Below are 115,343 nucleotides of genomic sequence, written 5' to 3' on the forward strand. Positions count from 1 at the left end.
GGTCACCACCTTATCGATGCTGGCGACGATTGGCGTGTACGCCTGGTTCTATGGGTTGCAATGGGCAGCCGGTTTTATCCTGCTGATTGCCATCCATGAATACGGGCATATGTTTGCCGCGAAACGCCAGAACATCCCCGTAACGGCGCCGGTCTTTATCCCGTTCCTGGGTGCACTGATTGGCATTAAAGAACCGCCTAAGGATGCGGCCACAGAGAGTATCATCGCCTATGGCGGCCCGCTGTTTGGCTTTGCCGCCACAGCCGTTGTGCATGCTGCTGCCTATGGCTTGCAGTCGCCGCTGCTCTTCTCCCTGGCCTTTACCGGTTATTTCCTGACATTATTTAATCTCATTCCGGCCTCGCCCCTTGATGGCGGGCGGATTGCCGGGGCCGTCTCACCCTATATCTGGTTTCTGGGCATTCCCCTGATCCTGGTCCTGATTTGGGTTAGCTTCAACCCGATCTTAATCCTGGTGTTGTTCGGGGCGGTTCACCGGGCCTGGGAGTTCTGGAAACACCGCAATGATCCCTACTATGATACCGATGCCGGCTTTCGCCTAAAAATAGGCCTGGCCTATCTGTCCCTGCTGGTATTGAGCGGGGTGCTGACCTACGAAGCCCACATTACGGCCGAGGCGCTGCGGCCAAGGATCTAGCGCGGCTAAATACCAGGCTGGTTCTGCTTTCTCGCGATCTAATGTAGTAAATTTTAATGGGGCTGTCGCAAAATAGTGTTGCAAGTTATCCACAGCCCCTAAATTTAATAATAATACTGAAAAAGTGGTATAAAATTAGCTTTTAAATTGCTATTTATACCACTTTTCTTATTCCCACCAGCCCGGCACGTCCTCGGCGCTATGAGCAGCCACGTGCGAATGGCCGGAAAAACCGGGAATAATTAAAATGGCGTTATCCTTGGCTGGCGCCAGTTCGCCATAGGTCTCATAGGCCAGGGTTATTTGCCTCAAGACTTTGCGATAGGGCCCGGGCACCTTAGCGGTAGTAAAAAAGCGCAGCTGCTGCCTGTTCACGGCCTGTCAGCCAGATAATCATACGCCAGTTGAGCCAAGGCCGCAGCGCCGTACTTGAGCGCCGTCTCATCAATATCAAAACGGGGGTTATGCCACTGATGGACAATGCCCTGGGCCGGATTGCCCACGCCCAGCCAAAAGAAGACGCCGGGCACCTGCTCCTGAAACAGGGCGAAATCCTCCCCTCCCATACTTGGTATTGGCGTAACCAGGCCCGTCTCGCCCACCACCGCTGCGAGCCGCCGGCGGCACCAGGCCGCCAGAGCCGGCGGATTGAAAACAGCCGGCAAATCCTGCCGGTACACAAACTCAGCTTCCGTGCCCATAGCCTGGGCAATACCGCTGATCAGCCCCTGCATCCGCCCGGGCATTTCCCGGCGCAGTTCAGCGTCAAAAGTCCGAACGGTACCGGTCAATTCCACCTTTTCGGGAATTACATTATTGGCGTTCCCGCCCTGGATGGTGCCGAAGGAAATAACTGCAGCTGCCAGCGGGTCGACCTGGCGGCTGACAATGGTTTGCAACCCCTGAATGACGGCGGCAACTGCCGTTATCGGGTCTTTGGTCTTCTGCGGAATGCCCCCGTGGCCGCCGGTGCCTTTGATCGTCAGAAAGGTAGTGTCGACAGCCGCCATTAACGGACCTTCCTTGCAGCCGATTTGCCCGGCGGGAAGCGTAGGCGTATTGTGCAAGCCGAATATTACATCAACATTGGGATTTTTCAGGACGCCTTGTTCCAGCATCAGCCTGGCCCCGGCATTAATTTCCTCGGCCGGCTGAAAAATAAACTTAACGGTACCGGCCAGACTGGACCGGTGCGCGGCCAGGATCAACGCCGCCCCCAGCAGGCAGGCGGTATGGGCGTCATGGCCGCAGGCGTGCATAACCCCCGGTTGCTGCGACTGGTAAGAGCAGTCGTTTTCCTCACTCACCGGCAAACCGTCAATATCGGCCCGCAAAGCAACCACCGGCCCCGGTTGATCGCCTTTGAGCAAGCCAACGACCCCGGTTTCGCCGCCCCAGGGCACCACTTCAATGCCCGCCTGGGCCAGAATTGCGGCAATATAGCGGGTTGTACGGTACTCCTTAAAACTAAGTTCAGGGAAACGGTGCAAGTCCCGCCGGATTTCAATCATCTGCGGCGACAAGGCAGTTGCCTGTTCCAGAATAGAATTCATGCGCATTCCTCGCTTCCGATCGCAGGCCGCAACAGTTGCCGTCAGCCGGCCTGCATATCAAATAATATTAAATCAAACCCTCGACCTTAAGCATAACCTGGGCAATCATCGTGGCGCACACAAAAGTGCCGGTATAAACGAACAAGGCGACAACAATAATCCGCCAGGACATATTCTTAAACAAGGGCAAATCCTTGCCTACAGCCAGACCGGCGTAGGCCAGAATCGGGGTAGCCAGAGCCATAAATTCCAGCTTGCTGGTATACTCAATAATGATTGAGGCCCAGGGCGAGAGCGGCGATGTCGACAACACAGCCAGCAGGGAACTCCAAAAGACGATCGGCATCTTAACAGGCAGGTACCGGGCCAGAACCATTCCCAGTAAAGTAATCACCAGCAAAAACAGGTAACCGGCAGCAGCCATCGCCAGTGGCTGTTGATACCCGACAGTATTGCCAACTACTGTTATAATACCAGTAACAGCAAAGATTGCAACCGTTTCCGCCCATTTCATTTCACAATTACCTCCTGCTTCTGTTGCGGCCCAATAATAGGGGTCAGCACCTTATACAGGTAATTGGTTACAGGCAGGGATACAAATAAGCAAAAGTAGATACCGATAACTGTAGTCAGCAGGTTGCTGGCCCCGGCATACATCAAAATCTCATTGCCGTATTCGGGGAATACCGCTTTAATTGCTCCGGAAGCTGCTGCCATCATACTGCCTGAACCAACACCGGCCCCCATGGCCAGCGCATAGGGATGGAAAATTTTGAGGGCGGCCAGATAACCGGCCAACAGCCCCAGCCAGACTGCGCCAAAAACGGTGCCACAGATATATACTGCCATGACTCCGCGCCCTTCCGGCGAATCCAGCCCGTATTTTTCGCTGATAATGGCGATATTGGGCTCGCGGTCGATAGAAAAGGTGGCGCCTACCGATTCCCGGCCCAGACCTAAAAAGATGGCAACAGGCAAACCCAGGATGACGGTACCGAAAAAGTGTCCTAATTCCTGCAGGGACAAGGCCAGGCCCGATTGAGCCACTTTCGCCACCTGCGGCCCGATGATTACCCCGAGTTTTGTCACCAGCAACAAAGCAATCAGACTTAATACATGGGAGGCGGCATTCATTTCCTGCAATTTGATCAATTTAAGACGAGGCCAGCTGATAATGCCGCCAATCACCATGGCGTACAGCAAAGGCAGAAATAGTAAGACTCCCGGACCGACCGACACCTTCCTTGTGCCGATCCATTCACAAATGGCAACAATAAAAAAAGCAAAAATATGGATTCTCCAATCTTTCATCACCAAAACTTCAGCCTCCTTTGTTATTTACTCCGCGCAGCTAGCTTTTTCCCGCCATTCCTCCTTTTCGCCAAGGCTAAAATGATATAAACTGATAAAATGCAAATTCTATGCCAGCAGCGCATAAGTTACAAAAAGCAATTACCGCCTTGCCGCTAATCGCCGAATGTGCCGGCTATAACGTATTTTATAAACACACCAACAGTGTCACCAGACAGCTACCGGGTGTCTATGATACTGGCATCCAGGGCCACCTGCAGGATAACTTATTATTATATTTAATAAGCTATCCTGTGCAGCTTATAGAAAATTCAGTATTCCCTTAATAATTTTATACCTCAGAGCCACTTATCAAAAATGATAAGACGCTTCTTATTTTTGCTCAGACCTTACCGGCTCGCAGACCGGGCTATCTCTCAAAATTGAAAACCCGTCTAAATTCCTTCCTGCCTCCCACCGGCCGCCAGCGCTTCGCGCGGCTGTTCATCCCCGATCGCGGCCTTTAACTCGGTCGTTGTAAGATATAACGGATAGTGCAGGCAAAACTCCCGCACGAGCTTCTTAGCCGCCGCAAGCACCGTTTCATCACGGCCACCGCTCAACACGCGCGCGATGATGTGGCCGATTTCCCTGATCGCATCGGTGTTGATGCCGCGTGCCGTCATGGCCGCCGTGCCGATCCGGATGCCGCTGGCCTGTACCGGCGGACGCGGATCATAAGGGATAAGGTTTTTATTAACCATAATACCAATTTCAGCTAAGCGTTCTTCCGCTTCCCTGCCAGTTAGTTGTCCTGCCAGATCTACCAGGAACAGGTGGTTGTCGGTGCCGCCGGAAACGATGCGGAAGCCCTCCTGCTGCAGCGTCTGGCACAGTGCCTGGCTGTTGCATAAAATCTGCCGTTGGTACGCCACGAAATCCTCAGTCATCGCCAGCCTGAAGCACAAAGCCTTGGCGGCTACAGCCTGCAAAATATGTCCGCCCTGGATACCGGGAAAAAGAGCTTTATCAATCCTGTTGCCAAATTCCCTGCGGGCGACAATCATCCCTCCCCGCGCGCCCCGCATGGTTTTAGTGGTCGTAAAAGTAACAAAGTCGGCATACGGCACCGGACTGGGTAACAGCTTTGCGGCCACAAGCCCGGCGATATGAGCCATATCCACCATTAAATAAGCGCCAACCTCATCTGCGATTTCGCGGAAAATTGCGTAATCAATTTTACGGGAATAAGCGCTGGCGCCGGCGACAATCATCTGCGGCCGGTGCTGCTTCGCCAAAGTTCGGACCTGATCGTAATCAATGACCTCGGTATCTGTCACCACCCCATAGGCGAACGACTTATAAAAGCGACCGGAAATACTCATTTTGGTTCCATGGGAAAGATGGCCGCCATGATCAATACTCATGCCCAGAATCGTATCGCCGGGCTCGAGCACGGCAAAGTATACCCCCAGATTGGCGTTCACGCCCGAATGCGGCTGGACATTGGCATACTCCGCCCCAAATAGGGTTTTTGCCCGTTCAATGGCCAGGGTTTCAATGGCATCAATATATTCGCAGCCGGCGTGGTAACGCCGGCCGGGATAACCCTCGGCGTATTTGTTGGTCAGGATTGACCCTTGCGCTTCCAAAATTACCGGCGGAACGAAGTTTTCCGATGCAATCAATTCAATTGTCATGTTTTGTCTAAGCAATTCGTTCTGCAGTTGAACGGCAAGTTCACGGTCAACTACGGCCAGTTTACTAAGCATATTGCCCACTCCCTTCGATGTTAATGTTTTTGTAAGCTTACGAACATATAGAACTGCAAGGATAATGCCAAAGGCCGGCAGGCCGGAAAAAAACACCAATAATAAGCGCCGCTGCAGCAGTTCCTGCCGCCCGGGGAAGCCTGCGGGAAACCATTTTTTAAAAGCCGGCCTTGCTTCTACTCAATTATGAGAAATACATTGGAGAATATTGAGGTCAGCTTGCTGATATTTACTCGCTAATGTTCAGATATACAAAGCTGTTATTAATTGTGAGAAGGTCATTCTTATATTTAAGAAAAGACTTGGCTTGTGCCAGGTCCTTGAGAACGACGGCAGAAGCCGCCTGTGCCCTTTAGGGTATAGGCGTTCTTATGTCCACAGAATTTATTTATAAATTCTGGTAGACTAATAAAAAACTATACCCGGAGGTACAGTTTTTTTATGCATATGCAGTCAGCTAGCGTACACTGTCTTTATTATGCGGTCGAACCCGCTTGTCGGTTTTAGAACTGAAAGGATTGTCTTTTTCTATCTCCATTAATTTCCGGTATAATGAGGGTACACTGATCCCCAACTCCAGCGCGGCTTTTTTCTTACCACTAATTCCCCACCCATAACTGTTTAACGCCTCCCGTATTTGCACAATCTCAAAATGTCTCACTTTATCCCGCAGGGTCCGGTGAGGGTCGGACTGCTGAAACAGCCGTTTAGGCAAACTAGCCGGCTTGATATACTTGCCACTTTCAATATTGACAGCATACTCAACCGCATTTTCCAGTTCTCTTACATTACCCGGCCAGGAGTAACCGCCCAGGACCTCCAGCGCACCAGGGGAAAAATTCAAAATATCCTTTTTCAGTTTATGATTATAATTCAACAGAAAATATTTGCTGAGCACGGTAACATCTTTTTTTCGCTCCCGCAGGGGAGGGATGAAGATGGGAATTACATTAAGCCGGTAAAATAAATCCCGGCGGAATTCGCCGGCCCGGACTTTTGCCTCCAAGTCCTGATTGGTGGCAGCGATAATCCGGACGTTCAAATGAATCGTGGTTGTGCCGCCCACCCTTTCCAGGCAGCGTTCCTGTAAGACCCGCAGTAATTTAACCTGAAGATGGAGCGGCATATCGCCAATCTCATCCAGAAACAGGGTTCCCCCTTCGGCCAGTTCAAACTTTCCGGGCTTACCGCCTTTTCTCGCACCGGTAAACGCGCCCTGCTCATAGCCGAAAAGCTCGCTTTCCAACAGCATTTCCGGAATCGCAGCGCAATTAATGCCCACAAACGATCCTGGAGCGCGGGCACTGGCTGAATGGATGGCCCGGGCAAAAACCTCCTTGCCGGTGCCGCTCTCGCCCTGGATAAGAATATTGGAGTCCCCCTGCGCCATTTTCAGGGCCTGCTGCTTCACATCAAGCATCGCCTCACTCTCGCCGATGATGGCCTCAAAAGTGGTATTCCCCTGCATCCCGGTCATTTCATTGACAACGGTCCGAATATTATGAATATCGCTCAGGGTAAGCACCGCACCGGCTATGGCCTGCTCATGATAAATCGGCTTTATGGAAATTAAGCAATGAATCGCCACCGCCCCCGGAAAAATGCACTCCTGATTCAACAGCACATTGCCTGCCCGGATAAAGGCCAGTATATTTTTTCCGGTGATAATCTCATCAATATGGCTGCCGATTAACCGGGCATTATCAGTTTTTAACAGGCTGCAGGCCACACCATTGGCATGGGTAATGATCCCGTCGCAGTCAAAGGTGATAATGCCGTCATTAATCGAGTCCAGGGTGGTTTCAATCAGGCCGTTGACTTGTTTCATCCAGTCAATAAATTCCTTTTCCCGGATTTTACAGACCAGCATATGGGCCATTTCGTGAATAAACTCCAGCAATGTTTCGATTTTTCCCAGCAGACGGTACCGCTGCTCCTCATCCAAAGCCACCATACTGATAACGCCGATGACTTTTTCATCCATTTCGATAGCGCACAAAACCTCGGCTGTTTCCGGACATTGCCCTTCCAGCCGGCAGCCCTGGCAATAAATGAAATGCCCCGGGCTCTTGCAAACAATGACTTTTTCTTGCATTACGGCCTCAATAAAAGGTTTATGCGGTTTATAAACCTCTAAATTGTTAACCTTAGCATCCACATAGCCTTTGCTGGAAGCTACCAGTTTGGAATCGGCATCAATGATCGCCACTTCCACGCCAATCGCCGCTGCGATTGCAGTAACCGTTTGCTGAACCGAATCCTTAATATTGCCAAGTCTGAACATGAACGTCCCCTCCCCCCTCGTGGTAAGCCGTACATTTGTTCCCGCAGCCATCACCTGCTATCCGGCACGGTCTGCCAATAAATACTGATCGGCCTGCGCAAAACTCCACACAACTATTTTACAGTAAATTCAAATAATTTCTCAACAAAAAAAACGCCTTTGCAACATATTCTGCCAAAAGCGTCAGTGCTTTGCAGCATACCGTAACCCCAGGTAACTACAGGCTGCTACTCAATCCATTTAAATTCATGGCCGTTTCGGCAATAGCGCGCATGGCATCATTGATTTCCCGGGTAGCCTGCTTTTGAATGTCCAACAAAGAATTAGCCGTATCCATCTTGGCTTCAACATCTTTGCCCCCCGCGTGAATACCGGCCAAAACCGTGCTGATCTGCTTGACTGTCGCAGCACTCCGGTTGGCCAGTGCGTTCACTTCCCCCGCAACTACTGCAAAGCCCCGGCCGCTTTCACCGGCACGGGCAGCTTCAATGGCTGCATTTAAAGCAAGCAGATTAGACTGTGATGCAATATCCCTGATAATTTGATTCATTTGGCCTATTTCCTGAATACTGGCCAGCAAGCCGGTAAAAGAGCGCATAAACACCGCCATGGCACGTTCAATCTCACCGGAGTGCTCATTGATTTGCTGCGCGGCAGCCGAAACTTGCTGTGAGCTTGCGGAGAGGTTTTCCACAGCCTCATTGAGCTGCAGCTGCCGTTCGCGGCTGTGACCGATACCCGCACAGCCAACAGCCTGACCAGCCTTAACGATGGGGACGGTTATGGTCCGTAAAGGAAAGCCGGTAACTTCTTTGGGGACTAAAACCTCCATCTTTTTTCCTGATTCAATGCACTTTCTACCACTGGACCCCGGCGGCAGTCGGTCGCCTTGCTGCAACGCATACCCTTTCTGTCTAAAAGAGCCGGGCACAGTCAGACTGACTACGCAGCAATCTTTGTCAGCCACAAACAGCAACGCTTCCTCGCCCCACAATTCAGATAAAACATCCTGGAGAAGGACAAAGGCTTTTCCCTGCTCTTCTGTTAGACTTATATTCACAATGCAGACCCCTTTTCATCGACACCCCAGCAGGCTGGCGGTTTCTCAGCTATGTTTAATCTATATAATTGCAAATTTTATGCCACTTTTTATATAGTTGAGAATAAAGTGAATATAATATAATCAATTTGCCCGCTAATTCGTATAAACTCCCGGTTATGGCGGCGGCAGGGACCACAACAAATCAGCTAAAATCATTGATCACCGCTGGCAATATTGATACAACAATTATTATATTTAATAATTGCTGCGCTTTACCAATTTAAAAGCCAGCAATAATCTTACCATTTCCATAAGCCCATATCATCTTATCAAAAATAATAACTTTATTATTACTTTTGATAAGATAGTAAAGGGTTTGCCAATTTCCCTGGCAGCCCCCTTACTCCCCCAGCTGCGCTGCCAGACGGTCCAGGCGGAAGTATTGCAGCACTTTTATAAATTGGGGCTGGTGCAGCGGGTTTTCCTCCATGCCAAACAGATGGCTGGCACAGGCGCAGTCGGTACAGCCGAAACCGGGCACCTGCCAGCCGGCAATTGCCTTGATGGCTCCGGCCAGCTCGTGCTCCAGGTCGGCTGTAGTGCGGATGGCAATGGCCGCCTGGAATTCACAGCAGGCCCGCAAATAGTCGATATGCCAGTGAAACCGCTTCCGTTTGCGCTGATGCCGTTCCAGCCGTTTGCTCAGGTTGTTTTTGGCCGAGCCCACATAAAGATAGTAGCCTTGTTTAAAGACCATGCTGCCTTTGCTGCCGATGGCAACAGCCTGCGCGGCCGGCAGCCGGATAATAAAGATGTAACAGCCGCTGTCGTTTATTTCCCGGCCGATTATTTCCCAGGGAATAGCCACAGGCCGCACTGCGTCAGGCAGGGAAAAATCCCGCTGCCACAGGAGTGACACCGCCATAAACCGGACTGTATGGCGCAGGCGGAAAAAGGTCCGGCTAAATTCCAGATCGGTATGATAGTCAGGCAGGAAATATTCGGCCCGCTGCCAATGGACGAGGAACAGAACGCCTACCCGATACCCCTGCCCGGCCAGTTGGGCCAGTTCCTCCAGATGTTTGCGGCCCCGCTCGGTAACGGCATCAGGAAACATGGCCAGCCGTTCGCCAAACAAGGTGCAGGACTTGACTTCCAGGATAAACCGCTCCTCGCCCCGGCCCAGCAGCAGGTCAAAACGGCTGTGGCCAAACGGCACTTCCCGTTTCAGCACCTGCCAGCCGGCAAGCTGGGGAATGCGCTGACGGCTGATCAGCCCGGCGGCCACGGTATTGCTGTAGTGGGTATCCAGCATTACCGGCACGCCGTCCCGTTCGACACCAATGACTTTAAAGCCGGTCTTCCGGTCCTGGCCGGCGGTTGGCACCAGAAAAAGCAAGGTCCCTGGCAGCAACAGCTCCCACATCCGGCCGGGATTGGGCAGATGGGCCTGTTTTAGCCCGTCCCCGTCTGCGCACAATACAACAAACCGGTTCAGCCGGCGGTAAAACCGGGCTTCCATAATAACAGGGTACATGGCTTTCCCTCCTTGCCGGCCGCGTTCTTACCCGCCATCTACTGGCCAAAGGTATTGATTAAGGAGATCTTGCCGGCGGCTTTGCGGCTTTCCAGATAGGCATGGGCTTTGCCAATGTCGGCAAAGGCAAACTGCTGCGGGTCACGCTGAATCCGCAATTTTCCCTGTTCAATCAAGCGGCTTATCTGCTGTAATATGGCGCCATGGCGCTCGCGCTCCCGGTTATAAAGCAGGGGCACTGTCATCAACAGGGCCTGCAGCGTAAGGGCTTTGGCATGCATAAGACTGATATCAAGCGTAGTTCTGGCATTGGTGGTGCAGACTACGCCTTTTAATTTTACGGCCTGCAAACTCTTGGCCAGATTGTCGCCCCCTACCGGGTCGAACACGGCATCAAAGCCCTGGCCGTCTGTGTAGCGGGCCACATAACTGTCAACCGTCTCCTCCGGCGCCAAGATTATATGATCGACCCCCAGGTCGCTGACGATATCCGCCTGGGCCGGCGTTGTCACAGTCCCGTAGACAACAGCCCCCTGCTGCTTCGCCAGTTGCAGGGCCATGTGGCCGACGCCCCCGGCAGCGCCATGGATTAAAAGCTTTTCCCCCGTCCGGGCCAGGGACTTTTCGATAATTCCTTCCCAGGCGGTAATGGCAACCAGCGGAAACAAAGCCGCTGTCGCGTAATCGATATTGGCCGGTTTGCGGGCAATTAAGCGGGCGTCTGCCAGCATATATTCAGCCAGTGCCCCCTGCAGCGGCCCCACCCCGCCGGTGCAGCCAAACACCTGCTCCCCGGCCTGCCAGGGAACGCCCTCGCCGACAGCCACAATCTCGCCGGCAACATCGGCATTCAGGATGGCCGGCAGCGCCGGCCCCAGGGAAGCAGCCAGGCCGGAACGGATTTTGGTTTCCAGGGGGTTGAGGCTGCTGGCCATAACCTTCACCAGCACATACCCCGGCTTAAGCTCCGGTTTGTTCATTTCCACCATTTCAAATACTTCCGGCCCCCCGTATTGGCGTATGACCATTGCTTTCATGCAGGTATCCCTCCTGTTTTTTGATAAGAAACTCAAACCTTACCCCGCTGCGCACTCACCCATTGCTGGCAAAGGCCTGCAGGGCCACAATGGCTTCCCCGGTAAAGAGAGCCACAATCAGGCTGGTAAAGGTACCAATCAGGAAATATTCGGCAAAATTCTTTTCTTCCAGCTGTTTATATCTCGCAATGGTTTTGGCGGCAAAAACCAGCCCGATAGCGGCGTAGTTCTGCTGGATCACCAGGGTGACTATGATGAGCCGTTCCAGGTTGCCGATCGCTTCACCGGCATTTTTACCAGCCCCGGCCGGCAGGCGGGCAGCGGCCGACTCGGCCACAGCCGCGCGGCTGTCCGGCGGCAGGCTGACAGGGAATGGCTGCGGCGCTTTCAAGTAAAGATACCTGTCAAGCACCAGCTTGATAATCACTGTTGCCCCTTTAAAATTAAACAGATAGCCTGACAGGATCAGGATATAAACGCATAGATCTTGTTTAGTCAGGAGACCAAGCACCGGATAGTGGGCGGAGAGAAACCCGGCCAGGGCCGAAAAGGCGGCGGTTGGCTGAATATCCTGCAGCAGGGGGTAGCTCAGCCCGATGAGGCTGATGTGGGCTAATTGGTCCAGACAGAACGATCCCAGGCCATGTTTATGGCGCTGGTCATATTCGACTTTTTTCACATCAATGAACCAATGAGCCAGGGCCAGGGCGATTACCAGGTACCACAGGTTATTGGCCAGGCTAAGGTAAGGGGCTAACAGGACAAGGTTGGTAAGCAAGTAACAGCAGGCATGGCTGCCCATTATTTTATAATTCCTGCGCTTGCCGTCGGCAATCCGGTCTGTCTGTAAAACAAAGTCTGCGATAACATGGCTTAACAGCATTAAGGCCAATACGATATTGACATCCAAGCCCTTTCCCCTCCATTCCCGGCTAACCCCTGACGGTATTGACCTTACATTAATACCACAGGCTCTGCCGCCTGCCGGCTGAAATACAGGTTATTACCCCTGTATCCTTTTTCACAGGTTATCAAACCTGTTTTTACGGTTGTCCCCCTGCCGGCCCGGCGTGCTGAATACTGGCTAAATAACCGGCGATGGCCTGTTTAGCCTGCTTGATCTCCGGCACATAAGCGGCGTTGATAATGTCGTGGACACTCTGCTGTCTGATCCCCAGCCGGCCGGCAATCGCCGCCTGCGTATAGCCCTGCCGCACGTAGGCCACAACGGCCTGCTGCCGTTTGGTCTGCCGCTCCTCACAGGTTTCAATAAAGCAGTGCAGGGCGTTAACCAGCTCAATGGCGGCGGCATCAGACTTATAGACAATTTTCGGTTTTTTCTTTTTCGCCTGTGTCAGGGCTGCTCGGGCCAGATGGAAGGCCGGTCCGTCCATGCCGATGGCCTGCCGGGGATTAATATCGGTATGAATGGCGCCAATCCCCAGTCCGAATACCAATTCGACGGGTTTCATGGCCTGCACAACATGCTCGACAATCTCCGGGGCCCGGTCGATGGCTCGCAGCAGGACCTGGAATTCATCGCCGATGGTTACGGTAAAAGGAGACTCAATTGCCGGCGCATACAGCCGGCTTGCCTCGGCCGCCATGGCCAGAAACCGGCGCTGCACAAACTGCCTGTCCGTTATCTGGCGGGATCTGATTATATCCCCAATGATTGCGCAGTAGAGCATACCTATCCCTCCGTTTGCAGTCTGCAGCATGATAAAAACAGGGTAACATGGCAAGGCTGTGCAACATGCTCCCCCATACCCAGGCAGCCCTGGCCGCCGGTGATTTATTGCGGCAGCCAGGGAGTCAGGGCGCTACTATAATATTCCGGTCAAAAAAAGGAAACTCCTGCTAACCGGCAATAAAGTTCGGCGGGAGTTTCGCTCCGGTTTGTTCACAAGGCCGCTGATCACGGCAGCGCCGGCAAGAGTAAATAAAATTGCCGCCATCCTTTGCGAGATGGCGGCATGTGATTCAATGACTTTTAAAGGCGGCCAGAGACTCCTGGACGACTGTTGATAATTGGCTTTCCGGCTGATCGTAGGGATTTATCCATTGCTGCTGGATCATATAGTTCATGATGCCTTCATGGCCGGTCAGGCTTTGCGTGCAATATCCGGCCAGTAACGCCCGGATCTCAGGCGTAGTGGCGGCGAGGGCGGCGGAAAAATAGGCTTGCGCCGTGGCAGCTGCACCATAAGCAGCATTATAGGCAATGGTTTTATCAGCAGATTGACCGGTATTGCCGGAAAAAATCGATCCCATCAATGAAGCCATTATTGTACCTCCCCGCTTACTTGCGTTGTCAAACCGGAACCGGTGACGGTGATCTTGTTCTCGATCACAAATTGCTGTAAGCCGGCAATTCTGGCCTGGGTTGCCGCAAGCCCCGCCTGGGTCATGTTTTTTAAATGCTCGTCCGCTATCGCCATCAGACTGGCTTGCGCTACCGTAAGGGCATTTGTTTCCATCTCTAGCAGTTTTGCTAAAGAGAGCACTTCAACCGCTGTTAATTGACGCAATCTAATTCCCCTTTCTGCTGCATATTTCAGGATATTTATATATTTTCCAAAACCTGAATTAATATAACAGAAAAGGGTCTTACTTTTATTTACCATCAATCAAAATCCTGAAAACGGACACAATAAATAGCGGAGGTGATAGATTATGAGAAACGAAAACCAAAATAGAAAAAATGAACAGCGCCGTAATGAAAAGGAGCAAAAAAACCTTGATTTCGCCTGTGAATTAGCTAACGTGGAACAACGCCGCAATGAAAAAGATTGTGGCGGCGGCTGCGGTGGCAAGCGGTAACGTTCTCATAGTGTCAATCTCCGCATCTCCCTATTTCTTCCCCTGGAAACGGCGGCTTTAGTCGCCGTTTTTTGCTGTTATGAATATCACTTTGACTCAAGAGAACCGTCCCCCTGAGTCAGGAACCCCTGCTAAAACTGTATGCTTCAGCAGGGGTTCGCTCATTTTTCGCCTACTCGTTTATTTATAACCGTCAACCCATTCCAAGCCCTTGTGGATTTACCGGTTATCCTTATTCAGCACACTGTGGGAGCGGCCGTACAGGAAATAGATGGCGATGCCAATAATGCTCCAGACCACAAAGCGGATCCAGGTGCCTGTCGCCAGGTTATACATGATATAGAGGCAAAAGAGAATGGCGGCAGTGGCAACAAAGGCCAGGGAAGGGCAGCGGAAAGGGCGCTCGGCGTCAGGGTTGGTTTTACGCAATACCATAACCCCGACCATCGCCACAATGAAAGCAAACAGCGTACCGACGCTGCACATTTCCGCCACAATATGGATAGGGGTAAAGCCGGACACAAAGGCCACGCCGACACCAACAACGATTGTAATGATATGAGGCGTACCGTACTGGGGATGAATTTTGCAGGCCTGGGCCGGTATCAGACCGTCCCGGGACATGGCAAAGAAAGCGCGGGTCTGGGCGTACATCATAACCAGCAGCACCGTGGACAGGCCGCAGATAGCGCCGGTTCCGACCAGGGCCGAGCCAAAGTTATAGCCAATGCTCCGGAGGACATAGGCAACAGGCTCGGCTGTATTTAACTGGCTGTAAGGAACAACACCGGTCATGATGGCGGTAACCGCGATATATAAGACGGTGCAAACGGCCAGCGAACCAATGATGCCCAGCGGCATATCCCGGCTGGGGTTATGGGTTTCCTCCGCGGCGGTGGCAATGGAGTCCACACCCAGATAGGCAAAAAATATGAATGCGGCGCCGGCCGACACACCGGCCCAGCCATAGGGTAAAAACGGCTCCCAGTTGGCAGGATTGACCTTGGGCCCGGCCAGAAAGATAAACAGAAAAATGGCCCCCAGCTTAATGGCAACCAGGATACGGTTGACATTCGCACTTTCCCTGACCCCTTTTACCAGCAAAAAAGTCAGGAACAGGGTAATGAGTACGGCCGGAAGGTTGACAATACCCCCATCGGCCGGTACGACTGTCAGGGCTTTTGGCAATTCAATGCCGGCCGACTGTAAGAGGCCGACGGTGTAGGCGGACCAGCCGCCGGCCACGGCGCTGGCGCCGACGGAGTATTCCAGAATCAGATTCCAGCCAACCAGCCAGGCCATAAACTCGCCCAGCGAGGTATAGGTATACGTATAGGCGCTGCCTGCAATCGGCACCATCGATGCCAGCTCCGAATAGGCAAGGCAGACAAAGGCGCAGGTAATGCCTGCCAGCACAAACGAAATCATAAGACCGGGCCCGGCATATTTGGCGGCCGCCACCCCGGTAAGGACAAAGATGCCGGTGCCAATGATAACCCCAATACCAATCATAACAATATCCATGGCGGTTAGGGATTTGCGCAGCGAATGCCGGCTTGCTTCCTGCTTCAGCAAATCAATACTCTTAGTGCGAAAGATGTCCATCTATTTTATCTCCCCCTTTTAATGCATCGCCTTTAGTGTCTTGACCACATTATCTTTTTAGTTTGCTGACGGCCAAAATGGCCAATGGCGGCGTCAGCCCCTCCTAGCAGACCCCTTCCCGTATGCGTCGTCGGTGCTTCCTTGCCCTTGGCCATTTTGTCTCGCCCTAAAACTAAAATATAACCTGGCCAAGACACCAGTTTAGTGAAAATTTTATATTGCGCGTTAATTTTTATCAGAAAAACAGGCCGAACAAGCAGCAGCAACTTATTCGGCCTCTGAGTCAGAGTAGACAGCCCTGCCGGCAGGCAGGCTTAAGCCAGCGGCCGGAAACGGGCGGTGAAGAAGCGCAGTACCGGTGGTTCGTAAATCATTTCCAGGCCTTTGATCGACTGGCGTTTTTGGTACAGCTCAATGACGGATTCGGCAACAACATCCATATGGGCATAGGTATAAACACGGCGCGGGATGGTTAAGCGCACAAGCTCCAGTTTGGGATAGTAGTGATTGCCGTTTTTATCGCGGCCGGCGGAAATGATGCCGCGCTCCATACTGCGCACACCGGACTCGACATAAAGCTGGGCGGCCAGCATCTGCGCCGGGAACTGGTCCTGGGGAATATGCGGCAGGAACTGACGGGCATCAAGGAATACGGCGTGGCCGCCGATGGGTTTTACGATCGGCACACCGGCCTGCTCAAGCTTTTCTCCCAGATAGCGCACTTGCCCGATCCGGTGCTGAATATAATGGAAATCAATGGATTCATAAATGCCACGGGCCATGGCCTCCATGTCGCGGCCGGCAAGACCGCCATAGCTGGGCATGCCCTCAAACAGAACGACCAGTTGGGTGGCTTGCTGGTAAAGGGCTTCGTCATTGAGGGCCAGGAAGCCGCCGATATTGACAAGGCAGTCCTTCTTGCCGCTCATGGTGGCGCCATCGCCATAGCTGAACATTTCCTTCAGGATCGCGCCGATTGACTTTTCCTGGTAGCCTTGCTCGCGCTCCCGGATAAAGTAAGCGTTTTCCACACAACGGGTGGCATCAAACATGACTTTAATATTATGCTTATGGGCCAGGGCAGAAACTTCGCGCAGATTCTGCATGCTGACAGGCTGGCCGCCAGCCAGATTAACCGTGACCGCCACGCAAATATAAGGGATTTTGTCGGCGCCGACGCGGTCAATCAGGCTCTGAAATTTATTTAAATCCACATTGCCTTTGAAGGGATGATCGGCCTGGGAGTCATGGGCTTCATCAATAATCACATCGGCGAAGCTGGCGCCGGCAAGCTCCTGATGGGCCCGGGTAGTGGTAAAGTACATATTGCCGGGAACCCAGTCACCGGGCTTAATGGCGATCCGGGACAACAGATTCTCGGCGCCGCGGCCCTGGTGGGTGGGCACCACATACTTAAAACCATATACTTCCCGCACCGCCGCTTCCAGGTTGTAGAAGTTCACACTGCCGGCATATGCTTCATCACCAAGCATCATGCCGGCCCATTGGTTGTCGCTCATAGCGGTGGTGCCGCTGTCGGTCAGCAGATCGATATATACCTCTTTGGAATTGAGTAAAAAAGTATTGTAGCCGGCTTTTTCAATAGCGGCCTCCCGCTCAGCCCGGCTTGTCATTTTGATGGGTTCAACCACCTTAATTTTAAACGGTTCGGCGATAGTTCTGGCCATAAATAAATCCTCCTTTTGCTATATAAATATTGGCTGCAAACAGCTTTGCCATTGCCCTCTATCTATTGCAAAATGTATGCCAAAGCCAAAGGAGCGATATTTGCCAGAAAAATCAGTCACCCTGTAAACAAAAGGTTACGGTTAGGTTGACAGCGTTACCAAACGGTTACAGTGGCCAGCCGGCAAATACGCTAACAACTATCCGGCCAGAGCCCGTATTTTTTCATTTTCTTGATAACAGCGGTATGGGACAGCCCTAACGCCGCCCCGGCCCGCCGGGAGGAACGAAACCGCTTTATGGTGGCCTGCAATATCTCCCGCTCGACCTCCGCCACCCGCTCCTCCAGGGTCTGATAGGTTTCAAAGCATACCTTGACCGGCTTGTTGTCAGCAGGCCTTTTGCCCATATGCAGGTGCCCGGGCTGAATTTCCGGCCCGTCCACCAGATTGACCGCCCGTTCAATAATGTTTTCCAGTTCCCGCACATTGCCCGGCCAGGAGTAGGCCTGCAGCTTGTCCATGGCAGCTGCGGCAAAGCGGTATACCGGTGTCTGCAGCTTGGCGGCAAAGCGCTTGAGAAACTGTTCGGCCAGCAGCGGAATATCCTCGGCCCGTTCCCGCAACGGCGGCAGGAACAGGGGGATAACATTTAACCGATAGTACAGATCTTCCCGGAATAATTGACGGGCCACCATCTCCTCCAGGTCGCGGTTCGTGGCGGTGATAATCCGCACATCTACCGGCAGTTCGCGGGAGCTGCCTAACCGGCGAACCCGCTTTTCCTGGAGCACACGCAGCAATTTCGCCTGGAGATGAACCGATATTTCCCCGATTTCGTCCAAAAACAACGTGCCGCCGTTGGCCAGTTCGAACAGGCCCGGTTTGCCGCCTTTGGCGGCCCCGGTAAAAGCCCCTTCTTCATAGCCGAACAATTCGCTTTCCAGCAGGGTGTCAGGAATGGCGGCGCAATTGACAGGCACAAAGATCCGTTTGGCCCGGGGCGAGCCGCTGTGCAGCGCCCTGGCAAAAAGCTCCTTGCCAGTGCCTGTTTCTCCGTGAATCAGCACAGTGGAGGCACTGCCGGCATAGCGCTGCGCCTGCTCCAGCACCTGGGCCATAACCGGACTGGCGCAGGAAATATCCTGGAAGGTCACAGGCATGAACGCCGTAAGCTTTTGCACCATTTCCCGGACATCCCGGCCGTCACGGATCATGACTACCGCCCCCACCACCCCGGCCGTATCATTGCGCAAAGGGCGGGTGCTGACGACACAATAACCGCCAAGGCTGTCAAGGAAAACCTCCCGGTTCCGGAACGAACGCCCCTCCTGCAGCGTACGGGTAATAAGCAGACTGTCGGCCAGATGACTGGCCAGGGGCTGCTCGAGCCCATTGTCATCCAGTCCCAGCAGACAGGCGGCAGCGGTATTGCATTGCTTAAGAATGCCCAGTTCATTCACCGCTAACACCCCATCCTGTACGGAAGCCAGAATGGCATCCAGCTGCTCGGCCCGTTCCTTCGACGGCATATAAGCGATCTCAGTGATTTTGTGTATCCCTGCCACCTGTTGCAGCGCCCGCAGGAGTTCCTGCTTTTGTTCATAAGCGACCTGCTGGCACTGCAGATATACCGCGCCCCGCCCCACCTCAATCGCCGCAATATTTATCCCCTCTTCGGCCAACACCCGGGAAACATCCAGCAGCAGGCCCACCCTGTCCGCACAAGTCATACATAAGCGCATAAATCCCCTTCCTTTCACAGAAAGCACATAACGCGCTTTACCTTTATAATACCATATATTAGGGATTGCCGACATAACTGGCGAGGATTAATTTGCTGTATGTCGCCTGCTCGCGGACAGGCCAATGCCGCTTCTGATCTGTTGTGTTCTAAACTTTGTGATGGTTTTAATTGGATATGTTTAGCAGTTAGAAAAATCGTGTCATGGGGGGGAAGAAGGTTTCATTTGGTTTCACCAGGCATAGTGATATTTTGGGGAGGATAGGTTCAGAAACAAGTTACCTGAACGACCTGTCCCCCGCATTTCCTCTATCAATGCAAAAAAAGCCCGGACAGCGCTTGGCTGAACCGGGCTTTAATCTATTATAACAAGTAATAATCGGTAATACCTCTGGCTATGGCTCTGGCAAACGTATCACGCGTATCGGGGTCAGCCAGTAATTTTTCATCATCCGGGTTAGATATGAATGCCAATTCCACCAAAACAGCAGGGCATTCTGTTTCCCTCAACACTTGGAAGTTGGCTGTCTTTATGCCCCGGTCAACAGTATGCAGACTGTCGACAATTTGCTGCTGGATACACCGGGCGAGTTTTTCACCTTGGCCGCCAAATGAGTAGCAATAGGTCTCAGTCCCTTTGGCGGAAACCTTGTTTGCCGCATTACAATGAATACTTACAAATAAATCAGCCCCGAATTGATTAGATGCTGCTGTAATTTTCGCCAGTTCATTTTTTTGGACCACTAACACGCAATGGCCAATTACCCGGAGATAACCGGCTGTACGTTGCATTACATCACTTACAACAATAGCTTCTTGTAGACCGCTTATCCCTACTGCCCCTGGATCCACCCCAGGGCAGTGGCCTCCATTAATTGTATGTTTCATGGTGAGTTGCCCTTCCTCTAACCAATGTCATGTTCAAATTCATTCACCCGGCCCTTGATATCACCCACATTTTGGTTCAGGCACATCATGGTATTGTTGATATGATTCAAGGCTTTCGTCTGCTTGATTAGCGTGTTATTTACTAAATCCCCCAGTCTTTCTTCCCTGACCTTTGCATCATCCATTGATCTATTGAAAAACTCCTGCTGTCGGTCTGCCTGCTTGTCTGCCTTACGGATAACATAGGCCAGCAACGGTAAAAAGCATATGACAAATAAAATAAAACCGATCATATTCGGGTTTTGCGCCATTATATGTATAATTTGCGTTGCTTCCAACTCCCTCACCTGCCCTATGTGTTGTATACTCCTAAATAGACTAATCTTTAGGAGTGATCTTGTTGAAACTACCCAATGGATTTGGCAGCGTATTTAAACTCTCTGGCAACAGGCGGCGTCCTTTCGTTGCCCGAAAAACAATTGGCTGGGACGATAAAAAACACCCCCCAGTATTTTATAGTTGGCTACTATGAAACAGCGCCTGAAGCCCTTGCCGCATTAATTGAATATAACAAAAACCCGGCATTATTCAACCCCAATAGCATAACCTTAGCTGAAGTGTTCGAGCTATGGAAAGCGGAAAAATTTAAGCATATCAGCGAAAGTACTAAATCCGGGTACAAGTCAGCCTATAAAAATTCAGTGGATTTGCACCAAATGAAATTTGTAGAGATAAAAGTCGCTCATCTGATGGGAGTAATCAATACAATTCGCTTGGCAGGCAATGGCTATAGCACTTGTAAAAAGGTCAAAGTTTTGCTTTGTCAGCTTTATGCCTATGCGATCATCAATGAAATAACAGACAAAGATTATAGCCATTACATAGACATTGGTAAAAATACCCCTGTCCTGCCCCGTAAGCCCTTTACAACTCGGCAAATTAATAAGCTCATCAAACATGCTGATGAGTTTGAACATACGGATACCATATTAATTATGATTTTTAGCGGTCTTCGTATCGGCGAATTATTAAATCTCAAACCCAAAGACATTAAGTTGCGTGACCGTTATCTCATCGTGACCGAATCTAAAACGGAAGCAGGGAGAAACCGTGTTATACCTATAAATCGCAAGATATTTGACATGATTGAGAAACGCGCAAAGTCAGGTGACAAATACCTAATTGTGACTAATGCCGGGGAAAAAATGTCCTATCACACTTACTATGAAACAATCTTTAAAAAAATCATGGCGGCTCTAAAAATGAAGCACTGGCCCCATGACTGCCGCCATACCACGGCCACCCTCTTAAACAATGCCAACGCCAATCAGACAGCTATCAAACGCATTCTGGGCCACGCCTCCAAAGATGTGACTGAAAAGGTGTACACACACAAGGATTTGCGGGAGCTGAAAAAGGCTATAAATTTGATCTGATTTGTTGCTAGCGTGTTTCTATAAGACAACATAATAGGTGTTTAACCTCTTTACAATTCCCGCCTCATATAATTACTAACAAGTCACTTGTTTTTCAAGCATACTAAAAGCCGTCAAACCCTTGATTTATAAGGATTTATTAACTTTACTCTTCTGGTTTCCCAGGCCAAACCGGCTTATCCGGATCGCACGTTTCGGGCATATCACGCAAGGCTTGCCGGTACACTTTCCACACCTCGCGCTGTTCATCGGTAACCGGGTAATCCAGCAACATATATTTGTCACTTTCGCTCAGAAGCCGGTCTCGGTCCGCCCTGATTACAGTCATTTTTTCTTCAGTTGTCGGTACATAGGGCGGCTTGGCAACCGGTTTTTTGTCGGCGCCACGGGATATACTGATGAGTGGCGTACAGTGCCTGATCTTCGTCAGTAATAGGAATAAAGCCTTGATCTAAATATGGCTGCAATTCTTCTTCAGTCCTAAAATGGACATTAAAAGCAACTGAAGTTTCGCGTTCGCCATTTTCGCAGAATTTTGCATAGTATTTATTCATTTTTTTATCATCCTTTCTCTTTCACCAGTGGGGAAAAGGGGGCGGTATTATTGGGCAAAAACGAAGTACAATAAATTTTCCAATTAGCTTTCCTACTGCATGTTTAATTGCTACTTCTACTATAGTAACGCCAAATACTACCTTGGGGGGGAACGATATTGAGGTACTAGATTCTTGGCACCAAGTGATTAGCTATAATCAATCATCTATTACTATTTATCAACAACAGGGTTCACTTCTAGGGGAAACATTTTACCCGCTTATAATTGCCATAGGATATTAAGCCATTGATCACCAGTGGGGATTTGTGGAAGCGTCACGGGCCACCCAATTCCATTCCCCAATCCAATTTCCAACTGCTTAGTTTTGTGGTGCTATTGGCACCACCATACACAACGACACTAGTCAGACTAGTGACAAACATGTTGATCAGAAGCACATGGACAGCTAACTGACATTTATATTAGCCACTACCTCATTTAATGGGTACACTTGGATGGCTTATTGGATAGCATTAGGCATATAATCACCAGTGGGGAACTGTTTCAGATGTTCCAGCAGATGGAGGGATCACTGTTTCATTGCCGATTACATTCAACTCTGTTTTTATAGGAATAGCATCCCCTTTTAATTCGGCTTATGACGCTTCCCCAGACCAACCAGCACATTGCATTTTTCCAAATCTGTCACAAATAAGAGTGAGAAATTCTTGGCAATACGGTAAAATGACAATTAATTATATTGCTATTGGCATCTAACCTCTCCCCCTGGGGGGGTTTAATACCCAAGTGCAAGCCAAGTTGCCTTATTATTCTTTTGACCTACAATAGCACTTGTTGGGGTAAAATCCCATACTACGGCAAAACCTCCATCAGTTTGTGCAGTGGCCACCACCGTAAAGCATTCTCTCGGAAAGGCAATAGGGAATGTAACATTATTACTCATGGTGATTTTTCCCCACTGGCGATTATATGCCTATTGCTATCCAAAAAGCCATCCAATTGGACCCATTAAATGAGGTAGTGGATAATATCAAATGTAGTTAGCTGTCCATAGCTGTCTGATCAACATGTTCGACACTAGCCTGACTAGTGTCCTTGTGTATGGTGGTGCCAATAATACCAAAAAACTAAGCTGTTGGAAATTGCAATGGGGAATGTAATTGGGTGGCCCTTGATGAAGCCACAAATCCCCACTGGAGAATTAATCCGTTAGCGAACTTTACGTAACCGTTTTCAGCTAAACTTGCTGCCACAATGCCGCTGCCTGAAGTAGTCACCAAAGACTGTACAAATGAGGTAGTGGCAAGCTGAGTATTATTGGTCCCTGCGGCTGCAGTCGGTGCTGTCGGTGTGCCGGTGAAGGCCGGTGAAGCTTTGGGGGCGGCTCCAAGTGTGGTCAATGCCGCGGCGGCATTAGCATCATCGAGCAAGGTACGGGCAAATGCGGTTAAGCCTGTGGTTGCAAAAGTATCATTGCCGGTGGCATAAATTAATTGATTGGCCGCTGTAACCACTGCCGCCAAGGCTGTTAAGGTGGCGTCCTTAGGCTGTTTCTCCGTGTCCAATTCGGCAATAGCGGCTTGCACATTAGTAGCTGCCACCCCACCTGTAGCTGTACTGGCTATTGCGCTTGCCGTATGGGCGCCACTAGCGGCGGCAATATGGTTTGTTGCATTGGTTGCCGTTACCGCATTGCCGGTACAAGCACCCGCCGTTGTTGCTGTGGCCGCGTTGCCTGTACAAGCCGCCGCTGTATCTGCCGCTGCCGCAGTCGGTACTTTACCGCTTACGGCAATCGTTACCCGGTCATTCGTGGCATCCGGGGTCAGGGCTATATTGGCACCGGCAACAAGTTCCAGGGTGTCAGTAGCCGAATCTGCCGCTACCGTAGTAGCGCCCACAAGCACATTGCTAAATGCATTTTGGTTTGTTTGGGCGCCGGTAGCTATACCATTTAATTTTGTTACCATGGCCGGGGCCATAAAGCCAGCGGCGCTCGTGGTGGCGGTGGTATGGGTATGGCCGTTAGCCGTGACGGCAATTGTGCAGGCGTCATTGGCAGCGTCACCGGTAACGGTTATCCCGGCCCCGGCATTGATGGTAAAGGTGTCTTGTTTCGCATCGGCAGCTGCCGAAACCCCGCCGGCAACGATAGTGGCAAAAGCATTTTGATTTACCTCTGCGCCGGCGGCGATGCCGTCCAGCTTTACTTTGTCTGTTGCCGAAATAAAGCCGGCGGCGCTGGTCGTAGCGGCCGTGTGGCTGTGACCGTCCGGCGTCACGGTGATGGTTACAGCATCATTGGTAGCATCGGGTGTTAAGGTTATGCCGGTGCCGGCCTTCATTTCCAGGCCATCAGCCGCCGCGTCGGCCTGGATAGTAGTAGTACCGACCTTGACACTGGCAAAGGCATTCTGATTTTTTTCCGCCCCGGCGGCGATGCCGTCCAGTTTGCTTTTATCCGTATTGGCCATAAACCCGTTGGCGGTAGTTGTTGCTACCGCATGTACGTGAGTGAAGGGCGAGTAATATGAACCTGGCTGACCGTTGAGTTTTTCCGCATTTAACCCAACACTCAAGGTCCCGTTATTAACCGGGATATTTCCACTGGCATTACCGACAGTTAAATCCTGTAGTTTCCCGGCATTGACAATCTTATCATTGACAATTGCCCTGTCGTTTTCCCGGATTTTACCGGGAGCAGTGGATAAATACTCTGTATCGGCCGGACTCGTAAGATCAAGCGCCATGTAATCATCTCCTCTAAAATAATATGCAGGACTAAATTAATACCCTTTTGCAATCCATGTGATCTGACCGCCAACAGCTACGCCGGCGGTATTTAAAACCTTGACTGTAAAACTGCTTTTGCCGACACTTTGCAGCTCGGCCCGCAGCCCGGCACCGATTGCCGTCGGCACTACTGCCGGATAATCCCAATAGGTATAGCCATAGTTTACTGTAGTCCCGCCTGCTGTAATTGCGGCAGTGCCCGCTTTATCCGTATCGGGAACATCAATAACGGCTTTTAAGATATTGACTTCCGGTGTTTGCCCCGGATCAGCGGTAGACAAAAGCACCTTAAAGTCAATGTAGCGAAAAGTAGCAAGTACCGGGCTAAAGTCTGCCCACTCGGTAAAAGTTGTTCCATCCTGGCTTGTACGGAACTGAAGCTTGGCATTAACACCGGCAACATGTAAAACGGTTGACACAAACTGACTGGAGATGTTCGCCGTGATACGCTGACCCAGGTCTTTGCGGACACAAACATATTCACCGGCCGGATAATAACCGCCACCCCATTGGCCTACTAAAAAAAGACCTTCCTCGGTCTTCTTATAGATACGGGCCCATTGTAACTCACTCCAGTCCCCCACTGCATAGGTGCCATAGTTAAACAGGCATTTTCCCGGGTCTGTGCCGGTGGCTCCGATCGTATATTCCCGCCGGAATACCTGCCATGCAGTTGTCAGGTTCTGGGCGGCGCCGGCAGCGGGAGTCACATTGGCCTGGGCGTATGCACCATTCTGACCGGTAAAACCGCCGCTCAAGCTAAGGGCCTTGCTGCCTCTGGCCGCAAACTCAATAACGTAAACAGCGCCATTGCTGAGCGTTTGCGGGAAATCGTAATAAAGGCCGTTGGTACCGGCTGCGCCGGCAGTAAGCCGTAAAACACCATTGACTATCGCCAAAGTCCCGGTGCCTGCTTTTAGCCATTGGCTGCCGATTACGCCGGTCTGGAAATTACCATCCGGAATCAGATTAGCGCTTTTAAGCTTGAGCACTGTCTGACCGCCAACATCACTGAATTTCGTTGTTGGGTAATCACTGAACCGGCCCCCCATATTGCTCATATTAAGCAGGGACGGTCCAAACTCAGTATTGGTATGGCTGCCACTTTGCAAAGTAATTTCATCAAACTCTTCCACTACATTTTTCGGTGGCAAGCCGGCAATCGTCACCTCCGCGCTCAGCGCTTGCTGCGAGTACTTACCGGCCCGGTTAATGGCTTTAATCCAATAGCGGTAGGTTTTTTCAGTATCTACAGGCAGCTGATAGGACAGGGTGTTGATGCCTGTGATTACTAAAGAGCCGTTGTCAAAACTACCGCCTTCCCGGATCTCATAACCGACAACATCGGCTTCGTCAACCTTATCCCAAACCATAAGCACGTTGCTGCCGTTTTGCATCGCATGCAGGCCCTGGACATCAGCAGGCTCAATATAGGCGTCAAAATTACATTCGGCAATATCCGATAGCCAGTTCGTATTATTGCGTGCTGCCAGCATAAAATGATAGGTCAGACTGGCTGGGGGATACCAGCTGGTTTTTGTTTCTTTGGTCTTGGTAATGATCACTGTGTCATCATCATCCCAGGTTATACCTGCACGCAGCTCATATTCTTTTACGTCCTGGTCAGCAATAGAATTCCAGGCAATGTTGATTTTGGTTTTGTCAGTGGGGTCAGCGGCTACCGTAAGCCCCGCCGGGGTTGATGGATTCATGCTGAACCTGCTGCTGACACCGGTTGGGCTTAAACTGCCTTTGCCGGCCGTATTAAAGGCCCGGATCCAGTAAGTATATTCGTCCTCAGAGGTGATGCTGGCATCAAAATATAGTCCGGTAATTCGGGTAGCCACAACCGTGCCGGTATCCCAGTTTATCCCCTGGCGGATCTCATAGTAGGAAAAATCCTTGTTCGTCACGGCCGACCAGCTCAGCCGCACCTGGGAATGATCTTGAACCTGCTGACTCACAGTAAACCCGGTCACATCCTGCGGATTTATATTCGGCAGCGCAGTCAACCGCAATACCGGTGAATAATAACCGCCCACGTTTTTTGCGGCTATACAGAAGTTCAGGGGAGTATTGTCGACCGCAGTATAGCGATAGGTAAGCTCACGGGTAGTGCCAATAAATATCGCCGTGTCCCAATTGGCCCCCTTGCGAATTTCATAGAATACCACATCCGCGTCATCGACGGCACTCCAGGCTAACACCTGTAGGGCAGAATTGTTTTCATCCTGGGTTATCGAGCCGGCAGCAGGGGCATTAGGCTGCAGCCGGACAGTTAAAATTACGCTCTTGGCCGTGGCGCTGTATTTATTTGCCGCCGAAATAGCTTTGATTAAAAAAGCTGCTGTTTCTTCGCTAGTAGCCGGGTAGTCATATTTGGTAGCCTTAACCCCTGTAGCCACTACTGCTGCACTATCCCAAACCGCACCCTTGCGAATCTCGTAACCGAGCAAATCAGTATCCGGCACCGCACTCCAGGCTAAGTTTACAATACGCCGGTCCAAAGCATTCTGTTCTGCGGTAAATGAGGCGATATCTCCCGGTTCTTGTTTAACAATTGTGGTAATTGTCCGCGGGCTGGAATACTGACCGCCAATGGTTTTGGCGGCAACAAGGAAGGTAACCGTGCCGCCGGCAGCTGCCGTATATTGGCAGGCAGTTTCTTTCGTCGTTGTTATCGTAGTCTCCGTCGCCCAGGTATTGCCCAGACGCACCTCATATCCGGCCAGGTCGGTATCCGCGACTGCCCCCCAGGCTATTGTCAGCTTTAAACGGTTGTTGGGATCAGCAATGGCACTGCCGGCGCCGGGTATATTCGGTGCTGAAGCAACCACGACATTGTAACTGGCTGCTGCTTCAGAATAAGTGCCTGAGATGTTGACCGCCTTTATCAGAAAAGTTGCGCTGCCGCCGGTAAACTGAAGACTGCAGAAATTACCTTTAATCCGGCTTGCCACGACCGCGGCGGTATCCCAATTTGGGCCCTGGCGTATTTCATAATGACTTAAATCAGTATCCGGCACCGCACTCCAGGAGCAGTCCAGCACTCGCCTGTCTGTTGTACTGACGTCAATCGCAAAGTCAGTCACATTCGCCGGGCTTAGGTTGGCCGATACGGACAGGTTCAGGGTACTGCTAACCTTGTCGGCAACATTCCGGCTGCAGACCATAAAATGGTATACACCGCCAGCGGTTAATTTATAACGGCAATTCGTTTCTTTGGTTGTTGTAATGACGATGCCGTCAGACCATGCTGTTCCCAGGCGGACTTCATATTCTTTTACGTCTTTGTCAGCAACAGCCGCCCAGGAAATTAACAGCACTGATTTATCGTTACTATCCTGCACAATGCTGCCGTTAGCCGGAGTGTTGGGACGCAAGCCGATCTGCAGTATTTTAGCAGCAGGCAGCTCACTCCCATACCCGGCAACGTTAAACGCTTTGATTAAAAATGTGGTGCTGCCTTCCGCTGTCAGCGTGTATTCAAACATTGTCGCTTTCAGCTGGGTCGCAATAACAGCAGCCGTATCCCAATCCGAACCTTTGCGGATTTCATAGTAGGAAATATCACTCTCCCCATTGGCCGTCCAGGACAGCAGTAACCGGCTGCGGTCGGTTTCTTTCTGGACACCATTAAAACCAGCGACCTGTGCCGGTCCAATCGTTACGTTAATTGACACAGCAGCCGGCACCAATGATAAATTGCCGGAATTGTCGACGGCCCAGACCTTAAAATTATGAGGCCTGGTTTGCTTTGCCGTATAGGTATATTGGGTGTCACTAATCGGGGTTGCCGTAATCACGCTGCCACTTTCCGCTAACCGATAGCCGCTAAGGTCGATATCTGCCACCGGCGACCAGGACAACTGGACTTTACTGCAGTTTGACGAATCAATGGTAGCCATAATCTCCGCCACATCGCCGGGAGGAGCATCTTTGCCGCTAATCAGCACCGGCGGGGCGGTAACCCCGGCTGATACAACGCCGGCCGTGTTGATCGTGCAGACCTTTACCAGATAGGTATTTTGGGTTTTAACACCGATAATCGAGGTGCTTAACGCATTGATTTTGGTAGTCCATTCGATCCAGGTCCGGCCATTGTCGCTGCTGTATAATACGGCATACCCAAGCACCAGCTTATTGCGGGGAATACTCCAGGCCACATTCAGATTGGAAACAATCGTACCGTCCTTTTGCCGGTAGGTCTCTTCCGCCACACTCACACTGCTGACCTCCGTTGTTTTATCCAGTGCGCTGTGGTTGACTGCCGGTATATCAGTTGCCTCTGTATAAATGTCCTCAATATATTCGATGCAGGATATTTTGCGCCGCAAATCCTGGTCGCGGCTGATGCTGAGCACCCGGAACGGCTTCACCACCTTACTGGTTTCGCCAAAGCTGTACAGATCCCATGGTTGCGGCACCCGGGACAACGGGCTGGTCAGCGTCACGGTATCTGTGCTGATTTCTGCTCCCACACCCTGCACACCGACAGTGACAATGCTTTGGGCTTCCTGGGCAGTGGTGGCCGCCGGGTTGGTGATCTGCACCGCGACCGTGTAAGATTTTCCGGGCTGTAAGGTTATCTCCCGGTCCAGCTGGAGGGTTGTGGCTGTTGCGGCCAGCAGCCGTCCGGAATAGCCCCACTGGGGCACATCATGGGCCAGCAGAACCACGTCGTTAATCTGGCAGGCGATCGCATCAATGTCTGCGCTGTGCTCGACTGTCCGCTGCAGGTATTGATTGAGCCGCAGCCGGTATTTGGCTTCCCGGTAGGCCTGTTCAACAGTGGTGACGCCGTCAAGCGTAATTTGGGTGATGTTCGGCTCGGTCGCATTGTCATAGTCGTCGGCATAAGCGGTGATCACTTCCTTCTGATAAGCTTTGTCTTTGTTGACAAACGTCACTTCTATCGCGTTGGCCCGGTCCTTCAGGCCCACGAAGGTTTCCTGGAATTTATCGGTGAGAATATTGCCCACTGTAAATAGCTGGACCGGTTCGCCGGGAGCATCACAGACACAACCGTACCGGGTTCCCCGCATGATTACCTTGCCGCGGCCGACACTCTCCGGCTTTTGCAGCGAGGTCCACAGATCGGCGGCTGTATTAAAGATATAGTTAAAGGTCAGGTTCCGGCTATCGCAAAATTCCGCCCAGCGGGCAAAATCCTGATAGACGGCCCGGGCCGCCGGCGTCCCCTTGACAATAAACTCCGGATAGCCGGTATGAATATTTTTGATCTGCCGGCAGCGGTGGATCATGTCATAGGCAGCCCAGGCCGGATTCGTAGCCGGCTTTTGTTCATACTGGCCGGCATCGGCATTCCATACCCATACCATGCTTCTGGTTTGCAGCCAGGTTATGCTTGGCATGCCCCCGCTCAACTGGTTGGTGGCCAGAGCCTTGATGCCGACAAGCACCTTGCCCGGACGGGCAAAGTCGTCATAAATAATATTTGACAGCTGGGTCCAGAACACGCGGGTCGAGTAGCGGTTACTGGTCCCGCTCTTGGCAATGCCTTTAACGCGCACCTCATACTGGGCAGCGGGGAGATTATCAATACGATAGGTGCGGAAGAACGAAGTATTCTTTGCGGCTTCAATTTGCAAGTTGATATTGGGGCTTACCTGGATTGTAAAGGTGTCGCCAAGCCCAAAGCCGGAATCACTCTCGCCCCTGTACTCCGCAATATTAAAGACGATGAGCCCGTTATTGTAGTTTTTAAATTTTTGGGCATTTGGTTTTACACCCGATACAGACCCGGATACGCTAAAACTGTCATGGCCAACATAGGTAACAGTCCAGGTTTCTGTCGGGGCGTCTGAGCTTACTGATAGCATTTTTAAATTCCCGTTGCGGTTCCCAGTTACTGTCCACGACATTCCGTCAGCTACATTGCGCCAATTATCTTCCTCAACCTGCCGGTATTGCGTTTGCAGGGTAACTGACGCGTTCCCCAAACCGCCGCTGTCCTTGGCGTAGAATAAACCGGCGGGAAACTCCAGTGTGATTTCCAGGCCTTCCACTGCGTTCCCCGCGCTTTGCTGTGTCACCCAGGTGTCGTCGTTGTTAATTTCGTAGGCTAAAGCCTGGTCAATATAGGTATCGTTAAAATTGGCGATAGCCGTCTGGTCATTGTCACCTACCCGGGTTTCGACAACAATATCCTTGTAGTAGGCAATGGGGTTGTCATTGATCCGGATATCGCTGATACTGTCAATCACCCCTTCCCCGCCGCCTAACAGGAGATTGAGATATTGATTATCGCCGTCACTGGACACATGCTGGGCCAGTACCTGGCCGGCTGTCCGCATGGTGCCATAGGTTACGGCCAGGGCATTGCCCTGGTCAGTCAGCGGCTGAGCATTACTCCAGTTGTAGGACGGAGCGACTTCATAAGTCCGGTCGGCTTTAGCCGGCGGGAACCAGTGATTGATGAGGGTGCCGCCGATCGCGCTAACAGCCCCGGCTGCCATTTTTGCCCAGAACTTATTTCCCCACAGCCTTCCCCAACTCGCACTCGCACTTAAATTGCCAACAGCAACACTCAGGGCAATCGAAGCAATAGCCCTAAACCAGTCCCGGCCACTTTTGCCGACAACCGGACAAACGGCAATCCAGTCATCATGATTGACAAGCTGCTTTTTGGCATTGTCAACAACATTACCGCCAATGCTGACAACAAATTCATCCAGCCCCATGATATAGGGCTGAATATATTCATACGCTGTTTTGCCGGGAATATGTGCGCAGGTATGGATTTCCTTATCAGTATGGTTGAATGGATTTTTCAGTATAGTTATGGTAATCATTCTCTCACCTCCGGTACATAGAAGCCCTCGATGCGGTTTGCCCAGGCCGGACTGTCAATGCGGTCGATGTTTACGCCAATCCCCTTGCGGGTATGGATAAACCGGCCCTGGCCGATATATACCCCCGTATGGTCACAGTAGACGGTAAAGCGGATGACGACAAGCGCCGGCACCGGGATTTCCTGTTCACACCGGCGCCAGCCTGCCCGCTGCGTCATCACTTCACTGTGAATCCGGCTGGCATCTTCGCAGGATATTTTGTAGTCAGGCAGGCTGATCCCATACCGCCGGAAGACTTCCGTGGACAGCCCCCAGCAGTCGAGCCCGACGGCGGGATCACGCCCGCCGTCGATAAAGGGCAGGCCAATCAGATCATTAAGTTGTTTATTCATACTCCCCCCCAAATAAAAAATCGCCCTGCGGCGATCACGTTTACCTAACCTTCTCTATACAGTTCGGAGCTTACGCGTACAGCCCTCCTTCCGGTATACTGGGCTCGCCCCCGTAGCGTACCGAGTTGCCCCGGTCACGGCAGGACTGCAGCGTGCCGTCGCACGCCGGCAGGTCGCCGGCATACCCGCACTCAATTCCCTTATATTGATCCCGCCAGGCGCAAAAGCTCTTTAACACCCGCCGGAAAGGAAAGCGGAGCTGAGTGGAGATGTCGGAGCCCAGATAAAAGGTAACCCATTTGCTGTCACAGGTGGTTGACTGGACGGTAAAGAGTTCTTCCACCTCAGGCAAGGCATGGTCAAGATGCTGGGAATGCACCACCCGCAGGGTTACGGTAGTTCCGGTCAGACCGTTGTGTTCTTCCACATAGGCCTGGACAATCTGCGTGATGTTGGAGACCTGCAGTGGTATTGCCTGGGGTTTGCCTTTGTTGTCTTCGATAATTTCGCCCAGCTTAAAGTTAAAGGCGGTCCAGGTATAGCCATTCCATTCGATATCTTCATTGTTGCGGATCAGACGTAAGGGCTCCTCCGAATTGGGAATAGCAACCTCAACCAGCAGCAGCCACACGCCGTCACTGGCCAGCTGGCTTTTTTCCAGCATGCCGGCAACTGATAGATTCAGCATATTACACCTCCTGCATTGTCAGGGTACCGGCATAGTATCCCGGTGCTGACAGGTCAAAACTAAAGTCTTCGCCGGTAAACCGAACCGAAAACAGCCGCCCCGAATACGGGTCATTGGGAACTGTCGGGTAATACCAGTCAAAGGCCCTACTGCCGCCGCAAACTGTTTTGCGGTAAAATTCGCGCAAGCTTGCGAAATCAGCAGCAGGCAGAGCCGTCCATTTCAGGACAAAGGTCTGGGGTACCCGGGTAAACTTAGCCCGGGAAACCACCAGCCCGTTTTCCATTTCCGACTGCAGCGAGGGGTCTTTGATTTTAGTGGTCAAGGGGTATACCGGTTGTTGGATATTGGGGAATTGGGCCATGTTTTTTTACCTCCTTGTTCGGTATAGTATTTTGACTATTTTATTTGTTTCTTTGCCTCTGCTAAAAGTTCTGCAAACCAATCTAACGGAACAATTAACTGATTCTGATTTGCACTACCATTGTATTTCTAATCCATTTTCTCCTTTTCTTATTATCGCTACATCTGTATCATTGTATAATATTTCCACAACTAGTTCAAAATCATTGAGTACATTATTTGTAAAATCAGCAGTCCATCCCTTCATATTATCTCTCTCCTTTACGGTTTGGTTGAAAATCGTTCTAAGAAACCAATAAACGTTTTACCATCTGCAGACCACCGTGCTCCCATTCCCTCTGGTAATCTCACATCTAGTACTTTTCCTATGCATTGGTATCTCTCACTGCATAAGTAGCACTAGGGGTAGAGTGGGTAGACTGACTGCAGAATTTGTGTTCTACAGCCAGCCGCTGTGCCCTATGATTGTCAAGCAGCTATTTAGCACCAGCATTCTTCAGTTAAGTATCTTTATGCTGCCGCCTCATTCTCAACGCATTATATTTCCCACATACCGGGCACCGTATAATCCGTTCAAGCAATTCCGGCTCAAATTCGCTTCGTATATTGCACTTCTAATTCACTTTGAGCACATTCCGGGCATAGAACCTTTGTACCAGGGTCTTCCCCTAGCACGATTCCTGCCTCAAGCCATTTCTTTGACGTATCCCAAATCTTTTTATCAATTCCTTGCTATGCCTGTTTTACTTTGCTATCCACTTGCTACTGCCCATTTCAAACTTTAATCCTTCTTTAGCAACTTATAAGCTTTACTGGCTAAGATCATCAACAGATTTACTTACCCTTTTGCACTCAGTTTGTCAGAAAATTAGAAGGTACAGAGGTTTCTGCGATGCAGCCACCGACTTTCCTATTTTGCATTGAGTTCGAACGAAGTTGAACTTTTTCAATAAAACTACTTTCCCTTTTCAAGGATGTATCGCTTTATGACTTTATCACCGTCAAAAACATGAATTCTTTCACACTTCGGGCATCTCCATACTTCATATTTAGGAAAAGGTATCGTCAAAGGGTCAATACAATCATGCTGTATAATTTCATCCCATTCTCTATCTGTATATACCCTTAACTCAATGTCATTAGGAGCCTGCGTATTTGAGAGAGTCTCACCACATTTACACAAAAGCCTAGCCATACTATCATCTCCTTACAATTCCTTCTATTGTCCATATTTCAACCCGCCCAGGTAAGGCTTTACTCTCGTAGGTTCCAGCAGCGCGAGTGAGAACTTGTTCCGAATCTTTAATGCTTAATCCAGCCTGCCTACCATCTATTATAACTACTTCGGCTCCCTGCTTAAAGCCCTTTTGAATTCTAGTAATAGCGGTATTTAGATTTAGATTTTCAAGCGATTTCAATTCCGTCTTAACCCCGTTTACTAAGAAATCCGGGGTTTTTGATTCGGTGGTTTTAGCTATTATCTCTACTTTCTTTCCTTTTGATAATAGGTCACTCACCACGGTTCGCTCAGCGGAAGTTAGCCCGTCAAGAGATCCCAACAGTTTGCCAGCTTTACTCGACCCCTTAATGACTCCGTTTAAACCCCGGACAAATTTCATACCCCCAGGAACCACGGAGTCTTGAAGTCCGTCCAACAAATTCATGTATTCTCGCAATTTAAACTCATATAGCGGATCTTCCGGCGAAACTCTTTCAAGCGCAAGCATATTCTTCGCCATTGTCTCTCGCGATTCCTTTTCCTGGTTTGCCTTCAACAATTTCCAGGATTCTACTAAATTTCCAATGCCATCGGCAATACTTTGTCGCTTAACCCTATCCCGGTCATCAATTTTTTCCAGCTCTCCCGGAAGCGGCATTTCGCCCTTAACTTTCGTTGTCGTGCCATCCTCATTATACTGCAGCGTTACCCCTTCTGCTTTTTCCTGTTCCGTTAATTCTTCTACGACATGTGCGCGATTATCAGGAGACAGTAAATACTCAGCACTGATACCACTAGCTGAATCAACGCCAATACTATATTGTACCTCCTTTAAAAACGCTACCGTTTTATCAGCGAAATCAGCTTCGTCCTGCCATTGCGTATCTCTCAGATATCTTAAATCATTATCAACATTAATTCCTGATTTGCGATATGCATCTAGCTCCGGCTTATGGGTACTAATTTTGTTTTCTCGCTCTGCCCGTGAACTACTATTGGCAATATCAAAAATTAATTTTTTATAATTAGCATTCCAGTTTGCCTCATTAATCTGCCGGGTCATTTCATCATATACCTGTTGATCAGTCCACATAGGGTTTGCTGCTCTTACTATTCGCCATTTTTGATCATACCAGGCAGCTTGTTTATTATTATCAAATTGTTTCGTCGCCGTATGCGCGGTAGCACCGACGCCAGGAGATGATGAGGGTGTTAGCTGTGGCAGTGAAGATATATACCAATCCCCGCCAAATCTTGCAAAGGCAACTCCATCACCATTGCGAACAACTATTGAATCGCCATATTGCCGTAACAGCCAATCCCCCTTTGTTCCTGCCGCCGTTGTATAATAAGGAGTTTTCCAAGGACTGACGACAAACAGGTTTCCTATTTCATCTGACACAATTGAGTTGTCGCCGTACAAGTGATATAACCTATTTCCAACAAAATCCTCGCTCATTCATCTATCACCTTCAATCTTGGCATAAAAAAGCGCAAGCTACCACTTGCTTGTTGGAATAGCTTGCGCCTTTTTACTTTAGTTTGTAGTTAATTCATTCTAAGGCAGGCTTCTTTTACTCTCTTAAAATTTTAAGGCTATACCGTTGCATAAGAGGCAAAACCATTCACCAAAGTCGCTACAATAGCACTGCCGCCGGCGCCATTATCGTAAAAGGCCTTAAAGGGCAGATTGATATAGATCCCTTTTTCGCTTTCAATCCCGGGTGATGTTTGCTGAAAAATGACTTCTTCCATAAAAAATTGCAGGCTATGGGTGCCGCTGGTAAACTTGAATTTTAGGGAGGATGTCGTGTTATTAACCGCCTTATGCAGCAGTACCGTGTCGGCAAAAAACGCCTTAATACTGCCGGACACCTGGAGGATACCCTCAGGCAAGTCGGTTCGGCAGCCGTTGCCGCCAATGGTATAGGTATTGCCGTCCAGACCGAAATCCGCGCTCAGGCTGGCTTCCGTTACTATGGCCAGTTGTGCTCCGCCTTCCTCAATCGATCCCTGAAAGTTGCTGAATTTCAGGAGCGGCAGGGCGGTCAGGGATGACGCAAGGGGCGCGGCCCCAACGGTACGTTTGGCGCCAAGAATATCGATATTGGCAGTTAATTCGGTGTCACCGCCATAGGTAAAGGAAAATTTGTTGACTTTGCAGCCGTTAAACTTTTCATAGGCCGTAATATCCGGATACTGCTGCTCCAGCACCAGCGACGGCTGCCTGTTGGTAACTTTAAATACATGGGTGTAAGGACCGGCGCCGCTTGTTGCCGGATTGCCAAACATGGCCCGCAGCCAGAAACCGATACCGGTTTGATCAATTGGCGCGACAATGCTGCCGGCTACGTCGGTATTGCCGACCGCCGGCTGGAGCTGGTCGCGGCGGCCGCGAATGGTTGTGGAATCTATCCGGTTTTGACTGATTGTGAGTTTGGACTGATTGATAGGCATATTATAGCCTTGGGGAATTGCCGGCGTCAGCCCGTAAGCAGCCTCATAAGCCAGGGCCAGCTGAGAGTTAATTCCTTTTGCTCTTGACATGGTAAATCCTCCTTAAAAATGAATGCTATAGCCATTTACAGGGTCGATTTTCACGGTAATATCCATCCGCCCGGGAAACTGCGGGAAATAGGCAACTGGTTCGATACTGTAATCCAACACACTGATTGGGTTGTTCGGGCTTAATTGAGCAAGTTCCAAATAGATTAACTGGCCCAGGGCATCACATTCTGTAATGCCACTGAACTCTGTTACCTGATTGTCTACAGTCACTGCGTTTTGCACTATCGTCCAGCCTAGCGTGAGCTTATACACGTATTCCTGCAATTCCAGCCCTTCTGTTTTAGAACCTGGATAAAGAATAATCAGCGGGCACTGCTCTGCCGTTGGCGGCAGTTTGCCGTTAAGGCCGACAAAGATATTGGGCGCCTTATTATAATGAGTTAAGCAAAAATCTTGTATGGGCTGGCTGGCTTGCAAGGCATCCCGCCATTTACTGATAATATCGCTTAGTTTCAGCGTGGGAATCATAGGATCACTTCCTCTCTTTCCTTGTGGTTATGCCGTCTCGTCAGTCATGGCTGCGGTTAGACCCAATTGGCATATGGCGCATTTGCCGGTGGTACCGGTAGTAATCCACCAGGCGCAGGCATCCTCCAGGCATTGACAAAACGAAACCAAGTTGTTTTCCGGCTTAAGACAAAGTAATGGACAATACATTCGCTCACCTCCTATTCTCTATCCGTACACAATGGGTTCAAAAGGATTAGGTATAAAATTAAATATAGTCCAGCGAAAAATCCTGAAGTTGATTGTGCGTGTAAAACCGGCGATTACTCCGGGCCCAGGATATATCCAGGGTGTTTAATTGACGATGTAAGTTTTTAGCCTTTTCTTTAGCCTCCTCTGCCGACAGTCTGGGTTCCTGGCAGCGATATAGATTTTCCAGCATCTCCAGGGAATAATATTTCTTCATCCTTTTACACCTCTTTTTCGCTGGGGAGTATTGAGGTAAGCCGCTAACCGGACGACTGCTTCCTGGATATGAAACTTTACTGTTACCGGCCTGATGCCAAGCATTTTGCTAATTTCCTCAACCTGATAGCCCTGTTTTAATAACTCGAACACTGTCAATTGCCGCGGCGATAATACAACCACTCCCTGATCAATATCCGCAAGTGCACACACAATGTCATCTTTACCATGTGTAAAGCCACCGCCACTGCTGATTTGCCGATATTGTGCAGCAGTTATTTCAGCTGTACTTCTCAATTCCTGGTAACGCCGAATAATATTTGCAATTCTTTTTGAATCATACTCAGTTTCTTTTGTGTCATATTGCCCTCCTTTTACATGATAAGTTGCGATTAGCTTTGATTTACCGCACATACAAACACCTCCTTAATAGATAAAGCTGCAATATATTTTTTGCAGCTTTATAACAATTCTGGAAAAATATAAATATGTCTTTCATCAATAAAAGCGGTATGTTCTCTCTGGGTATTAACCGTAAAAAATTTTTTGATTATAAAAAAACAAGAAGCTCGGCATTGTTTTGCCTTCCCGCTCCTTGCATTAGTTGATTTGTTCTGTATGAATCTTAAAATTGTCCACCTTCCGCATCTCCGGATAATCTCATACCCACTCTTCAGCTTGTGAATTTAATTATTATTTAAATTCAAATTCCTGTTTTACCTTACGAATTACCTTTCTACTCTTTATCCGTACAGTTTGATACAAATAGCGATAGGTTTTTTTAAAATTTTCCAAATTAATTACTATTAGTAAATGCAAGGAAATCTTTCCAGGCTAAATAATATCTTTAGACAAACATCCCCTTAAGTTGACGACATTGCCCGCATAGCGGGTGGTATGATTACGCAATAAAAAATCATCAGAAGTCACTGAAATAACTCTGATGATCTTTAATAGTTTGTTTAGGTCTTCATGTCCTGGCTGGATTGCAAGCTGTAGAAGAATTAATGACTCAAGAGAACCGTCCCCTTGAGTCACCCTTGAGTCATTTTCACCCCTTACATAAAAGCTCTGACTGATAATACTTAGCTATTGCGTTGTTATTTTATGACTCTTTCAATATGCTGGCCGGGTTCCGGATAGTAGTTGATCGTTAGGTAGCCGTTGTCGGGATTTTCCCGAATGTCGCAGCCTATTTCGTATACTGTACGCACTAACTCCGGGGTAAGGATTTTGTTAGGCGGGCCGCTTGCCACAATTTTTCCGTCTTTTAAAACATAGAGCTTGGTACAGTACATGGCTGCCAGGCTAAGGTCATGCAACGCAGCCAATACACCAATTCCGAGGGATTTGACCGTGGCGAGCAGCTGCAGCTGGTACTTAATATCCAAATGATTGGTGGGCTCATCCAGCACCAATATCTGCGGCTGCTGGGCCAGCGCCCGGGCCAGAATGATCCGCTGCTTTTCACCGCCGGACAGCGAAGCGAAACTCCGGTCAGCATACGGTTCCATCCCGACCTTCCGGACTGCTTCCAGAGCGATTTCGTAGTCAGTCAACGTATCCGCCGCCAGCATCTTTTTATGCGGGGTGCGTCCCAGCATCACCATGTCCATAACGGTAAAGTCAAATTCTAGATGATTGAACTGTCCGACCACGCCCATTTTTTTGGCTGACTCGGCAAACTTGGTACTCCTTAAGTCCTGCCCATCCAGAAGAATAGTGCCGCTGGCAGGCGTAAGGACACGGTAGACGGTACGAAGCAGGGTGGACTTGCCACTGCCGTTCGGCCCGATAATGCCGACAAAGTCACCTGTTTGGACATCCAGGGAGATATCCCGGATAATATGCTGTTTACCGAGTTCTACATTGATATTTTTCAGTGCCAGCTCCATTTTTATCCTCCTATTTGCTGCTAAAGCCCAAGGTGTTTTTAAACAAGATATACATAAAAACAGGCGCGCCAAGAAGTGCGGTAATGATGCCGATGGGCAGTTCACCCGATTCCAGGGTGATCCGGGTCAGCACGTCCGCCCAGGTTACAAACAGCGCCCCCGCCAGAATGGTAAAGGGCAGCAGACGCCGGTGGTCGGTCCCTACCAAGCCCCGTACAATGTGGGGAATGATCAGCCCGACAAAACCAATCACACCGCAGGCGGAAACAATCAGGCCCGTAATCAGGGCGGTGGCCAGCATATAATTCCGGCGGACGCGGGGTAAATTGACGCCTAAAGTGATTGCGGCTTCCTCGCCTAACAGCAGGGTATTCAAAATGCGTGACTGGCACAGGAATAAGCCGCCGCAAAGTATAACCCCAAGGGCCGGCAAAAGCAAATTGCTCCATTTGGCCGCAGCCAAAGAACCCATGGTCCAAAAGGCAACCGAACGGATACCTTCGGCATTGCCAGCCGTATAGATAATAAAATTGGTAAAGGCGCTGAACAAAGCATTGGCAATCGTACCGGCCAGGATCATTTTGACTGTAGACATCTGCCCGCCAATGCCGGACAGAGCCATCACCAGCAGGCAAGCTCCCAAGGCTCCCCCAAAAGCCCAGAAGGCTGTTCCCAGGCCGGCGAATATGCCACCGGCACCAATCAGGACCGCAAAAGTAGCGCCCAGGGAAGCGCCGGCAGATATACCCAGAATATATGGATCTGCTAACGGGTTTTGTACGGCAGCCTGCATAATGGTGCCGCACATGGCCAGCCCGGCGCCGGCGATAACAGCCATAAGCACACGGGGAAAACGGATCTCCCAGATGATATCCATATGGGCCCGGGACATTTCGCCACTGTCTACCTGCAACATTTTAGATAAGAGGATCTGCAAGGCTTCCGCGGGAGGAATCCTCACCGTACCGTAACAAACCGCCAGCACTATGGACACGAGAACTGCCGCACTCAGGCCTGCCGTCCAGAGGAAAAAAGTTCGTCTCTTTTGAATGAGGGCAGCCATTTGAAAATTCTGCCGGGATTTTAAGTGCATCACTGCTGTACAGTCTCCCATTCCTTTTTTCACATAGGTATATTCTGAAAAATAACAAGCGGTAAAGGCAGAAACTAATTCTTCCCTCCATTACCGCTGTTCTGCATATTAAAACCAGTCTACCAAAACAACGCTTGTTATAGACAGTGGAACAAAACATTTACTGATAATAAAAATCATTATCAGTAATATTATAGAACGGTCCCCACCGCCGGTCAAGAGGATGCTTCGCTGCCCTTTACCATTGATATTTCAAGGTTGCCAGCACTGTACGGCCATTGCCGTAAAAAGTATTATACTCGCCAAGGCAGCTGGCCACATATTGTTTATCGAAAAGATTGCTTACGTTTATAGCCATGCTGACGCCGGCCAGCCTGGGATTCTTCTTACCGAAATCATATTGAACACCGGCGTCAACCAACGTATAGCCAGGAACCCGGGACGATACCGTCTGTCCCTGATAAGCAGTGGCATTGCTCGCCGTACCATAACTTGGACCAATATACCGGATACCGGCACCAACACTCAGTCCGTCAAGCCGGCCGGCAGGCAGCGTATAGTTGGCCCATAGTGAGGCCTGATGCTGCGGTACAAAGGGCAGCCTTTTCCCGATATTGCTGGTGCCGGCAGCATTGGGATTAGCCTTGGTTACTTCTGATTCCATATAGGCGTACGATGCAGTCAGGCTGAGATGGTTCGTAAGGCTGGTCTTGACTTCGAGTTCTACACCCCGTACCTGTGCTGCCCCTTCCTGCACGCTAAAGCTGGTCTGAACGGTATCCGGGGTGAGCACGTTTTGTTGCTTCAGATTGAAACCGGACAAGGTTACAATACTCTTAGCACCTTGCGGCTGATACTTTACTCCCACCTCGTATTGCTGGCCGGTTGTCGGCACAAAGGCATTGCCCAGGCGGTCCGCGCCGCTGGTCGGCTCAAAGGAGGTCGAGTAGCTGACATAGGGAGCCAGGCCATTGTCATTAAGATAGGTAAGCCCGATCCGCTTGGAAAAGGCATCATCTTTTCGTCTGGCGGGGCTGGTATTGGTGACGGCATCAGTATCAACCCAGTCCTGGCGGCCGCCCAGTGTCAGCACCCAGCGTCCCGCTTTAAGCTGATCCTGCAGATAGAGGCCGAACTGCTCCCGGATTTGGGTGGTGTTGATCACTGTCGGCGGATCAGCAGCCCCCTGCCCGTAAACCGGAGCATATACATCTAAAACGGAAGCAGTACCGGCAGCATAGCCAAATTTGGCAGCATACCAGGCACGGCGGTAGTCGGCTCCCAGCAACAGGGTATGGCGGACGCTCCCGGTATTAAAACTGGCCTGTGCTTGGTTATCGATGGCAAAAATATCACCCTGCTCCCGCATTTGCCAGGTGGCGCGGTTTAGCAGACGGTCTGAACCGGGAACAAAGCCGGTTGCATAGACCATACGCCCATCAAAGTCAACTTTATTATAGCGAAGATTTTGGCGCAGCGTCCAAGTAGCGTCCAGCTTATGCTCAAGCTCATACCCAATCGAGGACTGCTCCCGCTCAATGCGGTCATAGCCGGGTTCGCCCAGCAGTCTGCTGCGCGGAATGCTGCCATGCGGATTGGGCATTAATGTACCATACATCGGCATCGCCTGATAGGTTGCCCCGGCACTATCTTTCAGGTATTGTGCGAGTACGGTCAAACTCGTGGCGTCGTCAAACCGCCAGGTAAAACCCGGAGCAAGAAAAGTGCGTTTATTATCCGTAAAATCGGTCTGCGTGCCGCTGTCCCTCATCAGGCCGGTCAGCCGGAAAAGCCGGGTCTTGTCTGCATCGACCGGTCCGCTGAAGTCGAAAGCGCCCTGCAGGCGGTCAAAACTGCCTGTCTGCAGCTGAATTTCCCGGATGGATTCCGCGGTCGGCTTCTTGCTGATCATATTAAACAGACCGCCGGGGACATTTTGCCCGTACAATACGGAGGCGGGTCCCTTAAGGACCTCGACGCGCTCTATGCCGTAAGCTTCCATAAGCGGAGTTGTATACCCCTGGGCAAAACCATTGTATAAATTCAGACCGTCAAGATAGTTTGGCGCACGAAAGCCCCGGACGTACATCGCTTGTACGCGCGTGTCGGTGCCATAGACTTCACTGGCCACACCGCCGGTATAGCGCAAGGCCTGCTGCAGATCGTACACCCCCTGGTCATCCATCTCCTGGCGGGTTACCACATTGACAATTTGCGGCGTCTCGGTCAGCGGCGCGCCGGTCTTGCTGCCGGTTGTACTTGTACCGGTGGCGGCCACATAATCATGCCTCGCTTTTGCCCTGGTAGCCGTAACCACTACCGTATCCAGGGAAAACTGCGGGTTTTCCGCTGCCGCATACGAGCTGCCCGGCATGGGAAACAGTAACGTACTGCTCACTAGGGCATAGAGCATGGCTTTTTTGTTCTTTGCCAATTTTTTTCCTTGTAACATGATGCCTTCCCCTCCTGTTTGCAACTAAGTTCAGCGGCAACTCGATAATGAATGTCATTATCATTGTTAAGCGAAATTAAAAAGCCGGCTTATCCATTGCTAATTTGCCACCTGCCGGACTGTTCTTGCAAGTCCCACAAACGACGGTACAAAGCCTGATTCTTCATAAGCTGATCATGAGAACCCTGTTCCACTACCTGGCCATCAGCCAACACAATAATATTGGCGGCATTTTTAATGGTTTTCAGCCGGTGGGCAACGACCACCACCGTCTTGCTGCTGACCAGAGCATTAATCGCCTGTTGCAGCTGCCGCTCATTTTCGGCATCCAAGGCCGCCGTCGCTTCATCCAGCAAGATAATAGGTGCATTTTTTAAAAAAGCGCGGGCCAGCGAAATTCTCTGTTTTTCCCCGCCTGATAACGTGCTGCCCCCTTCCCCCACCATCGTGTCATAGCCCTGCGGCAATGCGGTTATGAAGTCATGACATTGCGCCAGTCGCGCCGCTTGTTCAATTTCTTCCCCGGTGGCGTCCTCTTTACCGATTTTAATATTGTTGTAAATGGTATCATGAAACAGATACACGTCCTGAAACACGATGGAAATATTCTTTAATAACTGCTCTGGCTCCATCTCTCTGATATTGGTACCGCCAATCCTGATCTGACCGCTCTGAACCTCCCAAAATCTCGCAATCAGACGCAGGATTGTACTTTTGCCGGAGCCGGACGGGCCGACAATCGCGGTAACGGCTTTAGCCGGTAGGGAAAAGGTAAGATTGCGAAACACAGCCTCCGGTCCATAGCCAAATCCGACCCGCTCAAACGCAATAGCATAGCCGCCTTGACCGGCCGCGCCGGTTCCGGACAAGGCGGGCGCGGTGCGGATAGCCGAAATTCTGCGCGCCGCCAGCGCCGCAAAAGTAAGCTCGTTAAAGCTAACCAGTGTGGCGGTAAGCGGTTCGAAAATCTGTGCGCCAATAACCAGAAATGCGACTAGAACCGTTACATCAAGGCTGCCGCCCTGCAGCAGATACACCCCTGCCAGAATCATGACGGTAAGGCCGCTGCGTAAAACGCCTGTCGCCAACAACATAAAAGGAGCAAGGCCTGCCTCGATTTTTATGCTGTTGTGCATCAGATTTTCCCAGGCGTTTTTCAGCCGCCCAAAGCTGGCCCCGCCGCTATTGCAGGCCTTGATTACCTTCATGCCCGCAAGATATTCCTGCAGCCTGCCGGAGCAATCAATTTTCGCCGCGTTAAGTTCGTTGCCCCATACCTGCTGCAGCTTCAGGCTCAGGTATATAAGCAGCAGCGCCGCCGGCAAAGTAACAAACATAGCAATAGCCATCCTGACATCGACAAACGCCAGCAAAAACGGTGTAAGCACCGGTAGCAGCAAGCCGGCGATAAACCGCGAGAACACATGAGACAGAGTATGTTCCAGCAGGGTATAGTCATTGAGCATGGTGGCGGCCAGCTCCCCGGGCTCCCTGGCCTGAAAAAAACCTAGCGGCAGCTTGCGCAAATGCTCCGCCAGCTCAAGCCTGCCCTGAGCCGCCAGGCTGTAAGCACTGGTGTAGGTGTGGCGGAAACTCAGAACGGCGAATAGTGTGGCCAGGGCCAGCGAGGCCAGGATGCCCAGGCAGTACAGAGTTAAATTGGTAAAATTAATGATCTCGCCCGGGATTTTCAGCGGTTTTATCAGCTCCAGAATAATCAGGAGGGCGAAAAAGGAAAACCCGCCTCTGATAAAAGTATCCAGCGTCGTATAAAGCACCGGCTTGATGAGGGCGCTTGGCTTTCCCCCGGAAAGATCATACAGCAAATTACGCAAGACAGAACCACCTTTCTGTTAGGCCAGCGCCCATTGGTCGGCATCAAGGTATGCCCGCCACAGGCGGCTGTATACGCCCTGCCTGGCCAGCAGCTCCTCATGCTGCCCCTGCTCAACAATCCGGCCTTGGTCCAGCACGCAGATCTGGTCGGCATGCTGGACGGTATGAAGCCGGTGAGCAATGATAAGGACGGTTTTTCCCTGTAACAGCTCGGTCAGCGCCTTTTGAATCTTCACCTCATTTTCCGGATCGGCAAAGGAGGTGGCTTCGTCCAGCACAATAACCGGAGCATCGCGCAAAATGGCCCGGGCAATGGCGATTCTTTGCCTTTCACCGCCAGACAAAGCCATCCCGCCGCCACCGATTTTAGTGTCATACCCTTGCGGCAGCCTAGTAATGAATTCATGACACTGGGCCGCCTGCGCCGCCGCCCTGACCTGCGCCGCCGCTGCCCCGGGGCTGCCGATCCTGATATTTTCAAAAACTGTATCCTCAAATAAAAACACATCCTGAAAAACAAAGGAAACGGTATTCATCAAATCCTCGGTCAGCATTTCCTTAATGTTGACACCGCCTATTTCAACAGCGCCGTCCGTTACATCCCAGAAGCGGGGCAATAAATGGGCAACTGTGCTTTTTCCCGATCCCGAAGGACCCACCAACGCAGTCACCGTCCCCTGCCTGGCGGTAAAATCGATATGCTTCAGGGCCATTGTCGAAGCAACCGCACCTTGATTATAGGAAAAGCTGACATTGCGGAAGGCAATATCGTAGCCCCGGCACGGTTGCGATACGGCCGGCTGGGATATGGGCTCCGCCTGTAGCAGTTCATCGATGTTTTTTACCCCGACGGCAATCATTTTCACCCCGGCGCCTAAAAAAGCCAGTTTTGTAACCGGGGCGCTGACGCCGGGCGCCAGAATCAGAAAAAACAGCAGAGTAAAGGCAAAGGCCGTGTGGTCGGCAGTGCCTTGCAGCAGGAATATTCCTGCCGGAGCAAGGAATACCAGAATGCCGGAAAGCAAAGTATGATAAAGGATATTGTGGGTTTTATAGGTCTGCGTAATAGCCAGCGCCAGCTTTCTATATCCGGTAATCCGCGCATGCAAGACACCGAAGGATTTGACAGACTGCCCAAAGGCTTTTACTACCGGCATGCCCCGGACATATTCGACTGCGGCGGCATTCATCGCCGCCAGACTGGCCTGTTTCTGCTGCATCAGCTTCCCGGTGTCCGGATTGGTAAAGACGCGCCACTGAAGCACAAACGCCACCAGGATGGGCACCAGGCTGACAAGCCCCAGGCGCCAGTCCAATACGAACATGTAAGTAAAAATAACCGCCAGGCTGACCAGGGTACCGATTAAGTCGGGCAGCTGATGGGCAATAAACCCTTCCAGCTGTTCGACATTGTACTCAATGGTTTTCTTGATGGCGCCGCTGGAATGATCGGTAAAAAAACCCAGGGGCAGCCGGGCCAGATGTCCGGCCAATTTTATTTTCAGATCATATAAGACCTTAAATGCCGCCCGGTGGCACAGTACAGAACCGGCATACATAGCCGCCAGTCCCGTACCTGCCGCCCCCAGAGCCAGCCTGGCATACTTGATTATGTAACCGCAATCGGCCCGGGAGAGGTCACCGGCCTTGCTGATAATCTCCACAAGAATGGTATATATACAGTAATAGGGTACAAACAACAGCAACGTGGCGCAGGCCGAGACCATGCCGGCCGCGGCCAGCGGCCAAGGCGTCGCCCCGCTTATTTCCCACAGCCTGGCCAAGCCGGTTTTTGCTTTTTTCGTCATGCATTGCCTCCTTTTGAAATTGCCGCTTTTTCCGGTCGACCATGTTGCGCCGGTTGCCTATATAGACCTATTGTCTATTGCAGCAATTCAGGATAAAAGGCCTTGGCAAAGGTTTCAATCGTATCGACGACCCGGACTCCCCCGGTATTGATATCGGCAAAGTCTACAACCAAAATTCTGTTGTTTTTTACCGCCGCAACATGTTGCAAAGCCTTGTTCTCCTTTAGCCGGGCCAGCACGGTTTCATGGTTCATCCCTTTTACCGCATAGGCAGCGCAAATTAAAATGTCCGGGTTCTGCTCCACAATGACTTCCTGATTAATAGGCGAGCTTTTTGCTACCAGGGTTTCGCCGCCTGCTTTACTTATCATGTCAGCCACAAAATGGTCTTGCCCCCACACCCCGAATTTCTCACCGTCAAGCACAATCAGCAGCATCACTCTGACTTTCCGGTCTACGCCGCCGAGCCGGCTCTGGATGGCGGCAATCCGGTTCTGCTGTTTGGCGATATAAGCGCCGGCCCGGTCCCGGATAGCAAACATTTTCCCGAAATCCTCAATTTCTTTGTAATAGGTTTCCAGTGTATTGACCCCTTCCAGATTTTGCGCCAGCCGCAGCAAATAGACCTGTATCCCCCTGTCGCGCCAGTCTTGGGCCGAACCCAAGGCATCCTCGGTTAAAAAGGGCATGCGCCAGCTCACAAGCAATTCCGGCTTTTGGGCGATGAGTTGCTCCTTAGAGGGATATTGGGCGGCAAGAACCGGTATTTTTGCCAGTTTGGCAGCATGCCTCGGCAAAACCGGACTGTCAAAATTCGCTACGCCGATCAGTTTGTCTTCCAGTTCCAGGTCCAACATCAGCTCGGTGGTAATTTGCGTTAAGGAGATTACCCTGTCCGGCGCTTTGGTAAAGGTAATATCAACCTTTGCCCCCTTTTCGTCAAAATTCGTAAAGGTAACAGGAAATTGCCCTTTTTGCTCCCCAGCAACAGTCGCCGCCTGGCGGACCTGACGGTCTGTTGCCGCCTTGTCGTCTGCCGGTTTGCAGCCGGCCAGCAAGCCCGCGCCGATTATCATTACCAGCAGCACTGCGCTTATTGTTTTCACTGCATACCCCCTCTCACCGCGTTGGCCTGCCGCGTTGAGTATTTGGCTGTTCAAGCTTTCTGTAGACATGAATCCATCCCCTTTTTCTTCTTAGAATTATAGAGTTTTACTGCTGCCTTTTCTACTCATAAAGGTAGCAGTAAGCACCAGAAAAGTATTTTTAACTTATCGCTCTTGGTAAAGAAAACACGGCTTGCGCCGAGCCTTGGCGAAGGCGGAAGCCGATGTTGCCCTTTCCAGGGAAAGTTATACTTTCTATCAGGACAAAAAAGCCTGCTCCACCGGATTGAAGCCGGTGAAACAGGCCTTGCTGAAACAAGCGCATTATGTATCTTTCCTTTTATATTGGCCCGGGTTTATGCCATACTTTTTCCGGAATGCCCTGCCAAAATGGCTGACATTGGAATATCCCATCATGTCTGCCACTTCGCTTACCTGCATTTTCTTTTCCTCCAGAAATAACCGGGCTGCCTCCATCCGTTTGTCCAGCACATAGGCATATACAGGCCTGTCAAAAATGCTCTTGAAACCTGTTTTCAACTTAAACTGGTTGAGGCAGACCATTTGAGCCAGCTTCGCCAGCGAAGGGGGAGCAGCGATACTATGATCCAGAATTTCCTTGGCCTTATAAAGACTGCTGATGTCAGAAGCCGACAGGTTTTCCGTCCGGGAATTGCTGTCTTTCTGTAATAAGGTTTCGGTAAAATAAAGGGTAGTCAATTCCAAAACCTTGCCTTCCAGATACAACGCTTTTAACGCACCCTGATAGGGGCAGTTCAGTATTTGCTGCAGAGCAATTTTCAGTGACGGTGATATCTGCCAATGTTTAAAATCCTGTTTGTAGGCCAGGCATAACCGGACGGCTTCCGGCGGCAGGCTATCCCAAAACGCCTGTAATTGGCCGGGTTTTGTCTTTAGGCACAGAGTATAATACTTTTTCCCGGCGGCATAAGTAAAATATTTTTTACCTTCTTCGCTGCCGGCCACAAAGCATTCATCCGTATCAAAGCGTAAGCTTTGCCTAACCCCCTGCAGATCCCACTGCATTCCTTCGCCCAAGCAGAATCCAAGGCCGTAACTGGCTTGTCCGGCTTTGGCTTCCACATGGAACGGACTGTAAAACATATTATTGCAGATAAATATCTCCAGCAAGCCGCCGGGACTAATCCGCCGGTAATAGCCGTCACCAAGCTCCGGGGGAATATAAAACTCCGACTCAAAACCTGCACGCCGGTAAAAATCGGCAAGACCTGTGCATACACGACACTCTTCTTCCTGCCGATTGGTAACATTGTATATCGTAGCTGCCATTGCCCTTCCATCCAATCAATTGAGAATTAATATCATTTTACCTATTATCATATGATTTGTTACCATTGTCAATATGCGCCACAATTGTTGTATGGATATTCCCGCCGAAGCAGGGGAATGAAGCAGAGACCAGCTAACTAAGGCAAGTCTTTTTTTAAAAAAGGCTTGCCTTAGAATTAATGACTCAAGAGAACCGTCCCCTTGAGTGTTATTTTGGCATCTGCTGTTTTGCGGGTATCTAGATTGACTCCCACGCTGCTGGCACTGTACTCGGCCTTATTCTCAATATCGCTAAAGGTCAGCGTATCGGTACTGAGCTTATTCTTGTCTGGATCGGCATCACTGCTAATGACCGCACCCTTCAAGTCGGTGTTGCCGCCGACTTCGCTGGTAAAGCCACCTTCTCCGGCGTTGATTCCGGCCTGCTCGGTCACGCTCTGGTAAGCGGAGTTTGTTTTGCCTTTACTGAAGGAGCCGGTTATGCCGCTGCCAATGCCGGCGTTGATTCCGGTATTTTTGCTGTTCGCGCTGTAAGTGTCCATATCCTGCAAGCTGGCGATAGTAAGGTCGGCGCCAATTGCGGCGACTACTTTGGCCCCTTCTACCTGCGAACCAATGAGGTTGGTGTCTTGTCCCGAAACCAGGGTTATTGTATCTGCCGCGATTAAACTGCTGCCGCTGTGGCTGGTTGTGCTGGCGTTTTCATTGCTGCGGCCCTGTTGATAGCTGCCGAAGATGCCGGTGCCTAACACCAGGCCTGCGCTCCAGGCGGAACTTTCGCTGTCGCTTTGTACCTGCTGCTGATTCTGGGCGGCCTCCAGGTTGATATCACCAGCCGCTTTGATCGTGATATCCTGGGCATCTATTTTTGTGCCTGTAAGGTGCACATCACCGCCAGTTGCCGTTATGGTTACCGTATTCCCGGCGCTGATGTTGGCAGGGTTCACGGTTTCGATATGAACGGTCTGCTCGGAGCTGCTTTTGCTGCTGCCTATGCTTACGCTACTTTAATATCTTGTTTCAGGTCTTCATGTCCTGGCCGCACTACAAGATGTATAAGAACAAATGACTCAAGAGAACCGTCCCCTTGAGTCAGTCCAATACGATAAAAAGCAGTATGTTAATAGAGCAGTTTACTGGTCGAACTCCAATTTCTATAGAGCAAGATTTCTATGTAACCATGTATTTAACGAACTTAGTTGCTTTTGCAAAGATAGAGTCTGATATGACTATAAAGCAAGCGGAAGACGAGAAAAATCTAAAATATAAACACAAGACAAATGAGAAAATGCTTATTGGCCTATTAAAAGACAAATTAATCCTTATGCTTTTATGCCTAGATCCAAGGCAGCGGCAACAAATTTTTGCTGGAGTAATTGCTGAAGCATCTCGTTTTAAAACGGAAGTTCGTCCAGGACATCATTTTGATTGTCCGAAAGATGCCCACCACAGACGACGAATTAGACGAAAAAGTGTTATATAAGTTCTTAAGTTGACGACATTGGCTGCCCCGAACCCCGGAGTTTACCGCTTTGGTTTTCCGAGGCGGCAAAATAAGGGGCGGACTCTACCGAATCCACCGTCCCGCCAAACCTCTCCCGGCGCTCGGTTCGGTCTCCACCGTTGACCTATCCTCCGGATGAGTAAAAGCATTTCTAAGTATTCCCTTTTCTTGGAACATTATTCCGTTTACACACTCTCGGGGTCACTCCTAAACTTTTAGGTGACTCACGGTACTATGATGTTGTGCAGCATAAATAACAAGCTGGAAAAAGCAGATATGTATTTACCCATAAAAGCGATATGTTTACCACCGGGAAATAACCTTAGTTTCCTGTTATTAGAAAAACAAGGAGCCCTGGCATTGTTTTGCCATCTGCTCCTTGCATTGGTTAACTTTTCTTATAATTCTAAATTGCAACCTCAGGCTCCGGATATCCCCACTCCTTAGCTTTGCCTGCAAATTTTCTTTAGACCACAATTCAGTGTTTACATTCTGAATTACAATTTTTTTATTGTTTACCATATTATTTGAAGAATAACTTATTAAGCTAGGATTATCCTTCTACTCTTTATCCGTACAGTTTGTTACAAATAACGATAGGATTTTTATAATTTTTTTAAAAATTAATTCAATGACATCTTTCACTTGCCGGCATTACTTGTTTATCAATACCATGGAGTTTATTGACAGGAACAGCGGTCCTCAGCCCAAGCCATCTTCAAAGTAAATAAAAAAAGCCGGATTCCGCAGAACCCAGCTTCCGGTCAAAAAATAAGCGTCAGGCCTCCAGCCCTGGCGTGTCGGGCACGCCCCTTGTGTTTGTTTCCCGTGTTAGCGGCCGGAGGGTTAGCGGCGCAGCCAGTAGTATACCGTCAGGATGAGAGGTATTGCCAAAGCAACTGTCGCCGGCGTATTGTAATGTCCGCCGGCTAACGGTGCCAGAACACCGACCAGGGACAGGGCGATAATGACAACCGGCAGCAGCCAGATTTGCCGGTTCGACTGGCGTACCGGGCGTTCTGCCGGCGTCAAATGCTGCGAGGCTACCGGTCTGGCCGGCCGGAATTTTACCCACCAGGCATAAATGCCGGTAATAATCATAAAGCAGGTCAGCGCATCGGTAACGAACCACAGGATTTTTAACGGTAAAGTATCATGGTTGTTGAAATGAATTGGCCTGGCCAATGAAATTGCCTGCAGATACCAGGGCTGGACAATCGTGGCTGTGACAGTGCCGGTCGACGCGTCAACCCAAACAGACTGCTGAAAACGCGCGGCAAAACCCTCGCCCTGGGTGCGAACAACATAATGCCAGGGCATTTTTCCGTCTTCCTGCGGCAGCTCAATTGACGTTACCTGCCGCTCCGGCGAGGTCGCTGCGGCTGTTTTCAGCACATCATCAAGGGAAATATGCGATGATGTGGAAAAAGGCGTTCCCTGGTATTTGGCCAACAACTCCTGGCGGACATTTTCATTCCAGGCATTGCTCACCGAACCGCCAAAGACCAGGAAAAAGCCGCTCAAACATAACAATACCGCCCAGACCAGCGTGACAATGCCTGACAGCTTATGCCAGTCCATCCACCAGTGCCGGCAGGGTGCAGCGCGGATGACTCCAAACGGGACGGTTTTCATGAATGGCGCATACAGCCACAACCCCGTCAACAGGGCAACAACGCTTAACCCGCACATCCAGCCCAGCAAATCCCGGCCGAAAGACCCCAGGTACAGGTCCACATGCATGTGGTGCATGAAATTAAGAAACTGGGGGATAGCCGTATACTTTATCTGGTTATCGGACTGTCCCCCCCGGCCACCATGACCCGCACTCCGTTCGGACTGTTCAAGCACCCGGCCAGTCTGAAGGTCAGTACGGATCTGCAGCCTTTTTCCTTCTGTTTGCAGGGAAAACCGCGCGTTTTGCTGTTCATAATCCAGCGAAACCGCGCGCAGGCTGTAGCCGGGATTACGCTCAAGAATATTTGCTGCCTGCGTGCCCAAAGAAACAGGGGTTGTTTCCAGCGGCGAAGGCGCTGCCTTCAGCGGCGCCGGCCTTGACACCACCGGCCTCTGTACCCGGTTAAAGTCGTTAATTTCCTGTTTGAAAATCAGCGGTAGCGCGCTGGCGCACATAATCAACAAAAAAACTGCACAAACCAGACTGGTCCATTTATGTATTTTATACCAGTATTGCATCATTGCCACCGGTTCCTTCCGTCTGTGACGTCCGGACTACGGCCCGTATCCGCATACTGCACTGATAAATTCGCTGCGGCATTACGTCGCCTCCTTGTCGTTAGATTAGTTGTAGTTTATTGTGAATAAGTGCAATCACAGATGAATTTGGATAACCCATAAACAGATCTACGGAATATTGGGCGGGCAATGCGAGAAAACACGAAAATAGAGGTAGCCGGAAGCTTCGGAAAGCAGTCGCTCAGCCTCCTTTGTGCATAGCCGCCAACCGTATTGAGGAGAGACCGCGGCGGCCGAATAAAAGCCATGCAGACCGGACACATCCGCGTCTGCATGGCTCCCACAAAATACGTTTTAGAAATTGTAGTTCATGGATACCCAATAGTTCCGGCCCGGCAAGACTGCGCCGCCGCTTGAGCTTTGCCCGAGAGTACCGTACTTATAGTAGTTCGTGCCATTGAAAGTGTAATGCTCGCTGAGGTCTTTGTCCAGCAGATTGTTGACCGCGAAATTCAGCGTGACAGAGTCGGATAGCTTGCGGGATATGCCCAGGTCAAGCAGGGTATAGGTGCCGAAGTGCTTGCCATATCTGTCGATGGCCTGCTGCTGCGCCGCAGTAATGGTTGGTGTGTTATACCGCAGCATTTTGCCGCGATATTCCGTCCGCAGCCAGGCACTGGTCTTCTCGTCGGCCTGCCAGTTCAACCGCGCGTTCACCGACTGCTTCGGCGCGTTGGTGATCCGGTAGCCGTCATCGCCGTTGTTCGTATAGGTGTAACTTAAATTCAGCCCTAGGTTTTGCGCCAGCGGAATCTTGGTGCCCAGCTCAACCCCCTTGACCTCCTGTTTGCCGCCCAGGTTTTGATAGGATGCATAGTTAACCCCGGCGTCAGGATCAAGGTAATTGCCTTTCCACCAGGTTCCGCTCTCAAGATCCACCGACTGGATTTTATTTTTAAAATCCGTTTGGAAGAAGGTGACATTGGCGCTGAGGCCGCCGGGCTGCTGGTAATAGAAGCCCAGTTCCTTGTTGGTGGTTTCCTCAGGCTTAAGGTCGGAGTTGCCGTATCTGTGGGTGGGCACGCTATTTGGGTCAGTGCCCTGGCTGCCGCCCGTCCTGCCGTCGGTGGACTGCGCGAGGGTAGGCCGTTTGTAGCCGCTGCTGACGCCGCCTTTCAGCGTCCAATTGTCACTGGCCTTCCAGACCAAGTAGCCCCGCGGTGACACATGGCTACCAAAGAAGTCGTGGTGCTCGTAACGGGCGCCGTAGGTAAAGGTCAGATCATCCTTAAGCCGCCAGTCGTCCTCCAGAAACAGCGCGGTGGTTTTGGCGGTAAGCGTATCCTTTCCCAGCTCGGCGACGTAATTCGGGTCAGTGAGCTCCTGATCCCAGTAGCTGCCGCCCACCGTCAGTTTATGCGCGTCGCCAACCGGCGCGACCAGCTTGGTTTCAAAGGTCAGGTTGTCGTTTACTATGGTGCGGGCGCCGTTTAAATAGCCCTTCCACGTGATTTCATTGTAGGTCAGGGTGGTGCTCCAGTCGCCGTAGGAGACTTTATTGTCGCTGCCCAGCGTCCATTTGAAGCGGTCGCCGCGGAACGGGTTGCTCCGCATGGTCGCCGATACCGATTTGGAGAAATCGTTGACCGACTTATCGACGTCCAGCCAGAAGCTGTTGCTGTCGTCCCGCTGCCAGGTCAGCTTGGAGCCGAGGCTGTAGTTGCGCAACGCGACAAAGCCCTCGTTGGGGACAATGCCCTTGACGGCATCGGACGCGCCCCGCCGGAGCCAGTGGCCGCGCAGGGACAGTCCCAGCCGGTCGTCGTCGTCCAAGGGACCGCTTGAATACAAGGACCAGCGGCTGACGGTGCCCCGGTCGGAATCCGGGTAGACGGTGTAGTCTGTCGTTAGGTTGTGGTTCCATTCACTGCTTACTTTTTTGGTAATGATATTGACCACGCCGCCCATGGCGTTGGAGCCGTACAGGGTCGACATCGGGCCGCGGACGACCTCAACCCGCTCGATGGACGCCATCGGCGGCAGGTAAGAGCCCGCCACCGTGCCGCCGTATTGGGTTCCGCCGTTGGCGCGGTCGCCGTTGATCGGAATGCCGTCCACCATGATCAGCGTATACTCCTCCGAGAGCCCGCGGATGCTGATGGCCGTTACCCCGGCCCGATCGACCGAGCCGCGCACCTCGACGCCTTCGACATCACTCAGGATGCCCGCCAGATCGGTATAGCCGCGCCGGCTGATTTCCTCGGCGGTGACCACAGAAATACTGGCCGGCGCCTCGACAAGACTCTGCTCGTAGCCGGCGGCCGTTACCACTATTTCGCCAAATTGGTAAACATAATCGTCCTCGGCGGCAGCGGCGTATGCCGGCAAGCTCATGGCAACGCTCAGACCGAGGGCGACCAGCCCGATTTTGCTTTTTTTCCGTTTCTTTCCCGAATTCAATAGATCTCCCCCCACGATTGAAAAATTAATCGTTCCTGTTAAATAATTTTGTGTAAAGTCGTTATGTTTTATATAAATGTAAAAATAAATACCCGGTTCTCTTCTGCGCTCCTACCGCACCCCATTTCGCCAGCGCTTGATGCTTGCCCGCCATATGCCGAGGTTTCCATGTTTCCCTCAGCGTTGGGCCGCACGGCGGTGATTCAGGCCATAGGAACAACGATGATGTAGCCGGTCATTGCCGTGTGATTATCGTGCCTCCCCCCTTGTTTAATTAATGGCCTTGCGCAGACTCCTCCTGTTGTTAATGAATTGCTTGTCCCTCTCAATATTATTTTGATAATGATTCCCAATATCAATTTATTTAATTATAAAGTAAATAGCTGATAAATAATATTACATATTTTATAATGGTATTATAATAAAATATATATGAATTCAGGGAAGCGTCGTCTTGCCCCCGCCGTGATTTTATGGACACGAGTTTGGTATGCCTGGGGATACAGCATTATTCGCTTGCACAATAAAAGCCGGATTCCGCAGAACCCAGCTTTTGGCATCTCGATCTTAATGCACTCGTCGGCAGCTTACCCATACCCCTTTACACCGCTATATGCTGCCACAGCCCCGGCGGCTAATGAATTTTCCAAGGCCGCTTTCATTAAAAACAAGGAGACCTAATTATAAAACTCGCGGCAGCTTGGCAGCTCGATAGCGGCCAGCCGGCCGCCGAATACCCCGCCGCAATCCAGGCAGATCTTGTCCTGGTACTGGCGGTCGTACCAGATCCTGGCCTGTTTTCGCTTTTTTATATCGTGGTAATGATACAAAAGCCAGGTGGGAATGTGCCCGAAGACGATAACCTTGCCGGCATAGGCCGGACAAAAGGGAAAGGTTTCCTCCATCCATACCAGCTCATTCTCGGTATTGGCTTCAATCGGTTTGGCGGTGTTGGCGCCGGCATGGCTGAAAATAAACTTACCAACCGCCAGATACAGGGGCAGGCTGCGGACAAACTGCAGGATTTCCCTTAACCGGCCTGGTGACAAATCTTTAATTTCCTCATACATCCGGGCGCCGCCGTTATGCTTAATCCAGGTATACAGGCTGTCGGAGGGCCGGGTGCGCCAGGTATCGGTTGTCAGCATTTCTACCAGACTGTGTTCTAAGAATTGCTCATGATTGCCTTTAAGCAGGATGGCCCCCTGCTGCTGCAACTCTATGCAGGTAGCAAGACAGTCCAGGTTTTCTTCGCCCCGGTCTATCAAATCGCCGCATACCACCAGCAGGTCCTGGCCTGGTTCGTAACCGGTTTTTTGCAACAGGTTAACAAAGCGTGTGTTTTGCCCGTGCAGGTCTGAAGTTGCTATGATACGATCAACGGTCCGCATTCCGTCCCCTTCTCTCCTATTTCACTCGGTTTATTCCCGCTGTCCGCAAGCAGTGCGGCAGGTCCGGGCGGCAGCCCGGTTCATGGCCCGGCCAGCACCGGGATGCGTTTATAAGGCAGCTTCCCCAGTATTTGCTCGGTCAGTTCTGAAAAAACAAAGGCGGCGTCTGTGTAAATGCTTTCCGGTTCCCATTTAACTTTCGACACTTTGATTACATCATATTTGCCGGTTACGGCCGAATAGGCATACCCTGTCAGCACGATGTTGGAGTCAATATAGGTTTCATCATACCAGGGCAGGTATAGGCGTTTCAGCCGGACTTTTGACAACTCGACCACAACAACGATATCGGCAGACAAGGCGGTGGCAAGACCGGCCATCGCCTTTTCATCCGCCAGCCCGCGAGGGTAGTTATCAGCGCTGACGGCTTGGGCGGCCTGGGCGGCCGTATCGGCCGGCAGCAGCGTATAATAAGGGTATTTGAACGGTTTTTTGATAAGGTCCTGAACGATCTGCACATCCTCGGCGTATCGGTACTGGGCGGTATTGATAACAGGCAAAACGGCCACTTTAAGCGGGGTAAGCGCATGGGCAGGCCCGGCAAAAGACGTTAAACAAAAGATGAGCAGCCACAACACAGTTTGCCGGCACAGGTTCATTGGTCATCATCTCCTTTAAAACCTTACACAGGAAGAGGGGGCAAAAACTCACTATCATTCTATTATCTATCCAGTTCGCCATAAACTGCCAATATCCTTTGGTGAAAGCAGCGGCAGCCGGGCCTGCTGCGCTAAAATCCGGACAGCAGGAAAAACAAACCCGCTGTTGTCAGTTGCCGGACAAAGCGGGTTCCGGAGGTCAGCTCCGGCTTTTTTCCAGGTTAGTTGCTGCTGGCACGGGTAAGCAGCTTAGAGAGTTCCTTTAATACCAACGGCACCAGACTAAACAGGATGACCAGGCCCCAGTCGTGGGCGGAAAGCATCTGGACCTTAAAGGCTGCGGCCAGGAACGGGACGGAGATGACCGCAAACTGTAAGATAAACCCGACCAGGATCGCACCAATCAGAAACTTATTCGAGAATAAGCCAAGCTGGAAAATGGACTTTTCCGAATCACGCATGGCTAAGGAGTAGAATAGCTGGGAACCGGCCAGGACCACAAACGCCATTGTCCGGGCATAGGTCAGCACCTCGTCCGGAATCGACCTTGAGCCCAGGCTGTAGCCATGTTCCTGCAAGCCAAAATAGAAGGCCGCCAGCGTAAGGCTCCCGATCAGGAGGCCGCCCAGAACCGCTCTGAAGCCGTCACCGTTGGCAAAGAAGCTTTCTTTGGGGTTCCGGGGTTTTTTCTTCATAACATCTTTATTGCCGGGATCGACACCGAGGGCTATCGCCGGCAGGCTGTCTGTAATCAGGTTAATCCACAGTAGATGAGTGGCCATTAGTGGTACCGGCCAATAGAACAGGACGGAGAGGAATATGGCGACAACCTCGCCCAGATTGCAGGAAAGCAGGAAGATAACCGATTTTTTAATGTTATTGTAAATGTTCCGGCCTTCTTCGATGGCATGGACGATGGTGGTAAAATTGTCATCGGTCAGGATCATATCACTGGCACCCTTGGAAACGTCAGTCCCGGTGATCCCCATCGCGACACCAATATCGGCATTCTTTAAGGAGGGGGCGTCATTAACGCCGTCGCCGGTCATGGAAACAACGTTGCCGTGGGCCTGATAGGCTTTTACGATTTTGACCTTATGCTCCGGCGACACCCTGGCGAAGACCCGGTAATTGTTTATTTTGCTTAAAAATTCCTCATCAGACAGTTCATCCAGCTCGGCGCCGGTAATACTCTGCTCGATGCCGGTGGCAATCCCCAGTTCCCGGGCGATGGCCACGGCTGTATTTTTATGGTCGCCGGTAATCATAATTGGTGTTATGCCGGCATTGATCGCTTCATGGATGGAATCGCGGACCTCAATCCGGGGCGGATCGATCATCCCCACCAGCCCAATTACGGTCAGGTCGGTTTCCATGTCGGCCTGCGCCAGCATCTGGTCCGTGTTTTTAAAGGCCGCCCCCAGAACGCGCAGGGCATTATCCGACATTTCTTCGGCAACCTGTAGGTAGGTTGCTTTCATCGCGGCGGTTAGGGGAACAATCTGGCCGTTCACTAAGGCGGTGGTTGATATTTCCAGGATATTATCAATAGCCCCTTTGGTATGAATCCGGTAGGCATTCTCTTCCTGATTGAGGGTCGACATTAACTTCCGGTCTGAATCGAAGGGTTTTTCACCCACCCGTTTATATTCGGCATGCAGGGTTCTCCTAGCCAGGTCATATTTCTCCCCCAGGACAATCAAGGCCACCTCGGTGGGGTCGCCGGTGCTTTGGCCATTTTCCCAGGTTGCGTCCGAGCACAGCACAAAGGATTTGATCAGTTCCTGCTCGTCCTGGCCGGCCTCCAGTCCCATGCCTTCTGCCGGGACTTCTTTTACATTGCCGAACGTATAAAGCTTGACCACCGTCATCTTATTCTGCGTCAGGGTTCCGGTCTTATCCGAGCAAATGATGTTTACCGATCCCAGCGACTCCACGGCCGGAAGTTTTTTGACGATCGCATTGATTTTGGACATTCTGGTGACCCCCAGGGCCAAAACAATGGCAACAATCGCCGGCAGCCCTTCCGGAATGGCGGCGACCGCCAGGCTGATGGCGGTGATGAACATCTCAAATAAATTGCGGTCCTGGAAAAGGGCGATAATGAATATAAGCGCACAGATGCCGATAGCAAGAAAGCCTAAGGTTTTGCCCAGCTCATCAAGCCGTTTCTGCAGGGGCGTCATTTCTTCGATTTCTTCATCCAGTATCGTGGCAATCCGGCCAATTTCCGTGTCCATTGCCGTGGCCACCACGACCCCTTCCCCCCGGCCATAGGTGGCTAGAGTTGACATAAATGCCATATTGGACTGATCCCCCAGCGGGGTCTTGGGGTTTTCGTGGATAGCATTGGCCTCTTTCTCCGACGGAACTGATTCACCCGTAAGTGATGACTCCTCTATTTTTAGATTGGCACTGTCGATCAGCCTGAGATCGGCTGGGACATAGCGGCCGGCGTCAAGAACAACAATATCCCCGGGGACAAGCTCTTCGGAGTTAATTTCGTAGACCTCGCCCTCACGTTTTACAAGCGCTCTGGGGGTTGTCATTTCCTGCAGCGCTTCGATCGCCTTTTCCGCTTTATATTCCTGCACAACACCGATGACTGCATTTAATACAACTACCAGCAGGATAATAACTGCGTCAACATATTCGCCAATATAAATAGTAATAACGGCGGCGCCCAGCAAGACATAGATCAGCATATCCTGCAGATGGGCGAAAAATAACGCGATTAACCCTTTCTTGGGTTTCCCTTTAGCTTGTTTTCGCCATATTTGGCCAGTCTGGCTTTGGCTTCTTCCGTAGTCAGTCCGGTCGCCGAATTGACATTAAATTCGTTAAGCGCCTGTTCCGGTGCTTTTGAAAACCACATATGCAGTCACATACCTTTCCACGATAATAACGCAAATAACTAAACCCCGGCCTGTGATTACAGCCTTTGCGGTCAGTTTGGCCGGCAAAAACGCACAGGCTGCTTAGCTTGCAATACTGGTGTACAATGTTAGAAGTTTAACCCGCGGCCTAGCAGGTTATGTATGAGTAGTGGGCCGGCACAAGCCGCCGGACGATAATACAGACCTGAATAGTATGCTACAAAATGGAATTTGCGGGCAATAATCCCTATTATTTAAAATAATCAAAAAGCAGCCCAAAGTCAATATCTGCTACTTTTTTCTTTTCATAAATGCGGTACAGATCATCGGCGCCTTCCCGGAGATGGCGCGAGCTAATGCCATGGGCCAAGGAAAGCTTGGCTTCAATATAGGCGGCAAAGTGGTCACAGGCCTTAAGCAGATCACCATCAAGCGGCGAGTATTGATCTTCGTTATATTTAGCCGCAATTTCCCCCGGATTGACAAGTACTACCTGGTTATCCACAATGATTTTATTGCTGAACTCGTCCCGAATAAAATAATAGAGCTGTTTATGCCAGCCTGAAGGCAACAGCGGCAGCAGCTTTTCCTGGATCTGGCGGTTCTCGATTTGCTTGATCAGATCTTCCAGCCCTTGCACGGACCGTTTCACCGGGGAAACGATGTCTCTGGTAAGAACCTCCGGCAGGTCATGAAACAACCCGCCAAAATAGTTATTGCAGATCCGTTGGGCACAGGCCCCGGTCTGGAGCGAAAATACATAGGCAAATATCGCGACAATCAGCATGTGTCCCATCACCGACGTCTCCGGCACGCGGGGCGACTGGGCCCATCTTTGCTGAAAGCGCAGCTGGCCCACAAGATTGATAAAATGATTGGTCTTTTTCCCCAACCAGATTTTTTGCACGCCGACCAGGTCGGCATGATCCTCGATTTCATTGTCAATTCGTGCTTTGGTTTCTTCCAGGCCATAGATGTTCGAATTGAGGTTGTGGATAATCTGAAACTCCCAGTTCGTCGCCAGATAATGGGCGGCCCGCAGGATTTTCTTTTCTTTATGAAAATATCCCGCCTCGGTGAGATACTTTTCAAATTTATAGTAAAACTCTTCGCCGACACAGTCTATTTTCGGCTTTAATTCGTTTAACACCCAACGGTTCAGCTTATCGCCATGGGTGGACATCAATTCATGAAAAACCGAAGGTTTTATGTCTGTCAAACAAATCCTGTGCAGAAACTCGAAAATTCCCCCCTCGATTAAATTGACCCAGTTAATGACCGCCCCCCGGTCATCCTCTTCAAATCTGGCCAATACAAAAGCGATAATCATTTTGTGGGCCTGCTTGTCCAATTCCGTAAAGCCTGTGGGGCGGATATGGTCATTCCAGCGCTGCATATGGGCACTCTCATACACCAATTCAATAAAGGCTTTTCTAATCACTGCCATCCCCCCTTTGTTCCGTTTCACAGCTTGTTGTGCAGATTTAACCTGGCCGGTTTCATTCAGGGCTGCTGTTTTCCGGCGCTGATGACTATATACAATAAATTCCCAGGAAAATGCCAAAAATCCTGCAACATTACAAGATAAATTGCCGGATGGGGAAGGAATTTTCTTTTTTTATTGCAGAATGTAAAAAAGCCGCTCGCCATTATAGCGAGCAGCCTTGTCACTCCCAGCCAGCAAGGTAACGATTCCGACCGGGCAGCTGCCGGTGCCGGTAAAGGCAGCCCCGGTCTGTTGACGGCCCAAAAGCCACAAAAAGACATAAGCAATTCTCTGCTTGTCAACAAAAACTGTCTGCTTGATCCTGATCTAATCCGGTTTCGGTGTAAATACCACCTGGCACGAATAGGGGTTGCAGGCATAGCCGCAGGCCGGGCAGTTATCATGTTTTTCATCATTTATTGTCCATATATAGCCGCAGGCTGTACATTTGAAGCCATCGACAGGCTTTTTGGCATCCTGGGCAGCGGCGGCCGGCTTGGTCCCGGACGCAGGCAGCACCTGACAGGAATAGGGATTGCAGGCATAACCGCAGGTCGGACATACAGACTGTTTGCTGTCTGCGGTTGTCCAAACATAGCCGCAGGCTGTACATTTGAAATCCAGTGCAGTATTTTCCGGTTTATTCACATAATACTGAGTCATAGAAAACACCTCCTATTTTCCTACAACTCTGTATTCTTTAAAGATATAACCGTTCCTGCCGGACTAAGTAATTTCCCTAATTTTTCATATTAGAGGACAAATATTTTCAAAGATAATAGCAGCCGGCTTTGCGGTCAAACTCCGAATGCAACAGCACCCGCATATCCCGGGGCGGGCGCGAACGGCACAATATTCCACTTTGCCGTCCTGATCCCGTCTCCGGTTACACAGGCCATACCATGGTTCTTTTGATTGCTCAGTGTAATGCTAAAAGAATCAAGGGAACGGCTCAAGCCTTCGCCTGTCGCTTTGACAAATGCCTCTTTACATGTCCAGTATTCAAAAAAAGCCTGCTGTCTTTCATCGCAAGGGCGGCGCTGCAGCGCTTCTCTTTCCTGCGAATGAAAAAAAGACGCCACTATTTCCGGGAAATCCGGCATAGGCCGGATATGCTCCACATCAACACCAAGGTTGCGCACTCTGGCAAAAGCCAACACCACCAGGTTGTGCGAATGGGAAATATTAAAGGAAAGCAACTCCCGGTCATGCGTACCTGCCAGCTCAGGCTTGCCGGCAGAACCTGCCCCGAACAGAATCTGGCCGGGAGCAAGGTTCAGATACCGGCCGAGTAGCCGTCGGAGCAGGCTATGGGCCACAAGGAAACGCAGTCGGTCCTGGGGGAAACGGAACTGTTGCATCCGGCCGGCTTCTGCCTCTGAAAGCAACTCCGCCAACTGGTTGCTTCTGCTCGCGAAATTCTGAATAAGCACTGGCCAGAGCTGGACTTCACCGGCCGGCAATAACATAGGTAAATCCGGGCTAAGCGTTGAGGCAGGCAATACCATAATCCGGATATTCAATAAGCCAACTCACTCCTTGATCCGTTCTCACGCTGTCAGCTCTGCCAGTTTCTCCCGTTCCTGCTCCAATTGCCGGTACTGTGCTACCGGCAACGGCAAATTCACTGATTTTCCGCCCATTTTAACAATTTTTGGCGGTGAATAAATTACCGTGCAGTCTTCCGGCACATCCCGGTTGACAATAACCGTTTGCGCTCCGATTTTACTGTTGCTGCCAATAGTGACCGGACCAAGAATGGTAGCACCGTGGCCGATAAACACATTATCGCCGATGGTGGGATGCCGCTTTCGTTGTTCTTTTCCGGTTCCCCCCAGGGTAACGCCATGAAACAGCGTACAATTAGCGCCGATTTCCACCGTCTCGCCGATCACCACCCCGCTGCCATGATCGCAGAAGAAACCTGGCCCGATTTTAGCTCCTGGATGAATTTCAATGCCGGTAAAAAAACGCATGAACTGGGAAAATAAGCGCGGCAAAAATGGTATTCCTATAAGGTAAAGCGGATGTATCACATACCGGTGGACCGTTATGACATGCAATGAGGGATACAAAAGGAACTCCAGGTTCCTGCAGGCAGGATCATGTTTGTAAATAGCCCGGATGTCTTCCAGCAATGCAATCATAAAACAGGCTTACCTCCTTCTATTAGTCATAAGCTTTAACCAGTAAATATAATTCGCCCTGACAACTTAACCCCAGCTATTCCTCTAATGCCTACTGTTCCTATTAATATCATGATGCTTTCATTTTCCAGCCTGCTGACTGCTGCTGCAGGGTCCACAGGCGGTTGTACAAGCCTGGTCTGGCCAGCAGTTCTTCATGCACGCCTTGCTCTATTACTTTTCCCTTCTCCAAGACAATAATCTTGTCTGCTCCCTGGACGGTTTTCAGGCGGTGAGCAATAATTACCACAGTCTTGTTGCTGACCAGCGCATTGATGGCCCGCTGGACCTGAATTTCGTTTTCCGGGTCCAGCGAAGCAGTGGCTTCGTCCAGCAACACAATCGGCGCATCCTTTAACAGCGCCCGGGCAATGGATATGCGCTGTTTTTCACCGCCCGACAGAGTGCAGCCCCCTTCCCCCACCGGTGTATCATACCCCTGGGGCAGCTTCATGATAAAGTCATGGCAGCAGGCCTGCCTGGCGGCCCATTCAATTTCTTCCCGTGAAGCATCCATTTTGCCGACTCTGATATTGTTGACGATAGTGTCTTTAAAAAGATACACATCCTGAAAAACCATGGACACGCGCACTAAAAGCTTCTCCGGATCAATCTCCTTAATATCCCTGCCGTCCAGCAGTACCCTGCCGCCCTGCACATCCCAAAAGCGCGTGATCAGACGGGCTATCGTGCTCTTGCCGCTGCCGGAAGGGCCAACCAGAGCCGTGATGCTGTTGGGGGCGATGGTAAAGGATACATTTTTTAGTACAGCGGTATCCTCATAAGCAAAGGTAACATCTGCAAATTCAATACTATGGCCGGCAGGAGCGTCACTGGTACCGGGCAAAGGCTGTTCCCGGCGTATTTGCATGATCCGTTCCGCGCTTAAGGCCGCATAACGGATTTCGGCGTAGTTGACGAATACCATGGTCAGCGGTTCAAATACACGGATGCCGAGCAATAAGAATACAAGGAATACGGGCAGCGTGAGTTCACCGCCGGCCAAAAGATAGGTCCCGGTAAATATCATCAGGGTAAAGCCGGCGCGAACACAGGCAATAGCCACCATCATCACCGGACCGATAAAACCCTCCAGCCGGATTGATTCGCGCATCAGCCGCATAAAGGCTTCCTGCAGTCGCTGAAAACGCTGGCCGCTAAGGTTGTGCGCCTTGATTTCCCGCATGCCCAGCAGGTATTCCTGCAACCGACTGGCACTGTCCACCTTGGCCTCTACATGTTTTTTTCCCAACCGCTGTTGCAGACCCGATGAAAGCCAGATGATGAATAGGGAAAAAGGCAGGGCCACAAACATGGCAACAGCCATTTGCCAGTTGATAAAGAGCAGGGAAATAAAGGCCAGAACAGGAAAAGCAATCGCACTGACCAACTGGGGAACATTGCGGGAAATCGTAATTTCCACATTGGCATAGTCGCCGAGCATCATAGTGGTCAGGTCACCGGGATCGCGGCTGGACAAAAAGCCCAGCGACAGCTTGCGCAGATGTTCGGCCAGAGCGGTTCGGCCCAGGGCGGACGTATCATAGGCGGCCGTAAAGGTCTTACTATAGGCAAAACCGGCAGCCAGATATTGCACGATCATCCACCCCGCGAGTATGGCGCTTACCGTCCACAGCCTGCCGGTGTTGAGCGGCAGTGCCGGTTGTGCATAAGAAACATAAATAGTGTTAATCACATCAAAGACCAGGACTGCAGGTACGATTTTACAGAGGCCGTCCAGAAAAGAGGCTATGCAAGGCAGGATTAGCGCCTGCGGATGGCCGCTGGAGATATTATAAAAGAAATTTTTCATCAGGCAGTCACCGCCTTTGTTGTTTTATTTTGGGCAAGCGCCCAGGCACCGGCATCGATATGAGCCTCCCACAGGCGGCGGTATAACCCGTTTTGGGCAAGTAAATCACCGTGCCGGCCGGATTCCGCAATTTGTCCATCAGCTACCACCAGGATCTGGTTGGCCTCGCGGATGGTGGCAAGCCGGTGGGCAATAATGATGACGGTTTTCCCTTTGATAAGCGCGCTGAGTCCGGCTTGTATTTTCGTCTCGTTTTCCGGGTCGGCAAAGGCGGTGGCTTCATCCAGCACCAGGATGGGCGCGTTTTTGAGAACAGCCCGGGCAATGGCCACACGCTGGGCCTCGCCCCCGGAAAGATAGGTGCCTCCTTCCCCGATTTTGGTTTCATACCCCTGGGGCAGCTGTTCAATGAATTCATGGCAACAGGCCGCCTGGGCCGCCGCGATGACCTGGTCACGGCTGGCGTTTGCCTGGCCCATGCGGATATTTTCCTCAATGGTGTCATAAAAAAGGTGTACATCCTGGAACACAAAAGCAACAATATCCATCAGCTTCTCCGTGCCCATATCCCGGATATCCACACCGCCAATCCGGATAGAGCCTGACCGGACATCCCAAAACCGGGGGATCAGATTGGCAATGGTACTTTTCCCGCTGCCGGAGGGTCCCACTAACGCCGTAATTTCCTGTTCGTGCGCCGTAAAGGATACACAGGTAAGGGCTTCCGTACGGGTTGCAGCCTCTTGGCCGTCATAACTAAAGCTGACATTATCAAATTCTATCCGGTAGTTGCCGGGCGTTTGGGGACTGTCCGGTTCCCCGAGAGATTTTTGCGCAAATATATCATCAATCCTGGCCACACCCTCGGCAATCAGCTGCAGATAGCCGCCTAAATACATCAGCTTCATCATCGGCACAGTCAGCCCCGGCGCCAAGACCAAAAAGAGCATAATTGTCAATGCAAATGCCTGATTGGCGGGCTGACCGCTCAATAACAACAGGCCTGCCGGCAGAATAAAGGCCAGAAGCGAGGCCAGTATCGTCGTAAACAGGATGTAAGGGCGTTTGCAGAATTTTGTATACTCTACCACACAGTCCCGGTAGCCGGTAATGGAGTTATGAAAGCGCAAAAAAGTATCCACCGTAAGGCCAAACACCTTGACCGCGGGCATGCCCCGCACATATTCGACGCCTGCCGCATTCATCCGTTCCAGCGCATCATGGTACTGCTTGGCGATTTCTTTTCCTTCCTTACTAAAAAAAAGCGAGAATTGCAGCAAATAGGCAGCGGCAATGGGGACGGCGCAGACCAGCGCCAGCCGCCAGTCAAGCACAAACATGCCCAGCAGCATGATCACCATCAGCGCCACTGCCCCTATGAAATCAGACAGTTGGTGAGCAATAAACCCTTCAATTTTCTCCACGCTCATTTCCAGCGTTTTCTTGATCGCGCCGGACGACCGGCGGGTATGGTAGCCCATGGGCAGCCTGGCCAGATGCTCGGCCAGGCGCATGCGCAGGCTGTACAGTATCCGGAAGGCAGAGATATGGGAAGCGATACTGCCGCCATATAAAAATACCAGAGCGCCTAACAGAGACCAGAGGGCCCCCAAGCCCCACCGGCGGATGAGCGCCATATCGCTCATCGCCGGCTGGGCGGCATTATGTAACAGCTCCGCCACAATAAAGTAGGTAACGACAAAGGGAATAAACAACAGCAGCGTACTGATTGATGACAAGATGGCGGACAGGATCAGTAAATCCCTTTTTTCACCCGCGATCTCCAACAGGCGGAAAATCCCTGTCTTCTGCTTTGCTTCTGCAATATTCTCCATATATTCACCCCGCTTCGTCAATTTGATCCATTAGCATCGAACCGGCTTAAAAATAGGTCGCCATGCCTAAGCCGACAGTACGTCCCCGGCTGGGTACGCCTATAGCATAGCCCCCCGAGTTAAAGCCATAATAGTCAAACCGTTCATCCAGCAGATTGTCCACCCAGAGGTAAACCTCACGCTTGGCGTTGGCTAAACCGACCCGTACATCTACCTTGTGATAGGCATCCAAATTAAACGAGTTTTGCGGATCAGCAGCCCGGCTGCCAACATATCTGTCGGTAATTTTGCCATGCAGGGTGGCGTCCCGGATACCCAGTACGTCACCCACCGCTTTCTCGTAGCCCAGAGACAAGGTTGTGCTCCACTTGGCTGAATCCGGCACATGATTGCCCGCACTCGCCCCCGATATACTGCCGGTGGGCACGGAAACAATTTTGGCATCGGTATAACTTACACCCGCCCCCAGGGTAAAACCGCCGCCGACAAGCCAGTTCAGTTCCAACTCAGCGCCCTTACTGCGCGTATCAAAGTTTTCCGCACTGGCAGTATAATTCACCGGGTCGAACACCATCAGGTGGTCCCCATCGTTATCATTATAAAAATAAGCGCCGTTTAACATGAGGCGGTTGTCGACCAGGGTGGATTTAAAGCCGGCTTCATAGCTGTTGACCCGGGTGGGACCGTAAGGTTTGGCAGGTAAACCAAAGGCAATATTGGTATCAACGTCATTAAAACCGCCGGTTTTGTAGCCCCGGGCAGCAACCGCATAGAGATTAGTCCGCGGGTTGAGTTCATAGTTGAGCGCCACCCGGCCGGTAGTATAACTGTCACTAAGTTCTTGCCGGTCTGTAGCCAGGCGAAGCGAACTGGGGTTATCGTCGTTAGCCCGCCATATCGCGTTATACTTTTTCTCTTCCCAGGAGCGCCGCAGGCCGCCAGTCAGCTTCAGCCTATCGGCCACAGGATAGGTCACTTCCCCAAAAATTGCTTTACTTTCCACCTTAAAGCGCCGGTCAATATCGGCGTTAAAGGGGTTGGATGCAAAATAGTAGCCATAAGCGCTGCCGGTATCAAAATCGGTGTCATGGATGCGATCGGTATGCAGATAATTCATACCCACAACCCAAAAGACCGGCGCCTGAGGTTTGGAGGACCAACGAAACTCTTGACTGAACGCGTCTTCATTGCCACTAATCCCCCGGACCGCCTCCGGCCTGATGCCATAAAGCCTTTCATACAAATATCCCTCAAAAGGGTGCTTTTCTGTGTAATCTGTTTCTGAATAGCCGGTCAAGGAAGTAAAGATACTGTTGCTGAGGGAATGTTCAGCCTTTAGCGTATAGCCCTTTGCTGTTTTGTCGCCGTCACTGCTGCCTGCCGGTTTATTGAATACCCGAGGCGAGTCGCCATAGGGATGGAGCACTGATATCGCAGGTTTGTTAGTATCCTTATCATAGTTAATGGTCAGTGTTAAATCGGTGGCTTCCGTAGGCTGCCACAGCAATGTGCCTCTCATAGCGGTCTGCTCCGGCTTGGTGACCGGCCTTCCACCCTCCGCATCATTTTTCACCGGGTGGTCAGACTTGCTCCACCGTGCCGCAAAGCGGCCGCTCAGCTTGTCCGCCAGCGGCCCGCTGACGGCCCCCTCCAGCATCTGCTGGTTTTCTTCGCCAAATTCAGTGCGGAAATAACCTTCAGACCACTGCGTCGGCTGGCGGGTCACAATATTGATGGCACCGGCTTCGCTGTTACGGCCAAAAAGGGTGCCCTGCGGCCCCTTGAGCACTTCCACCCTTTCAACGTCCAGGAGATTCAGCGTGGCGCTGACCCCGGACTGGGGGACGCCGTCCATCGAAAACGTCACCGAGGTATCGTCAAGGCTTGCTTTCTGTAAAGCCCCTACCCCACGAATTTTTACCGCCGTGTCAAAGGCGGCATTGTAGGAATTAATTTCCACGCCGGGCACCTGGCGTAAGGCCTCTTCCAGCGACACCAGCCGCCGCTCTGTTATCTCAGCGCTGCCGACAACATTGACCGTGAAGGGTACGTCTTTCGGATTTTCTTCCGCCCGGCGGGCCGTAACCGTAATCCCTTCCAATTCCCATATCGGTTCGGCGGCCGCCTGCCCGGCAACAGCCTGCTCCGGCTCTTCTTCTGAAACCGGCTGGGCCCAGCCGGGGGCTGACAGACTGCAGGCCCATACAAATAAAAAAGCACCGCATGTATATCTGTGCATTTTTTTCAATCTCTTTCTGGACGTTTTCATATACTGTTTATCTCTCCTCTTCATTTTCAGGCGGCAACTTACGTTTGGTGAGGTAACAAACTTTCACAATTAGTAAATAATTATTGCCATCAATAAAAATAAGGCCCTATGCGGCAAGTTCCCTCTTACTCCCTCCTTTCCTGACAGAGCCATGCTCATCTGCCTGTAATCTTCCTTCACCAAACTTTCCGTCCTGTGGTTTGCCGTTATAGCGGTTATAAAAAAAACAAAGTTTTTTTTGAGATTGATTATCATAATCATTTATCAAAGATAATTATAACATTTCCATTTTTTTCTTCTACGCCAAAAAGGGCATTTCTATGCCGATCAGGATAATTTGAAAAAAAGGTTTAGGCAAAAAGCTCCTGCTTCCTGTCCTAAACCGCTTGCCACGATTCATCAGTTGTTGCCAAACGCTTGGCGGCGCCTCTCTGCACTATAAAAAGGTATTCTTAAGGTCAATATTCTGCGCCGATAATAAATCTATCAGCTTAGTAGCCTGCACCCCCTCTGCCGCAAAATAACAGCCGCCGCTGTCCCGTTCCGTCTCTATGACCAACCTGGCAACATTAGCCACAATGATACCTGACAGAACATTACTGTCTTGGGGAAATAAGAGATTGGAAGTCAGCTGCACTGGTCTGCCATCTTTGTGCCCACTTGCATTCAGGTGAAACATGGTAAAATCATGGGCCTCCTGTTTCTTTACACCGAATTGTTCTGTCAAAGCCTTAGCCGCTGCTCTTTTCTGCTCTTCGGTTTTATATTGTTCCAAGGCCTTAATCATAACAAAAGTATTCAACACAGACTTATTGGGGTATGTGTTATAAAGGTAGGCGGCTTTGATATTATGGCGTTTCGCTATTCGTTCAAATTCCTGGTTTAAAATCGGATATGTATCCAGTTTACCAACCGGCCAGGGCAGGGTATAGGTTCGATGAAAAATGCCATCTATTTTTTTGGCCTCGCCATAGTGGCAGTAGGTCATCCCCAGGCCGCTATTTTCTTCGATACTGCATACAATGTCGTAGGCCGCGTTCAGGGAAAAATCCCCCTGGCCGGCAAAAAATAATTCCAGCAAGTCGATTTCTTCAAAATATCGTTCAGCAACATAAGCAGGAAATAGCTCAGATAAACCGGGAAACACTCCGGCGGAGATAATGAACACCCGTTTCTTCGCTTCTATTTCCTGTTTTCTCTGCAGCAATTGCCTATACAGATACTCATAGCCGGCAACATCAACATAATGAGTCCCCTGTTCAAGGGCTGCCGCCGCCACTCTGTCTAATATTTGTTTTGCCGGTCCGGCACAATTTACCACTATATCGCAGCGGCGGCAAAAGGTATGCAGCATATCCCGGTTATAAACATCTACTTGCAGGCATTTCCCCCTTGAGGCCAGCTCCGGAAACATTGTGTGGATTTTTTCCGGGTTCCGGCTCCCAAGCATAACATTATGGCCGGTAGAAGTAAGAATCGTTTTAACCGCTGCCCGGCCTACATATCCTGTGGCACCCAAAATTCCAATAGTTTTTTCAGACAAATTCCGTCTCCTCCCCCTCTGACAACAGCAAAAGCTGATGGACAACCCTATCCTGAACCTGCTTGTAATCCCCGGTGGCTTACTTTCCCTTGTTTTGCCTGACTGGCCCGTTTTCACTTGCCGCAGCCTGAAGAATAGCCAGGGTTACAGGCTTGGGCGCCTGAGCGGTAATAAGCTGCACCGGCCCTATTTTTTGGCTGATATCCTGCCAAACCTGGCAGGCTGTTAACTGATACTGAGCTAACCTCTTATCATTTTCCCGGGAAAGAATTGCTGTCCGGAAACGGGACAAAGAACGCTTAATACTCTCAGGCCACCAACTGGCAAGAGCCGTCCTGAACGATTCATGCTTGTAAGGTGTCACCAACTCTGTTATCGCCAGATCCAGCAGGGGATCGGCACTATCCAGGTCAGGCACGCCGTCTGCCCGGCGGGCCACATGCATACGCGGACTCCATAAAACGAGCCCCTGCGAATCGGTCATCATCAGATTGCCGCTATTCGTGCCGATAACGATGCGATGCAGCAAATGCGTGTAATTGTCGGGGTCAACCGGATTAAGCTGGTTTTGCACTTGCAATGTTATGGGAATTCCTTTAATTTGCCCGCTTAGGGAACAAAACGGTGCTGCGGAAGAAGGATTGGACGCAGCCAGGAAAAACCATGGCCTAAACCCACCCAGTGACTGTCCTAAAATATCGACAAGAGGGAAAAGCACTTGAATACTGCACGCGGCGTCAATATAGCTGGCTTCAGTTTGCTGCAGGACCTGGCGGGCCGTAGTGATAAAATTGCGGACAATTTCAAGATCCGGATAAAAACTGTTCAGGTGATAGCAGCAGCCGGCTTTCCGCGCGCTGCGCAGGCATTTCACCAGCTCATCATGGTGCACCGGCTGTTCCTGCAGCACATGAATTCCTTTCAGCAATAAATTGTTAGCCAGGTCAGTGCCCTGGCCGCCTACGACGGTTGACCTGACAACAACGCACGCCATATCAACGCTTTCCTTTGTTAGCTGCTCTACGTCTGTATATAAAGGAACATTATATTCTTGCGCGCATTGTACCGCCTGACTGCTGCCCCGGGCCAAAATTCCCACCAGGGTAAATTCTTCCGGCAGCTGCTCGAGGCCGCGCAGATAAACCCGGCCGAAGGTTGTACCGCATACGACTACCCGCAAAGGCTTTTCCGCTTTAATCATAATATCCCCTCTTCCATCTCTTTAAAGGTGGCAGGTTGATAAATAGGCGGGATATCCACAACAACAAGACTTGTCGCCGCCTTTGTCGCCAGCAGTTTTTCCATCACCTCGGCCGGATTCAAAAACTCAAAAGCCCAGTATACGCCGGCAGCAGTCCTTTGCCGCAATATGGCCTCCACCGTTACGGCGGCAACAACACCACTCAGCCGATAGCTGCTTGCACTGCGCAATATTGCCCGTTTGCGTACTGTTTCGCCTCGCGCCTGTCCTTGAATCTCAACCATAATCGTATACCAGGGCGGACTTCCGCTTAGAGCCATTGCGGCGGCGGCGGCAAGTTCCGACACCGCTGCCGTCAGTACGGTATCCCCACTATCCACCGTCAAACGGGCGCAACAGGTTAAAATAGTATCAGCCGCCTGCTTATCAGCTACAATATTATACCAATGAGCCTCTTGCACAGGCAGTTGCCTGGCCAGGCGAGCCGTTTCCCTGTTAAGAAATCTCTGTACATAAACCTCTTCTTTACAACCGGGAAGCTCTACTTTGTCAGCGTATTTGCCCGCATTGCGAACCACAGCGCCCTTGCGCCAAAAAGCATCAGGAATGCCAAAACCGGCAACCGAGCTTAATAACAGATCTGCGCCGGCACCGGGCGAACAATATTCCCGGCCGCCGGCAAAGGCATGGAGCGAGTCCAAAACGTCAAACCCCTGCCCAGCCAGCCAGCGGGGCAGAATTCCGGATAATCCCGGAAAACTGCCTGCTGATAATACAAATATACTGCTTGTGCCGACGCTTTTTTCAGACAGTGATTTTTCTACAAGATCGGCCCCAAAGGTATCGACATAATGGGCGCCCGCTGCCGCTGCCGCCAGCGCAACACGATCGCCGATACGGTAAGAAGGACCGGCGCAATTAAGTATGACATCGCAGCCCTGGCAAAAATCAGCCAATGATGTGGTGTTGTACAGATCTACCCGCACCCATTCGCCAACCTCTTCTTTATCCGCTGCTCCCAGGTTTTGCGGCTGACTGCGCTGTCCTCCCCGGATTCGGCATGACGGCCGCAGAACCTCGCAGGCTACACGCCCCAGGGCGCCGCCACAACCTAAAATTCCTATTAATGGCTTCATTAGCTTACTCCTTGTGTTAACAGGTCTGATAAAGAAGCGACATGAGGTGGCTGCATGCACGACAAATGATGGCCGCCAACGTGATGAATCCGCATATCGCCTAATACCATTCCCTGCCAGAATTCCGCACTGGATGAGTCCATAAAGGGAAAGAAAAGATTTTCTCTGTCGCGGACGCATATTACGGAAATATCACCGGCAAAGGACAACGGTTCATAGGCAGTTATCCCTCTAAAGCTATGGCAAAGTATTTGATATCTATTGAAAAAAACATTCAATTGCTGCTCTGAAATCTCTCCCTTTGAGGCCGGCAGGGTAGAATAAAGCTCTGCCAGACGTTGAGCCTGAGGCTTCGCTGCCAATTGCCGGTAGCACTGCGCTACCGTTGCGAAGGGTTCGCTTAAAGAGCACGCTGCTTCAGTGGAAATTACCCCGTTTTGCGAAGTAATAATTTCTTCCAGGGCTTTTTGCATCATTTTATGGTGAACAGTATGACCAGCCTTAACGATATCTGCGCCGACCAAAAGCCCAAAGACCCGTTCCATAAACAATTCATCATCAATCCGATAGGGGAAACGGTTACTGTCGATGACGGTTACCGGCGCTACATCGGCCCCTGCCTCCAGCAGCACTCTTGCCGTTTCAACAGCAATCAGGCCCCCCATGCAATGGCCGATTAATTCAAAGCGGCCGGTTCCATGACGCAAAAGCAAGTCAGCATACTGCTGCCCTAAGGTCACAATCAGCTTATCAAGGGGGATGGACAGATAAGCCTGCTCATCTGTCAGTGTAAACCCGGCAATCGTTGCTGTCCGTCCCGGATCATTAATTAAAGCGGGCAGCAAATTGTTATAGATCGTAAGGGTTCCTGTGCCGTCATGAAAAAGAACTTTCATGACACCGCCTGGCTCTTTCCCTTCAGCCAGGATAACAAGCGGCGTCGCCGGTCCAGGCATAGTCTGGTCTGCGCCAAAGGCGGGAACTGTTGTTTGTAATCTTAATTGGCTCCCAATGGCAGCCACGGTCGGCAGGCGCAGCACTTCCCGCATCAAACGGTCCCATTCCCACTCTTTCGCTTCCGGCAAGCTTTCCCGCATGTTAGCCACAACCTGCGCAACTAATAAAGAATCACCCCCGGCGGCAAAAAAATCTTCATTGCGCCATATGGTTTCGCGATTCAGGGCCGCCGCCCATATGCCGGCAATGCGCTGTTCCAGATCATCCTGCGGGGCCTCCCCGGAACCGGGCGCATAAGCGCTGCTAATCTCGCCGCGGCGCTTTAAAGCCGCACGGTCAACCTTGCCGTTGCTGGAAAGGGGGATTTGCGGCAATACTTCGATATAACCGGGAACCATATATTCAGGCAGTTGGGTTTGCAGGTAATTGGTAATTTCCGCGGCAGTAATGGCTACACTCTCCGCCATAAAACGGGTTATGAATATGGTTTGCCCGGCATAGGCCAGCGGGTCCTCTTCTGTAGGATATTCGCACATAATATCAAGTTTGAAATCAGAAAACATTTCCCGCCAGTTTTCACGGCTAAAAAAAGTCCAGTCGCTATTGGCCCGCAAATCGGTAAATCCCGTTGCCCCGTCTTCAAACTCCAGTCCATTAAACAGAAAAGCCAGTGAAGTCAGCAGCGAATACGCTTCCTGCGTGGCATCGATTACAACCAGGGCACCGTCGGGAACAGCAAGTTCCTTTAAGTTTGCAAGGACAGTGGGTGCATGCCGGGCATTATGCAGCACGTTGGCGCAAATAATAATATCCCAGGAAGCTGCCGTCAACCCTTGCTGCCAATAGGCCTCGTTAATATCAAACAAGCCGTAGGTGACCCAGGGGTATTCAGCAAAACGTGAACGGGCTTCATTAAGAAAAAATGTGGAAATATCAGTAAAGCAGTATTCTACCCGGCGGCCCTTCAGGAGGGGAAGCAGTTCAACCGTAGTGCCGCCCACACCGGCGCCTACCTCCAGTATCCGCAAAGGCCGGGCAGGATGCAGACGGGCATGCTGATCAACCAAGTTTAGAACCCCTTGGGCGACTACACTATTCAGGCAACGGCTGGCCAGATTGTCATTATAGGCAGCCATCGCCGTCTCCAGTTTTCCCTGGGGGAAAAACAAGTCCAGAGGATCAACTTCCCCGCGCAGCAATTCCGGCAGCCGGGAATTGGATTTTTGCAAATAACGTACAAGATCGGCTCCGTATTTAACCTTCTGCTCCAGCTCTTCCATTTCTGTTTGCAAAAGACCAACTGCAGCATCGTCCGGGGGAAGCGCCAGCAGACTATACATATCGGTATCGGCATCTCTCTGCAATAATTTTTCAACAGACAAGGCATGCAGCCAGCGCCTTAACAGTCGATGATACTTGGGCGCGATGCCCGCTGCGGTTTGGATTTCTTCCCGGCGGTGCCGGGCATTGGCGTCTTTAAATAAGCCAAATTCGCGCAACGTCTTGATAATATCCCCCAACGCCATTCTGTCCGAAATTGCTATCCACCGGGCAAAGAGTGACCGGTCAACAGCAGCCAGGGACTTTTCCCCGGCTTGAAAGCAGGCTTCAGAAAAAGCCTTTTTTTCTTCCAAACTCATGTTCATCCACGGTAACCGGCGGGCTTCAACAAAAGCTGATAACCGGTATTCCTGGGGGCTATTGCCGTTTACCATTGCTACAGCGGAAGCAATCGACGGATGATTCTGCAATACGCTTTCAATTTCATTTAACTCAATACGGTGCCCGCGGATTTTCACTTGGGCATCCTCACGGCCTAAAAATTCTATGACCCCGTCCGGCCGGTATCTGCCCAGATCGCCGGTAAAATATAGGCGTTCCTTGGTTTCCGGATGAACTATAAAACGTTCGGCCGTGAGTTCCGGATCGCCTGAATATCCCCGGGCCAGACCGGCGCCGCCAATATATAGGTCCCCAATTGTCCAGTCAGGGCAAGGTTGCAGCCTGGCGTTGAGAACATAAAAACGTTGATTGGTAAGGGGTTTACCATAAGGGATGCGTTTTGCGCCTGCCGGCACAGCCTCTAACGGGTGGAAAATTGACCAAATTGCTGCTTCTGTAGCCCCGCCAAGACTGACGCCCTTAACGCCTGGGCAATGGGCAAAGAGCATCTGGGGCATGGCTGCCGGTATCCAGTCCCCGGATAGCAAAGCCAGCCGGAGAGAAGGCTTTGGCAGAGCGGGGTCGCTTTGCAGATAAGACAATAGCATTTGCATTTGTGCCGGCACTGAATTCCAGATTGTTATACCATATTGGCTGATCAATTCATACCAGTGTCCGGGATCGTTTTGTCGTTTGGCATCAGGCAGGATTAATGTGCCGCCGGCGGTTAACAAACCAAAAATATCATAAACCGAAAGGTCAAAGCCAAGGTTTGCCAATCCCAGGATTTTATCCCGGGAATTTACCTCATACCGGGCATTAATATCCTGGATCGTATTCAATACGGCACGATGATCCAGGATAACGCCTTTAGGCCGGCCGGTGCTGCCTGAGGTATGAATGATATACGCCGGCTGCGAAGGATCTACAGGCACGGGCTGTAAAAGACTATGAGGCTTTATAGTCAGCGCTTCCACCGTAATGAAAGCAAGAGGAATCTCCCCTGCCTGTTCGGCCAGTTCGTCGTGAGTGACAATAAACCTGGTTCCGGAATCCTTCAGCATCGTGTCCCGCCGGGCCCGCGGCTGGGAAACATCAATAGGTAAATAGACACCGCCGGCAAGCAATATACCAAGAACAGAGGCAATCTGCCAAAGTCCTTTCTCCAGAACCACGGCCACGTTATCCCCCCTATGGCAACCTCTGTTCACCAGGGCCTGCTGTACCGCAGCCGCATGATCCGCCAGGTCCTGATATGTAAACTGTCTGCCTGCGCTGATTAAGGCGGGGGCATCCGGGTAGAGCTTAACATTGGCGCAGAAGCCGTCCTGCAAAAGACCGGCCGGCATTGGCACCGCGGTATTATTTACAAACTTACGTGTCGTTTGCACATGGTCAGGCAAGGTTAATGGCGCCTGTTTTTGCCAGATATCTTTACCCGCAGCCATGGCTTGCAGCAACTGCTCAAAAACCGTAAAAGCATCTTCAATCATCCCGGCCGGGAAAACTCCGCCTCTTACATCCCAATTAATGTGCAGTTCCCCGCAGCGTTCAGAGGCCTGGCAGTCAATCCACACTTGCGGTGTCTGACTGATTCCATAAGTAAAGCGGGCTCCTCTCATTAACTCACCGTCCTGGCAGCCGGTATCGCCTATGCCGATCATACTTGTGTACACGACGGGAATGATAACGCTCTTATTGCGGCGGCGGCTTAATTCCCGCAGAAATTCGATGCCTGACAAGGAGCTATGTTCCATATCCAGCCACAAACGCTGCTGTAAGGCCTGCACCCGTTCTAAAAAGGAACTGCCCGCCCGGGGAGCGACTTCCAGGACACTTACCTCAGTAAAATCGCCTACGATTTCATTAATTTGCGGATGCAGTTCGGGACGATTCAATACAGTGATATTTATACAAAATTCAGACCGCCTGGACCATAAGCCAATCACCTCGGCAAAAGCGGCCAGCACTGCGCCGGAGGATGTTATTTTTTTCTGTTTAGCCTGTTGGCAAATAGAGGCCCATTTATGTTGGTCAAGGTGGAAATGATGCCGCTCAAACGACACTTTCTGCAGCTTTGCCTCGCCTTCGGCCACCGGTAATTCGGGTGCTTCAGGCATATTCTCCATTCGTTCCAGCCAGTATTGACGGTCCCGCTCTTTCCGGGCGCGGTTAAACGGCTGTTTTTGCTGTGACTGCTGAAACAGCAGCAGGTCCCTATAGGTTACTTCAAGCGGTGGCAGTGGTTTTTCGGGCTGATGATACAACTGATTCAGCTCTGCCATAATTATATTGGCACTGACAAAATCAGCAATGAGCATATCAAGAGAAAAATGTAAAATGCTGTTTTCATCAGTTGTCGTTAAAAACAGTTCATATAAAGGCCACTGCTCCGGTGTGTATTGACGGTTCGAGAGCTCTGCCCGCACTTTTTGTATGGCCGCTTGCGCCTGATCAGGGCTGAATCCCCGCAGGTCCTGCGTTCGCAGGGGAGGGGGGATTACCTCTGCCAGCACTTGCTGATAGCCTTGCTTAAAGACCACGGCGCGCAGCATATCATGACGCTGAATTACTGCATGCCAGGCCTTTTCCAAGCGATCTTTTTCCAGGCAAGGCATGGTCAATTCCATATAACCATGGCAGCCAACGCCGCCAAACTCATAGATATCTTCGCGGCCTACCAAATAAGCAGCCTGTACATCAGTGAGGGGGAAAGGGGAATAACGATTTTGCGGGTCGGCAACGACAAGGGAATGATATGCATCTTGAATGTGTGTAAGCAAATGTTCTTTATAGGAACGTAGTTCAGCCCTACGTTGATCATTGAGCACACCGGCAGGAGCCCGGAAACGCAGTTGCCCGCCCTCTACCCAAAACTGAACGCCTAAGGCTTCATACTTATTAACTACCTCGGTTATCGTCATATTATTCCCTCCTCAAAAATCTGCTGTTGCTGTTCATACTCCATAGACAATGAGTCTTGCAAAGTGCGAATATTCTCGGCCAATGCGGCTATTGTCGGCGCGACGAATAAGGTCTGTAAGGACATGCCCGTAGGCGATACCTGCTGCTTTTGCAATTGTCCGATAAGACGTACCGCTTTTAAGCTGTCACCGCCACATAAGAAGAAATCGTCATCCCGGGCAGGCTCCGGCACGCCTAAGATATCTGACCATACAGCGGCTATTTGCCGTTCCAAACCGTCACGCGGAGGCTCGGACGCGTGGATTGCCGCCCCCTGATGTTGCTGTATAATTTGTTTAACGGCATCTCTGGCCACTTTGCCGTTGGCACTGAGCGGTAGTGTTGCCAAAATGATTGTTTGATTGGGGATCATATAGCCCGGAAGGCTTTTGCCCAAAAAGCTGCGCAGTGCTTCGCCGGTATTGCTTTCATCTCCCCTACTTTCTTCACGCAGCACCACGGCGGCCGCAAGGGCAGGAGGCTCGCCCACAGCCGCAACAATCACGTCCAGCACACCCGGATGCTGCTTCAAAGCGGCTTCGATTTCCCCCAGTTCAATACGGTGGCCCCTGATCTTGACCTGCAGATCTTCCCTTCCCAGAAACTCGATATTGCCATCAGGCCAGTACCGCCCCCAATCCCCGGTACGGTATAGCCGTTCACCGGTGCGGGGATGATGGATAAATTTGTCTTTGCTCCTGGCCTCATCCTGCCAGTACCCTTTGGCCAGGCCAAGGCCCCCGATGTACAGCTCGCCTGGCACCCACACAGGGCAGTTCTCCATATATTCATTAAGTACATAATAGCGCTGATTGGCCAGCGGACGGCCATAAGGAATACTTCTCCAGCCGGGATCTACTGCTTGTATCGGATACAGGTTGGACCAGATTGACGCCTCTGTGGCCCCGCCCAGGCCGATTACCTGAACGCCGGGAACCTGCGCCCTGATTTTATCCGGCAGGTCTAAGGGTATCCAGTCCCCGCTCAGCAACACCAACCGCAGGGATTGCGGCAGCCTTTCATCTCTGCCGTCAACATATTCCAACAGCATCTGCAGCAAAGCCGGCACCGTGTTCCACACCGTAACCTGCTCCTGCCGCATCCATGCCAGCCAGCAGGCCGGATCCCTGGGTTTGTCCGCTGCCGGCATGACAATGGTGCCGCCGGCAGCCAGCAGTCCGAAAATGTCATACACCGAAAGATCAAAATTCAGGTTGGAAAGGGCCAGTACCCGGTCGGCGGGACCCACGGCAAAACGCTGGTTTATATCTACAATAGTATTGACCGCCCCCTGGTGGTCGATCATAACCCCCTTGGGCATACCGGTCGAACCCGAGGTATAAATAACGTAGGCCAAATCTTCCGCTTGGACCGCAAGGAGCGGCGGACTGCTTTCCCTGTCCCTTACCGGTAGTCGGTCAACAAACACCCGTTCGATACCGGCCGGCCAGTCCATTTGCTCGTCCAGCCAGGACTGGGTAAGAACCAGGCTGCTAGCGCCGTCGCCCAGAAGCTGCCGGCGTCTCTCCGCCGGATGCGCCGGATCAAGCGGCAGATAAGCGGCACCGGCCTGCAAAATCCCAAGGACTGCCACCACCTGCTCCCAGCCTTTTTCCATTGCCACCGCCACCAGGGTATTGGGCCGCGCGCCCTTAGCCCGCAAAATACTGGCCACAACCGCGGCGCGGCTGGACAATTCCTCATAGGTCAAGGTGCCGCCGGCGGCAATCACCGCCGGCTGGCCCGGCTGCCGGGCGGCCTGCCTGGCAAATAAACCGGGGAGCGTTGCCGACGATACCGGTGTGGCCGTATTATTGGCCTCGATTCTTGCTTCCAGCCGGGGTGCGGCAACAAGGCTCGGTACGACCTCATGCCAGGCCTTTTCTCCAGCGGCCAGGCGCTGCAGCAGGTCGCAATAAGCGGCAAACATGTCGTCAAGGAGTCCTGCCGGGAACAGCCCGGCTACGGCGTCCCAAATCAAGAGCAGTTCCCCGTCTTGTTCCACGACTTGATGATCCAGCCATACCTGCGGTGTTTGCGTAATGGTGTAGACGAGCTTGCCCAGCCAGTTTTTGCCCGAACCGTCCTCGTTCCATTGCTCGACCCCCAGCGCGCTCGTAAACACAACCGGCATTACCGCGCCCTGATGTTCCCCGCGCTGCTTGGCCAATTCGCGCAATACCTCGATACCGCTGACATACGAGTGGTCTAAATCCTGCCAGAGTTGTTGCTGCAAATATCGTCCCCGCTCCAGGAAGGTCCGGCCTGACGAATGATCCACGGCCAGTAAGGTCAGGGATGTGAAATCCCCGACAAGTTCATTCACCTGCAGGTGCAGGGGCAGCCGGTTGAACTGGGTCAGGTTGATGGTAAACCGGGGGCGCCGGCTCCAGACAGCAAGCACTTCGGCATAGGCAGCCAGCAATAGGCCGGAGGGCGTCAGCCCCACCTCCGCCGCACGCTGCTTAAGCTGCTGCCAGGCTTCACGGGGCAGCCGGGTATCCAGGCGCCGGAACCGCTGCTGACCAAGAGACTCCGGCTTTTGCGCCAGCGGCAGTTCCGGCGCCGGCGGCAAGTCAGGCAAACGGGTAAACCAGTATTCCTGATCCCGCTTATACAGCACTGATTTTTTGCTTTCTTCCAGCGCCAGGACATAATCGCGGAAGGACAGGTTAAGCAAAGTCAGCGGTCCCGCTGGTTCGTGGTAAAGCCGGGTCCATTCCCGGAGAAGGTGAAACATGCTCCACCCGTCAAAAATCAAGTTGTCAAAGCTTATATGCAGTCGTACACAATTTTCACCAAACCGGGAGGCCCGCACATCAAACAATGGCCACTCGTCGGTAGCAAGCACCTGGTGGGACATTTCTTCCCGCGTATTTTGCAGCCCGGCCGCAACCGCCTCCGGACTTTTGCCCCGCAAATCGAGGACTCTGATGTGGTAGAGAGGAACCTGGGCCAAAATCTGCTGGTGCTGACCGTCGGGCAATGCCACCGCCCTCATCATGCCGTGATAGTCAATCAGGCGCTGCCAGGTTTTATTAAGCCGCTTAAGATCCAGATCAAGCCCTTCCAGTTCAAAGTAGCAATGGGTGGCTACATTGCCTAGGGCATAGACGCCGCTGCGGCCAACCCAGTAGGCTTGTTGGATATCGGTCAGCGGGAAAGGAAGGCGCCACTGCTCAGGCGCGGGCACGATCTGCGGCAGGCGGGAACCGGCCTCTGCCGCTGGTTTTTCCATCAGCGCCTGAATATGCTCAGCCAGTTCGGCGATGGTCGGCCCGGCGAAAATGCTGCCCAGGGACAGTTCAACCGCCAGCTCCGCCCGTACCATGGTGCTCAGCCTGGTTGCCAGTAAAGAGTCACCGCCCAGTTCGAAAAAGCTGTCGTTAATATCGATCGACTCAGTTCCCAGCAACCGGCGCCAGATACCCGCAAGCGCTGCTTCCAGCGGTGTCCGCGGCGCGGTCAATGGCTTCTCCGGCTGGGCCTTTTGCCCATACTCCGGGGCTGGCAGCGCTTGCCGGTCAAGCTTGCCGTTAGCCGTTAGCGGCAGTTCCTGCAAAAGTATAAAAGCAGACGGGACCATGTAGGCAGGCAGCTTTACACTCAAAAAACCGGCTAGTATTCCCGGCTCGAAGTGTTTTAGGTTCTGCGGCGCCTGTGCTGCCATAACCTGCTGTCCCAAAACACTAGCCGGCTCCCTCTGCTCAGGGAAGACTGCAACTTCGGTAAACTGTTTGGATTGCAAAAGGCTCTGCCATTTTTCCGGTGAAAGCAGGGGCGAGCCTGCCGCCTGTCTTTCATCTTCGAAATGGGTAAAGCCGTCTTCCAGGAACCCCACGCTGATCGGCAGTAAATGGCTGTTGCGGGTCGCCTCCAGCATGAACAGCAGACCGCCGGGAGCCAGCAGATACTGGATATGAGCCAGAGCGGTTCCGATATTCCGCGCCCGGTGTAAAGAATCGGCGGCAATAATTACATCATAACTGTATGCATCAAATCCCTGATCCTGGGGATTTTTGTCTATATCCAACAGCCTGTATTCAACAAAGGCATAGTCATTAAAGCTGGTTTTCACAGCATTGATAAAAAAAGTGGACAGATCGGTGCAGGTGTAAGTGTCCTTGTCAGGAGCCAGCAAAGCCAGTAAAGACTTGGTCAGACTGCCGCACCGGGCGCCAATTTCCAGCACCCGTAACGGTTCAGGCCTCTGAGCAACCGTTTGCAGGAGTTTTTGGACAATGCTGCTTCTGTATTTGGCCCCGGGCAGGGTTTGCATAAGATCGTCAGGCGACAGAGAAAGCTCCTCGGAAAAGAAAAGTTCTAATGGATCAATAGCGCCTGTTAACAACTCGGTAGAGTATTGGCCGAGCTGCTGTAAGTAGCGGCTAAGACCCGCGGCCTGTTGTTCCCAGGCCGGATATACCCTGCTGGCCTGTGGCTCTGTCGGTAAAGTCCAGGGGTTGCTGAAACTGCCTGCTGCGTCTTGTGTTACCAGTCCTTCGCCTGCCAGGATTTCAAGCCACCGTTTTATCAGTTCACGGTAACGGGGTTGTATTCGGCAATGCTGCAGCAATGCCTCCAGAGTATAGCTCTCGCCCGGTATAAGGAAAGCCCCTGCTTTTTTCAAAGCACGGCAGATATGGCAGAGGCTTACGTGTTCCATATACTCCCAGAACACAGGGAAATCCTCATATTTGATCTCTTCGGCTAAAACCGCCTGCGCCTGTCGGCGTCCCGCCTCTACCAAAGCGGTCCAGCGTTCTGTGGTTATCTCCGGATCAGCGGTTTCCGTTGTCAACAGAGACGTCCCCTGTTCCCGGTCAGGAACCACATAGCCCACAAGCTGCCGGGGCTCGCCCATAGCCGCAACAACTGCATCCAGCACACCCGGATGCTGCTTCAAAGCGGCTTCGATTTCCCCCAGTTCAATACGGTGGCCCCTGATCTTGACCTGCAGATCTTCCCTTCCCAGAAACTCGATATTGCCATCAGGCCAGTACCGCCCCCAATCCCCGGTACGGTATAGCCGTTCACCGGTGCGGGGATGATGGATAAATTTGTCTTTGCTCCTGGCCTCATCCTGCCAGTACCCTTTGGCCAGGCCAAGGCCCCCGATGTACAGCTCGCCTGGCACCCACACAGGGCAGTTCTCCATATATTCATTAAGTACATAATAGCGCTGATTGGCCAGCGGACGGCCATAAGGAATACTTCTCCAGCCGGGATCTACTGCTTGTATCGGATACAGGTTGGACCAGATTGACGCCTCTGTGGCCCCGCCCAGGCCGATTACCTGAACGCCGGGAACCTGCGCCCTGATTTTATCCGGCAGGTCTAAGGGTATCCAGTCCCCGCTCAGCAACACCAGCCGCAGGGATTGCGGCAGCCTTTCATCTCTGCCGTCAACATATTCCAACAGCATCTGCAGCAAAGCCGGCACCGTGTTCCACACCGTAACCTGCTCCTGCCGCATCCATGCCAGCCAGCAGGCCGGATCTCTGGGTTTGTCCGCTGCCGGCATGACAATGGTGCCGCCGGCAGCCAGCAGTCCGAAAATGTCATACACCGAAAGATCAAAATTCAGGTTGGAAAGGGCCAGTACCCGGTCGGCGGGACCCACGGCAAAACGCTGGTTTATATCTACAATAGTATTGACCGCCCCCTGGTGGTCGATCATAACCCCCTTGGGCATACCGGTCGAACCCGAGGTATAAATAACGTAGGCCAAATCTTCCGCTTGGACCGCAAGGAGCGGCGGACTGCTTTCCCTGTCCCTTACCGGTAGTTGGTCAACAAACACCCGCTCGATACCGGCCGGCCAGTCCATTTGCTCGTCCAGCCAGGACTGGGTAAGAACCAGGCTGCTAGCGCCGTCGCCCAGAAGCTGCCGGCGTCTCTCCGCCGGATGCGCCGGATCAAGCGGCAGATAAGCGGCACCGGCCTGCAAAATCCCAAGGACTGCCACCACCTGCTCCCAGCCTTTTTCCATTGCCACCGCCACCAGGGTATTGGGCCGCGCGCCCTTAGCCCGCAAAATACTGGCCACAACCGCGGCGCGGCTGGACAATTCCTCATAGGTCAAGGTGCCGCCGGCGGCAATCACCGCCGGCTGGCCCGGCTGCCGGGCGGCCTGCCTGGCAAATAAACCGGGGAGCGTTGCCGACGATACCGGTGCGGCCGTATTATTGGCCTCGATTCTTGCTTCCAGCCGGGGCACGGCAACAAGGCTCGGTACGACCTCATGCCAGGCCTTTTCTCCAGCGGCCAGGCGCTGCAGCAGGTCGCAATAAGCGGCAAACATGTCGTCAAGGAGTCCTGCCGGGAACAGCCCGGCTACGGCGTCCCAAATCAAGAGCAGTTCCCCGTCTTGTTCCGCAACTTGATGATCCAGCCATACCTGCGGTGTTTGCGTAATGTTATAGACGAGCTTGCCCAGCCACTTTTTACCCGAGCCGTCCTCGCTCCACTGGTCGACACCTAAAACACTCGTAAACACAACCGGCATCATCGCGCCCTGATGTTCCCCGCGCTGCTTGGCCAATTCGCGCAATACCTCGATACCGCTGACATACGAGTGGTCTAAATCCTGCCAGAGTTGTTGCTGCAAATATCGTCCCCGCTCCAGGAAGGTCCGGCCTGACGAATGATCCACGGCCAGTAAGGTCAGGGATGTGAAATCCCCGACAAGTTCATTCACCTGCGGGTGCAGGGGCAGCCGGTTGAACTGGGTCAGGTTGATGGTAAACCGGGGGCGCCGGCTCCAGACAGCAAGCACTTCGGCATAGGCAGCCAGCAATAGGCCGGAGGGCGTCAGCCCCACCTCCGCCGCACGCTGCTTAAGCTGCTGCCAGGCTTCACGGGGCAGCCGGGTATCCAGGCGCCGGAACCGCTGCTGACCAAGAGACTCCGGCTTTTGCGCCAGCGGCAGTTCCGGCGCCGGCGGCAAGTCAGGCAAACGGGTAAACCAGTATTCCTGATCCCGCTTATACAGCACTGATTTTTTGCTTTCTTCCAGCGCCAGGACATAATCGCGGAAGGATAACGCAAGTGGAGTCAGAGCGCTGTTCTGCTCCTGGTAAAGCCGGGCCCATTCACTAAAGAGATGAAACGTGCTCCACCCGTCAAAAAACAAGTTGTCAAAGCTAAGGTGAAGTCGTACGCGGTTTTCGCCAAAGCGGGAGGCCCGCACATCAAACAACGGCCACTCGCCGGCAGCAAACACCTGGTGAGACATTTCTTCCCGCGTATTTTGCAGCCCGGCCGCAACCGCCTCCGGACTTTTTCCCCGTAAATCGAGGACTTTGATATGGTAAGGGGGAACCTGTGCCAAAATTTTCTGCTGTCCGTCAGGCAAAGCAACCGCCCTCATCATGCCGTGATGGTCAATCAGGCGCTGCCAGGCGCTGTTGACCTGGTCGAGATCCAGATCAATCGCTTCCAGTTCAAAATAACAATGGGCGGCTACATTGCCCAGGGCATAGACGCCGCTGCGGCCAACCCAGTAGGCATGCTGAATATCGGTCAGCGGGAAAGGAAGGTGCCACTGCTCAGGCGCGGGCACGATTTGCGGCAGGCAGGCCGGGGAACCGGTCTCTGCCGTTGGTGCCGCCGTCAGCGCCTGAATATGTTTAGCCAGTTCGGCGATGGTCGGCCCGGCGAAAATGCTGCCCAGGGACAGTTCAGCCGCCAACTCCGCCCGTACCATGGTGCTCAGCCTGGTTGCCAGTAAGGAATCACCGCCCAATTCGAAAAAGCTGTCGTTAATATCGATCGCCTCAGTTCCCAGCAACCGCCGCCAGATACCCGCAAGAGCTGCTTCCAGCGGTGTCCGCGGCGCAGTAAAGATTCTCTCCGGGTGCGCCTTTTGCCTATACTCCGGGGCAGGCAGCGCTTGCCGGTCAAGCTTGCCGTTAGCCGTTAGCGGCAGTTCCTGCAAAGGAATGCAAACAGCAGGAACCATGTAGGCCGGCAGCTTTTGACTTAAAAAGCTGAGCAGATTTTCGGACTTAAAGTACTGCAGTCTCCGCGGCGGCACCGCCAAAGCAGTCCAGAGGGCTTGGGTCAGCCCCGGATCAGCGGGTTCTGCTGCCAAAAGCGATGATCCCTTTTCCAGATCAGGCACCACATAGGCCACAAGATACTTATTGCCCCGGGGCTCACCCGCGGCTGTAACCACAGCATCACTTACCCCCGGATGCTGCTTTAGGACTGTTTCAATCTCACCCAGCTCAATCCGGTGCCCCCTGATCTTGACCTGAAAATCCTCGCGGCCCAAAAATTCAATATTGCCATCAGGCCAATATCGTCCCAGATCACCGGTCCGGTACCACCGGGAACCATGCCAATCCACAAAACGCGCCGCGGTAAGTTCGGGATCGCCGCAATAGCCCTGCGCCACGCCGGCCCCGCCAATCCATAATTCTCCGGCTACCCAGTCGGGGCAATCCCGCCCTTGTTTATCAACAACCCGATAGGCTTGGTTGGTCAAGGGACGTCCATAAGGAATAGAAGTCCACTCGCTAGGCAATGGTAACGTAACATCAAAGAAATTAGACCAGATGGAGGCCTCGGTAGCTCCACCCATGGCCACCAACTGGCAACGCCCGGCTACATTCTGCAGCCGCGCCGGCAAGTCCAGGCCAATCCAGTCACCGGAAAGCAGCGTCAGGCGCAGCGGCAGGTTTCTTTGCTGCCCGCTTTCGGCAGCGACCAGCAGCATATCAAGTAAAACAGGCACCGAATTCCACAGGGTAATTTCATATTTATTCAATAATTTTAGCCAGTGCGCGGCTTCCCGCCGGGTCTCTTCCGTAATCAGCACAAGAGAGCCGCCTACGCTCAGCAACCCGAATATGTCGTAGACGGAGAGATCAAAGTCCAGGGCGGAAACAGCCAGAACCCGGTCGGCCGGGCCAACACGGTAACGCCGGTTGATGTCGGCAATAGTATTCCACGCCCCGCCATGGCTGATTTCAACCCCTTTGGGTTCGCCCGTAGAGCCGGAGGTAAATATAACGTAAGCCAAACACGCCGGTGAAAATTCCCCGGGGTTGGCCAAAGGCGGTATACTGGCTGCCCCGGCAATATCAAGTACGGTGGCGCCGCTCGGCCACTCCCCGCTTTGCACCCGTTCCTGATCGGTAAGCACGCAGCGAATGGCTGCTTTTTTATGAATACGCTCGCGCCGGGCCAAGGGCTGATCAATGCTGACAGGCACATAACAAGCCCCTATAGCCAATATGCCGCATACCGCAACAATCTGTTCTATTCCCCGCGGCAGGGTGACGGCGACAGACTCGCCTTCTGTAATGCCATTTTGCCGGAGGAATGCCGCCACCCGTAAAGCGGCTGTGGCCAATTCGCCATAGGAGAAACAAATATTGGCGGCACTGTCAATCAGGGCGGTTGCCGGCGGGTTCCTGGCGGCAAACTCGAAAAAAGCGGTATGTAAGCAACGGCTTGCCGGCGGCACGGGCAATGAAACAGCTTGGTTCTGTCTTTGCTGCAGGGAGGCAGCAAGAATATCCGGCGAGGATTGCCAGTTATTATTATCAGCCGCCAGCCAGTGAATGAGCTGCTGATAGGCGGCAAACATCTGATCCAGCAACCCCGCCGGGAACAGTTCATCTATGCCGTCCCAAATCAGCAGTAAGCCGCCGTCCATGTCAAATAACTGAAAATCAAGCCACACTTGCGGGGTTTGGGAAATCATATAGCTAATGTCGCCAAAGGCTTCACGAAACTCGGCATTGATCAGCGGGATACCTAAATTGCAGGAAAAAACAATAGGGGCAAATACCTTTGCACCTTGATTCAGCCGCGCCATATCACGTTGCACTTTCACCCCCGAATAAGCCGTGCTGGCCATATCCTGATGAAATTGGTTCTGTAACTTTTGCGTTTGTTCCAGAAAGGATTCACCGGTGCCACAATCCGCTTCCAGTAATAATAAATTGGTAAAATCGGCAACAACATCCTCAATGCCTTCGTCTGTTGCCTGGCGGTCAAACAACGGAATATTAATTAAAAACCTGTTAGTAGTGCTCCAGCGTTCGAGCACAAGGGCATACGTGGTTAAAAGCACCATCGCCGGCGTTACCTGATACTCGGCTGATCGCTTTTTCAACAACTCCCACACCGCTGGCGCAACAAAATAGGCTCTCCTGTTGAATACAGGCCGCTTGACGTGTTCCGGATTTTTTTTCAATGGCAGCGCCGGTCCTGTTGGCATGGTTGCCAAACGATTATGCCAGTACTCTTTCGCTTTGTCCTGCGCTTTCTTATTCCGTTCATTTTCCCGCTGTAGGTATTCGGCAAAATTCCAGTTTGCCGGCGCTTGAGGCTGGCAGCCGCGCGCGTAAGCGGCAGCCAAATCCCGCAAAATAATCTGGAAGCTTTGCACGTCCGCCACCAGCAAATCAATATCAAAATGCAGGCGCGTTTTTCCGGCCGGCAACAGACTGAGCTGCAAACCGGCAACCTCGCCATTTTCTATAGCGAACAACCGATGAGACAGGTGACTGCGGATGCGCATTAATTCCTGCTCAAGCTCAGTCTGGGAGTAGGTTCGCAAATCATGTATGATGACTTGTGGTGCTGCCGGCGCTGCCAGCACTTCCTGCTGTCCGTCAGGTAAAAACCTGACCCGCAGCATCGGATGATGCCGCAATAATTGCAGCCAGGCTGCTTCTAACCGGGACAGGTCAACGCCTTCCCCATCGACCTCCAAATAACCATGGCAGCCTACCCCGCCAAGATACTGGTCCTGACGCCGGCCGATCCAGTAAGCATATTGCACATCGGTCAGGGGGAAAGGCGCCTGCATATTGGCAAATTTTATATTATCCGGCTGTTCCTTATTATGTATTAAGACAGGTTCCCGCCTATTCTGTAATAAGGACCACCACTTACCTAAAGTAGGCGCTGAAATCAATTCCGCAAAGGTAACGGTCGCTCCCATTTTCCGCCATATATTTACCAGGCGCATAATCTGCAGCGAACTAAGACCCAATTCCAGCAGGTTACGCTGATCATCAAAATCCACAGGCGCCGCCAGCATTGCGGCAATTTGTGCTTTTATCCCGGCATAGCTTAGCCCGGCCGTATCTGCTACCGCGGTTTCCCGAATTGGCTGTTTAATCATCCTTGCACACCCTCTCTCTCCCAGCAAAATTCCCTCAATTTTTTCTTATCCACTTTACCCACATTGGTAAAAGGAAAGCAGTCGACGAGTTCAATCTGATCAGGGATTTTATACTGAGCAACACCCAGTTCATGCAAAAATTTACTAATATCAGCCATTGTGATTGTGTCATCCTCAGCAATTAAAAAAGCGCAGGTTCGCTCCCCCAGATTTTTGTCCGGCAGACCGAGAACCGCCGCATCTTTTATACTTTTGTGCCGGCGGAGATAGGTCTCAATCTCCACGGGAATTACATTCTCACCGGCCCGGTTGATTTGTTCTTTTACCCGTCCTGCCAGCTGGATGTTGCCCTCCGGCGTAATTCTTGCCCTGTCGCCGGTGCGAAAAAAGCCGTCTGCCGTAAAGCATTGCCGGTTCAGTTCCGGCGCCCGGTAGTATCCCAGGAAGGTATACGGTCCGCGCTGAATAAGTTCGCCAAATTCACCGGCCGGCACTTCAGCGCCAGTTTCATCAACAATTTTTACTTCATCCGCCTCCGAAACCGGCCGGCCCTGGCAACTGCAAACAATATCCTCCGGATCATTAAGAGCCGTAAAACACGTAACCCCCTCACCTAAGCCGTACCCTTGCTGCAGTTTGCAACCCAGCCTGGCAATCAGTTGTTTGGCAACATCCAGTTCCAGTTTGGCCGCGCCTACTAAAACCACTGCCAAACTGGGAACATTCACCGTTTCATCCCACGCCAGCGCTTCCAGCCAAAGATTAGCGATGGCCGGAACAATAGCCGTAATGGTCACCTTCTCCCGATCGATAAGCGGGAATGCCTCTTCATAACTGGCTGTTTTGCTTAGTACGGCTGTCCCGCCGGCTAACAGCGTGCCGAGCACGCCGGGGCAGCAAAGCGGATAATCATGGGCAATCGACAACACCGCCAGATACACACTTTCGCCTGTCACACCGCAGCGTTTAGCCGATGCTTTGGCATTATAGGCATAGGCGGCATGAATTTTCGGAATCAGTTTGGGTGTTCCTGTTGTCCCGCCCGACAGCAGAAAAAGAGCCGTATCTTTATAGGAAGGCGGCTGAGCAAAGGCCAGGGGCGGCCCGGCGATATTGTTCAGATCAAGATTGCCGCTCTGCCGTCCTTGTCCGTCTGTTAATGTGTATTTGAGCGACGGGTGCTTTTGTCTTAAGCACGCCGCCGTTTCTTCATAATGAAAGCCGAGAAAATCTGTTGGTATAACATAGGCCACCGGTTCGGCCAGCCTGAAAATCGCATTAAGCTCCGCTTCCCGGTGGGAAGGTAAGGCCAGAATCGGCGGTGCACCGATGCGGAACAACGCAAAACAAAGGGTAAGAAAAGAAATACAATTGGGGAGCTGCACAACAACAGTGTCACCCCTGCGAATCCCCAGAGCGGCCAGACCGGCGGCAAGCCTGTCCGCCGCCGCGTCAAGTTCCGCATAAGTAAGTCTTTTCTCATCCTCGACAACAGCGATCTTGTTTTGATACCTTTCGGCCGCTGCTCTTAATTGCTCGCCCAATGTTAACGGTTCCCAATAACCGAGTTTCTCGTACCTGCATGCCAGCTGTTCTAGCTCTGCCCCGGTTATGATCACATAATCCCCTCCTCGTATCCCCTGGCCACTTCCAGTACATATTCATCGGCCGCCAGTTTATACTTTTTCTTGAGCACCAATCCGCTGTCCCGGAATATTTTTTCAAACTCTGCTTCTGTGCGCTCCTTGCCGCCGCACATCGACCAAATATACAAGTCATGCAAATATAAAGGCAAATCATCTCTGGCCACTGCCTGGGGCAGCATTTTTTCGATCACTAACAAGGTGGCGTCTTCCGTCATGGCAGCTCCCACATTTTTTAAAATTTTACACGCTTTTGCATCCTCCCAGTCATGCAGGATGCGCGACAGGATAAATAAATCGGCCTGTGTCTCAAGCGGCCGAAAAAAATCTCCGCTTGTAAACGCGCATCTTTCATTTACCTTATGTACTGTAAGATTGCGCCGCGCCTCATCTGCCACATGTTCAAGATCCAGAATTATCCCTGCGGCATTAGGATAAAATTCCAGGAATTTAGCGATGATATCACCTGTTCCCCCACCAATGTCCATAATAGTAAGCGCTTTGTTACTGCTTGTCTGTTGACGGAAATAAGGAGATAAATCCAAATGGGCGTTTGCAATCTGCATCATCCTGTTAAAAGAGGAAAACTTGCCTGTATCCTCCTGATGCACTGCAAAAATTGATTTCTTGTCCACCAGCAGGTAAGGTAATTTATGCAGTTTTACTGCCTCATACATTTTCGCCCAGGCCGGCATGCCTTCCCGGCCGCAGAATAAAACCAACCCTTGCAGGGATTGGGCAGCATATTTTGACAATCTTTTCCCTAATGAGGTCAGGGAAAAAACACCCTGTTCCACCTGTATTAACTGTAAGGCGATCAAGGGTCTCAACAGTCGATAGAGGATCTCTTCCTCGATTGTTAAGGCCTCGCTTAAGTTCGCCAGAGTCATTTGCCGCTCACAATCTAAATAGTCAAATACCTCAAGTTCACAAGCAGTATATAATACATAGGCTGTAGAAAAACCCTGTATCATTGACATGATCATGCGGTCCTGCAGTTCCATGTTTCCCCTCCACCCTGCTCTCTTACTTCGCCTTATGTCCCTTAACGATGACATTGGTAACCGTCATATGGGATAGTAACACCTGCTTTTCATCTACCATTTCAAGGCTCCATACGTGGAATCTGGCGCCCTTGTGCAGCAGTTTGCCCCTGGCGGTAACATAGCCGCCGATTTTTTTGGCTTTCAGATGACTGGCGGTAACAGACTGCCCCACCGCCGCCTGATCGGGGGCGATTTGTTGCTGCGAAGCATAACCGGCGACAGTTTCACCAAAGGCAATGGTGGCGCCTCCGTGCAGATAACCGCCAGGCTGGCCGTGAAAGCTGCTTAATGTCATTCTGGCTTCCAGGCCGTCGTCTGTTAACCGAATAAACATAATGTTTAAGCCGTCGATCAGATTCATGGGACCCTCTCTCACAAAGCTCTTTTTACTATTTTTCCCGCTGTATTTTTCGGCAGTTCCGCCATGTGGATGATCTTTTTCGGCAGCTTGTATTTTGCCAGTTGCCGAGCAAGGTAGCTGCGAATCGCCGCTTCATCCAGCGAGGATACAACGTAGAGCACGGGAACCTGCCCCCATTGTTCATCCGCTTTACCGACTACGGCACATTCCCTGATGGCGGAAAGTTTATAAAGCAGGTTTTCAATTTCCTGCGGATAGATGTTTTCGCCGCCGGAGATTATGATGTTTTGACGGCGGTCCACGATATAAAGAAACCCGTCTTCGTCCCGGTAACCCACATCTTCCGTATTGAAGTAACCGGAAATTTTTTCGCGTCCGATATATCCGTTCATTACCATCGGCCCTTTGATCAACACCTCGCCGATACCGTTCTCATCGGGATTCCGGATGTCGATTTCCAGCCCGGCCAGGGGCAAGCCAACCGCATCGATTTTTCCGGGCTGCGCCAGGGCTGAAAAAGTAGCTGCCTGACTTGTCGTTTCCGTCATGCCAAAGGTTTTATAAAGCGGGATATTTTTTTCCAGGCTCTGCTCCACCAGCGCCCGGGGAATGAATTCACCGCCCACCAGCACGACCCGCAAATTGTGCTGCTCTATGCGCGGCAGGATTCTTTTCAGCATGGTCGGAACAACAGACAGCATATTTATGCTCTTGCCTGCAATTAAATTCAGCACCCGGTCTTCAGCAAAACCCGCCAGAATGGTTGCCTGCGTTCCATTGTACAGGCTGCGCAGGAGGATCATTAAGCCGCTGATATGATACAGCGGCAAGACCAGCAGCCAGTTGTCCGCCGCGGTCACCCCCAGGCTGATTTGTGAGGCCCGGGCATGGGCCTGAAACTGCTGCCAGCGCAGCGGCACAGCTTTAAATTCACCGGTTGTCGCACTGGTGTTCATGATAACGGCAATTTGTTCTCCGGCAAATTCGTATTCTAATTTAAGATTTTCCGGTTTGCCGGTGTATACTTCATGAAAGGGTATATATGTATCATCATCAGAAAAGACAGTCTGAATGTCTAACATTTGCAATTGCTTTGTTATTTCCCCCTCTGTTAAACGGGTGTTCAGCAGCAGCACTTCTGTTCGCAACACCTGCAGCGCGAAAAAGAACAACGCCGTGTCTACGGAGTTGCTGGCCCACAACGCCACTCTCCGCTCATTTTTTACATAAGGATAGAGCTTTTTAGCTAAAACAGCTACTTGCTCATACACTTCGCGAAACGTTAGCTGATTGATAAATTTTGCATCCGGCTTCTCAAGGTAATGTTTTTTTAGCCACTCCATGTCTTACCTCGGCAATCGTTAGGGAAATTTCGGGAACTGTTGAAAATCCGGCCGGCGTTTGTCTTTAAAAGCGTCCCGGCCCTCTTTGGCCTCATCGGTTGTATAAAACAGCAAAGTGGCATCGCCTGCCAATTGCTGCAGGCCGGCCAGGCCGTCGGTATCCGCGTTGAAGGCCGCTTTGAGAAACCGGAGGGCTGTGGGTGAATGCTGCAGGATTTCTTCGGCCCAGGCAACAGTCTCGGCTTCTAAACACGCAAACGGGACTACCTTGTTTACCAGCCCCATATTGAGTGCCTGCGCAGCCGTATACTGGCGGCATAAATACCATATTTCCCGCGCTTTTTTCTGCCCGACAATCCGTGCTAGATAACCGGCGCCATAGCCGGCGTCAAAGGAGCCCACTTTAGGCCCTGTTTGCCCGAACTTCGCATTTTCCGCGGCAATAGTCAGATCGCACACCAGATGCAGCACATGGCCGCCGCCGATAGCGTAGCCGTTTACCATGGCAATGACCGGCTTGGGTGTAACACGGATTAACCGCTGCAGATCCAGAACATTTAAACGGGGAATTTGGTCGTCGCCCACATACCCGCCATGTCCGCGCACCCTTTGATCCCCGCCGGAGCAAAAGGCTTCCCGGTCCTGGCCTTGTCCGTGATTTGCCCCTGTTAAAATAATGACGCCGATGCTGGCATCCTCGCGGGCGATGCTAAAGGCCGCAATGAGTTCCATAACCGTTTGCGGTCGGAAGGCATTACGCACTACCGGACGATTAATGGTAATCTTTGCAATCCTGTTATAGGTTTCATAAATAATGTCGGCAAAATTATGGGGTCCGCTTTCCCAGGGAAATCTCTCCATCTCTTAACACCATCCTTATCTTTTGTGGCAGGAGGAGCCACGGCCCTCCCTTTAGCAGCCAGAAGCAGTTATAGCTGTACAGGACAAAAACGTTGTTACCACTGCCGAAAAAGCAGACCCGTCTTCCAGATGGGTATTATGACCGGCGCCGTTGATAATTTCATGCCTGATATTGGGGTTTAATTTATTAAACTCCTGGCCGATGGCACTATATTTCTCATCATATTCTCCGCTGATGTATAAGACAGGCATTGTTAAACCGCTAATGTGGTCTTTCAGGCAGGGGAATGTCCCCTGTCCACTGCCAAGCAGCGTGTTGGCCAGGGCATGGGGCGCGTTGCCCAGACGTCTCGCCTTTATTGCCTGGCTGACAGTTGCCGGCAGTTTTCTTTGCGATGCAAAAATACTCAGACCGGACCAATATTCATCAAACCAGCCTACGCCCTTCTCCCGGATGTTTCCGGCCAACTCCGCGTCACTCTGGCGCCGTTTAAAGCGGTTCAGCCAGCCTCGCTCCCCATAGGACGCACTTTCCAGAATCAGACTCTCAAGCTCCCGGGCATAAGCCAGGGCATAGGCCAGGGCAATACGCCCGCCCATGGAATAGCCCAGTAGCGAATAATTCCTCACTGCCAGTTGGTTAAGGAGCTTGTTTAGATGCGTGAGCATTACCGGCACGCGATAGTAGCGGCGGGAATAGGGCTTATCACTTTCCCCGTGGCCGATAAGATCGACCAGTATCAGTTGCCGGCCCGCTAAATGAAGCGAGTGCCAGGTGCTTTGAGTCTCCGCAAAACCATGTAAACAGACAAGCGGTTTTCCCGCCCCTTTTCTTTGCACATGATAGGTAATGCCTTCAATCTCACAAAACATAGCAGCCCCTATATTGTCGTGTATTGATCATGCAGCATTTTACTCAGCTCTAAATCAATTTTCAGTTCAATCACACTGATTCCGTTTGCAGCCAGCGCCTGGCGGAAGGCATTTTCGAAGTCCTCATAACCGGCTGCTTCATAATAATTTAGATCATAGAGCGTTTTTAGTCCCGGAAAATGCAAGCCATGCCGAGTCCGGAACAAATAATCAAACTGTTGCTCCGCGCATTGCGGCAGGTATCTGAATATCCCGCCGCCATCATTATTTAATAACACAATGACCAAATTCAGGTTATGGGTTTTGCCGATAAGCAAGCCGTTTAAATCATGGTAAAAGGCTAGGTCACCAGTCAGCAAAACCGTAGGCTTATGAGCCGTAGCTATCCCCAGTGCGGTGGAAACAGTTCCATCGATACCGTTTGTGCCGCGGTTGCATAGTATTTGAATAGCCTGCGCGCGGGCGGCAAAAAAGTAATCCACATCACGGATCGGCATACTGTTGGCCACAGCCAGCAAACTGCCCGACGGCAGCAGCTCCTGCATAATTTGCACAACCTTGCCTTCAAACAGCTGCCTTTCATCCCTGGCCCTGTTCAAGTGGCTGCGCGCCTGCCCTTGCAGGGTTAACCACTTTTCCAGATACCGGGTGTCCGTATTTTCCTCCGTAATCGCCTCGGCAAACAATTTTGCCGAAGAAACAATATATTGTTTTGTAGACAAGGCGGGATTGCGGTAGGTAAAGCTTTCATCCACTTGCAGATATAAAGCTTCCCGTTGCAGCGCCACAAACTGCTGCAGCCGCTTAGATACCGGCACCTGGCCAAAATGAATGATATAGTCGGGCTGTAAGGCTTGTTGTACAGCATCACTTTTTAAAAAGACATCATAACTGTCGATGATAATATCGGCTGCATAATTGCGGATGTTGGCAAGGGGATCAGCCAGTACAGGCGCTTTTAATCTGGCGCCCAGCGCCAGCACGGCTTCCTGATAATCCGCATAGGCGTCGCCGCCGCAAATAATCAGCCCCTGCTTGGCTTTAAATATTGACGGATCAATACTAAGGCGGCTTTCGCCAATAAGATATTCAAACCGTTCTTGCGAACGGCCTCGCGTAAAATCCAGCCGGCCCCAGTCGGGGGTAAGCGGCTCCCGCAGCGGCACATTGATGTGGGCTACCCCATAGGCCCCGGTTAGTGCGGTCGCGTAAGCCTTTTGCATCGCCACCCGCGCATACCGGCACATGGGTTCCTGTTCTTCAGGCACTGCCAGTTCTTCATAATATTTGACAAAACCACCAAACAGCCGGTTTTGGTCAATGGTCTGCGGCGCGCCGACCTGACGCAGTTCAGGCGGACGGTCAGCTGTCAAAACAAGCAACGGTACCCGCGAATACGCGGCCTCAATGACGGCCGGCAAATAATGGGCCGCCGCCGTACCTGAAGTGCAAACCAGCACAACAGGCCGGGCACGGACTTTGGCAACACCGAGCGCAAAAAAACCGGCCGAGCGCTCATCGATATGTACATAGGTTGTAAAGCCGCGCTCGCACAACAGCAGGGACAACGGAGTGGACCTTGACCCTGGGCTGATTACAGCTTCCCGTACCCCCAGTTGATACAATTCATCGACTAACGCCGCCACATAATTTGTCATACCCTCACCTGCTATAAACTTTCGATTATTGTACGTAATTTATTATTGGTTTCGACATATTCAGCCCGGTGTTCCGATCTGTCCACCAACCCGCAGCCTGTATAGGCATAAGCCACGTTGCCGAGAATAAGCGCAGAGCGTATGCCGGCCACAAAAATACCGTCTCCCCTGGCATCCATCACACCAAGCGGAGCCGCATACATCCCTCGTTCATGTTTTTCATATTTTCGAATCAGCTCCAGGGCCTTGTTCACAGGATTTCCGCCCAAGGCCGGAGTGGGATGAAGCCTCGCCGCCCACTCCGCTAGGGTGCCCGCTTGATCTTTGGCATAAATGGGGGTTTGCAAATGATAGACATTCGGCAGGGTCAAAATTGAGGTTTCAGCAACCCGCACTGCCGGGGTGAATTTTTTCATAACATTGGTTATGGTATCAATAACCACCTGATGCTCATGCCGGTTTTTCTCATCATGTAATAACCTGTTTTTTTCTGCTTCGTCATCCTTGCCGTCCCGCAGGCTTGTCCCCGCTAAAGCGTAGCTTAAAATTTTATTGCGTTCTTTTTGGACCAGAATTTCCGGGGTTGCACCTAAAAACGTTTTGCCGTCTTTATAATAGGCAAAAATAAAACTCCGGCTGTTTTGGTTTTTTTCCAGCAGATTTTGCAAGATGCTTTCAACATGAATCAAGGTATCACATTCGATTTTTACCTCTCGGGAAATAACAACTTTATTTACTTCCCGGGCCGAGATCGCATCATTTACCTGCTTAAACAACTGTTTCCATTCTTCATAGTCATCTTCGCCGTATTTGTACGCATGCTGATATTTTTCTATTGCTTGGTTCTCTATTTCCACCGGTTCCCCAACATAATAGAGTCTCTGTTTGCCGTTTTTTTGGACAAAATAATATTGAAAGGCGATAGTTTCATTCCCAAAGCCACGCCACTTTTCGTCTTTAACAGAGTCAAAAAACGTCATCAGGGAGAATACATAGGCATACTCCCGGCAACTGTCCCGGGCTGCGAAGGTCTGCAAGCGTTTTGCACCCAGTATGAATTCTTTTTTCAAGGGGTGATAAAAAAAAATACGTTCTTCATTTTGGAAATGGGTCCAAAAGGAAAGCGGGTTGTCCAATTTGATTCGTTTTTTCTGATACCGCACATCACCGGCCTCCTCGCATAATATATTGGGAAGTGTGAGTGATTAGCAATAATTAAATACTGCTTTTAGCCGTTGTACTTCGTTAATCAGATCTTCAAACTGTTCAAAGTTTAGCGACTGTTCGCCGTCGGATAAAGCCTGTTCCGGCTGCGGGTGCACTTCTACCATAATGCCATCTGCGCCGATAGCCATCGCCGCTTTCGCCATAGGTAAGATCATCTCTTTTCTGCCCGTGCCATGGCTTGGATCTACAATGACAGGCAGATGGCTGATCTGTTTTACGGCTAATACCGCACTCAAATCCAGGGTGTTTCTGGTATATTTTTCAAAGGTTCTGATACCGCGTTCACACAATATTACATTCTTATTGCCTTCACACATAATATACTCGGCAGCCGCCAGCCATTCATAGATAGTTGCCGACAGGCCTCGCTTTAAAATAACCGGGGTATTTGTTTTGCCTATTTTTTTTAACAAATCAATATTTTGCATATTTCTTGACCCGATTTGCAGAATATCCACATACTCGGCCACAACATCCACCATTTCCGTGCTCATCACTTCGGTACTGACAATTAGCTTGTATTGCTGTCGCGCCTTTTGTAAAATATGCAAGCCTCTGACACCCAGGCCCTGGAAAGCATACGGTATCGTTCTTGGTTTAAAAGCTCCGCCCCTCATAAATAAAGTGCCTAAGCTTTGAACAAATCGGGCCGCCTGCAGCAGTTGCTCTTCACTTTCTACTGCGCACGGACCGGCAATAACGGCAAAGTTCCCCCCGCCAATGCTTGTCTTGGCAAAATCAATAATCGTTTTCTGATCATTTTGCTGTTTCTTTATTTCTCGTAGCGCCTCCATGGCAACCGCTCCCCTCCAAGTGTTGGAAAAGAATGCGCGTGACAGACCGCAAAAGAACCGGCTTAGCCGTTTGCAGAAAAAAATGGTCTCCCTTGATCATTTCCAGGGTAAAATCAGCCTTTGTATAGTGGGCCCAGGCTTCAATTTCTGCCTGCTTCGCCTCCGGATCTTCTGTGCCGCCGAAAGCCGCAATCGGGCAGTCCAGCGGCTCATCCTCCACGCAGGCATAGGTTTCATCAAGCGTAAAATCCGCCCGCAAAATAGGCATAAACATTTGCATAAGCTCTGCGCTTTGCAGAACCTCCTCCGGTGTGCCGGAAAAACGGCGCAACTCCTTAACAAACGCAGCATCCGGCAACTGGTGCAGGGGCTTTGGTTCGCGGATGTGGGGAGCGCGGCTGCCGGAAACAATCAGACAGCAAGGTTGGATACGCCATTTGCGGCAAAGATTCCGGGCAAGCTCGAAAGCAATGCGGGCGCCCAGGCTGTGGCCAAACAGGATAAACGGGCGTTGCAGATACGGAATAATGGCAGCGGCGATGGCATCCACCAGTTCGTTCATATCACATACAGGCGGTTCTGCCAGCCGGTTTTCCCGGCCGGGCAATTGCAGTGGGTATATACCCACACTGGCAGGGAATGCCTTTGTCCACCCCCTGTAAACGGAAGCACCGCCGCCGGCATAAGGCAGGCAGAAAAGACGTATTCGATCTTTAGCTTCAGGCCAGGTAAGCAGCCACGGAGAGGTTGATTTTTGTAGTTTCATAATTAACTCCTCTTCTTTATTCCTTTCATACTCACCCTAATAACAAGAAGAACAATACCATCGCCAGTTATTATCAATATTGCTGCAAATTAACCTGTAATTTTTCAAATATATTTTACGGTTGATGTCTTAACCAATGGCATACATAAAGGACCAATCTTCCGTTATCAGCATTAGCACATCTTTTTCAATATCGATATCGATATTGATATTCATTATCAATTAACTAATAAAATAATACCTTATTTTACTGCCGGTTACTACGCCAAAAAGGATGCGTTTATGCCAAAAGGGATTTTAGGAGCAAGCTCCTAAAATCCCTTTTCAACGCTGGACCTAAGCATATTCTGACGGATTAATGCCATATTTCCGCCTGAACTTTTCCGCAAAATGACTGGCATCGCTATAACCGACCTGCAAAACGGCCTCCGTGACCTTCATTTTTTTATCCTCCAGCAAAAAACGGGCCGTCTCCAGTCTTTTATCAATGACATAGGCATGAACAGGCATGCCGAACAATTCCTTAAAACCTGTCTTAAGCTTATATTCATTAAGGCAGAGCATTTTTGCCAGTTTGCCAATCGTTGGCGGAGAGGCAATATTGTCATCAAGAATCCTTCTAGCTTCGTAAAGGGACTTTATATCCGTTTTGGAAAGCCTCGCTGCAGCATACAGCTTTCCCTGCTCAAAAACTGTTTCTTCCAGATAAATCGCTATCAGTTCCAGTATTTTCCCTTCAAGATAGATTCTTTGCACATGCCCCTGATACCGGCAGCGCATCATTTCGTTGAGGATCAGACTGATGGCCGGAGGAAATTTTCGCCGCCGGTAAAACACACTGCTGTCAAAAACCGCTCCGGCATGAGAATGTCCTGTGTCTATATGGGGAATAAGGCTTGTCATTGTTTTTGCGTCTAAATAAAGCATAATCCCTAAAAATCGCTGGCCCGCATCATAATTGCAGATACCGTTTTTCCGGTTTTGCCGGAAAATAAGGCTTTCCCCGCCGGCAATTTCATATTCCTGTTTTTGCCCTTCCACCCGCCACAGGAGCGGTGCTCCCAGACAAAAAGCAAGGCAGTACAGGGAATTATCCCGGTTGCCCCGCATCACTATGTCTTCATAAAATGTCACATCGCATATGGATATTTCCATAGAGGACTTAACAATCATCCGCCGCCAGTAACCCTTGCCAATTTCCTCCGGTATTTTTATTTCATTTTGCACCAAATCGGCTCGGTAAATACTGTTCAGTCCGGCACAAACCGGACAATCTTCCTTTCTCTGATTAAATACCTGATATTCTTGCGCTGTATTCCTCATCATCATCCCTCCCACCCAATAGCAATTGATAATCATTATCATTAATTACATGTTTTATTATAACTGATCCCACATTAATTGGCAACCCTTTCCATTTTTGACATTAAAATAAAGCCGCAGGTGCTGTGTATATTGTCGATGCGCCATTTGAATTGGCCAGTCTGTTTACTGACTGCAGATCAACCTATAGGGACGCGGTCACAGGCATTAGCCGTCAGACAGGCAGTGCCGTGTCTGAACGCGGTGGCGGATAGAAAAGATTTTATGCGGCAAGCAAAAGAACCAGGGGTAAAAGAGCCCTGGTTCTTTTGCTTCGGTCAAGGAGGAGATTCGCCGAATGCGCAAACTAACTCGGCGTAATGCCCCCCGGTTGTGTCTGCCTCACCGCCTGGTCCGGCTGTGCCTTATACCAGGCAGCGTACATTGCGGGCAGCACCAGCAGCGTTAAGACGGTAGCCACGAACAGCCCGCCGGCGATCGCCACCGCCATCGGTCCCCAGAATACATTCGACATGAGGGGCAGCATCGCCAGGATGGCTGTCGCCGCCGTCAGCATGATCGGGCGGAACCGGGTGACGGCCGCGTTAATGATCGCCTCCCAGACTGACTCCCCGTCTTGCAGGTGCTGTTCAATCTGATCAATGAGAATAACGGAGTTGCGCATAATAATGCCGGCCAGCGCCAGTATGCCCAACTGGACCACAAACCCCATGGGGCGCCCGGTCACGAGCAGACTGACACTGACGCCGATCAGGCCCAGCGGCGCAGTGAAAAAGGTGAGCAGCATCTTGGGGATATTATGAAGCTGCAGCATCAGCAGGGTGATAATGGCCACAAACATCATCGGTACCGGCTGCAGCAGCCAGCCGCTGGCTTTCTGGCTTCTTTCCAGGGTGCCGCCGATATCGATGCTATAGCCTGGCGGCAGGGAGGCACGCAGGCCTGCCAGGCTTTCATACACCTCTTTGGTCGCATTGTTGGCCAGTATCCCTTCGATGGTATTAGCCTGAACCGTAATCGTCGGTTTTAAATCACGGCGCCAGATCAGTCCTTCTTCCGCCCCATAGCTGACGGTGGCAATCTGATCCAGGGGAATGAACCGGCCGTCGCCGGTGTGGATAGTCAGGTCCTTAACCAGGGACAGGTCGCGCCGGCCGGCTGGATCAAGACGGAACACGATGGCGACGGTCTTGTCCTGTTCCCGGAATTCGCTGATAGCGGAGCCTGACAGCAGGGCCTGCAGATTGGCAGCCAGCGTCCGGCTGTCAATCCCCAGCACCCGGGCTTTATCCTGATCGATGTCCAGCTGCAGGGCTTTGCTTTTTTCCTGCCAGTCCAGACTGACTTCCGTGATGATCGGGTTGGCGGCGATATGCTGCACCAGCCGGCCGGCAAGTTGCCGGACCTGCTCATGATCCGGCCCGGCAACGCGCAGCATGACCGGGTAGGCATAGGAGGGACCAGTTTTAATAAACTTGATATTGCCGCGCACCTGAGGGAATTCGGTGGACAGCAGGTCTCTGGCCTGTTGGGCCAGCATGTCGCGGGCCTGGGAGTCTTTGGTTACAAATACGAATTGGGCGAAATTCGTATTCGGATAGACCGTCTCGGCAGTTAACACAAACCGCGGCGCGCCCTTACCCACATAGTAGGAATGACTGATTAGGCCGGGATTCGCCGCGAGGCGCTGGGCAAAGCGGGCGGCTTCCTGCTCGGTGGCCCGCTGGGAAGTCTCCTGCGGCAGCCACATGTCCACAATCAGTTCCGGCCGGTTGGACTCGGGAAAAAACTCCTGTTTCACCAGCCCCATCAAAAAGATGGAGCCGATAAAGCAAACAAAGGTGAGAACCAGCACCTTGGTGCGATGAACCAGGCACCAGGTCAGGGTTTGCCTGAACAGCCGGTAAAAGCGGGTATCGTACAGGTCAGGGCCGGCGGCGGTGCCGGCCGGCGAAGCCTTTACCAGGCTATAGCCTAACAGCGGGGTAACCAGAACCGATACCACCCAGGAGAGTAAAAGGGCGATGGTAATTACGGAGAAAATACTGCCGACAAATTCGGACGCTGTGCCCTGGGAAAAACCAATCGGGATAAAGCCGGCGCAGGTAATCAGCGTGCCGGTCAGCATAGGAAACGACGTGGCCCGGTAAGCATAGCAGGCGGCCGCAAAACGGTCCCAGCCTTGCTGCAGCTTGACACTCATCATCTCAATGGCAATAATGGCGTCGTCCACCAACAGTCCCAGCGAGATGATCAGCGCGCCCAGCGAGATCTTATGTAAATCGACACCGACTGCTTTCATGACGACAAATACGCCGGCAATCACGAGGGGGATGCATAAGGCCACCACGAGGCCGGAGCGCACGCCCAGGCTGAGGAAACTGACAAGCAGTACAATCAGAACCGCTTCCGCCAGGGAGCGCACGAAATCATCAACCGATTGCTGCACCATGGCTGGCTGATCAGCCACGGTGCTTAGTTCCAGGCCGAGGGGCAGTTCCTGCTTCACCTGGGCCAGAGTCTGCTCCAGGTTGTCGCCAAGCTGGAGAATGTTGCCGCCCTTATCCATGGATACAGCCAGCCCGATGGCCGGCTGGCCGTTATAGAAAAACTTGGGGTCCGGCGGGTCGCTGTAGCCGCGGCTAATCCGGGCGATATCGCCCAGGCGCAGGCTGTGTCCCTCAGACCGGACCGGCAGGTATTTCAGGTCGTCCAGGGAGGCAAACCGGCCGCTGACCCGCAGGTATACATTAGCGGCCGGGGTTTCCACCATACCGGCAGGCGCCATAACATTTTGCGCCTGCACGGCGTTCATCAGCGCGGATGGGTCCAAACCCAGCTGCGCCATTTTGGCTGTTTCCAGCTCTATATAGATTTTCTCGGTTTGCACGCCCACGAGTTCTACCTTTTTGACACTGGGCACTTTCAGCAGGCCCTGCCGGATGCGCTGGGCCTGCTCCCGCAGTTCTTCATAGCCATAGCCGTCGCCGGCCAGGGCGTAAATGCAGCCGAACACATCATCAAACCGGTCGTTAAAATACGGACCGTCCACGCCCTGAGGCAGCGTAGCCTTGATATCATTCACCATATTGCGGGCCTCCAGCCAGATGGGACGGACCTCTGCGGCCGCAACAGTATCCTCTTTAAGAGAAACATAAATAACAGCCTGGCCGGGCTTGGAATAGCTGCGCAGAAAATCCAGCCCCGGGAGATCCTGTAGCTTCTTTTCGATTTTATCGGTGACCTGCTCTTCCACCTCGCGGGCGGTGGCCCCCGGCCAGTTCACCGCCACCACCATCATGCGGATGGTAAAGTCCGGATCTTCCATGCGGCCCAGGCTGCGGTAGGAAAAAATGCCGGCCACGAAGATGACAAGCATAAAATAGTACACCAACTGCTTATGACGGAGCGCCCATTCGGTAAGATTAAAATCTTTCATGGCTGATCACCGCCGCTGGGACGGACCGCCTGCCCTTCCCGCAGCTTATGAACGCCGGCCGTGACTATAGTCTCGCCTGGCTGCAGCCCGTCCAGGACCTGAACGGCATCGTTGCCGCAAACCCCGACGGTGACCGAACGCAGGCTGACGGCATTGTCTTGGACCACCCAGACCCCCGGTGTATCACCGGTTTGATACAGGGCGGACGCAGGAATCGTGACTGCAGGGGCCTGCTCGCCGGCAGCCGCCACCTTCACATTGGCGGTCATGCCCAGTTTAACTGCCGGCGGCGGCTTGATTAAGGTAATACGCACCTTGTACGTACGGGTGATGGCGCTGGCTGCAGGCGCAATTTCCCTGATCCTGCCCTCTACCCTGACCGCAGGCAGGGCCCAGAAGGTTATTTCACAGCGGTCCGCCCGGCGCAGTTCTTCCAGCCGGTGTTCCGGCACGTTGATTTCCACTTCCCGCTCACCGTCCTGGACTAGCGTGAGCACGGCTTGTCCGGCGCTGACCACCTGGCCGGCCTCCGCGCTGATATGGGACACTACCCCGGCGGCATTGGCGGCGAGCCGGCTGTAGTCCAATTGATTGGCACCCTGCACATACTGGGCGGATGCTTGCCGCACGGCGGCCTGGGCCACGTCATAGACGCTTTGGTACTGGTCAAGCTGGGCCCGGCTGACAGCGGCCTCGGCGTATAGCTGCCGGTAGCGGTTCAGGTTGCTTGCCGCCAACTCAAGCTGGGCCTCGGCGGCGGCCAGCTGCGCGGCATTGCTTGTTACCAATTGCTCAACATCCTGGGGATCAAGCTCCATCAGCACTGCGCCTGCCTGTACTTCCTCCCCCAGGTTTACACTGCGTGTAATGATCTTGCCGCTAACCCGGAACGCCAGCTCACTTTCATACCGGCCCCGCACTTCGCCCGGGTAGGCGTAAGCGGGGATCATTCCCTCAGCATGGACCCGGGCGGTGCGCACCAAGGGCGCATTCGTGCCGGCTGCCGGGTCAGCCTGCGGCTTCGTCTGCCACAGCACACCGCCGGCCAGGCCAAGGATAACAGCGGCGGCGGCCAGGCCATAATACCATTTGTTTCTTCCTGTCGGTATCCTATATTGCAAAATCAGTTCCTCCTTCACTGGACGTCAACACAGCTGAGACGTGGAGGGCCTGCAGGGAAAAAGTGACAGTTTGCACCTGTCACTTTCCCAATCACTATATTGATTATCCTCCTGCCATGTCAATGAATAAAAGGTTCAGCTGTTATTGCTTAATAAATCGATATTGATATTCATTATTAATAATTATATCGTATTTGTCCGTTTTGCTTGTATGCAAAAGGGATATTTTTTGACGCGAAAAGGTATTTTCGCAACCAGGTCAGGAGACACTCAGGGTATCCAACCTCGCTTTTGTTCTCAGCAGGGCAAACTCTTTGGCCACCATAGCCACTGTCCATAAGACAATCACCGCATCGATCGCCAGGGAGCCAAAGTAAATGCCGCCAACCCCCATCATTTTGGGCAGTATAAGCATCACCGGGATATAGAAAACCAGTTGCCTGGCCATACCGATCATGGCTGCCGGTTTGCCTTTGCCAATAGCGGGGAACAGGGTCATGGCCATAAAAATGGCCGACAGCAAGGGCAAAATAACCATATAAACCTGGAAGTGCAGCAGCTGTTCACCGGTAAAGCTTTGCTCAGGCAGCATCAGGCCCAGCACAAAGGCCGGACCGGCCATGCAGGCCAGCCAGAAAGGCAGCGTCAGCAGCATGGCCGCCACGGTAAAGACCTTATAGGCACCAATGACGCGCTCATATTGGCCAGCGCCGTAATTGATGCCGATCACCGGCTGCAAGGCCCGCATCAACCCGAAGATGGGCGTCAGCATAAAGACAAAGATCCGGTAGACTACGCCATAAAAAGCAAGGTCCAGCACCGTTCCGTAGCGGGCCAGCGCGTTAAACACAACAACGCCCTGCACCAGACTCATGACAACCATAATAAAGGCCGACAGCCCCAGGCTGACAATCGACTTTACCGTACCGGCATCCCAGTAGAAAGAAAAGGCTCTGGTTTTAAAAGAGGAAAAGTCTTTGCCAAAATAAATCCAGCCCAGCAGTGTGTAGACAAGCATCCCGATATTGGTTGCCCAGGCGGACCCCTCCACGCCCAGCGCCAGAACGGCGACAAGCAGATAGTTGGCCAGAATATCGGCCGCCAGGCCGATGCCCATCATCACCGCCGCCGACTTCATTTTGCCCTCGGCCCTGACGATCATGTTGGCCGCCAGCCCGTAAATCCAAAAAACCGCCCCCACTATGGTGATCCTAAAATAACTGTCCCCCAGCAGCAGGACTTCGCCTTCGCCGCCCATCATCCGGACCAGCTGCAGGGAAAAAAGCAGTCCCAGCACCATATACACAGCCGTGGTCAGCAAGGTAAGCACATTTACATTCCCCAGCAGCCTTTCCTGGATCTTTTTATCCCCGCTGCCAATGGCAATGCTTAACACCGAACCGGCGCCAACACCAATCAGCGAGCCGATACCGATACTGATCTGCGTCAGCGGATAAGCCACAGAAACCCCGGCCAAAGCGGTTTCACCGACGAAATGGCCGACAAAGACCGCGGAAATGACGGTATTTAAGCCGTAGAGCACCATGGCAATAATAGCAGGCCACGACAACCTGATCATAACCTTCCATAAATTCTCGTTTAAAATAAGTACTTTTTGCTGTTCTTTATCATTGATTATAGTCTGACTCATTACTCTCCCCCCTGTTGTTGCCTTGTTTGTGATTACTGCCAGCAGGCCTGCCGCATTTTTAAATGATAATCATTATCTATACGAAAAATATCGTACCATGTCTTGCTGCAGGCGTCCATGGCCAAAAAGGATAAAAAATGCGGCAAAAAGGATTATCTGCACGGGAGCCTGCATTGCTCCATCTGATAGCCACAATAGTTTCACAAATAATGACTTCCCTGCTGTAGGCGTATGATAAACACAGCCATCGACGTCAAAAGAAGAGTGTCGCAGCCCGAGCCTGCCACACTCTTTTTAACGTGATCTCCCACCCTGTTACAAACGGCCTTCCACACCGACAACCACTTGCCGGGAAGACATGGGCTGAGCCCCAATGCCCATAACCCCCCATCCTGTCATATAATTTGTTTCATAAGCACGGTTGGTCAGGTTGTATACTTTGGCGTATATTTTGATATCCGGCCTCATTTGATAGCTGGCCGACAAATCCGTCACCCAATACTGCTTACTGGTAAAGGTCTCCAGACTGCGGCCGGTGCCGCCGCGCAGAGAAGCGCTGACATTCCAGGCGTTGTTATGGTAATTGACTCCCAGACGATAGGCATTAGGGCTGCTGTTGCTTTTGTCCAGGTTATAACCAGGGTTTTGACCGGCTTCACGAAGGCTGCCAGCGTCCTCCTCCACTCGCAGATAAGAATAACCGGCGGTCAGATCCCAGTGCCCGGTTAGCGGCTGAGATACCGCAATATCAATACCCTGTTTTTTCTGTTTCGCTATATTGTATACTTCACGGGTATATTTACCTATCGAGGTGTCTATATCGTAATAATCTTTAAATGCATCCTTTAAATAAGTGCTGAACACGCTGGCCTGAATAGCGGTTCCACCAGGCAGCCTGGTATTGATGCCCAAAGTGGTGGTATGGCCTCTCTCCGGTTTGAGACCGGCGGGATTTTTATGGTAATACAACCCCTCCGGCATAAACAGATCCACCGCATTGGGCCCCCTATACACCTGTCCCCATGACAGGTAGGCATTGGTCGTGGCATTCACCTTCCGGTTAAAGCCCAGCCGTACAGTTGACTTACCGTCATATTCACTGGGATCGTCATGACGCAAACCAGCCGTGAGCGTCCAACTTGAATCCAGAGTCCAGCGGTCTTCCAGGAACAGCCCCAGATTGCGAATTTTCCCGGTATACGTGTTAGAGGGATCAACCGCAGGCCCCAGGTAGGATGTGTAACCAGCGGTTGTATTGCGCCAGTCAAAGCCACCCAGCAGGGTGTGGCGGTCATTCAGGCGCCGGGTCTGGTTCCACTCAATGCCGTCTGCTTCCAGTTCGTAATGTGAACTGTTGACATTATATTTATAGCGATGCCAGAAAGAATTGTAATGATTGCGGTAAACCTGCAGATGATTGGTCACATTCTCGCCCTGCTTCCAGCGGTACGCCAGGGAGACATTATTCTGAATAGTTTCCCGGGAGGCGTCCGGACTATGGAACGCAATCCCCGGTTTAGATACCGGGTAGCCGGAATCCTCATCCAGATGATCAAAATAAAGGGTCAGTGTCCGATCTTCGCCTAACTCCTTATCAATTCTCATTGAAACTGTTTCCCTCGTAGTATCGCTTTTGGGCATGCGTTGAACCTTGCCGGTAGCCGGATCTTTATATTCATAGTAATCCTGCGTCCGCCGGTCAGCCGTGATCATATAGCCGGTATCACCACTTTTCCCGCCAGTCTGCAAACCATATCGCCTTGCTCCCCAACTGCCAAATTCAGTAGACGCGACCGTACGCTGTTTCGTCCCTTTTCGAGTAATAATATTGACTACGCCGCCAACCCCTGAACTGCCGTACAGTGACGAAGCGGCGCCTCTCACCACTTCAATTGACTCCACAGAGCTCAAATCAGGCAGCATGCCCAGACTGTAACCGGCCTGCGCACTATCTACCTGCTGCTCCCAATGAATCCGTCTCCCATCCACCAGGATAACTACCCGCTTATCGCCATTTAACACCACAGCCGCATTATCCGCCGAACTGCCGCCCCCCTCCACATCCACGTGGATACCAGCCTGGGTCAGGGCTTCGGTGATCGTGCTAATATTTTTTTGTTCAATTTCCGCCCGGCTGACCACTGTAACATTGGCCGCGGTTTCCGACACTTTTGTCGGCATGCGGCTGGCTGTCACCACATACTCGTCCAGACTGAACTCGGCCGCTTCCTCGGCCGCAGCCCGCTCCGGCCCGCCAAGGAGCAGCGACCCTCCCAGAACCAGGCACAGTAATTGTTTTTGCCGTGTGCTCATTTTTCTTTTAATCATCTTTTCTCCCCCTCTACCCTTGCGTACCCTTGCTAATTTTCCAGCTGCCGGCCGCTATTCGCCGCTGCCAGAAATCATGATACTGGCCTTGTTTCGCAATCAGCTCCGGATGAGTCCCTGTTTGCACAATCCGGCCTTCATCAATCACCAGGATTTGATCGGCGTCTTTTATTGTCGCCAAACGATGGGCGATGACCACCAGGGTTTTATCTTTGACAAGCTCGCTGATGGCCTGCTGGATATGCTGTTCATTTTCCGGGTCCACGCTGGCCGTGGCCTCATCCAGCAGGATAATCGGCGCATCCTTGAGGATGGCCCGGGCAATGGACAGCCGCTGCTTCTCGCCGCCTGACAGGGAGGAGCCGCCCTCGCCCACGATGGTGTCATAGCCTTGGTCCAGTTCCAGGATAAAATCATGGCAGCACGCCTTTTTGCAGGCGGCCTCCACTTCTTCCCGGCTGGCATCCGGCCGGCCGAAGCGAATGTTGTTGAGAATGGTATCGTTAAATAAATAGACATGCTGGAATACCATACTGATATTTCTCAACAGGCTGTCGCAGGTCATTTCCCGGATATCCACGCCGCCGATTTTCACCGCACCGGCCTGTACATCCCAAAACCGGGCAATCAGGCTGGCAATCGTGGTTTTGCCGCTGCCGGACCGGCCTATCAGGGCGGTCATAGTGCGTTCCGGCACAGTAAAGCTCACTTGCTTGAGGATTTGTTCCCGGTCATACGCAAAGCTGACATTGTCAAATTCGATGGTAAAATGCGGCAACGCGATATCTTTGCCAGCCTCATCAATAACGGCCTCCTTCTGAATCGCCTCATACCGGTTGAGAGCGGCTTCAATGATGCGTACTTTGACACTCAGGATACCCAGCGCCTTAAAGGGAAGATAAAATTGAAAAATAAAGATTAACAGCATCAGCGCCAAAGGCAAATCCATCGCCCGGGTAAGTGCGAAAGAGCCGGACGCCAATACGGTGAAGCCGATTCCGAGGGTAAAGCAATGATCAAACTGCAAACTGGCAGGAATAAATTTTTCTTCAAACCGGATCATGGCATCCCGGTAGGTTTTAAATTCCCGCTTTATTTTTCCGGCCCGGTCGCCGGTCAGATTAAAGGCCTTAATCACCGGAATTCCTTTGACATATTCAAGGACGGTGTCCACGAGGTGCGACTGAGCCTCCTGCCTGGCAGTGGCCTGCTGTTTGACCACGGTTTCTATCCGGCCTAACGCCGCTACCGCCAAAATCAGGGCAACCAGCGAGATCAAACCGATCCGGTAATCCAGAAGCGTTAACAGGCCGACACCAATCAGCGTGTTCAAATACCCTCTGATGATGTTAGACAGCGTAGACATGGAATGTTCTTCGATAAATACCAGATCTGATGTAATCACCGCGGTAATATTGCCGACATTGCCTGCGGTGAAATAACCCATAGGCAACCTTTTTAACCGGTCGCCGATCCGCATTCTTTCCCGGGCAACGATTGCATAGCCGGCCCCGCTTTGCCAGCCGTCCACCAGCCGCTTGGCCAGCGCCCTTAACACCACACTAGCCGTGACCATAATACCGGCCAGCCAGGCATCCTGGGTAGCAATACTGCCGTTCACAATTTTAATAAGGATGAATAAAACAGTAATAATAGGAACCTGCGCAAAGATGGCTTCCAGGACACTGAAAATAAAGGCAAGCTTGATTTTAGCCGCCTCTTCCCCGGCCAGAACCAAAAGGCGGCAGATGATCTTAAGCATGTTGGCCCCCCCTAATTCCCCAGTTGAGGGCCTGCTGATGGGCCTCCCACAGCGTGCGGTAGGTGGTGCACTTCGCCAGCAACCCGGCATGGCGGCCCTGCATCAGCAGGTTTCCCTTGTCCATCACCACAATGCTGTCAGCTTCCACTATGGTCGATAACCGGTGGGCGATGACGATCAGGGTTTTTCCGGCAATCAGCTGATTCAATGCCGCCTGGATTTTATCCTCATTTTCCGGATCGGTGAACGCGGTCGCTTCATCCAGAATAATAACCGGCGCGTTTTTCAGCAGCGCTCTGGCAATGGTAATGCGTTGCTTTTCCCCGCCGGAAAGCCTGCCCCCACCCTCGCCGGCCTGGGTGTCATAGCCCTGCTCCAGTTTCATAATGAAATCATGGCACCCGGCCAGCCTGGCCGCGGCGGTAACCTCCTCATCCCTGGCACCGGGCTTGCCGATACGGATATTCTCCCGAATGGAAGTCTTGAAAAGAAAGGTATCCTGGGCGACATAACTGATCAAACCCATTAATGTTTCCAAGGACATGGCCTTGATGTCAACGCCGCCGATGGTAATGCGGCCGTCTTTCACATCCCAAAAATGCACCAGCAGCTTGGCCAGCGTGCTTTTGCCGCTGCCCGAGGCCCCGACGATGGCCGTGACCGTGTTCGCCCGGGCGCAGAAGGACACCTGCCGGATCACTTCCTTGTTATCATAGGCAAAGCTGACCTCGTCAAATTCCACGTCATAGGTTTCCGGCTCAGGCCCCTGCTCGGCCACGGTCAGTTCCTGCCCGGCAAAGGTTTGTTCAAGCTGGCCGATTTTATGCTTAAGCACCGGAAGCGTGGGAAAAAACTCCACCAGCCGGACAAGCGGCTGCCCCAGACTCATGGCTAGCAGCAGAGCAAAAACGAAGGTCGCCAGCGGCAGCGTTCCCTGGATGTAAAACACGGTGCCTACAGGCAATAAAAACAGGATGGTGCAAGGCAGAACCGAGCCGTAAACCGCCATATAGGTCCAGGATTCATTGCACCAGGCCAACGAATATTTTTTATAGTTTTCAACCGACGCGATATAATTTTCATACGAACTGGTCGTCCGGTTGAAAACCTTGATCACTTCCATGCCGGAAATATATTCTACGATCGTGGCATTCATTTTCCGCGCCGCCGCATAATAGGGAGCCATTTTTTTGATGCCGGCCCGCATCAGCAATACCACGGCGACCAGGCCGATGCCGACGGACGCCAGGGAAAGCAGCGCCAGCCGCCAGTCCACGATAAACAAAATGCCGTAAACCACGACCGGCGCAAGGATATAGGGGATGCCCTCCGGCAGCATATGGGCCAGCAGCAGTTCCACGCTTTCGATATCATCCACAAAATTTTTCTTGTAGCTGCCGGCGCCTTTCGCCTGAATGTCTCCCAAAGGCAGCCGGGTCAGCTTGTCGGCAAATTTGATCCGCATTCCCAGCAGCGTGTCAAATGCCGCCTGGTGAGACGCGGCCAGTCCTTTGTGGAACAACAATGATTGTAATAATAAAGCAACGGCAACACCACCGCTCATGAGCAACAGATACCCCGCCGTGACGCTGTGTTGTTCCACAAAACGAATAATCATATCATAAATGATTACATACGGCGCCAGGCCAGCCATGACACTGCCAAGAATCAGGAAAAACGCCAGATACGTTTTGTTTCTGTGCTCCCGGGCATACAGTAAGATTTTTTTAAAACCATCCATTATTGAGCAGTCACCTCTTAACAACTCTTTTTGATATTGATTATCATAATCATTAACAAGAACATGATATCGTATTTTCTTCCTGCCTTCTACGTAAAACGGGAGCAAGTGATACGTAAAAAAGTATTTTAGGACCAGGGAAGTCAGACTCTCTCTGGTCCTAAAATACTTTTGGCACTTGCTATTCGGTTGCGGAAGGCGTACCGTCCCCGTCCGTCCGGGGCCGTGTTTGCTTTAGATATTCGGATGGGTTGACACCATACTTTTGCCTGAATTTCCCGGCAAAACGGCCGACGTCACTATAGCCGACCAGCAGAGCCGCTTCCGTAATTCTCAGCTTTTTCTCCTTCATTAACAACCGGGCGGCCTCCAGCCTTTTATCAATGATATAGGCATGAACCGGCAGCCCGAACAATTGTTTAAAGCCTATTTTCAGCTTATACTCATTGAGGCAGATCAGTCTTGCCAGTTTACCGATGGTTAGCGGCGCGGCAATATTGGCGTCAAGAATACTTCTGGCTTGCCGCAGGGCCTCTAGATCACAAGCGGACAATCTGGCCGCAGGCTCCGGCCCGGCCGTTGCCAAGAAGGTTTCGTCCAGGCAAACAGCAATGAGTTCCAGGATCTTCCCCTCCAGATAGATTCTCTTTACCTGATCGCAGTAGCGGCAGTTTATGATCTCATGGAGAATCAGCCTGACGGCCGGTGAGATGGTGCCGTTATGAAAACCGCCCCAGTCGCCGGTACGCGCCTGCGCTTGCCCCCGCTGCTCCAGAAAACCGGTTATAAGTTCCGAGGCTATATCAATATTGAGTCCCAGAACCCGCTGACCGGGCAGATGACAACTGCTGACGCCAATTCCCCGGTCCTGGCTGAACATGTAGCTTGCTCCGCCGGCGACCTCATATTCCTGTTTATTCCCCACCTGGCACAGGAAGCCTTCTCCCAGACAAAAAGCAAG

Annotated in this window: 82 protein-coding genes and 1 pseudogene (2 of these 83 only partly in view); 6 read left to right on the plus strand and 77 right to left on the minus strand. The window is 51.6% G+C overall.

Annotated elements, in window-relative coordinates:
• Window positions 1-658, plus strand: the 3' portion of a protein-coding gene (locus ACZ481_RS18930) for a site-2 protease family protein (protein ID WP_464766896.1). The gene continues 161 nt to the left of window position 1, outside the view; only the last 658 of its 819 coding nucleotides appear in the window; the start codon falls outside the window, past its left edge; it ends in the stop codon at window positions 656-658.
• A 168-nt stretch (window positions 659-826) separates the two neighbouring features.
• On the opposite strand, the gene ACZ481_RS18935 is transcribed toward ACZ481_RS18930, so the two are convergent.
• From ACZ481_RS18935 to ACZ481_RS18995, 13 genes are all read right to left on the minus strand, one after another.
• Window positions 827-1,033, minus strand: coding sequence for a hypothetical protein (locus ACZ481_RS18935; RefSeq protein ID WP_464766897.1), 207 nt, complete (start codon window positions 1,031-1,033; stop codon window positions 827-829).
• The gene (locus ACZ481_RS18940; protein WP_464766898.1) at window positions 1,030-2,211 is read right to left on the minus strand and encodes a M20 metallopeptidase family protein; all 1,182 of its coding nucleotides are present in this window, start codon (window positions 2,209-2,211) and stop codon (window positions 1,030-1,032) included. Before ACZ481_RS18940 ends, ACZ481_RS18935 begins: the two co-directional genes overlap by 4 nt.
• Before the next feature lie 67 nt (window positions 2,212-2,278).
• Entirely contained in the window at window positions 2,279-2,725 is a 447-nt protein-coding gene (locus ACZ481_RS18945; RefSeq protein ID WP_464766899.1) for a hypothetical protein, read from the minus strand.
• On the minus strand, window positions 2,722-3,522 hold the full coding sequence (locus ACZ481_RS18950; RefSeq protein ID WP_464770655.1) for a DUF3100 domain-containing protein: 801 nt from the start codon (window positions 3,520-3,522) through the stop codon (window positions 2,722-2,724). Before ACZ481_RS18950 ends, ACZ481_RS18945 begins: the two co-directional genes overlap by 4 nt.
• Before the next feature lie 434 nt (window positions 3,523-3,956).
• Entirely contained in the window at window positions 3,957-5,273 is a 1,317-nt protein-coding gene (locus tag ACZ481_RS18955) for a serine hydroxymethyltransferase (protein ID WP_464766900.1), read from the minus strand.
• A 457-nt stretch (window positions 5,274-5,730) separates the two neighbouring features.
• Window positions 5,731-7,557, minus strand: a complete 1,827-nt coding sequence (locus ACZ481_RS18960) for a sigma-54 interaction domain-containing protein (protein WP_464766901.1) — start codon at window positions 7,555-7,557, stop codon at window positions 5,731-5,733.
• Window positions 7,558-7,774: 217 nt separating this feature from the next.
• Complete coding sequence (locus ACZ481_RS18965) at window positions 7,775-8,617, minus strand: methyl-accepting chemotaxis protein (RefSeq protein WP_464766902.1); 843 nt, start codon at window positions 8,615-8,617, stop codon at window positions 7,775-7,777.
• Window positions 8,618-8,999: 382 nt separating this feature from the next.
• The gene (sfsA, locus tag ACZ481_RS18970) at window positions 9,000-10,136 is read right to left on the minus strand and encodes a DNA/RNA nuclease SfsA (protein WP_464766903.1); all 1,137 of its coding nucleotides are present in this window, start codon (window positions 10,134-10,136) and stop codon (window positions 9,000-9,002) included.
• A gap of 38 nt (window positions 10,137-10,174) precedes the next feature.
• The gene (locus tag ACZ481_RS18975) at window positions 10,175-11,173 is read right to left on the minus strand and encodes a zinc-dependent alcohol dehydrogenase family protein (RefSeq protein WP_464766904.1); all 999 of its coding nucleotides are present in this window, start codon (window positions 11,171-11,173) and stop codon (window positions 10,175-10,177) included.
• Window positions 11,174-11,228: 55 nt separating this feature from the next.
• The gene (locus tag ACZ481_RS18980) at window positions 11,229-12,083 is read right to left on the minus strand and encodes a DUF3307 domain-containing protein (RefSeq protein WP_464766905.1); all 855 of its coding nucleotides are present in this window, start codon (window positions 12,081-12,083) and stop codon (window positions 11,229-11,231) included.
• A gap of 133 nt (window positions 12,084-12,216) precedes the next feature.
• The gene (locus tag ACZ481_RS18985) at window positions 12,217-12,864 is read right to left on the minus strand and encodes a SatD family protein (RefSeq protein ID WP_464766906.1); all 648 of its coding nucleotides are present in this window, start codon (window positions 12,862-12,864) and stop codon (window positions 12,217-12,219) included.
• 292 nt (window positions 12,865-13,156) lie between these two features.
• Window positions 13,157-13,459, minus strand: coding sequence for a spore coat protein (locus tag ACZ481_RS18990; RefSeq protein WP_464766907.1), 303 nt, complete (start codon window positions 13,457-13,459; stop codon window positions 13,157-13,159).
• Window positions 13,459-13,704: a hypothetical protein gene (locus ACZ481_RS18995; protein WP_464766908.1), complete on the minus strand. Its 246-nt coding sequence runs from the start codon at window positions 13,702-13,704 to the stop codon at window positions 13,459-13,461. The genes ACZ481_RS18990 and ACZ481_RS18995 overlap by 1 nt, the downstream gene beginning before the upstream one ends.
• A 145-nt stretch (window positions 13,705-13,849) precedes the next feature.
• Here ACZ481_RS18995 and ACZ481_RS19000 point away from each other — a divergent pair, with 145 nt between their 5' ends.
• The gene (locus tag ACZ481_RS19000; protein ID WP_464766909.1) at window positions 13,850-13,996 is read left to right on the plus strand and encodes a hypothetical protein; all 147 of its coding nucleotides are present in this window, start codon (window positions 13,850-13,852) and stop codon (window positions 13,994-13,996) included.
• Between the two features lie 219 nt (window positions 13,997-14,215).
• Here the strand turns inward: ACZ481_RS19000 and ACZ481_RS19005 are convergent, their stop codons facing one another.
• The 5 genes from ACZ481_RS19005 to ACZ481_RS19025 form a co-directional block, all read right to left on the minus strand.
• Entirely contained in the window at window positions 14,216-15,601 is a 1,386-nt protein-coding gene (locus ACZ481_RS19005) for an amino acid permease (RefSeq protein WP_464766910.1), read from the minus strand.
• Window positions 15,602-15,915: 314 nt separating this feature from the next.
• Window positions 15,916-17,289, minus strand: a complete 1,374-nt coding sequence (locus ACZ481_RS19010) for a tyrosine phenol-lyase (RefSeq protein WP_464766911.1) — start codon at window positions 17,287-17,289, stop codon at window positions 15,916-15,918.
• 191 nt (window positions 17,290-17,480) lie between these two features.
• The gene (locus ACZ481_RS19015; protein WP_464766912.1) at window positions 17,481-19,031 is read right to left on the minus strand and encodes a sigma 54-interacting transcriptional regulator; all 1,551 of its coding nucleotides are present in this window, start codon (window positions 19,029-19,031) and stop codon (window positions 17,481-17,483) included.
• A 362-nt stretch (window positions 19,032-19,393) separates the two neighbouring features.
• Complete coding sequence (locus tag ACZ481_RS19020) at window positions 19,394-19,918, minus strand: N-acetylmuramoyl-L-alanine amidase family protein (RefSeq protein ID WP_464766913.1); 525 nt, start codon at window positions 19,916-19,918, stop codon at window positions 19,394-19,396.
• Between the two features lie 17 nt (window positions 19,919-19,935).
• Window positions 19,936-20,229, minus strand: a complete 294-nt coding sequence (locus ACZ481_RS19025; RefSeq protein WP_464766914.1) for a hypothetical protein — start codon at window positions 20,227-20,229, stop codon at window positions 19,936-19,938.
• A 102-nt stretch (window positions 20,230-20,331) separates the two neighbouring features.
• Between ACZ481_RS19025 and ACZ481_RS19030 the strand changes: the two genes are divergently transcribed.
• Window positions 20,332-21,354, plus strand: a complete 1,023-nt coding sequence (locus ACZ481_RS19030) for a tyrosine-type recombinase/integrase (RefSeq protein WP_464766915.1) — start codon at window positions 20,332-20,334, stop codon at window positions 21,352-21,354.
• Between the two features lie 145 nt (window positions 21,355-21,499).
• On the opposite strand, the gene ACZ481_RS19035 is transcribed toward ACZ481_RS19030, so the two are convergent.
• Both ACZ481_RS19035 and ACZ481_RS19040 read right to left on the minus strand, forming a co-directional pair.
• The gene (locus tag ACZ481_RS19035) at window positions 21,500-21,682 is read right to left on the minus strand and encodes a tail fiber assembly protein (protein WP_464766916.1); all 183 of its coding nucleotides are present in this window, start codon (window positions 21,680-21,682) and stop codon (window positions 21,500-21,502) included.
• 7 nt (window positions 21,683-21,689) lie between these two features.
• On the minus strand, window positions 21,690-21,908 hold the full coding sequence (locus tag ACZ481_RS19040) for a hypothetical protein (RefSeq protein WP_464766917.1): 219 nt from the start codon (window positions 21,906-21,908) through the stop codon (window positions 21,690-21,692).
• Here ACZ481_RS19040 and ACZ481_RS19045 point away from each other — a divergent pair.
• Window positions 21,907-22,191: a gp53-like domain-containing protein gene (locus ACZ481_RS19045; RefSeq protein WP_464770656.1), complete on the plus strand. Its 285-nt coding sequence runs from the start codon at window positions 21,907-21,909 to the stop codon at window positions 22,189-22,191. The genes ACZ481_RS19040 and ACZ481_RS19045 overlap by 2 nt on opposite strands.
• Window positions 22,192-22,450: 259 nt before the next feature.
• A pseudogene (locus ACZ481_RS19050) lies at window positions 22,451-22,666 on the plus strand (hypothetical protein); the annotation flags it as partial.
• A 19-nt stretch (window positions 22,667-22,685) separates the two neighbouring features.
• Here the strand turns inward: ACZ481_RS19050 and ACZ481_RS19055 are convergent.
• From ACZ481_RS19055 to ACZ481_RS19155, 21 genes are all read right to left on the minus strand, one after another.
• Entirely contained in the window at window positions 22,686-22,859 is a 174-nt protein-coding gene (locus ACZ481_RS19055) for a gp53-like domain-containing protein (RefSeq protein ID WP_464770657.1), read from the minus strand.
• Window positions 22,860-23,037: 178 nt separating this feature from the next.
• A complete protein-coding gene (locus tag ACZ481_RS19060) occupies window positions 23,038-24,660 on the minus strand; it encodes a hypothetical protein (RefSeq protein WP_464766918.1) in 1,623 nt (540 codons plus the stop codon).
• Between the two features lie 36 nt (window positions 24,661-24,696).
• On the minus strand, window positions 24,697-31,518 hold the full coding sequence (locus ACZ481_RS19065; protein ID WP_464766919.1) for a host specificity factor TipJ family phage tail protein: 6,822 nt from the start codon (window positions 31,516-31,518) through the stop codon (window positions 24,697-24,699).
• The gene (locus ACZ481_RS19070; protein ID WP_464766920.1) at window positions 31,515-31,910 is read right to left on the minus strand and encodes a C40 family peptidase; all 396 of its coding nucleotides are present in this window, start codon (window positions 31,908-31,910) and stop codon (window positions 31,515-31,517) included. Before ACZ481_RS19070 ends, ACZ481_RS19065 begins: the two co-directional genes overlap by 4 nt.
• A 70-nt stretch (window positions 31,911-31,980) precedes the next feature.
• Complete coding sequence (locus ACZ481_RS19075; RefSeq protein ID WP_464766921.1) at window positions 31,981-32,598, minus strand: DUF1833 family protein; 618 nt, start codon at window positions 32,596-32,598, stop codon at window positions 31,981-31,983.
• Between the two features lies 1 nt (window position 32,599).
• Window positions 32,600-32,962 (minus strand): hypothetical protein, encoded by a 363-nt coding sequence (locus ACZ481_RS19080; protein WP_464766922.1) that lies wholly within the window; start codon window positions 32,960-32,962, stop codon window positions 32,600-32,602.
• Between the two features lie 114 nt (window positions 32,963-33,076).
• On the minus strand, window positions 33,077-33,208 hold the full coding sequence (locus ACZ481_RS19085; RefSeq protein WP_464766923.1) for a hypothetical protein: 132 nt from the start codon (window positions 33,206-33,208) through the stop codon (window positions 33,077-33,079).
• Between the two features lie 952 nt (window positions 33,209-34,160).
• Window positions 34,161-35,639 (minus strand): CdiA C-terminal domain-containing protein, encoded by a 1,479-nt coding sequence (locus ACZ481_RS19090; protein ID WP_464766924.1) that lies wholly within the window; start codon window positions 35,637-35,639, stop codon window positions 34,161-34,163.
• A 137-nt stretch (window positions 35,640-35,776) separates the two neighbouring features.
• The gene (locus ACZ481_RS19095) at window positions 35,777-36,727 is read right to left on the minus strand and encodes a phage tail tube protein (protein WP_464766925.1); all 951 of its coding nucleotides are present in this window, start codon (window positions 36,725-36,727) and stop codon (window positions 35,777-35,779) included.
• A gap of 12 nt (window positions 36,728-36,739) precedes the next feature.
• Entirely contained in the window at window positions 36,740-37,216 is a 477-nt protein-coding gene (locus ACZ481_RS19100) for a hypothetical protein (RefSeq protein ID WP_464766926.1), read from the minus strand.
• Window positions 37,217-37,243: 27 nt separating this feature from the next.
• Window positions 37,244-37,405 carry a hypothetical protein gene (locus ACZ481_RS19105; protein ID WP_464766927.1) on the minus strand — a complete coding sequence of 54 codons (162 nt, stop codon included), beginning with the start codon at window positions 37,403-37,405 and terminating at the stop codon, window positions 37,244-37,246.
• A gap of 58 nt (window positions 37,406-37,463) precedes the next feature.
• Complete coding sequence (locus tag ACZ481_RS19110; protein WP_464766928.1) at window positions 37,464-37,661, minus strand: hypothetical protein; 198 nt, start codon at window positions 37,659-37,661, stop codon at window positions 37,464-37,466.
• A complete protein-coding gene (locus ACZ481_RS19115) occupies window positions 37,658-38,074 on the minus strand; it encodes a LuxR C-terminal-related transcriptional regulator (protein WP_464766929.1) in 417 nt (138 codons plus the stop codon). Before ACZ481_RS19115 ends, ACZ481_RS19110 begins: the two co-directional genes overlap by 4 nt.
• A gap of 686 nt (window positions 38,075-38,760) precedes the next feature.
• Window positions 38,761-39,555 (minus strand): ABC transporter ATP-binding protein, encoded by a 795-nt coding sequence (locus ACZ481_RS19120; RefSeq protein WP_464766930.1) that lies wholly within the window; start codon window positions 39,553-39,555, stop codon window positions 38,761-38,763.
• A 10-nt stretch (window positions 39,556-39,565) separates the two neighbouring features.
• Window positions 39,566-40,651 carry a FecCD family ABC transporter permease gene (locus ACZ481_RS19125; protein WP_464766931.1) on the minus strand — a complete coding sequence of 362 codons (1,086 nt, stop codon included), beginning with the start codon at window positions 40,649-40,651 and terminating at the stop codon, window positions 39,566-39,568.
• A gap of 235 nt (window positions 40,652-40,886) precedes the next feature.
• On the minus strand, window positions 40,887-43,100 hold the full coding sequence (locus ACZ481_RS19130) for a TonB-dependent siderophore receptor (protein WP_464766932.1): 2,214 nt from the start codon (window positions 43,098-43,100) through the stop codon (window positions 40,887-40,889).
• An 89-nt stretch (window positions 43,101-43,189) separates the two neighbouring features.
• Window positions 43,190-44,935, minus strand: coding sequence for an ABC transporter ATP-binding protein (locus tag ACZ481_RS19135; protein WP_464766933.1), 1,746 nt, complete (start codon window positions 44,933-44,935; stop codon window positions 43,190-43,192).
• An 18-nt stretch (window positions 44,936-44,953) separates the two neighbouring features.
• Entirely contained in the window at window positions 44,954-46,744 is a 1,791-nt protein-coding gene (locus tag ACZ481_RS19140; protein WP_464766934.1) for an ABC transporter ATP-binding protein, read from the minus strand.
• A gap of 74 nt (window positions 46,745-46,818) precedes the next feature.
• Window positions 46,819-47,850 (minus strand): ABC transporter substrate-binding protein, encoded by a 1,032-nt coding sequence (locus ACZ481_RS19145; protein WP_464766935.1) that lies wholly within the window; start codon window positions 47,848-47,850, stop codon window positions 46,819-46,821.
• A gap of 324 nt (window positions 47,851-48,174) precedes the next feature.
• Window positions 48,175-49,161: a helix-turn-helix domain-containing protein gene (locus ACZ481_RS19150; protein ID WP_464766936.1), complete on the minus strand. Its 987-nt coding sequence runs from the start codon at window positions 49,159-49,161 to the stop codon at window positions 48,175-48,177.
• A gap of 176 nt (window positions 49,162-49,337) precedes the next feature.
• Window positions 49,338-50,156, minus strand: a complete 819-nt coding sequence (locus ACZ481_RS19155; protein ID WP_464770658.1) for a hemagglutinin repeat-containing protein — start codon at window positions 50,154-50,156, stop codon at window positions 49,338-49,340.
• Between the two features lie 122 nt (window positions 50,157-50,278).
• Between ACZ481_RS19155 and ACZ481_RS19160 the strand changes: the two genes are divergently transcribed.
• On the plus strand, window positions 50,279-50,644 hold the full coding sequence (locus tag ACZ481_RS19160) for a hypothetical protein (RefSeq protein WP_464766937.1): 366 nt from the start codon (window positions 50,279-50,281) through the stop codon (window positions 50,642-50,644).
• Between the two features lie 867 nt (window positions 50,645-51,511).
• On the opposite strand, the gene ACZ481_RS19165 is transcribed toward ACZ481_RS19160, so the two are convergent.
• From ACZ481_RS19165 to ACZ481_RS19340, 36 genes are all read right to left on the minus strand, one after another.
• Window positions 51,512-52,864 (minus strand): PepSY-associated TM helix domain-containing protein, encoded by a 1,353-nt coding sequence (locus ACZ481_RS19165; protein ID WP_464766938.1) that lies wholly within the window; start codon window positions 52,862-52,864, stop codon window positions 51,512-51,514.
• Between the two features lie 351 nt (window positions 52,865-53,215).
• The gene (locus tag ACZ481_RS19170; RefSeq protein ID WP_464766939.1) at window positions 53,216-55,321 is read right to left on the minus strand and encodes a TonB-dependent receptor domain-containing protein; all 2,106 of its coding nucleotides are present in this window, start codon (window positions 55,319-55,321) and stop codon (window positions 53,216-53,218) included.
• Window positions 55,322-55,998: 677 nt separating this feature from the next.
• Window positions 55,999-56,712: a metallophosphoesterase gene (locus ACZ481_RS19175; RefSeq protein ID WP_464766940.1), complete on the minus strand. Its 714-nt coding sequence runs from the start codon at window positions 56,710-56,712 to the stop codon at window positions 55,999-56,001.
• Between the two features lie 80 nt (window positions 56,713-56,792).
• Window positions 56,793-57,371 (minus strand): hypothetical protein, encoded by a 579-nt coding sequence (locus tag ACZ481_RS19180; protein ID WP_464766941.1) that lies wholly within the window; start codon window positions 57,369-57,371, stop codon window positions 56,793-56,795.
• Window positions 57,372-57,592: 221 nt separating this feature from the next.
• Window positions 57,593-60,076, minus strand: a complete 2,484-nt coding sequence (locus ACZ481_RS19185; RefSeq protein ID WP_464766942.1) for a cation-translocating P-type ATPase — start codon at window positions 60,074-60,076, stop codon at window positions 57,593-57,595.
• A gap of 29 nt (window positions 60,077-60,105) precedes the next feature.
• A complete protein-coding gene (locus tag ACZ481_RS19190; RefSeq protein WP_464766943.1) occupies window positions 60,106-60,246 on the minus strand; it encodes a cation-transporting P-type ATPase in 141 nt (46 codons plus the stop codon).
• Window positions 60,247-60,497: 251 nt separating this feature from the next.
• On the minus strand, window positions 60,498-61,694 hold the full coding sequence (locus tag ACZ481_RS19195; RefSeq protein ID WP_464766944.1) for an HD domain-containing protein: 1,197 nt from the start codon (window positions 61,692-61,694) through the stop codon (window positions 60,498-60,500).
• A 366-nt stretch (window positions 61,695-62,060) separates the two neighbouring features.
• Window positions 62,061-62,396, minus strand: coding sequence for a hypothetical protein (locus tag ACZ481_RS19200; protein ID WP_464766945.1), 336 nt, complete (start codon window positions 62,394-62,396; stop codon window positions 62,061-62,063).
• A 134-nt stretch (window positions 62,397-62,530) separates the two neighbouring features.
• Entirely contained in the window at window positions 62,531-63,256 is a 726-nt protein-coding gene (locus ACZ481_RS19205) for a 4'-phosphopantetheinyl transferase family protein (protein ID WP_464766946.1), read from the minus strand.
• A 27-nt stretch (window positions 63,257-63,283) separates the two neighbouring features.
• Window positions 63,284-63,880, minus strand: a complete 597-nt coding sequence (gene epsC / locus ACZ481_RS19210; RefSeq protein ID WP_464766947.1) for a serine O-acetyltransferase EpsC — start codon at window positions 63,878-63,880, stop codon at window positions 63,284-63,286.
• A gap of 109 nt (window positions 63,881-63,989) precedes the next feature.
• Complete coding sequence (locus ACZ481_RS19215; protein ID WP_464766948.1) at window positions 63,990-65,732, minus strand: ABC transporter ATP-binding protein; 1,743 nt, start codon at window positions 65,730-65,732, stop codon at window positions 63,990-63,992.
• The gene (locus ACZ481_RS19220) at window positions 65,732-67,567 is read right to left on the minus strand and encodes an ABC transporter ATP-binding protein (RefSeq protein WP_464766949.1); all 1,836 of its coding nucleotides are present in this window, start codon (window positions 67,565-67,567) and stop codon (window positions 65,732-65,734) included. Before ACZ481_RS19220 ends, ACZ481_RS19215 begins: the two co-directional genes overlap by 1 nt.
• A 46-nt stretch (window positions 67,568-67,613) precedes the next feature.
• Entirely contained in the window at window positions 67,614-69,806 is a 2,193-nt protein-coding gene (locus tag ACZ481_RS19225) for a TonB-dependent receptor (protein ID WP_464766950.1), read from the minus strand.
• 466 nt (window positions 69,807-70,272) lie between these two features.
• Window positions 70,273-71,379, minus strand: coding sequence for a saccharopine dehydrogenase family protein (locus tag ACZ481_RS19230; protein WP_464766951.1), 1,107 nt, complete (start codon window positions 71,377-71,379; stop codon window positions 70,273-70,275).
• A gap of 79 nt (window positions 71,380-71,458) precedes the next feature.
• Window positions 71,459-72,580, minus strand: a complete 1,122-nt coding sequence (locus ACZ481_RS19235) for a Gfo/Idh/MocA family oxidoreductase (RefSeq protein WP_464766952.1) — start codon at window positions 72,578-72,580, stop codon at window positions 71,459-71,461.
• Window positions 72,577-73,716 (minus strand): saccharopine dehydrogenase NADP-binding domain-containing protein, encoded by a 1,140-nt coding sequence (locus ACZ481_RS19240; RefSeq protein WP_464766953.1) that lies wholly within the window; start codon window positions 73,714-73,716, stop codon window positions 72,577-72,579. Before ACZ481_RS19240 ends, ACZ481_RS19235 begins: the two co-directional genes overlap by 4 nt.
• A complete protein-coding gene (locus ACZ481_RS19245) occupies window positions 73,716-79,259 on the minus strand; it encodes an amino acid adenylation domain-containing protein (protein WP_464766954.1) in 5,544 nt (1,847 codons plus the stop codon). Before ACZ481_RS19245 ends, ACZ481_RS19240 begins: the two co-directional genes overlap by 1 nt.
• Complete coding sequence (locus ACZ481_RS19250; RefSeq protein WP_464766955.1) at window positions 79,256-90,445, minus strand: amino acid adenylation domain-containing protein; 11,190 nt, start codon at window positions 90,443-90,445, stop codon at window positions 79,256-79,258. The genes ACZ481_RS19245 and ACZ481_RS19250 overlap by 4 nt, the downstream gene beginning before the upstream one ends.
• Complete coding sequence (locus ACZ481_RS19255; protein ID WP_464766956.1) at window positions 90,442-92,064, minus strand: (2,3-dihydroxybenzoyl)adenylate synthase; 1,623 nt, start codon at window positions 92,062-92,064, stop codon at window positions 90,442-90,444. The genes ACZ481_RS19250 and ACZ481_RS19255 overlap by 4 nt, the downstream gene beginning before the upstream one ends.
• Complete coding sequence (locus ACZ481_RS19260; protein WP_464766957.1) at window positions 92,061-93,092, minus strand: methyltransferase; 1,032 nt, start codon at window positions 93,090-93,092, stop codon at window positions 92,061-92,063. The genes ACZ481_RS19255 and ACZ481_RS19260 overlap by 4 nt, the downstream gene beginning before the upstream one ends.
• Before the next feature lie 22 nt (window positions 93,093-93,114).
• Complete coding sequence (locus ACZ481_RS19265; protein WP_464766958.1) at window positions 93,115-93,495, minus strand: PaaI family thioesterase; 381 nt, start codon at window positions 93,493-93,495, stop codon at window positions 93,115-93,117.
• Between the two features lie 11 nt (window positions 93,496-93,506).
• A complete protein-coding gene (gene menE / locus ACZ481_RS19270) occupies window positions 93,507-94,838 on the minus strand; it encodes an o-succinylbenzoate--CoA ligase (RefSeq protein ID WP_464766959.1) in 1,332 nt (443 codons plus the stop codon).
• Window positions 94,839-94,856: 18 nt separating this feature from the next.
• Window positions 94,857-95,699, minus strand: coding sequence for a 1,4-dihydroxy-2-naphthoyl-CoA synthase (menB, locus tag ACZ481_RS19275; RefSeq protein WP_464766960.1), 843 nt, complete (start codon window positions 95,697-95,699; stop codon window positions 94,857-94,859).
• Window positions 95,700-95,750: 51 nt separating this feature from the next.
• Window positions 95,751-96,572, minus strand: coding sequence for a 2-succinyl-6-hydroxy-2,4-cyclohexadiene-1-carboxylate synthase (gene menH, locus ACZ481_RS19280; RefSeq protein WP_464766961.1), 822 nt, complete (start codon window positions 96,570-96,572; stop codon window positions 95,751-95,753).
• Between the two features lie 8 nt (window positions 96,573-96,580).
• Complete coding sequence (gene menD / locus ACZ481_RS19285) at window positions 96,581-98,230, minus strand: 2-succinyl-5-enolpyruvyl-6-hydroxy-3-cyclohexene-1-carboxylic-acid synthase (RefSeq protein ID WP_464766962.1); 1,650 nt, start codon at window positions 98,228-98,230, stop codon at window positions 96,581-96,583.
• A gap of 11 nt (window positions 98,231-98,241) precedes the next feature.
• Window positions 98,242-99,393, minus strand: a complete 1,152-nt coding sequence (locus ACZ481_RS19290) for an isochorismate synthase (RefSeq protein ID WP_464766963.1) — start codon at window positions 99,391-99,393, stop codon at window positions 98,242-98,244.
• Window positions 99,394-99,435: 42 nt separating this feature from the next.
• Entirely contained in the window at window positions 99,436-100,251 is an 816-nt protein-coding gene (locus tag ACZ481_RS19295; RefSeq protein WP_464766964.1) for a bifunctional 3-deoxy-7-phosphoheptulonate synthase/chorismate mutase, read from the minus strand.
• Window positions 100,214-101,017, minus strand: a complete 804-nt coding sequence (locus tag ACZ481_RS19300; RefSeq protein WP_464766965.1) for a thioesterase II family protein — start codon at window positions 101,015-101,017, stop codon at window positions 100,214-100,216. Before ACZ481_RS19300 ends, ACZ481_RS19295 begins: the two co-directional genes overlap by 38 nt.
• A gap of 336 nt (window positions 101,018-101,353) precedes the next feature.
• On the minus strand, window positions 101,354-102,346 hold the full coding sequence (locus ACZ481_RS19305; RefSeq protein ID WP_464766966.1) for a helix-turn-helix transcriptional regulator: 993 nt from the start codon (window positions 102,344-102,346) through the stop codon (window positions 101,354-101,356).
• Between the two features lie 340 nt (window positions 102,347-102,686).
• Entirely contained in the window at window positions 102,687-105,779 is a 3,093-nt protein-coding gene (locus ACZ481_RS19310; protein WP_464766967.1) for an efflux RND transporter permease subunit, read from the minus strand.
• The gene (locus ACZ481_RS19315; RefSeq protein WP_464770659.1) at window positions 105,776-106,903 is read right to left on the minus strand and encodes an efflux RND transporter periplasmic adaptor subunit; all 1,128 of its coding nucleotides are present in this window, start codon (window positions 106,901-106,903) and stop codon (window positions 105,776-105,778) included. Before ACZ481_RS19315 ends, ACZ481_RS19310 begins: the two co-directional genes overlap by 4 nt.
• A 256-nt stretch (window positions 106,904-107,159) precedes the next feature.
• Window positions 107,160-108,551, minus strand: a complete 1,392-nt coding sequence (locus ACZ481_RS19320) for an MATE family efflux transporter (RefSeq protein ID WP_464766968.1) — start codon at window positions 108,549-108,551, stop codon at window positions 107,160-107,162.
• Window positions 108,552-108,866: 315 nt separating this feature from the next.
• Window positions 108,867-110,879, minus strand: coding sequence for a TonB-dependent receptor plug domain-containing protein (locus tag ACZ481_RS19325; RefSeq protein ID WP_464766969.1), 2,013 nt, complete (start codon window positions 110,877-110,879; stop codon window positions 108,867-108,869).
• A gap of 13 nt (window positions 110,880-110,892) precedes the next feature.
• On the minus strand, window positions 110,893-112,641 hold the full coding sequence (locus ACZ481_RS19330; protein ID WP_464766970.1) for an ABC transporter ATP-binding protein: 1,749 nt from the start codon (window positions 112,639-112,641) through the stop codon (window positions 110,893-110,895).
• Window positions 112,634-114,382 carry an ABC transporter ATP-binding protein gene (locus tag ACZ481_RS19335; RefSeq protein WP_464766971.1) on the minus strand — a complete coding sequence of 583 codons (1,749 nt, stop codon included), beginning with the start codon at window positions 114,380-114,382 and terminating at the stop codon, window positions 112,634-112,636. Before ACZ481_RS19335 ends, ACZ481_RS19330 begins: the two co-directional genes overlap by 8 nt.
• A 181-nt stretch (window positions 114,383-114,563) precedes the next feature.
• Window positions 114,564-115,343: the 3' portion of a helix-turn-helix domain-containing protein gene (locus ACZ481_RS19340; RefSeq protein ID WP_464766972.1), read on the minus strand. Its footprint extends 249 nt past the window's final position; only the last 780 of its 1,029 coding nucleotides appear in the window; its start codon lies off the right edge, out of view — the gene reads right to left on this strand; it ends in the stop codon at window positions 114,564-114,566.

The sequence above is a fragment of the Sporomusa intestinalis genome (assembly GCF_055383785.1).

Bases quoted from the DNA above. Each gene is read 5' to 3' on its own strand.
- ACZ481_RS18940 (WP_464766898.1), bottom strand. From the start codon at position 2,211: ATGAATTCTATTCTGGAACAGGCAACTGCCTTGTCGCCGCAGATGATT.
- ACZ481_RS18945 (WP_464766899.1), bottom strand. From the start codon at position 2,725: ATGAAATGGGCGGAAACGGTTGCAATCTTTGCTGTTACTGGTATTATA.
- ACZ481_RS18950 (WP_464770655.1), bottom strand. From the start codon at position 3,522: ATGAAAGATTGGAGAATCCATATTTTTGCTTTTTTTATTGTTGCCATT.
- ACZ481_RS18955 (WP_464766900.1), bottom strand. From the start codon at position 5,273: ATGCTTAGTAAACTGGCCGTAGTTGACCGTGAACTTGCCGTTCAACTG.
- ACZ481_RS18960 (WP_464766901.1), bottom strand. From the start codon at position 7,557: ATGTTCAGACTTGGCAATATTAAGGATTCGGTTCAGCAAACGGTTACT.
- sfsA (WP_464766903.1), bottom strand. From the start codon at position 10,136: ATGTACCCTGTTATTATGGAAGCCCGGTTTTACCGCCGGCTGAACCGG.
- ACZ481_RS18975 (WP_464766904.1), bottom strand. From the start codon at position 11,173: ATGAAAGCAATGGTCATACGCCAATACGGGGGGCCGGAAGTATTTGAA.
- ACZ481_RS18985 (WP_464766906.1), bottom strand. From the start codon at position 12,864: ATGCTCTACTGCGCAATCATTGGGGATATAATCAGATCCCGCCAGATA.
- ACZ481_RS18990 (WP_464766907.1), bottom strand. From the start codon at position 13,459: ATGGCTTCATTGATGGGATCGATTTTTTCCGGCAATACCGGTCAATCT.
- ACZ481_RS19000 (WP_464766909.1), top strand. From the start codon at position 13,850: ATGAGAAACGAAAACCAAAATAGAAAAAATGAACAGCGCCGTAATGAA.
- ACZ481_RS19005 (WP_464766910.1), bottom strand. From the start codon at position 15,601: ATGGACATCTTTCGCACTAAGAGTATTGATTTGCTGAAGCAGGAAGCA.
- ACZ481_RS19010 (WP_464766911.1), bottom strand. From the start codon at position 17,289: ATGGCCAGAACTATCGCCGAACCGTTTAAAATTAAGGTGGTTGAACCC.
- ACZ481_RS19015 (WP_464766912.1), bottom strand. From the start codon at position 19,031: ATGCGCTTATGTATGACTTGTGCGGACAGGGTGGGCCTGCTGCTGGAT.
- ACZ481_RS19020 (WP_464766913.1), bottom strand. From the start codon at position 19,918: ATGAAACATACAATTAATGGAGGCCACTGCCCTGGGGTGGATCCAGGG.
- ACZ481_RS19025 (WP_464766914.1), bottom strand. From the start codon at position 20,229: ATGGCGCAAAACCCGAATATGATCGGTTTTATTTTATTTGTCATATGC.
- ACZ481_RS19030 (WP_464766915.1), top strand. From the start codon at position 20,332: ATGGATTTGGCAGCGTATTTAAACTCTCTGGCAACAGGCGGCGTCCTT.
- ACZ481_RS19035 (WP_464766916.1), bottom strand. From the start codon at position 21,682: ATGACTGTAATCAGGGCGGACCGAGACCGGCTTCTGAGCGAAAGTGAC.
- ACZ481_RS19040 (WP_464766917.1), bottom strand. From the start codon at position 21,908: ATGAATAAATACTATGCAAAATTCTGCGAAAATGGCGAACGCGAAACT.
- ACZ481_RS19060 (WP_464766918.1), bottom strand. From the start codon at position 24,660: ATGGCGCTTGATCTTACGAGTCCGGCCGATACAGAGTATTTATCCACT.
- ACZ481_RS19065 (WP_464766919.1), bottom strand. From the start codon at position 31,518: ATGATTACCATAACTATACTGAAAAATCCATTCAACCATACTGATAAG.
- ACZ481_RS19070 (WP_464766920.1), bottom strand. From the start codon at position 31,910: ATGAATAAACAACTTAATGATCTGATTGGCCTGCCCTTTATCGACGGC.
- ACZ481_RS19075 (WP_464766921.1), bottom strand. From the start codon at position 32,598: ATGCTGAATCTATCAGTTGCCGGCATGCTGGAAAAAAGCCAGCTGGCC.
- ACZ481_RS19080 (WP_464766922.1), bottom strand. From the start codon at position 32,962: ATGGCCCAATTCCCCAATATCCAACAACCGGTATACCCCTTGACCACT.
- ACZ481_RS19085 (WP_464766923.1), bottom strand. From the start codon at position 33,208: ATGAAGGGATGGACTGCTGATTTTACAAATAATGTACTCAATGATTTT.
- ACZ481_RS19090 (WP_464766924.1), bottom strand. From the start codon at position 35,639: ATGAGCGAGGATTTTGTTGGAAATAGGTTATATCACTTGTACGGCGAC.
- ACZ481_RS19095 (WP_464766925.1), bottom strand. From the start codon at position 36,727: ATGTCAAGAGCAAAAGGAATTAACTCTCAGCTGGCCCTGGCTTATGAG.
- ACZ481_RS19100 (WP_464766926.1), bottom strand. From the start codon at position 37,216: ATGATTCCCACGCTGAAACTAAGCGATATTATCAGTAAATGGCGGGAT.
- ACZ481_RS19105 (WP_464766927.1), bottom strand. From the start codon at position 37,405: ATGTATTGTCCATTACTTTGTCTTAAGCCGGAAAACAACTTGGTTTCG.
- ACZ481_RS19110 (WP_464766928.1), bottom strand. From the start codon at position 37,661: ATGAAGAAATATTATTCCCTGGAGATGCTGGAAAATCTATATCGCTGC.
- ACZ481_RS19115 (WP_464766929.1), bottom strand. From the start codon at position 38,074: ATGTGCGGTAAATCAAAGCTAATCGCAACTTATCATGTAAAAGGAGGG.
- ACZ481_RS19120 (WP_464766930.1), bottom strand. From the start codon at position 39,555: ATGGAGCTGGCACTGAAAAATATCAATGTAGAACTCGGTAAACAGCAT.
- ACZ481_RS19130 (WP_464766932.1), bottom strand. From the start codon at position 43,100: ATGTTACAAGGAAAAAAATTGGCAAAGAACAAAAAAGCCATGCTCTAT.
- ACZ481_RS19140 (WP_464766934.1), bottom strand. From the start codon at position 46,744: ATGACGAAAAAAGCAAAAACCGGCTTGGCCAGGCTGTGGGAAATAAGC.
- ACZ481_RS19150 (WP_464766936.1), bottom strand. From the start codon at position 49,161: ATGGCAGCTACGATATACAATGTTACCAATCGGCAGGAAGAAGAGTGT.
- ACZ481_RS19160 (WP_464766937.1), top strand. From the start codon at position 50,279: ATGTTAATAGAGCAGTTTACTGGTCGAACTCCAATTTCTATAGAGCAA.
- ACZ481_RS19165 (WP_464766938.1), bottom strand. From the start codon at position 52,864: ATGATGCAATACTGGTATAAAATACATAAATGGACCAGTCTGGTTTGT.
- ACZ481_RS19175 (WP_464766940.1), bottom strand. From the start codon at position 56,712: ATGCGGACCGTTGATCGTATCATAGCAACTTCAGACCTGCACGGGCAA.
- ACZ481_RS19180 (WP_464766941.1), bottom strand. From the start codon at position 57,371: ATGAACCTGTGCCGGCAAACTGTGTTGTGGCTGCTCATCTTTTGTTTA.
- ACZ481_RS19185 (WP_464766942.1), bottom strand. From the start codon at position 60,076: ATGCTGATCTATGTCTTGCTGGGCGCCGCCGTTATTACTATTTATATT.
- ACZ481_RS19190 (WP_464766943.1), bottom strand. From the start codon at position 60,246: ATGTGGTTTTCAAAAGCACCGGAACAGGCGCTTAACGAATTTAATGTC.
- ACZ481_RS19195 (WP_464766944.1), bottom strand. From the start codon at position 61,694: ATGGCAGTGATTAGAAAAGCCTTTATTGAATTGGTGTATGAGAGTGCC.
- ACZ481_RS19200 (WP_464766945.1), bottom strand. From the start codon at position 62,396: ATGACTCAGTATTATGTGAATAAACCGGAAAATACTGCACTGGATTTC.
- epsC (WP_464766947.1), bottom strand. From the start codon at position 63,880: ATGATTGCATTGCTGGAAGACATCCGGGCTATTTACAAACATGATCCT.
- ACZ481_RS19215 (WP_464766948.1), bottom strand. From the start codon at position 65,732: ATGAAAAATTTCTTTTATAATATCTCCAGCGGCCATCCGCAGGCGCTA.
- ACZ481_RS19220 (WP_464766949.1), bottom strand. From the start codon at position 67,567: ATGGAGAATATTGCAGAAGCAAAGCAGAAGACAGGGATTTTCCGCCTG.
- ACZ481_RS19225 (WP_464766950.1), bottom strand. From the start codon at position 69,806: ATGCACAGATATACATGCGGTGCTTTTTTATTTGTATGGGCCTGCAGT.
- ACZ481_RS19235 (WP_464766952.1), bottom strand. From the start codon at position 72,580: ATGATTAAAGCGGAAAAGCCTTTGCGGGTAGTCGTATGCGGTACAACC.
- ACZ481_RS19240 (WP_464766953.1), bottom strand. From the start codon at position 73,716: ATGAAGCCATTAATAGGAATTTTAGGTTGTGGCGGCGCCCTGGGGCGT.
- ACZ481_RS19245 (WP_464766954.1), bottom strand. From the start codon at position 79,259: ATGACGATAACCGAGGTAGTTAATAAGTATGAAGCCTTAGGCGTTCAG.
- ACZ481_RS19250 (WP_464766955.1), bottom strand. From the start codon at position 90,445: ATGATTAAACAGCCAATTCGGGAAACCGCGGTAGCAGATACGGCCGGG.
- ACZ481_RS19260 (WP_464766957.1), bottom strand. From the start codon at position 93,092: ATGGAACTGCAGGACCGCATGATCATGTCAATGATACAGGGTTTTTCT.
- ACZ481_RS19265 (WP_464766958.1), bottom strand. From the start codon at position 93,495: ATGAATCTGATCGACGGCTTAAACATTATGTTTATTCGGTTAACAGAC.
- menE (WP_464766959.1), bottom strand. From the start codon at position 94,838: ATGGAGTGGCTAAAAAAACATTACCTTGAGAAGCCGGATGCAAAATTT.
- menB (WP_464766960.1), bottom strand. From the start codon at position 95,699: ATGGAGAGATTTCCCTGGGAAAGCGGACCCCATAATTTTGCCGACATT.
- menH (WP_464766961.1), bottom strand. From the start codon at position 96,572: ATGTTTTGTGAGATTGAAGGCATTACCTATCATGTGCAAAGAAAAGGG.
- menD (WP_464766962.1), bottom strand. From the start codon at position 98,230: ATGACAAATTATGTGGCGGCGTTAGTCGATGAATTGTATCAACTGGGG.
- ACZ481_RS19295 (WP_464766964.1), bottom strand. From the start codon at position 100,251: ATGGAGGCGCTACGAGAAATAAAGAAACAGCAAAATGATCAGAAAACG.
- ACZ481_RS19300 (WP_464766965.1), bottom strand. From the start codon at position 101,017: ATGAAACTACAAAAATCAACCTCTCCGTGGCTGCTTACCTGGCCTGAA.
- ACZ481_RS19305 (WP_464766966.1), bottom strand. From the start codon at position 102,346: ATGATGATGAGGAATACAGCGCAAGAATATCAGGTATTTAATCAGAGA.
- ACZ481_RS19310 (WP_464766967.1), bottom strand. From the start codon at position 105,779: ATGAAAGATTTTAATCTTACCGAATGGGCGCTCCGTCATAAGCAGTTG.
- ACZ481_RS19320 (WP_464766968.1), bottom strand. From the start codon at position 108,551: ATGAGTCAGACTATAATCAATGATAAAGAACAGCAAAAAGTACTTATT.
- ACZ481_RS19325 (WP_464766969.1), bottom strand. From the start codon at position 110,879: ATGATTAAAAGAAAAATGAGCACACGGCAAAAACAATTACTGTGCCTG.
- ACZ481_RS19330 (WP_464766970.1), bottom strand. From the start codon at position 112,641: ATGCTTAAGATCATCTGCCGCCTTTTGGTTCTGGCCGGGGAAGAGGCG.
- ACZ481_RS19335 (WP_464766971.1), bottom strand. From the start codon at position 114,382: ATGGATGGTTTTAAAAAAATCTTACTGTATGCCCGGGAGCACAGAAAC.